Here is a 115343-nt window from a genome sequence, read left to right as displayed (position 1 = left end):
AATTTAGCGTACAGAAAAGCAGCAAGAAGAGTAAAAGATTTAAAAGGGTTTTACGGTAATCTTACTTCTTATTGCTTGGTTATTCCTTTTTTATTGATTTTAAATCTTTTGACATCGCCTGGTCATTTATGGTTTTACTGGCCAATGTTGGGTTGGGGATTAGGTCTTACCATACATGCAGTAAGCACTTTTGGAATAGGTAAAAACTGGGAAGAGAAAAAAATAAAAGAATTGATGGAGGAGGAGCAACAAAGAAGCATACGTAAATAATCAATAATGGAAAATAATCTTGAGAAACAGCGGTATAAGTCTGCCAAAAGCAGAATGAAAGAAATAAAAAAATTCTACATTATGCTGACTGGATGTTTTTTGCTCACGCCTTATTTAATTTTTATCAATATGAAAATAAATCCCGAATTACAATGGTTTTGGTTCCCGTTATTCGGTTTTGGAATAAGTATTCTGGGCTACGCATTTTATCTTTTTACGGGTAAAAACTGGGAAGAAAAGAAAATAAAACAATTGATAGAGCAGGAGATGAAGAACTAAAAATTACTTTAAATAATAATCATTAAAAAATTAATACAATGGACTATAATAGCGCACAACAAAGAGTAAAAAGGCTGAGATCATTCTATAAAAACTGCATGTGGTTTGCAATCGTTGCCGGATTTATTCTGATCAGAAATTTTATTAAATATTCTGGAACAGACCACAATTTTCAAGGATGGTTTATTCTTACGATTTGGGCAATAATTTTAGGAGTGAAAGCTATAGATCTTTTTATATTTGATGCTAAATGGGAAAATCAGATGCTTGAAGAAGAACTTAAGAAGTCGAAAAAGTCGATTAATTTTTAAAACTAAAAAGATTTGATTATTTTTATTTAAAATTAAACTAAAAGCCAAGTAATGATCAAGACAGTCATCATCGAAGACGAGAAACCTGCCGCAAGAAAATTAGAAAGAATGTTGAGTCTTTTTCCTGACCTGCAATTGGTTGCCAACCTGGGATCTGTGGAAGAAGCGGTAAGCTGGTTTGCCGAGAATGAGCATCCGCAACTTATCTTTTCAGACATTGTTTTAGGAGACGGTCTTTCGTTTGATATTTTTGAAAAAATTTCAACCAAAGCTTTCATTATTTATACCACGGCTTTTGATCAGTATACGTTGAAGGCTTTTAAACTCAACAGCATCGATTATCTTTTGAAACCCATTATGGAAGAAGATCTTGCCGGAGCTATAGAAAAATTCAAATCATTTATTCCTTCAAGTGAGTTGGTTAATTCACACGAAATCAAGCAATTGATTAAAAAAGAAAAAACAATCCTGTCGAGAATTTTAGTAAAGATTGGCTATAATCTGAAGATTGTACAGACTCCGGAAATAAGTTGTTTTTTTAGTGAAAATAAAATTGTTTATCTGCAGACTCAGGACAGGGTTTATCCTTCAGAATTTACTTTAGATGAATTAACGGATGTGCTTGATGATAAGAAGTTTTTCCGTGTCAACAGGCAGTTTATTATCAATTCAGATTACATTAAAAATATTCATACTTCGCCCAATTATAAAGTGGAGCTCAATTTTCAGCCAAAAGAAGAAATTACGGTGAGCCGTGAAAGGGTAAAAGATTTTAAAGATTGGTTGGTTAATTAATAGTTTTGCAGAATGTTTGAAGTATTTATAATCCTTTTTATTGTACTGTTTATAATTGGCAGTGTTTTTTATTTAATTAATACAGAAAAGCGTAAAAATCACCGCACTGCCTATCAAACGATATTTATGGTTATTCTTTTGGGTGTATGTTGGTTTACAGCGGTACATTCTTTTAATGATAAAACAAGAGTAATTAGTTTTTCTGGCAGACTGGCCAATTTGGGGGCAAGTTTATTATTTCCGATCTTGCTCTACATCATCCATAAATTGATTCCCCGAAAACTTAAAAACGATTATTTTCTTTACATGCTTTTGTTTCTAATTTCTGCATGCGCTGTAATGATCGTCTCATTTTTGGCTGTGGTAGCGACTGCTAAAACCGATTAAAAAAAGGCTTGAATTTCTTCAAACCTCTATTTTAAATTATTTCTGAATTTCTTTTTCAGGTTTATAACCATATTTTTCAACCATAATATAAGTTAAAACCACCAAGATAATGCTTATCGTTAATCTTGAATTTTCTGGATGTACAATTTCCTGGTAAAGATTGTACCCTAAAGTTGCAGAAACTACCGCAATTAAAATTTGGTTGACGTAAGCGTACTGATTTTTTAAAGTCGTTTTCATGATAAATATTTTTAATTGTTATTTACTGAGTAAGTATCACAATCTGAAATATGTTACAGAAAACTTTTTACATTAACCTGAATTTGAATTAAGCAATAATAAATTTCTTAACAAAAAGCTTGATTTTCGCAAGTTTTATTTAAGCTTCATCAGCGACTTGTCGCCCTTCTTTGCTCCTTAAAATAATAAGCTTAAAAATTAAGATCTTTGCGTTAAAAATTCAGTGCTAAATTATGAAATTACTCCGCTTCCAATCAATTCATCATCAATGTACCAAGCTGCAAATTGGCCTTCTGCAATGGCCGATTGAGGCTTTTCAAATTCTACAAAAAAACTATTTTCAAACTGATAAATCATAGCTTTCTGAAGTTCTTGTCTGTAACGGAATCTCGCCATCACTTCCACCGATTCTCCATTTTTTAATCTTAAATCTTCCCGAACCCAATGCAGCTCAGAATTATCAATTTTTAGTGCTTTTTTATGCAATCCCGGAAAGCTGTGACCTTCTCCCACGAAAATAATATTGTTTTCCATATCTCTCGATACGATAAAACAGCTTTCTTTATGTCCGCCGATTCCTAATCCTTTGCTTTGTCCAATCGTGAAAAATTGAGCACCTTGATGCTTTCCGATTACTTTTCCGTCAGCTTTTTTATAATTAATTTTTTGGCTTAAAAATTCTAATTCTTCCTCTTTAGATGAAAAACTTGGCGTTTCCTGTGCGAAAAGGGGAGAGTCTTTGAAAATTTCTATAATTTCACCTTCTTTCGGAACCAATTGCTGTTGTAAAAATTGTGGAAGACTTACTTTTCCGATAAAACAAAGTCCCTGAGAATCTTTTTTATCTGCAGTTACCAAACCAATTTCTTTTGCAATTTCTCTTACTTCAGGCTTCGTCAGTTCACCAATCGGAAACAATGCTTTAGACAATTGATCCTGATTCAGCTGACAAAGAAAGTACGACTGATCTTTATTGTTGTCTTTTCCTGCCAACAAATGAAAGATTTCCTTTCCGTTTTCATCAAAAGTAGAATCTACTCTTGCGTAATGTCCTGTCGCCACTTTATCAGCACCTAAAGACATTGCCGTTTTCATAAAAACATCAAACTTTACTTCTCTGTTGCACAGAACATCAGGATTGGGAGTCCTTCCTTTCTGATATTCGTCAAACATATAATCAACGATACGCTCTTTATAAAGGTCGCTCATGTCAATCACCTGAAACGGAATTCCCAGTTTTTGAGCAACCATTAAAGCGTCATTACTGTCCTCAATCCACGGACATTCATCTTCTAAAGTTACAGATGCATCATTCCAGTTTCTCATAAAAAGAGCAACTACTTCATGCCCTTGTTGCTGCAGCAAATACGCTGTAACGCTTGAATCTACGCCTCCTGAGAGACCTACTACTACTTTCATATATTCAATTTTACGAAACTCTTAACGGGAGCTCTTAGTTGAGCCGCAAAATTACGATAATCCTATTCACAAAAAAAATGATAATTTTATACATTGATAAAAACGATAGTAACACAAAATCGTTGTTTAAATGTTCACCAAAAAAATATCTAATATGAAAAAACTGTTTATTTCTTTATTTATCCTGATTTCCGGATTGTCATTTTCTCAAGTTGCAATAGGAACACCCACTGCTGAAACAAATAAGTGGACTTTCGGTGGAGGATTAGGTGTTGGTTTCGGAAGTAATTCTTATTTTAATCTTCAGGTTGCACCGAGAGTTGGTTACCGACTGACCAATGATTTGGAGGCCGGTTTAATTGGAAGCGTTTCCTGGCAGACTTCGGATTTTTATAAATCGACGATGTTTGGTTTTGGTCCTTTTGTCAATTATTATTTTGCAAGATCTTTCTTTGTGAGTGGAAATCTGCAGCATTTTTTCATCAATTATGAAGACAAATATTACGATTTCAAAAACGATCAGCAAGAGACTGCTTTATATTTGGGAGGAGGTTATATGCAACAAATCGGGAATAATTCTTTTATGCAGATTGGTTTGATGTACAATGTTTTGTATAAAGAAAATAGTAGTGTTTTTTCTGGGGGATTGATTCCTAGTGTGGGTTTTGTGGTTGGACTTTAAAAGATTTATATAAAAAAGCATCAGAAAAATTCTGATGCTTTTGATTTATCATTTAATAATTAATTTAAAGCTTTTTATTAAGGTTTTAGCTGTATTTTTTATTGACAGAATATAATTTCCTTTTGAAAGCTGACCTTCAAGGTTAAAATGCTCTTCTTTGTTTTTTTGAAGGTTTCTAGAATAAACTAGTCTTCCGGAAATATCATTAATACTTATGATATGTGGTTCTTTATTTAAAACAGACCCTTTTAAACAGAAATTTCCATTATTCGGATTGTTGTAGAGAACAATATCTTCAGAAGAATTTATTTCAGAAGTAGATAGAAATTTCGGATTGAATTTAGCAATAAATCCGGAACGTCCCATTGTAACTCCTGCAGGATAAATAATTCCTTGCTGGTAAGCATTTGTTGATGTAAAGCCGTTGTTTCGATAAGTTGCTCCATACAGATAAAATCCAGGGGAAAATTTTGAAAAACTACACCTTGCATCAACAGCTCCCAAAGGGTTATTAACATTACCTCCGTAGTAGGAAATAAAATCTGGCTGTCCATTATTGGTATTCAGAATACCAAAAAAGAGATCCTCGCTATTCGCGTTAGGTTTTGTGCTGACAAAAGCTCCAGGAGTTGAAATATTATAATTTCCCTGATTTAATCCAGTGAAAAGTAATTTACCATTTTTTATATCAAGACCTCTGTCTCCACTGTAAGAATCATATCCATCAGTTCCTATGTATGTACTCCAAACTCTATTTCCAGAAAGGTTGAATTTTGTAATAAACATATCAAAGCCATCGGTAGTTTGATGTTTATAAGCACCTTCCATGGCATAATAAATATCACCCATCACACCAAAAGTCATTCCTGTTACATAGACTCCTGTTTCGTCCGCTTTTATATCAGAAAGACCTGCATCAAGCGTATTTCCTGGGGTACCATAATAGGTTCCCCAAACTCTTTGTCCTGTTATTCCATCAATTTTTGAAATAAACTGCCCTCCTTTTGCGGTCTGAAAAGTATTGGGTGAAGATAATGTTGATTGTGTTGTTTTTAAATCATTGTGTCCAAAAATGTAAAGATTATTTTCATAAACTGTTATTCCGTTTATTGAGCTGGAGGGGGTATATGTTGCCCATAATTTTTGACCTTGTGGATTTAATTTTAGAATATATGTGTTAGGTAAAAGTGCTCCGGAGGTATCATAAACATGCTCAAAATTCTGCTGAAAAGTGCCCGGATCTCCTAAAGTCTGCCATTTGGTATGACCAGTGATATAAATATTCCCGTTATTGTCTACTTCAAAATTATTATATTCTCCGGTATTGGGAATGTAGGTTTTCCATAAGAGATTATTATTGATATCATATTTAGCAAAAATTACATCTGTAGACTCGTTATTGTTTGGTTGCCAGGCTCCGGAAGGAAGCGTTGTATAAGCTGTAATATTATTCTCAATATCATATCGGTTTCCAAGATCATCTCTGAAATAAGTTGCTTGTTTTGATGTAGGTAAATAATATGCTTTATATTCTGCTTGTAAGAGATTTCCTGAAGATGAAAACTTGCCATATAAGTTATTAGAATTATTTCCGGTATATGTTTGACCTCCAGGAGTTACAAACTGATTATAATAAGAAACAGGAGTGATTCCTCCAGTAGGACTTAGATAAGTTGTTATAACATCTGCGGATATATTATTTGAGCTATCTTCATAAATCCCTGTAAGGTAAGAATTTGTTCCACCAAAGTAAGTCGCCCAATCTCTTTCATAGTTAAAACCTTGGGCAAACAGACTTGAAGAAAATAACAGAAAAAATAGATTTTTTGACCTCATATTCAATTAATATTTTTATGATTATTAATGGTTTATACAAAAATACAAACAATTGTGAATTATCATAATCTATTATTATAAAAATAACAAAAGCATCGAGAATTTCCCGATGCTTTTATTTATAATTAAATTAATTATTTAAGATTGTGACTTTTCTGCCGATTTTTTTGGCTTCGAAGTTTTTCCTTCCAAACCGTCTTTTGCTTCATTTACATCTAAAGTTACTGTTTCGCCTTCAGTCAATTGCTTGTTTACCAGCATTTCTGCCAATAAATCTTCAATATATTTCTGAATAGCTCTCTTCAATGGTCTTGCACCAAAATCTTTGTCCCAACCTTTTTCTGAGATGAAATCTTTGGCTTCGGTAGTTAGATCTACTTTGTAACCTAATTTTTCAAGTCTTGAATATAGTTTAGCCAATTCAATATCGATAATTTTAGAAATATCAGTTCTTTCAAGAGAGTTGAAGATCACAATATCATCAATTCTGTTCAGGAATTCCGGAGCAAACGCTTTTTTAAGAGCATTTTCAATCGTACTTCTGGTTCTTGAATCTGAACTGGTTTTCTTAGCGTTGGTTCCAAATCCTACACCATCACCAAAGTCTTTGATGTCTCTTGTTCCGATGTTTGAAGTAAGGATGATAATTGTATTTCTAAAGTCAATTTTTCTGCCTAAACTGTCTGTTACGTGACCTTCATCTAAGATTTGCAACAAGATATTGAATACATCCGGATGCGCTTTTTCAATCTCATCTAAAAGAACGACTGCATAAGGTTTTCTTCTTACCGCTTCAGTTAATTGTCCACCTTCTTCGTATCCAACGTATCCCGGAGGCGCACCAACCAATCTTGAAACTGCAAATTTCTCCATATATTCACTCATGTCAATTCTGATCAAAGCTTCGTCAGAATCGAAGAGTTCTCTTGCCATTACTTTTGCAAGCTCAGTTTTACCAACACCGGTTGTTCCTAAGAAAATAAATGTTCCAATTGGTCTGTTCGGATCTTTCAATCCCGCTCTGTTTCTTTGGATAGCTTTAACCACCTTTTTCACAGCGTCTTCCTGACCGATAACTTTTCCGTTCAGGTTATTATCCATTCCGGCCAATTTATCAAGCTCATTTTTACCAACTTTCGTTACAGGAACACCACTCATCATAGAAACTACTTCTGCCACACTTTCTTCAGATACCGTTTCTTTTTTCTCTTTTACATCTTTATCCCATTGATCCTGCGCAGAATTCAACTCCATTTGTAAACGCTCTTCTTCATCTTTCAGCTTTCTTGCTTCCAGATAATCCTGAGCTTTTACAGCTTTTTGCTTTAATTCTTTGATGTCTTCAATTTTCTTTTCAAAATCGATAATGGCAGTAGGAACTTTCATGTTTTTAATGTAAACACGAGATCCTGCTTCATCCATCGCATCAATCGCTTTGTCCGGTAAAAATCGGTCTGTAATATATCTTGATGTCAAATTGACACAAGCCAAAATTGCTTCTTCTGTGTAAACTACATTGTGGTGCTCTTCATATTTATCTTTGATCTGATTCAGAATTTGAATCGTTTCATCGATAGAAGTTGGCTCCACCATTACTTTTTGGAATCTTCTTTCTAAAGCTCCGTCTTTCTCAATATACTGACGGTACTCATCAAGAGTTGTAGCACCAATACATTGAATTTCACCTCTTGCTAAAGCCGGTTTAAACATATTTGAAGCATCTAAACTTCCTGTAGAACTTCCAGCACCAACAATAGTGTGTAATTCGTCAATGAACAAAATGACATCACGGTTCTTTTCAAGCTCCGTCATGATCGCTTTCATTCTTTCTTCGAATTGACCACGGTATTTTGTTCCGGCAACCAAACTCGCCAAATCTAGCGTGATTACTCTTTTACCAAAAAGAACTCTCGAAACTTTTTTCTGCTGAATTCTTAAAGCTAAACCTTCAGCGATGGCAGATTTACCAACACCGGGCTCACCAATCAACAACGGATTGTTTTTCTTTCTTCTTGATAAAATTTGTGAAACTCTTTCAATTTCTTTCTCACGACCGATTACAGGATCTAATTTTCCGTCTCTTGCCAAAGAAGTAAGATCTCTACCAAAATTATCTAAGGTTGGAGTTTTACTTTTTGAAGAACCCAGATTTCCTGTAGGCTTTCTCATCTGCTCAAATTCTTCTCTGTCATCATCATCATCGTAAGCCGAATTCTGAGGTGCCTCTCCGGAATTTTTAAGCATTGTTTGATATTCTCTTGAAACTCCTTCATAGTCAATATCGTAAGCTCCTAAAATACTTGAAGTAGGATCCTCATATTTATATAAAATGCCCAAAAGCAGGTGAACGGTATTGATCTCGTTGCTTTTGTATTGTCTGCATTCTAATTCTGCACGCTTAATGGAATGATCTGCCATTTTCGTGAATGAAATATTAGTGACTTCCTCAGAAATAGGATTTAGACTTGCTGTATTTAAAGTTTCAATTTTTCTTCTGATCTGTGTTAAATCGGCATTAAGCCCTTGAAGGATTTCTTTTGCAGAGTTTTCTGTTTTTATAATACCTAAAAGTAGATGTTCTGTATTAAGAAATTCACTTTTCAGCCTTTTAGCTTCATTTTTGCTTTGCTTGAACACTTGGCTCAAACCTTGTGAAAACTTATAATCCATAATATATCTCGTTAGAATAAAAGCAGAATTGCTTTATATTCAATATCTAAATTACAAATATTTTACCAAAAACCAATTAATGACTTTATGGCAGAAAAATATTTTTTATCTTATTGAAAATGACTAAGTTTGTTGTCCTTAAATATTCCTCATGAGTCCTGAAATTGTCAATTACATCGGCTATGCTGCTTCAGTTTTTATCGTTTTGAGTTTTATTCTTAAAGATTTAACCAAAATCAGGATTGTCAATTGTATTGGTTGTCTCTGTTTTGTCATCTACGGAATTTTTAGCGGAATGCTTTGGCCGGTTATTATTCCCAACGGAATTATTTGCTTTGTACAGGTGTATCATTTACTCATTGTAAAGAAGAAATAATGGCTCGAAAAAAAATATTAATTTCTGCATTCAGTAATCTTTATACCGACCAAAGAATTGAAAAAGTTTGTAAAACGCTACATGAAAACGGGTATGAAATTGAATTAATAGGCAATAATTGGGGTGGGGAAGAAGCAATGATCCGTCCATATCCTTTTTCAAGAATAAATATTATTTCTAAAACTTTAAAGACCGCTTATTTTGAGTTTAACTGGATGCTTTATTGGCAGCTTTATGAAAAAGCAAATGAGCATACGATTCTTCTTGCCAATGATTTGGATGCTTTACTGCCTAATTATCTTTTAGCTAAAAAATTAAATATTCCGTTAATATTTGACAGTCATGAAATTTTTTCTGAAATGCCGGCTGTTCAAGGGAAAATGTCTCAGAAATTGTGGCGTTATCTGCAGAACAAAATTGTGCCGAATTTAAAATTCATGATGACGGCGAGCGGAAGTTATGCAAAATGGTTTCAGAATAAATATGGAATCAATCCAACCGTCGTTCAGAATGCGCCAATAAAAATTGATTTTTCAATAGAAATTCCAGAAAACAAGCCGAAAATACTTTTATATCAAGGTGCAATTAATCCATTTCGAGGAATTAATAAAGCTATTTTGGCAATGCATTATCTTGAAAATGTTATTTTTAAAATTGCCGGTGACGGACCTAAGAAAAAGGAATATGAAGATTTAGTTTTAAAAGAAAATCTTCAGGATAAAGTTCAGTTTTTAGGAAAATTGCTTCCGGAAAACTTAAGAGAAATCACATTAACGGCTGATGTTGGAATGAGCATCGAAGAAAACGGCGGTGAAAGTTATGAATTTTCACTTCCTAATAAGGTTTTAGACTGTATTCAGGCTAGAGTACCTTTAATTCTATCTCCACTTCCTGAAATGCTGAATATTAAAAATCAGTTTGATGTTGGAGAAATTATCAAAAACCATCAACCCGAAAATATAGCTGCAGCAATAAATTTAGTGTTAAATAAAGGGAGAAAAAACTATCAATTAGAACTGAAAAAAGCTTCGGAAATTCTTTGTTGGGAAAATGAAGAAGTGAAATTGCTGGATGTTTTTGAAAAAGCTTCTCGATAAGATTGTTATTAAAATTATTAAACTATTGTGATTACGAATTTCACTAATCTTAATGGTTCAATTAATTTTCTACAAAACTAAAAACTCTAAAAATTAGTATCTTTGCAGAAAGAAAGTATAGAAATGACCATTAAAGAAAAACAGCAGGAAATAATCGACGAATTTGCATTTCTTGAAGACTGGGAACAGAAATATGAATACATCATAGATTTGGGTAAAGAACTGAAAGGTCTTCCGGATGACAAGAAAACCGATGATAACTTAATCAAAGGTTGTCAAAGCAAGGTGTGGATTGATGCTGAATTTAAAGATGGAAAACTATTTTTCAATGCAGATTCTGACGGAATTCTTCCAAAAGGAATCGTTTCTTTGCTGGTAAGCATTTATAGCGGTCATTCTACCCAGGAAATTCTTGATTCTGATTTTGAATTTATTTCTGAAATCGGATTGCAGGAATTTTTATCTCCTTCAAGAGCCAACGGATTGATGGCGATGACCAAGCAAATCAAATTTTATGCAGTCGCATACCAACTGAAATCTTAGTTGTGACCAGAATTTTAGCATACCGTTTTTCCGCTTTTGGTGATGTCGCTATGACAGTGCCTGTTTTTCGGGAGTTTTTGGAACAAAATCCAGAAGTTGAAATTGTGATGGTTTCACGGAATAATTTTGAGAGCTTATTTGCTGATATTCCGAATGTTATCTTTCATGGGATTGATCTTGATGATTATAAAGGTTTTCTCGGAATAAGAAGGTTGGGTAAAGAATTATTAAAATTATATCACCCAGATTATATTGCTGATTTACATGATGTTATCCGTTCTAAAATCTTAGATAAACTTTATGTGAGAAAGGGTTTAAGGGTTTTTAAAATAAACAAAGGAAAAGAGGAGAAAGAAAACCTTACGGATGTCTGGAATTTAGATAAAACTCAATTAAAAAGAACGGTAGAACGTTATGCAGATGTTTTTCGGGATATGGGTTTTAAAGTTGAACTTTCGCATCAGTTACGACCAAAATCTAATCAAAAATCAGGAATTGGTTTTGCGCCATTCGCTCAGCATAAAGGAAAAATGCTTCCTTTAGAGAAGTCTTTTGAACTTGTAAAAATTTTAGCAGAAAAAAATACCGTCTACTTCTTCGGAGGCGGAAAAAAAGAAACAGAAACTCTTAAAAGTTGGGAAAAACAAATTCCCAATACCAAAAGTTTGGCAGGAAAACTTAATCTTTCAGAAGAACTAAACCTAATTTCTCAGCTTGAAGTAATGATTTCGATGGATTCGGCTAATATGCATTTAGCCAGTATTGTAGGAACCCGTTGTGTTTCAATTTGGGGAGCCACTCACCCATATGCAGGGTTTTTAGGTTTCGGCCAAAGCGAGAATGACGTGGTTCAGATTAATGATCTTACGTGTAGACCCTGTTCGGTTTTTGGTGATAAAGAATGTTACCGTGGCGATTGGGCGTGTCTGGAAGAAATCAACGTACAACAGATTATAGACAAAATTTAACAGAATGAAGATTTCTGTTTGCATTCCGGTTTATAATTTTGATGTAAGAGAATTGGTTTATGATCTTAAAAAAGAAATCGAAAGCGATTCAATTGATGCTGAAATTATTCTTATTGATGACGGTTCAGACGAGAATTTCAAACAAATAAATAACGAACTCAATCATCAGGTAAATCAGTTTATTTTACTTGAAAAAAATATTGGAAGATCCAGAATTAGAAATCTGTTTTTAGATTATTCAAAAACGGAATATCTGCTCTTTTTAGATTGTGACGGAAAAATTATTTCTTCAAATTTTCTTAAAAACTATGTCAATCTTTTAGATGAAAATTCTAATATAGCTGTTGTTTATGGTGGAAGAAAGGTTTCAGAAAAGCCGTCTTCAGAAAAGCATATTTTAAGATGGAAATTTGCTGTAGAGCGAGAAAATTTACCGTTAGAAAAGAGAAAAATAAAACCTTACTTAAGCTTTCAGACAAATAATTTTCTGATTAAAAAAAATATCTTTGAAAGCATTAAATTTAATCCTGATCTCCGGAAATATGGCTATGAAGATTTGGTGTTTTCAATGGATTTAAAATCAGCAAAAATCCCGGTAATACATATTGATAATCCGATTTATAATAATGACGTAGAAGAGGGGAGTGTTTATTTGAAAAAGGTTGATGAGTCTGTGGAGAGTCTTCTGCTCATGCTAAATAATCAAGCATTAAGCCCTAAATTATCTGAAATAAAGCTTGTAAAAGCATATGAGTCTGTTCATAAAAAAGAATTAAAATTTCCTGTTTTAATTTTATTTAATTTTTTTGAAAAATTTCTGAAAAAGAATTTACTTTCCGGAAATCCTAATCTCAAATTTTTAGATCTATATAAACTTGGATTGATGCTTAGAAAATCAAGATAGCATTAAAATAAAAAACTCTCAGAAAAATCTGAGAGTTTTTGTGGGCCCTGAGGGATTCTCCACAATCTTTATTTTCTCTTTATTAATAGTAGTTTCAAAGCTTTCTTGATTTTGGGTATGCCTAAAAGGATGCCTTTTTTGTTTCATTACTTCCTACAACATTCCATCATCACCAAAACTCATGTAGCTTTCTTTTGTGATGATGATACTGTCAAGAAGAGTAATCTCGAGGAGTTTACAACTTTCATTCAATTTCTTAACTATATCCAGGTCTGACTTACTTGGGTTAAGGTTTCCACTTGGATGATTATGTATCAATATTAATCCTGTAGCTAAACATTTTAATGCTACTGAAAGTATTAGCCTGACATCTACTAAACTTGAATTTATACCACCCTTTGAAAGGTTGTAGATTCCCAATACTGTATTTGATTGGTTAAGTAGAATCAGTTTGACTTCTTCCTGCATTTCTATTGTTCTCTTATCCCATGCTTTTCTGATTATTTCTACAGCATCACTACTGGAGGCAATTTTTTGTGATTGAATTAACCTGGGGTAATATGAGACTTGTATTTCTGAAACTTGTGGTTCTGTATTCATGTTTGAATTTTGATTAAAAATTAGTATTTGTAAAAGCTGTCTAAAACTTTATTCTGATACATCAGGACTGTTAAGCCTGTAATTTCTGAATAAAAAAGCTTCAAGGTTAAATTAACTGTGAATGTAACATTCAGTTCTTCCAACTTTCTTTTCAAGGTTTTTACTTTGTCTCCTCTGTAAAGCAACTCTACTCTCATCAATACATCAGCATTAAAATAAAGAAATATATGCTTTGTAATTAGCCCCAGAACTTTACTGTTATCTCCAAAATACTCATAGGATTCCAAGGATAAGTTATTCTCAAGAAACTCATAAGGAGGAATTGATATAACCTGGAACTCAAAGGAGTCATATTCTGTTCCAAGCTCAAACTTTAAATGATTGTATATGTCATTATTCATTTTGTTTTAAAATTAAAAAACCACCTGTATTAGGTGGTTTGTAGTAAGTTGTTAAAAGATGTCAACATCAGGTTCGTCATAGACTGTAATAATTTTATATCCATCTAGGTAGCCATTTTTGATGTTAATTTGGTAATGTGTACCAACTACTTGTGGACAGATAGGAATAATGTAGGTAGGAACTAAAATCTGACAGTCCAGCCAGTCATGATAGGTTTTCTTACCATCAACAATCAATTCTTCATTATCTGCCCTTTCATATTCCTTATAAAATTTACTGTACATTTCACATATCCACAGCTTACCTTTATTCAGTTCCCAGGTAATTACTGAGTTACTAAACATAGTGGAAAATGAAACAAATGTTATAACTCCATTTTTAAAGTCATCTTCAAGATTGATGTTACCTGGAGCATTGTAATAGTGAATAGCTTGCAAGGTCATCTTTAGATACTATTTATTTATTCTTTTATCTAATGAATAACCAATTCCTGAAAAAATGGCTAACGAGGAAAAAAATATTAGATAATTAAATCTAAGTCTAGTCATTGCATAATCACTGCTGTTGTTTTTAGCCATTTCCTCATATTCTGCTGTGCTAATTCTTACACCATTAGAAAATTCATTACTGGACAAATAATATTCAGTATCACTAAACAAATATCCACAGATTAAGGCTAAAAAGATTGCTATTATAGCACCATAAATATATCTGTCAGATTGACTAAGAAATTTTAACCTATTTATTGGAGACATTGATTTTTGTGTTTTATTTTTTGTTTCTATTGAAGTCAAAGACACATTGTTTCTGGCTTTTGGCTTAAAGATTAGAAATAATATTAATGCAGGAAATCCCAATACAATTAAAAGGATTAAAACATGTTGAAAGCTCAATGCTAAAGTTGTTATCATAAGTTATAGTCATTTATGTAGTTAACAAATATACTAAAGTTATCATTATTGATAACCTAGTCATTATCATTTATGACCACTTTTGAAATGTATTACTCACAAAGTAAAGTATAGAAAACCATAGTTCTTTATGGTATTGGAAAAGACGGTCAAATTGACCACCTAATTTCGGAGTAAATTGACCACTGATTTCGGAGCAAAGTGACCACCACTTTCCGGTCCAAAATGACCACCTGTTATCTGGGTTATATTTGAGATAAAAACGACTTGATTTTTTCATGATGTTAGCGTCATACATTCGTTAAAAAAAGCGGATTATGGCAAATAAAATAACAGACATGAGTAAAATTAGAAAAGTCATAAAATTCTACAGCACTGGAAAGAGCAAGTTATTTATAAGCAGCTATTTATCCCTTTCCAGAAATACCGTTAAAAAATACATCTCATTGTATGAGATTCTGGGCTTAAACCTTGATGCGATCAATGCCAAGACAGATGCCGAGCTGGAACTTTTGTTTTCCAATACCACCGCGGAGTCCATTAGCCCCAAACTACAGTCCCTGTACGATTTTTTCCCAAAGATGGAACGTGAGCTCAAAAAGGTAGGAATCACTATCCATCATATGTGGGAGCAATATCTTGCACTGCATCCTGATGGTTTTCAGAGTTCACAGTTCCGGCATCATTACAAGATATGGGGCAAGCGTGTGAACCCGGTGATGCATATGAATCACAAATCCGGTGATAAGATGTATGTCGATTATGCAGGGAAAACACTCTCCATTATTGATAAGGAAAGCGGGGAGCTTAAAGAAGTTCAGTTTTTTGTAGCTATTCTGGGAGCAAGCCAGTACACGTATGCTGAAGCCTCTATGAGCCAGCAGAAGGAAGATTTTGTACGTTCTGTAGAAAATGCCATCCGCTTTTTTGAAGGCACACCGGCAGCGATCGTTCCTGATAATTTAAAATCCGCAGTGATCAAAAGCAGCCGTTTTGAACCCACCATCAATGAGACCCTGGCCGATCTGGCCGAACATTATGAAACGACCATCTTGCCTGCCAGGGCTTACAAACCGAGGGATAAATCCTTGGTAGAGGGAGCGGTAAAGATCCTGTACAGAAGGATCTACGCCAACCTTCAACAGGGATCCTGCGGCCTGGATGAACTAAATAGTGAGATCTGGGATCTGTTGGACTCTCATAACAAACGCAAGCTCACAGGACGCCCTTACTCCCGCTACGAGCTGTTCCTGGAGGACGAGAAGCAGCAGCTGCGCCCACTGCCTGAGCGTCGTTTTGAGATCAGGTACCAATCCTTTGCAACAGTGATGCAGAACGGGCACGTACAGTTGAGCCGGGATAAGAACTACTACAGTGTTCCGTACCAGTATATCAAGAAAAAGATCAAGATCCTATACACATCTTCCACTGTGGAGATCTACTATAAATACAACAGGATCGCGATGCACAGGCGCAATTACAAGCCTTATGTCTACACGACCATTACAGAACATTTAGCCAGCACCCACCAGTTCGTGGCCGGATGGAGTGCTGCCCGCTTTATCGATTGGGCAAACAGTATTGATACTGCAGTGGGAGAATATATCCTCCAAATTATCGACAGTCGGAATCATCCCGAGCAAGCTTACAAAAGCTGCCTGGGAATCCTGAACTTCGAAAAGAAAGTAGGAAGAGAGCGATTGATAAATGCTTGTAAACGGGCATTGGATTTTAAGATCTACAGCTTTAAGACCGTACAGAAGATATTGGAGAACAATCTGGATCAGATGATCGATCCGGAAAAAGAAGAAAAGGAGCAGGAACTGCCTGATCACGGCAACATCAGAGGAAAACAATATTATCATTAAATATCAACAGTTATGAACGAACCGACAGTGAGCAAAATGAAGCAAATGAAGCTTTACGGCATGCACAATGCCTTTAAGACCGCTATTGAAAGCGGAAGGACAGACCATTATACCCTCGACCAGTTTATATCGATGCTCATCGATGCCGAATGGGATGAGAGGCACAACAGGCGCATAGAGCGAAGCATCAAAAATGCAAAGTTCCATTACAGGTCCAGTATTGAAAGTATCAACTTCGATGACACCCGCAATCTCGACCGTAATCTGGTAATGTGTCTTGCAGGATGTGAGTTCGTAGAAAAAAATGAAAACATCCTGATCACAGGAAGTACAGGCGTGGGTAAAAGTTACCTGGGAACCGCATTGGGCTATCAGGCCTGTATCGAAGGCTTCAAGGTCAATTATTTTAATACTTCCAAGCTGTTTGCCAAACTAAAAATGGCAAAAGCAGACGGGTCATACCTGCGCGAACTTGCAAAAATACAAAGACAGGATGTGATCATCCTTGATGATTTTGGTCTTCAGGCTTTGGACAGTGCCAACAGGATAACCCTTCTGGAGATCATAGAAGACCGTCACAACAACGGATCCATCATTGTAACATCGCAGATCCCGGTGCAGGGCTGGTATGACATTATTGGTGAAAAGACCATTGCCGATGCTATTCTGGACAGACTTATACATCAGTCTCACCGCCTGGAACTCCAGGGGGAATCTATGAGAAAAAAGAGAGGAGTTAACAGGGAGTAATTATTTATTATATTTGAATACTAATTGACACATGAAAAACAAGAGTTTTTATCAAATTTAAGGGTGGTCAATTTAAACCGAAATTACCTGGTCACTTTGAATTGAAATTGGGTGGTCAATATCACTGGAATTTACAGATAAAGCATGAACTCTTCCTTAAAGTTTTGGATTGCATCATGAATCTCATCATAAATGAAAAATACTTCAGAATTGTCTTTAAATGACTCCTCAATGATATTATCAATATACAGTCTTTTTGCATCAGAGTTTTTAAAACCATCTTCTCCAGGGTTGCCAAGTAATGTATTAGCTGTTAAAACATGAACTCTTTTGTCCTTGTAAGATTCTTTTTTATTTCTTCCTAGATTTGAGTAGCTGTAAATATCATTCTTAGGTATATTCCCCACCTCACTAATATCTGTTACATACTGTTCTACCAAGCTTACAAATGGTGTAGCTACAATTATTTTGCTCTCTGGTTTAATATCATAGATAGCTTTAATAAGTTTTATGATAGCATAAGATTTTCCATATCCTACAGGAGCATTAACGACTACAGTCTTTTTGTCTGATATACCTATGACTCGTCTTAAGGCATCAAAAATATAACCATCATCATTGGGTTCTATAATTACTTTTTCTTCAACATCAAACCCTGCAGAAATGAAATCTTCAGGATTAATTTGTTTGTACTCAATTGGGAAGTCTTGAAAGTGTTGGTTTGGTAGTTTCATATGGGTAATAACTGCTCTGTAAAAATAATACAAAGCAGTTAATTAGGAGTTACTCTAACCTAAAATTTAGCTTACTCATCTCCTCACTAATCTTCTCCTTCACAATCTTAGCATAGTGCTGCTGAGTAATCCCAATCTCAGAATGACCAAGTAGTTCAGAAACTATTTCCATTGGCACATTATTAAAGAGTAGGATAGTTGATGCAAAGGTCTTTCTTGCTATGTGGTGTGTTAGGATTTTATCTATTCCCACAATCTCAGCTATCTCCTTTAGATAAGAGTTGAACCTTTGATTAGAAACTACAGGTAACAACTGTTCTTCAATTCTGTACTTATCTAAGATATCAGAAGCTTTTGTTAGTAGAGGAACTTCATAACTTTTCTTAGTTTTCTGTCTTCTAATATAAAGCCATTTGTTATCATCAAATCCAGTCTGAATATTACTTTCCTTTAATGTTGCCATTTCAGTATAAGCTAAACCTGTGTAACAGCAGAAAATAAACATATCTGCTACTTGTTGTAATCTTTCAGATGCAAATTGGTGCTGTTCCAGATTTCTTAACTCATCTTTAGATAAGAAAACTATCTCTTTTTTAGGCTTCTTACCTTTGTAAAGTAGGAAAGGGTCTTTAGGTAAGTAATCTAATGCTACAGAAAGTTTCACAATCTGCCTGAATCTTTGTAAAGTCTTGTAGATTGTATTCTGCATAAACTTCTTTTCAGTTTTCAAGTAGAACTCAAATTCTGTGATAAATGCCATAGTCATATCTTTTAACAGGTAGTCTGACCTATTGTATTTCTTATTAATGAAAGATAATACATGAGCTTGTGTCTGATAGAACTTTGCTACAGAGACTTTAGTAGTTGATATTCCTATTAGTTTTTCTTGTTTAGCAATATGTAAATGGAACATTTCCTTGATGGATTTATCAAGCTTAACATTCTCACCTTTAAATTGGCTGTAAATATCATCTACACTAAATTCCTTTTCCTGAACTTGTAGGAACAAAAAAGCCTGATTAATTTCTTGTTTAATCAGGCTTAGTTGGGTGTTGACTTGGTTGTTTCCTTTGTTAGGAGGATGGGCTTTCTGTTTTGAAGCATTCCAATATTCTGGGTTGATAAAAATACCAGTTGAGAAAGGTTTTCTTTGTTTGTCTAAAGTGATTCTACATTCAATAGGACATAGACCTTTTATGTTAGCTTTGTTTCTTCTTAGTAGAAATAGTATTGAGAGTTTCATAGTATTCATAGGGGTTAAAATGGGTAACCTAGACTTGGAGTGGGTAACCTAATGGGTAACCTGAGTATAATTTTTTTAGTGATTTTTAGGAGCAGAATTTTGCTCTTTTTAACCTAAATTTTAGGATTAAAATGAAAGTAGAATGTCTAAAAAATGAAATGGGTAACCTAGTGCAAAAGTGGGTAACCTAAAAGTATGCCTCAAAATTCCAAAAAGAACTTAAAAACACCCTTTTCAAGAATTTCCACAAAATTTTAAAACCCCTGTAAACTCCCATGAATAGGTATAAAATAAAAAACTCTCAGAATAATCTGAGAGTTTTTGTGGGCCCTGAGGGATTCGAACCCCCGACCCTCTGGGTGTAAACCAGATGCTCTGAACCAACTGAGCTAAGAGCCCTAAATTTTATAAAAGTTTTAGGAACTTTTGTGGGCGATGAGGGATTCGAACCCCCGACCCTCTGGGTGTAAACCAGATGCTCTGAACCAACTGAGCTAATCGCCCTCTTCAACGTTGCCGTTGTTTAGAGTGGTGCAAATATACGACTTATTCACAAATCTCCAAATTTTTTTCTAAAAAATCTCCAACTACAAAGTTGCTTCCGCCAATAAAAATCATTTCTTCATTTGTACATTCTTGTTTTGCAGAAAGATACGCTTCTTGTACAGAATCGAAAATTTTATAATTTATTTTTGAATTAATTAATAAATCTTCATAGTCTTGAGGGTGTCTTCCTCTGTTGATGGATGGTTTTGCAAAATAAAATTGGGAATTTTGAGGAAGTAAGTCAATTACATCATCAATTTTCTTGTCATTGACAAATCCTAAAACAACGTGTTTGTGTTTTTCAATAGAATTTAACTGTTCAAAAACCGATTCCAAGCCGGCTTGATTGTGCGCTGTGTCACAAATTGTCAAAGGATTTTGAGAGAATTCAAACCAACGACCAATAAATCCGGTGTTTTTATGAACCGATAAAAGTCCAGTTTCAATATTTTTATTTGAGATAGAGTAGTTTAGTTTTCTTAATTCTTCAATTAAGCTTAAAACAACCTTAATGTTTTTATTTTGATAATTTCCTTTCAAATCTGATTTTAGCTCAGTTTTTAAAACAGTAGCATCGATAAATTGAGCGTTTTCTTTAACAGCTTTGTCTTTAATAATGTTTTTTGCAATTTCATTATTATCTCCGAAAATTATTGGGGTATTTGCTTTTATAATTCCTGCTTTTTCGAATGCAATTTCTTCGACAGTATCTCCTAAAATATTCTGATGATCGAGTTGAACATTTGTAATTGCTGCAACCAAAGGTTTGATAATATTGGTTGAATCTAATCTTCCGCCCAATCCGACTTCAATAATCGCAATATCTACTTTTTGCTGAGCAAAATATTCAAATGCCATAATTGTTGTAAACTCAAAAAAAGAGGGCAGAATATCTTCCGGAAGCTTTTTTAGTTTTAAAATGAAATTATAGACAAACTCTTTATCGCAATTTTTACCGTTAACTTTAATCCGTTCTGTGAAATCAATAAGATGCGGCGAGTTATATAAACCTGTTTTGTAACCTGCTCCTTGAAGAACTGAAGATAGCATATTGCTGGTAGATCCTTTCCCATTGGTTCCTCCAATATGAATGCATTTTATTTTATCTTGCGGATTATCAAAAAATGCGCAGAGTCTTGTGATGTTTCCAAGTCCCGGTTTGTATGCTTTTTGTCCATCTATCTGATAGTTTGGCGCCTGAACGAAAAGCCATTCTACAGCTTCCTGATATTGTGCGTTTGTCATGATGCAAAATTCTCAAAACTTTCATTAAAATGAAACAATAATTTTCTAAATCTGTAACTTTTTTGCAATCTTTACGTCTAATTTGAATAAAGCCAATTTAAAATCGTTATTTGCAAGCTTTCTCACCAAAATAATCAATTGAAAATAACGGCTCCATTTGAAAAAAAATTAAATATTTCCTTATGAAAAAAGTTTTGACGGTAGTTTTGGGATTAGCCTTTGCAGGATTAAACGCTCAGCAGAAATGGTCTTTGCGTGAATGTGTAGACTACGCAGTAAAGCATAATCTTCAGGTGATTCAGAATGAATATTCAAAACAGATTCAGGATTCTAATCTTAAAATTGCCCAAAAGAATTACCTTCCTTCTGTAAATGCAAGCATGGGAAATAATGTAAGTTTTGGGCAAGCTTCTTTGGGAACGACAAGTATCCGAAACGATCAATTCAGTAATTCGGCAAACATTGGAGCTGATATTTTAATTTACAATAATGGAAGGCTTGAAAAAACAATCAGGAAGTCTCAGTTTGATGTAGAGGCAAGTCAATATGATATTGAAACCATTAAAAACGATATTTCGCTTCAGATTGCTCAACAATATTTAACGACTTTACTGAACAAGGAAATCGTAAAGATTTCTCAGAGCGCAACAGAAAATGCAAAAAAACAATTTGATAGGGCAAAAATAACTACAGAAGTAGGAACAACGGCTCAAACAATTGTTGCAGAAGCAGAAGCAGCTTGGGCAAGAGAAAAACAAAATTTAAAGACAGCTGAGATCAATGTAGGAAGAAGTCTGTTTGCTTTGGCGCAATTACTTCAGCTAAAAGAATACAAAGATTTTGATGTGGAAGATGTGGAAGTTGATGATAAATTAACTCCTCAATTGTTTTCTGTAGATGATGTTTTAAATTTAGCCTACGAAAATCAACCGCAAATAAAAGCGGCGCAAAGCAGAATAAAATCTGCAGAAACCCAAACAGAAGTTACTAAAACGGCATTTTGGCCTACGCTTACTGCGAGTGTAGGGGTTGGAACTTTTTATAGGAATTTATTGAATACAGATAATGCAGGGTACGACCAATTTGGAAATGCCACCAAAGAGCCTGGTTTTTTTCAGCAGTACAAAGATAATTTTGGACAACAAGGTGGGATTAGTTTAAATATTCCTATTTTCAATAAAGGAATTACCAAACTTCAGGTAGAGCAGTCGAAAATTAACGAAAATATTGCCAAAATTACTTTAGAACAGCAAAAACAAACTGTAAGACAAAGTGTTCAGCAAGCTCAGTTTGATGCAGATGCTAATTATGAAGTGTATCTTGCTGCAGTAGAAGCCGAAAAAAGCACGAAATTGGCTATGGAATTTGCAGATAAAAGTTATGCAGCAGGGCGTACAACAATTTACGATTTAAATATTGCTCGAAACAATTATGCAAACTCTCAAGGCTCGGTTCAACAGGCAAAATTTAATTATCTTTTCAGCCTTAAATTATTGAATTTCTATTCAGGGATTCCGCTAACTTTGTAAGATGTCTATTCAGTCTTTAGAAAAATATTTACCTCAAAATACACTTTTGTATTTAAAGAAATGGTTTTCAGATTATTCTATTCATATAAAAGTTACTAGAAACCGAAATTCGAAGCTTGGAGACTACCGGAAGTTACGTGATAATTCGCACGAAATTAGCATCAATTCTACATTAGCCCCGCAACTTTTCTTTTTCGTATTAACTCACGAATTAGCACATCTCATTGCCTTCGAAAAATTCGGTAGAAAAATTTCTCCGCATGGTAACGAATGGAAACATACTTTCAGAGAAATGCTTTTGGAAAGTGCAGATGTTTACGATGAAGATCTGAAGCCGATTATAACTAAGTTTTCACGGTCTCCGAAAGCCAATTTTATGGCAAGTCCGGATCTCGTAAAATATTTTCATATTGAAAATCAGAATGATGATGAGGTTTTTATAGAGAAGCTTAGCAAGGGCGAAAATTTCATCTATCGAGAACAAAAGTATTTGTTGGAAGGTCTGATTAAAAAAAACTATCTTTGTATGAATCTGGCTACAGGACGAAAGTATTCTTTCAAACCTTTGGCTAGAGTGAAAAAATGCAGTTAAATATGTTAAAATCAGATAAATACTGTGTGATTATGGCGGGAGGAATCGGTAGTAGATTCTGGCCTCTGAGCACACAGAAATTTCCCAAACAATTTCAGGATATTTTAGGAACGGGTCGTACCATGATTCAGCAGACTTATGACAGAATCAGTAAGGTTATTCCTAAAGAAAACATATTTGTAATTACCAACAAAGAGTATGTAGCGCTTTCTCATCAGCAATTACCGGAAATTCCTGAGGATAATGTAGTGGGTGAGCCTTTGATGAAAAATACGGCTGCATGTAATCTTTACATGGCAAATAAAATTGCAGAAATTAATCCCGATGCTACGATGATTGTGCTTCCTGCAGATCATTTAATCTTAAAAGAAGATGTTTTTTTGGAGAAAGTAGAATTGGCATTTGACTTAGCTTCTACTCATGATTATTTAGTGACTTTAGGAATTACACCAACGAGACCAGATACAGGTTACGGATATATCCAATTTGTTGAGAAAAAAGATTCAGACTATTATAAAGTTAAAACTTTCACAGAAAAACCTATTCTTGAAATTGCCAAAAGTTTCCTTGAAAGCGGAGATTTCCTTTGGAATGCAGGAATTTTTATCTGGAATGTAAAATCTATTCACAAAGCTTTTGAGATGTTTCTTCCAGACATGACTCAGCAGTTTATGGCTTGCGAATACAATGCAAAAGCAGAGGTGAGCTGTATAGAACTCATTTATCCTAAAATTCAAAAAATATCAATCGATAACGGGATTTTAGAAAAAGCTAAAAACGTATATGTAATTCCGGCTGATTTAGGCTGGAGCGATCTCGGAACCTGGACTTCGGTTTTCGAAAATAGCGATAGAGACGAAAATGAAAATGCAGTCAATATAAAAACAGCGCTTACCTACGATTCTACAGGAAATATTATTCATGTAAAAAATAATAAAGCAGTTGTAATAGACGGTTTAAAAGATTTTATCGTTGTAGATACAGATAAAGTACTTTTAATCTGTCCAAGAGAGCACGATCAGCAGATTAAAGAATACGTTTTAGATTTAAAAAGCCTTAAAAAAGGAGAGAAATTTATGTAAATATTGGCATAGTTTCTGTCCGTATTTCAAACTATGAAAAAAATTACAATTCTTACTTTTCTTTTTTTCTTATTAGGAATCTCTGTTTTTTCTCAGGAAAAGAAAAAATTCTCAAATATTGATACCGTGTTGGGTAAAATTGTTCCCAATAGCAAAGTTGATTTTTGGGTATTGGTTAATAACAGTTATGGCAAAAATAAAGAAGTAAAAGTCTCAGGAACCAAACAAGATTATCTTCCTCAATTTGTGGGGTTTAATTTCAGACCGGGACAAGAAAGTTTTTACTATATTGTTTCTTCTGTAGGAGGGAAAATAAGCTATTTGACTGATCTAAAGGAACTAAAAGAGTTTATCGGAAAGGTTGATAACGTTGAAGAAGCTGCATTGTCTGCTGTTTTGGATGGTTATTTAATAGATGAACAATTTGTTGATATTGCCGCCAATTATTACACTGACGCCACTAATTATTACTTAGATCTTGGAAAGATTACCTCAAAAGAGTGTCCTTATCAGAAAACACATTTTACATTAACGGTCAATAAATCTACAGGCATAGTTTCGAATATTAAAGATAACGGAACATACATTGAGGTTTATACTAAAAACTGTACAAATAACCCACGTCTTTTAAAAATAGAAAAGAAAGAAGAACCTAAAGATGAGCCAAAAAAACAACCTGCCAAAAAAAGAAAATAATTTCTACGAAACAGAAAGGCTTTTAATTCGACCTGTTTCTGTAGATGATGCTGATATTATTTTTCAGCTTTATAATATGCCCAATTTTATAAAGTTTATTGGAAATAAGAACATCAATTCTCTCTCTGATGCCGAGAATTATATTAAATCTAAGTTTTTACCGCAAATTGAAAAACGAGGATTCGGAAATTATATTCTTGTTTTAAAAGAAGGAAATCAGAAAATCGGAAGTGTGGGAATCTTCGAAAGAGAAGGTTTAGATGTTGCAGATATCGGATTTTCTGTCCTTGAAAAATTTGAAGGCAAAGGTTTAATGTTTGAAGCCGCTCAGAAAGTAAAATCTGTCGGGATGGAAGATTTTGGTTTAAACAAAATTTCTGCAATCACTTCAAAAGACAATTTTTCTTCTCAAAAATTAATCGAAAGATTAGGTTTAAAATTCCAAAAATATGTAACGCTTCCCAATGAAGATGAAGAGTTGATATATTACGAAACAGAATAACGAAATACTAAAATCACAAATGTTTTCACGAATAAACACAAAATATGTATGAAATTAGTGAAAACATTTGTGAAAATTTGTGTTTAAATTTATTCCAAAATCTGTGCAGCTGCTGTTTTAGAAGTCACCTTTTCAATAACCCTCGTGCAAATTCCTTTTTCATCGAAAATAAAAGTAGTTCTCACAATTCCCATGTAAGTTTTACCAAAAGTTTTTTTTTCTTTCCAAACCCCGAATTTCTCAATAATATCACGGTTTTCATCAGCAATCAGATCATAAGGGAAAGCAAATTTGCTGTGGAAATTTTTCTGCTTTTTCACGGTATCTCCACTGATTCCTAAAAGCTGAAATCCTGCTTGTTCCAATTGCGAATAATTATCGCTCAAATTACACGCTTCTACCGTACATGTAGGAGTACTTGCTTGCGGATAAAAGAAAATAACTAATTTTTTTCCGAGTAACTTTTCAGAATTAATTGTTTCTCCGTCCTGATTTATTCCTTCAAATTGTGGTAATTGGTCTCCAACTTTCAGCATAATGATTTATTTTTGTTCAAATTTAATGGTTAAATGACAAAAAAGCAAAGAGCCACACTCATTCAGGAAGAATTAGAAAAATTATATCCTGTTGTTCCTATTTTTTTAGATCATACAGATGTTTATACTCTTATGGTTGCTGTTGCACTTTCTGCGCAAACTACCGACAAAAAGGTAAATGAGGTAACTCCAGAACTTTTCGCTGTAGCAGGAACACCGCAAAGAATGGCTAAACTGGAGGATTTTGAAATTAAAGAACTCATCAAAGAAATCGGACTTTCGAATACAAAAGCGAAGAATCTGAAAAAAATGGCAGAGCAACTTTTGGAAAAACATAACGGAATTGTCCCTCAAACGTATGAAGAACTGGAAGAATTGGCAGGAGTGGGACACAAAACGGCTTCTGTAGTGATGAGTCAGGGTTTTGGATTTCCTGCTTTTCCCGTCGATACACACATTCACAGACTGATGACGCAATGGAAGCTCACTTCCGGGAAAAACGTTGTAGAAACCGAGAAAAACGCCAAAAAATTATGGAAAGAAGAGTTTTGGAATAAACTTCACCTTCAGATTATTTTCTACGGAAGAGAATATTCTCCGGCTAGAGGAAAAGGCGAGAAAGATTTTATTACTAAAATGCTGTTCGAAGAAAAAGATAAATAATATAGCCACTGTAAAAATTCCCCTCCAATGGAGGGGTGGATAAATTTTCAAAGAAAATTTAGACGGGGTGGTTAAATAATAAATAGTTTTTAAAAAATCACTCAACATCCAACAATCTCCTATGATAGTTAATTTGCCCCAAATGATAACCCAAATGTCCAAACAAATGAATCAGAAAATATTCTGTAGTCATTTTATAGCCTAAAGCTTCAATCGGATATCTTCCTCCGATAATTGATCAAGCGAAGAATGTACAACCTCAATCGTTTTTTCAATTTTCTCAACCAATTCCGTTCTCGGAACATTCTTTAATGAAAATTCAAGCTCTCTGTTTCTTACATACCCTGAATGTCCCAATATTGATCCGATAAAATGATTGATATTTCCAACCAGATGAAGCGATAAATTTCCAGCAGAATTGAGAATTTTTTTATCAATTTTCCAGATTGCTTCTTCGTTTTGATATGCTTCTATTTCTTTTTTTAATTGGTTTAAATCTCTTGTGAACAATGATTTTATACTTTCTGTAATCATGACATTTAAATTTTAATGAAAAGATAATGTTTAATAACTAAAAAGACGGCTTGCTTAGTCAAACCGTCTCATTTTATATTTAATAGCTTCTTACTTCTGCTTCGTCGCCCAAAGCTCCATTTTTCTGTTTAAAACATCCAAAGGAAGACAACCCTGACTCAAAACTTCATCGTGGAATTTTGCCAGATTAAATTTATCGCCCAATTCTTTCTGATATTTTTCTCTCAGTTCTCTGATTCTTAAAGATCCGATTTTGTAACCTAAAGCTTGTCCAGGCATTGCCATGTATCGTTCAACTTCTGCAGTTGCTCCTGCTTCATCGTAAGCAATATTGTTTAGGAAATAAGTAATTGCATCTTCTCTTGTCATTTTTCCGGTGTGAATTCCGGTATCAACAACCAAACGAACGGCACGAAGCATTTGATCGCTTAGGTATCCCATTTTTTGGTAAGGATCTGTGTATAACCCAAATTCCGGACCTAAAGTTTCGCAATAATGCGCCCAACCTTCACCATAAGCTCCAAACCAGCCGAATCTCATGAATTTTGGGAGTTTTGTATTTTCCTGTTGCAGAGAAACCTGATAATGATGTCCCGGAATCGCTTCGTGTAAAAAAAGAGATTCCATTCCTGAAGTAACGTTGAATTTTGATGGATCAGGAAGTGGCATATAGAAAATTCCCGGTCTTTTTCCGTCGGGAGTTCCCTGGATATACTCTGCGCTTGCACTTGCTTCTCTGAATTTTTCGGTTTGTCTGATCTCAAACTTAGTTTTTGGCGTTACGCTGAACATGGTTTTCAGCTTCGGCGTTATTTTAGCTAAAATCCCATTGAAACCATCCAAAACTTCTTTTGAGGTTTTGTAAGGCATCGCTTTCGGATCTGTTTTTACAGAATTGATAAATTCTTCAAGCGTTCCTTTGAAGCCAACTTGTTGCTTTACCTTTTCCATTTCACCACGTAACATAGCAACTTGTTGTAATCCTATTTTATTAATTTCTTCAGGCGTTTTATTGGTTGTTGTCCAGCTTTTAGCATAATATCTGTAAATGTTGTCTCCTTTAGGAAGGTTGTTGTAACCGTCTGTTTCTCTGGATTTAGGTAAATATTCTTTTTCTAAAAACTCACCCATTTTTGTATACGCAGGAATGATATTTTTTGTAATCGCCTCTTTATACAGTTTGGTAAGTTTTTCTTTTTGTTCTTTGCTGAAGCTCTTTGGAAAGTTTTTTACAGGTCCGTAGAAAATATTCTTTTCAAAATCTGGCGTGATGATTTCTTCAGCTTTCATCTGAGGAATCATTTTTACCACCAATTTTCTTGGTAGAACGACCTTATTATTTATTCCTTCACGGAAATTATCTGCAGCTGCATTCATCCATTCAGGGAATTTTTCCATTCTTTTTAACCAGTCTTCATAATCTTTTTCTGTATTGAAAGGCTGACTTCCTTGTCCGCTTCCATACAAAGGAAAGTTTAGCGGTAAACCTGTAAACTGGCTGAAAGGAATATATTCAGGGTGATATGCGTAAGCTTCAATTTTATCTTTTAAAGTATAATCTAAAACATCATAAACTACTTTGTCTTCATCCGAAAGACTATTATAATCTACATTTTCAAGCTGTTTTTGGATGGAATTATAAAAAGCAACTTCACCCAAAATAAAATCTTTGTCAATATTGATCGGAAGCTGATCATTATACCTCAAGTCTCCTTGTGAAGTAGCTTCTAAAGGATAAAGCTTCAAATATTGCTCATAATAATTAGACGCAATAGAATCTATATTGGTAGGCGTAACTTTCGTTAATGGTGAATCTGATTTTTTGCATGATGAAATGCTCACCGCCAATCCGAGACCGATTATGGTTTTAAATAAAATATTTTTCATAGATAATCTTTACCTTTTATTTGTAAGATGAAATACAATGGTTGTTACAAAATTTTGTTTCAGCATTTTATGCAAACGAATAAATAACAAAAATAACCAATATTGTAGATCAAATTCGTTTTAAATGTAGATTTTAATAAAAATAATTTTCAAAACATTTTTCAGATTCATACAATTTTTTATCTTTGCCTAAAGCATTTAACAATCATAGTATTACAGTTCTTTTTTAGGAAATAATGAAAGGGATTTTAAAAATTTACCATCCGGACGAAACTCTAAAATACAATATAAGAAGCACTTATTGCAAGGCTGTTTATAGTAATCAAAAACACTTTCTGGAAGTAGAGGTCATTACTGACGACGGTTTAGATCATGTAGATGACGATTCTCTGCAGTACAACTTTCCTCAGCTTTCGCTGGAAATAATTGAATTTCCGATAGATTCTGCCGAAATTGAAGGAAAAACATTCGAAATCAACGATTCTGACGACGAGGTTTATACCGAAGTTAATTTGTTTGATGATGAAGATGCCTTCATCTACGACAACGAACTTTGTTTTGAGAAAAACGAAGAAAATGAGCTTCAGGTAATCTGGAAAGGAACCATCGATGATTTTTACACAGGTTCTGATACTCCGATTCCTTTCAGACTGAAATGCGAATTTAAGCAAGACGAAATAGAGGTAGACGAAGACTAATCGCTGCCAAAATATAAACTACAAATTTCTTTTCAAATACTTTTTTGGAAAGAAATTTGCTTTTTTAAGACATTATTAGCTTTGGGATGCGTTTTTTAAGCTTATTTTAAGATAAGGATTAATAATATTCCATTATTTTTGTCGTTTAAAATCATTATAAAAATAATCAATTAATGCTGTTAACGGAACTTACTCAGATTTTATTTGCACAGGTCGCTGTACCTACTGTACCTGTAGAAAAGCTTGAATTTTCTTTTTGGAATATCCTTTTTCATGGTGGTGCTTTCGCTAAAATAGTGATGGTAACTGTTTTGTTATTAGGAGTTTTCTCTGTTTATCTTTTTTTTGAAAGATTTTTCTTTATTAAAAGAATGACTTCAAAAACGGATTCTAATTTTATGAATAACATCGAAGACTTTATCCGAGACGGAAAGATAGAAGCTGCAGCAGATTATTGTAAAACGCAGAATTCACCGGAATCCAGAATTTTAGAAAAAGGAATCTCAAGATTAGGAAGACCTGTTTCTGATATTGTAAGCGCAATGGAGTCTCAGGCTCAAATTGAGGTTGCAAATATGGAAAAAAATCTGAACCTTTTGGCGGTTGTACCAAGTATTGCACCGATGTTGGGACTTTTGGGAACGGTTATCGGGATGATTATTGCGTTCTTTGATTTGTCTCATGCTGAAGGAGCTTTCTCTCCGAAAACTCTATCTGAAGGTATTTATACGGCTCTTGGACAAACTGCAGTTGGTTTAGCGGTGGCAATTCCGGCAAACTTTTTCTACAATATTTTGCTGACAAGAATTGATAAATTTGTTCTGAGAACTCAGAATGTTTCTGGAGAATTTTTAGATATTATCAATAAACCTTTATAAATTCTAACAGATGAAAATTCAGAGAAGAAATAAAGCGCATCCGGAATTCAGTTTAGCAGCAATGACAGACGTTATCTTGCTAATGTTGATTTTCTTTATGATTACCTCTTCTGCGGCTAATCAAAGTGCGATTGATGTAAAACTTCCACAAACAGGAAGCGTAGATAATAATATTCCGAATCCGATGACGGTAAGTGTAAAACCAGACGGATCGTATTTTGTAAATGATAAACCTGTAAGCAGAGAATTGGTAGAACAAACAATTGTGAGCGATCTTCAGAGCAAATCGGCAAAATCGTTTACCATCAGAGCAGACGAAAGCACAATGCATAAAGATGTTGTTTTCTTAATGGAAATTGCAGAAAAACATAAGTTTAATATTGCCATTGCAACAGTAAAAGAATAAGCATTCCGCATTGCTACGAATACTCAAATAAGAAAATTAGTGCATTCGTGGCAAATAAAAAATATAATTTGAGACCAATAAATCAATGAGAGGTTATACGATAAATAGAGCCGAAGAAAATAAAGATAAGGTAAAAAGTGCAGTACTTTCTATCCTTATTTGGTCTGCTATTTTGTTATTCGTTTTCATCTATAAAATGAAACCGACTGAGCGCCCGAAAGAACCTGAAGTGATTACTACAATGCTCGTCAATTTTGGAGATAACAGAAACGGAGCCGGAATTGAAGAACCTGCCAACCAAGAAGGAAGTCTGGCTGCAAAAGCTATAGAAACAGCTCCCGAACCGGTTGAGAATGTTGTCTCTGAGCCTAAAACGGTTATTGTTCCAGATCCAAAACCGGAATCAAAAAAAACAGAGGTTAAAGAAAAAATAATTACCGGAACAAATAGCAAAGTTACCGCTCCCAAAAAAGAAGATTCAAAAACCAATAAAAAATCAACGGCAAGTTCGACTACCAAAAGCACAAAAAGTTCTGCAACAACAGCCAATTCTAAAACCGGAAATGGCGACGGAAAAGGAACTGCTGCCATCGGAAATCTAATTAGAGGTCGTGGAACAAAAGCCGGAAGTCAAGGCACAGGAACAGGAATTGGGAACAATGGCGATCCTTTAGGCGGAGACGGAAACGGAGACAGCAAAGTGGGAATTGACCGTCGATTGATTGGATATATTCCCGGAACAATGGGAAGAGGTGGTGCACAACCAAGCCACAATTGTACAGCAAGTGGATCGATTACGATTGCTTATACTGTAGATAAAGCCGGAAATATTTCTTCTGCAAGAAGATCGGGCGGAGTTTCAGATCCTTGTGTGGTTTCCACATCTGTTGCATGGGTGAAGAAATACGTGAAAGCTGAAAAAGCAAGCGTCTCATCCACCGGAACTTATAACATTACATTCTAAAAATACAAAAGCACTTTATTCAAGTGCTTTTTTTACTTCGTTGATTCTATTGATAACGGGAAGTGCAAAAATTCCGCTGGTTTGAAGATAGAGTTCGTAGAAGGTTTTTGCTTTGTCTAAAAAATCGTTGTTAGCTAAAACTTTTCCATTGTAATAGAAAAGATTCCCGAGCATTTCGTAATAGTCTTTGTGGCCTCTTTCCTGTCTTTCGTTCACAATTTCGATGATTTCTTCCTTTGATTTTGATGAAAGTTCTTTAAAATCAAATTTAAAAATGTCTTTCGTTAAAGAATCAAAATCGAGTTCTTTCTGCATTAAACTTTCTTCAGGCTTATCTAAAATCAGTTTTTCTAAAGCTTGAGTTAACTGACGTATTAATCTTAATGTGAATTCTTTATCTGTAATCATAATCTAGTTGCTTGTTGATCGTTGTTTGTTAATGGTTTATATAATATTTATTAAGATTTAGAATCTAAAAAAATTAATCCGTCTAATTCATTTTGGGAAATTTCAATTTCTTTTTTGAACTTTATTGTATTGGCTTTATCATCAATACTCAATTCAAAATCAGCTAGAAAAACTATCTTTTCTGGTTTTATTTCCAGCAAAACCACATCTAAAATTCTGAGAGGTGCTTTACAACTTTTACAAATTAAAAATTGATCATTGTAATAACCTGAATCAACGTGGATTTTTCTTTCTTCAATAAATTTAATTTTGTTATTGTCAATTAATAGAAAGTTAGAATCTTTTGTACTAAAATATGACCTTATAAAAGGATCTTTCTCTTTTATTTTGTCAGATTTAAAATCGATTCTAAATGTTTTCCCAATATCATTTTTATTAATATTCTCAACTTTTAAATAACCAATATTCCATCCTCCTTGTGCAAAAATGAAAGAGTTAAATGACAGAATTAAAAATGTAAATAGGGTTGATTTCATTTATCTAAATTTAAATCGAAGTTACTCACACTTTTTAAGCGAAAAACAAATAGGCCAATCCAATTGCAGTGATTACACCTACCAAATCAGCCAAAAGCATGGCAATTACGGTGTATCTCGTATTCTTTACAGCTACGGCTCCAAAATAAACTGCGATCACGTAAAACGTCGTGTCTGAGCTTCCCTGAAGAACTGCTGCCAATTTCCCCTGAAAACTGTCTGCTCCGAAAGTAGCCATCGTATCTACCATCATTCCTCTCGCTCCAGAACCGGATAAAGGTTTGATTAATGCCGTTGGAAGACCATCGACAAATCTGGCGTCTAAATTCGCCGCATTGGCAATCCATTTCATTCCATCAATAATGACGTCAAAAACGCCTGAAGTTCTTAATAGAGAAATCGCAATCAGCATTCCTACCAAATAAGGAATAATCTTTACACACGTCCAGAAACCTTCTTTTGCACCTTCAATAAAAGCATCAAAAACATTAATTTTTTTATAAACGGCTCCGAGAACAATCGCAATAAAAATGAATAGGATTAAGCCATTGCTTAAAACTTTGCTGAAATCATCCAGTTCGTTTTTGCTTAATTGAACTAAATAGACAACCAAAAGCGCAATCAATGCTGAAATTCCTCCGACATAGGCCAGAACAATAGGTTTTAATAGATTTATTTTTTGATAAGCAGAAACAATAATCATTGCCGCTAAAGTTGCTGCAAATGTTGCAATCATACACGGAAGAAAGATATCAGTCGGAGTTTTTGAACCCATCGAAGCTCTGATGGCAATAATAGAAACCGGAATTAATGTCATTCCGCCTGCGTGAAGACAGAGAAACATAATTTGTGAATTGCTCGCTGTCTCTTTATTTGGATTTAAAGTCTGTAAACTTTCCATTGCTTTTAGACCAAAAGGAGTTGCGGCATTATCTAAACCTAAAAGATTGGCGCTGAAATTCATCAACATATGACCGAAAGCGGGGTGATTCTTTGGGATTTCTGGAAATAATTTTGAGAAAAACGGCTGTATTAATCGGCTTAAAAGATTGATTCCGCCAGCTTTTTCGGCGATACTCATGAAGCCCATGAAAAGCGTCATAATTCCAATTAAACCAAGACAAATTTTAACGGCAGTTTCAGAAGTTCCAATGACGCCATCTGCTTCCTGAACTCGATAAACTTGTACATTTTGTTTCAGAGAATTTGTTTTATAATGAATTCTGCTGTCGGCAAAATCATTTTTTTTCATCAGGCTGTCTCTTACAATAGGGGAGAGTGTAGTAATGTTTTGGGTAGCAATTTGTACGGTATCGCCGCCTTTTCCTACAACCATATCATTGAAAATGGTTTTGTAGTGGCTTGACGAGATGTATTTTATACTTGCAATAGTAATGGCGATGATGATGAAAGCCGACCAAATTCTGCTGAGAACCATTTGATTAAATTAATTGTTTAAACTTAGTTAAAAATTCTTCAGATTACAAAAAGGATGAAAATAAATTTCCACAATGTTTGTCATTCCGTAGGAATCTGAGATTATAATTTAAAGATTCGAATCTAGATTCCTATGGAATGACAAAAAGAAGTTGTTATTTTTCATCCAGATAAACCAGTTCTCCTTCAAAATCATCATCCAGACTTTTCAAAATTTTGGCATTGGCTGTTTTCTTTTGTAATTCTTTAATAAAAAAGCTTTTCTCAAAAAACTGACGATGAATTCCAGGAAGAAGTTCCATGAAATAATCCATCCCTATTTTATTATTATGGAGATCCATTTTTGTTTCCAAAGGTTCGTTCGGAAATAATTCTTCGTGAAGATCTGTAATTTTTTTGCAGAAATCTAATGCCTTTTGAGGTGAAGAAACCTTGCTACAATACATCATAATCAGGCAACACCAAAGCGAATGTCTGAAAGCGTTTCCTTCACCGTTTTTGGATGCCGTTTTTGGATAAAGTTTCTGTGCGATAGAAAAGGCTTTTGTTGTTGCATAAAAACTTAAAATCGAAAAAAGAGGGTGCGGTAAAACAGCAGATAAGAGTCTAAATATTTTCTTTAAACTCATTGATGTGATGGTATTTAAAACGACTTTAAATGTCCTCATAAAAATAAAAATCTCTCCCAAATTGAGAGAGATGATATGCTTTTTAGTTTAAATTTTAAGCTTTTACAGCCAAAAGATTTACTGTTTTAGAAACAACTTCTTTAATTTCTGTTCTTTTCACAATAAAATCTACAAAGCCTTTTTCCTGCAAAAATTCTGAAGTCTGGAAACCTTCCGGTAAATCTCTACCGATGGTTTCACGGATAACTCTTGGTCCGGCAAATCCGATCAAAGCTTTTGGTTCTGCCATAATAATATCTGCAGTCATGGCAAAAGAAGCGGTAATTCCACCGAAAGTTGGGTCACAAAGATAAGCGATGTATAAAAGTCCTGCTTCTGAAAGCTGAGCCAATTTAGCCTGAACTTTTGCCAACTGCATCAAAGAATACGTTGCTTCCTGCATTCTTGCTCCTCCAGACTGACAAATAATCATGTATGGAAGTCTTTTTTCGATACAGTAATCAATTGCTCTTCTGATTTTTTCACCCATCACAGAACCTAAAGATCCTCCGATGAACGCAAAATCCATACAAGAAACTACCATCTCGGTTCCGTTTACGGTTCCTACAGCATTTCTGATAGAATCAGTAAGCTTTGTTTTTGCTTTTACTTCTTTCAGACGGTCGGTATATGACTTGGTATCTTTAAAGCTAAGAATATCAATACTTTCCACATTTGCATCAAGCTCAGTGAATTTTCCTTCGTCAAAAAGGATGTCAAAAAACTCTGCACTTCCTATTCTTACATGAAAATCGTCTTCAGGAGAAACATAATTGTTTTTCTTTAATTCGTCGTGTTCCACTACTTTTCCTGATGGAGTCTGATGCCAAAGACCTTTTGGTACGTCTTTTTTATCATCTGTAGAAGTGGTAATATTTTGTGCTTTTCTTTTAAACCAGTCGAATGCCATTTATGAAATTTTAGATTTTAGATTTTGAATTATAGATTAAAAAAATTTAAAATCTATAATTCAAAATTTATAATTTATTTAAGCGTATTTACGTTATTTAAATCTTCAAATGCCTGAATTAATCTCTTAGAGAAAGTTTCTTCACCTTTTCTGATCCAAACTCTTGGGTCATAATATTTTTTGTTAGGCTTTTCTTCTCCTTCAGGGTTTCCGATTTGAGTTTTCAAATATTCTACATTGTTTACCATGTAATCTCTGATTCCTTCTGTGTAAGCGAACTGAAGATCGGTATCAATATTCATCTTAATTACCCCGTAATCAATAGCTTCTCTGATCTCTTCTAAAGAAGAACCTGAACCACCGTGGAATACAAAATTAATTGGCTTCTCTGCAGTTCCGAATTTCTCCTGAACAAATTTCTGAGAGTTATCTAAGATTTTTGGAGTAAGAACTACGTTCCCTGGTTTGTAAACTCCGTGTACGTTTCCGAAAGCTGCTGCAATGGTAAAGTTGTCAGAAACTGCTTTCAGTTTTTCGTAAGTGTAAGCGATGTCTTCAGGTTGTGTGTACAATAAAGAGTTGTCTACACTAGAATTGTCTACACCATCTTCTTCACCTCCTGTAACCCCGATCTCAACTTCTAAAGTCATCTGCATTTTTGCCATTCTTTCGAAATATTGAGCAGAAATCTCAAGGTTTTCTTCTAAAGATTCTTCAGAAAGATCAAGCATGTGAGAAGAGTAAAGAGATTTTCCTGTCTGCTTGAAGAATTCTTCGTTTGCATCCATCAAACCGTCGATCCAAGGCAACAATTTTTTTGCAGCGTGATCTGTATGTAAAATTACTGTTGCTCCGTAAGCTTCAGCAAGGGTATGAATATGTCTAGCTCCTGCGATACCACCTAAAATAGCTGATTTCTGAGCGTCGTTGCTAAGTCCTTTTCCAGCGTTAAAAGCTGCTCCACCGTTAGAAAACTGAATGATAACAGGTGAATTTAATTTTGCTGCAGTTTCCATTACTGCGTTTACGTTGCTAGAACCGATTACGTTCACTGCAGGTAATGCAAATTTGTTTTCTTTAGCATATTGAAAAATATCTGTAACTAACTGACCTGTGGCAACTCCTGCCGGGAAAATTCTGCTCATGTTTTACTTTATTATAATAATATTAGGATATTTTTTGAAAATTCTTGTAAAGGTAATCAATTTTAAGAAATTACTAATTTCTTTTATCGCGTCCCCAAAGTAGCTTCTGACGGATGGTTTCGTAGAAACTTAAATTGTTGGGCTGCACCAATAATAGCTGGAAGCTCGCCTTTTTGATTATAATTTCTTTATCGGTTTCGATATGAATTAATCTTGAATCTAATGAAAGAGAATATTGCGGAACTCTGCTTTCCACTTTAAATTTAATTTCTACTTTATCGTTGACAACCAAAGGTCTTACATTTAAATTGTGAGGAGCAATCGGTGTAATAACAAAATTTTCGTTGTTTGGAGAAATAATCGGTCCGCCACAACTTAACGAATACGCTGTAGAGCCGGTTGGTGTAGAAACAATTACACCGTCACCCCAAAAAACATTTAAAAATTCATCATTAATATAAGAATCTACCGTTACCATTGACGTGGTCTCTTTTCTGGAAACGGTTACATCATTTAAAGCATACGGAAAAAACTCGTCAGATTTTGGCGAAACAACTTCTATTACAGATCTTCGGCTGGTTTTTACATCGCCTTTTAAAATAGAATCAAGTTCTTTAAAGGCTTCTTCTTTAGTGAAACTTGCCAAAAATCCGAGTCTTCCGGTGTTGACCCCTACAACAGGGATTTCAAGATCTTCAATGAAAGTTAAAGAATTTACAATCGTTCCATCGCCTCCGAAAGTGAAGAAAAGATCAACTTCTTTATCAATAAGATCCTGTTTGTTGCCAAAAGTCTCAAAAATTTTAGAAAACTGAAGCGCTTCAGCCATTTCGTCAAACAAAACAGATTTTACACCTCTGCTTTCCAGTTCAGAAATAAATTTGCTTAAATATAAAAAAGTATCAAGATCTTTTTTCTGAGAATATATGGCTGCCTTCATATTATATTTCGATAAATTTTTGTAAAAAACCTAAACGGTCTTTGAAAAGATCTGTTTTCTCATCAGAATAATATTTTTCTACAATTCTGTAATCATAACGGTCAAACGTTGCATCAATTGAAGCTAGATTTTCGTTACTGATTTTGATGGTGATATGAATCACTTCATCTGACATAAAACTGATAAATCCGCCGTAAAATTTAGAGTTATTGCTCTCGACGATATTCGCAATTTCTGTCATTGAATATTTTCTTGCCGGAGTTTCTATCGTAAGAATAGCGCCGGTTTCCGAAAACAGAGGGTATTTTGAAAAGGTCTGAAAAACATCATCACAACAGATGTATCCCAGATATTTTTCGTTTTTGTTGATCACAGGAATCACGTTGGCATTGAATGTATAAAATAATCGGATGCTATCCATGATATTATTATCTTCCAAAATCGCAAACCGCTCGATCTGATGTTCCAGATTCTTCAGAGTACCTTCCTCCTCATAAAGGAAGTCTTTGGCGATAGCTCCGTAAAAGTGGTGGGATTTTTTAATGAAAATATGCGTATATCCAAATGCTTCTAAAGTTTCTCTAGCTGATTCGATAGAGTCAGTCAGATGAAAACACGGAAAATCTTTTGAGATATAGTCCTTGATAAACATTGTGCTAATTTATAAAATTTTAAACGAAACCTTTCTCTAAAAGTTAAGTTATTTTTCAAAAAAGTAAAAAAACGGATTCAAAAATTTGTTCGTAAAGAAAAATAAAGTATCTTTGTCGCCTTTCATTTTTACTTTTTATTAGATTTATTTCAAACTGCACTGTCTTTTGACAGACGCAGTTTTTTTATTTTAGGGCTTTTGCAAACTCCCACATCACGATTCCGCCGCATACACTTACGTTTAAAGAATGCTTTGTTCCGAGCTGTGGAATTTCAATAAAAGAATCAATATTCTGCAAAGCTTCGTCGCTGATTCCTTCTACTTCATTGCCTAAAATCACCGCATATTTTTTAGTGTTTTCGATTTTAAAATCAGTGATCATTGTACTGTTTGTCGTTTGCTCGATACCTACAACTTCAAAACCCTGGCTTTTTAAATCATTAATAGTTGCGTTAATGTCGTTTTCATAACTCCAGTCTACACTTTCTGTAGCACCTAAAGCTGCTTTGTGAATTTCACGGTGTGGCGGTTGTGGTGTAATTCCACACAGAATAATTTTCTGAACCAAAAAAGCATCTGCTGTTCTGAAAGTCGCACCCACATTGTGCATGCTTCTTATATTATCTAAAACGACCACCAAAGGAATTTTCTCAACTTTTTTAAAAGTTTCTACATCAATTCTGTTGAGTTCTTCCAGTTTTAATTTATTTACCAAAATAATTTTTATTTCTTATTACAATTTACGAATTCTTCTTTATGAACGGATTTAAAAACGAGTCATTATTTTTATTTTTTTGCACCCATAATCTGATGCACATTTTTTTCAATATTCTGAGCGATTGTTTCCATAGGAATATCATTCTCATCATTATTGAAAGGATCTTCAATTTCCTCAGCAATTAATTCCAGACTCATCAAGACATAATACACAAAAACCGTCAATGGAATCATGAAGTATCCAAGATTGATCACATAAGCAATCGGTAAAGCCAAAACATATAAAATGATAAACTTTTTTATAAATGAAGAATATGAATAAGGAATCGGTGTGTTTTTAATTCTTTCACAACCTCCGCAAACATCAAGAAAACCTGAAATTTGCGTATCTAAATACAGCATTTCTACATCAGAAATTTTTCCTTCCTTTTTTAATTGATGCAATTTGTGCGTCAGAAGAATCACCAAATCGGTGGGTCCGTGATTTTTTAAAGATTTTTCAATTTCAGAATAATCTTCATCCAGAGCCAATCTTGTAGATTCCTGAGAAAGATGTTTCGCTAAAAAATGTGGATAGTATTTCAAGTATCTTGCAATCTGGTTTGCAGAATCTCTGTCGTCTGAAAGAATCATATTGATTTTCACGGCGAAATTTCTTGTATCATTCACCAATTTCCCCCAAAGTTTTCTGCCTTCCCACCATCTGTCGTAAGCGGTATTGGTTCTGAAAACCAACAATAAAGACAAAACAAATCCCAATAAAGAATGAATCATCCCGACATTGCTGACTTTAGATTTTGAGGTCAAATGCAGATATTCAATTTCCAGATACTGGATTCCGTAAGAATAAACAGCCATCAAAATCATTGTTGGAAAAAGGATTTTCATGGTGTCGCTTTTGTGTAAGCTGACCAATATTTTCAGGAAATGTTTGGTATTGTAAACTCTCATGGATGATGTTTGTCTTGCAAAGATAAATTTTTATAAATTTCAAAAAAACACTATTTTTATTTCGCATTAAATTACAAACCCATGATTCTCGAAAACGTAGACGTTGTCAACGATATAACGAAAGAAGATTTTCAGCAAAATTATTTCAAAAAACAGAAACCACTGCTCATAAAAAATTATGCGAGCCGATGGGAAGCTTTCGACAAATGGAATTTTGATTTCATTAAAGAAAAAGCGGGTGAACAGGAAGTTCCGTTGTACGATAACAAACCAGCTGATTCTAAGAGAAGTTCTGATGCGCCTGTCGCAAAGATGAAAATGAAAGATTATATTGATACGATAAAATCGAAACCATCCGACCTTCGTATTTTCTTTTATATTATTACCGACCGTCTTCCCGAATTGCTTAAAAATTTCACTTATCCTGATTTGGGAATTAAATTTTTCAAAAGACTTCCTACGTTATTTTTTGGCGGAAGTGATGCGCATGTTTTAATGCATTATGACGTTGATTTGGGAGATTTTATGCACTTTCATTTTGAAGGCAAGAAGAGAATTCTTTTGTTTGACCAGAAACAGTCGAAGTTTTTATATAAAGTTCCACTTTCGGTTCACACGGTTTATGATATTGATTATGAAAATCCAGATTACGAGAAATTTCCAGCTTTAAAATATGCGAAAGGCATTGAAATTTTCATGGAACACGGTGATGCACTTTTCATTCCCGGAGCTTTTTGGCATTTCAACAGATATTTGGAACCTGGCTTTTCGATGTCGTTAAGAGCTTTACCTAACAAACCTAAAGTTTTTGCCAATATGATGTATCATGTTTTTATCATGAGATATACTGATAAACTAATGCGAAAACTTTTTAAAGCAAATTGGGTGAATTTTAAGCAAAAATGGGCGTATGAAAAAGCGACGGAAGCTTTGGAGAAACATTTGAAAAGCATTAAAGTTTGATTTTCCCACGGATTTCACAGATTAGCACATATTATTACGCCACGAATGCACGAATTTTTTAGACGTAAAATTGTTTTAAACATCATTTTAAGGAAAATGATCATAAACTAATTCGTGCATTCGTGGCAATTTTTCCTTAATCATCCGTGAAAATCTGCGGAATCTGTGGGAGATTTAAAATCAACATTTCCCTCCTTCTTTTTTATTTCATACTTTTACCAACCCAATTTTAAGAACGATCTCAATGGCAAAGGCGACGAAGAAAGAAACCCCGTTAATGACGCAGTACAATACCATCAAGGCGAGATATCCTGATGCACTTTTACTTTTCAGAGTGGGAGATTTCTACGAAACTTTTGGGCAGGATGCCGTTCGAACATCTCAGATTTTAGGCATTGTTCTTACGAAAAGAGCCAACGGAGAAGGTCATATCGAATTGGCTGGTTTTCCGCATCATTCGGTAGATTCTTATTTGCCAAAATTGGTAAGAGCGGGAATTCGTGTGGCGATCTGCGACCAACTGGAAGATCCGAAAACCGTCAAAGGAATTGTAAAACGTGGCGTTACAGAATTGGTGACCCCCGGAGTTACGTTCAACGATCAGGTTCTTAGTTCAAAAAAGAATAATTTCCTGCTTTCGCTTCACAAAGAAAAAGAAAAATATGGAATTGCTTTGGTTGATGTTTCCACCGGAGAGTTTTTGGTAAGTGAAGGAAATTTAGATAAGATATTACACATCATCAATACGTTTGATCCGAGTGAAATTATTTATCAGAGAAGTGTACAGATTCCTGATCAGCTGAAAAACAGGAATGTTTTTAAATTGGAAGATTGGGCGTATCAATACAATTTCGCCTACGAAAAACTGACGAATCAGTTTAAAACCAATTCATTAAAAGGATTTGGGGTAGAAAATTTGCCTTTGGCAATTACTGCTGCAGGGGCTATTTTCGCTTATCTGGTTGAAGATACGCATCACAAATTATTGGCGCACATCACCAAAATTCAGATTATTCCGCAGGAAGATTATCTGATGATGGATCATTTTACGCTGAGAAATCTCGAGATCGTTTATCCGAGTAATCCGAAAGGGAAATCGTTATTAGATATTATCGATAAAACGTCCACACCAATGGGTGGAAGATTATTGAGAAGAAGAATTATCCTTCCTTTAAAATCTGTCGAAGAAATTGGAAGGCGACTTTCTCTGATTGATTTTTTAAACGAAAATGATCAATTAAAATATGAAATTTCCCAATTATTGCGTGCTATTTCAGATTTAGATCGTTTGATGGGAAAACTAGCGGCAGAAAAAATTTCACCTAAAGAATTAGGTTATCTGCGTCAAAGTTTGATTAATATTCAGAAAATTAAAGGATTACTTCATCCTCATGCTGATATTTTAGCTTGGCTGGAACCTTTAAATTCATTAGATGAATTGATTGAATTGCTTGAGAATCATTTAAATGAAGAGCTTCCGGTAAACCTTGCTAAAGGAAATGTAATTAAGCACAATATTTCTGAAGAGCTCGATCATTTGAGAGGTCTACAAAATAAAGGGCGTGGTTTTCTTGACGAAATGTGCCAACGCGAAGTAGAACGCACAGGAATTACCAGTCTGAAAATTGATTTTAATAATGTTTTCGGGTATTTTATTGAAGTAAGAAATACACATAAAGATAAAGTTCCTAGTGATTGGATCAGAAAGCAAACGCTTGTAAATGCTGAAAGATACATTACTGAAGAACTAAAAGAATACGAAAGCCAAATTTTGGGTGCCGAAGAAAAAATTAGTGTTCTTGAAAATCAGCTGTACCGAAAAGTCTGTTCAGACACGATGATCTACATCGACAGAATTCAGGAAAACTCAAACATTATTGCACAACTTGATGTTGCAGTAGGTTTCTCTGAATTGGCGGTTTCTGAAAGCTATACAAAACCTGTTTTGAACGATGGCTTTGGTATCGATTTAAAAGAAGCAAGGCATCCTATTATTGAAAATGCGCTTCCTTTAGGCGAAAAATATATTCCGAATGACATCTTTTTAGATAAAGATTCTCAACAGATTATTATGATTACCGGGCCCAACATGGCGGGTAAATCGGCAATTTTGCGACAGACTGCAATTGTTTGTTTAATGGCACAGATTGGAAGTTTTGTTCCTGCAAAGCATGCGGAAATCGGGCTTTTAGATAAAATTTTTACCAGAGTAGGAGCGAGCGATAATATTTCGGCTGGTGAATCTACTTTTATGGTGGAAATGAATGAAGCAGCGAATATTTTGAATAATATTTCTGAAAGAAGCTTGATTTTATTAGATGAAATTGGTCGTGGTACATCAACGTACGATGGGGTTTCTATTGCGTGGGCAATTGCTGAATATCTTCATCAACATCCGACTCAGGCAAAGACTTTGTTTGCGACGCACTATCACGAGCTGAATGAAATGACGGTAAATTTTGAGCGTGTGAAAAATTTCCATGTTTCTATTCAGGAGAATAAAGGGAATATCATTTTCTTAAGAAAATTAATTCCTGGCGGAAGCGAACATAGTTTTGGTATTCACGTGGCAAAACTGGCAGGAATGCCTGCAAAAGTAGTTAACAGAGCTAATGAAATTCTGAAAACTCTTGAAGCAAGTCGTTCTCAAAGCGGTTCTTCTGAAAGTATTAAAAAAGTAACTGATGAAAATATGCAGCTGTCTTTCTTTCAGTTAGATGATCCGGTTTTAGAAAACATCAGAGAAGAATTAACGAAAATTGATATTAATACCTTAACACCGATTGAAGCTTTAATGAAGCTGAATTCGATTAAAAAGATGATTGGAGGATAAAGAATGAAGGGTATTATTGACACAAAAACAACGTTTTGGAAGTATGAGACTACTGCATCGTACGTTGTTTTATGTTTTCAGTATCTCTACATTTTATTATTTGGAAAAAATATTGACCCAGAAATTGCCAAGCAATATATAGATCTGTGGTTCTATGATTTAATGATTTTTTTTCCTGTTTTGTTTCTTTTATTTTTTCCTCAAAAATTTCGAATCATCATTATTTCTTTGATTTTTATTGGTGGTCTGTTTTATTTTTTTAATAATTTGGGATTTAACTCCATTGTTTTTAATACTTTTCTTTCCATTTTTTTAGCTAACAGATTTCTTATTTTTAATTTTTCTGAAAAGCAGCGTGGAAAATTGCTGAAGTTTCGATTTTTGAAAACATTACTTGTTTTCCCTGTTATTGTGGTTACTATTTTAGCAGAGAATCTTTTAGAGTATTTGGGTATCACAAATCCGGAAATCAGAGGTGATGGAAAAGTTATGACCAATTTTGGAAGATTTATACTTTTTGGTGTTTATTACGGTAGTTTAGCGTACTTTGCTTACAAAGAAGAAAGAAAAATTGTGATAAATGATATTTAATTAAATTGGAAGAACTACTTTGAATAAATATTATCAAAACTTTGTAGAATAAATTATTTGTAATTTATCGTAATCGGAAGTTGAATTTTGCTTTTTACAAAATTGCCATCATATTTTGCTGGGATCCATTTATGTTTAATCTGCTTTATGGCTTTTTCGACAGCAATATTAAAACTGACGTTTGAGCCAATAACTTGAACTTCCATCAAACTTCCGTCACATTCTACAGTGAAATTAAGCATTGCTTTTAGAATGTTTTCTCCTTTTTTAATTTTTGCAGAATCTAATATAGCATTCTCAACTTTCTTGGTAAAAGCTTCCGTTCCATTGGGGAAATATGCCTCATGATCAGGATAATCAGGACATACTGTAGTTACATAGATATTTTCTATTGTTTTCGGTATTGATGGCATTGCGGGAGGTACGGGAATATTTTGCCCGAAAACAAAACCATTTGAGATTATTATGATAGTAAGATTTTTCATGACTAATTAAAAAAAAGAATCCAAAATACTGAAATTGATTTAATCTCTATGAAAAGTATATCCTAATTTAATTATATTTTTTACTTGTCAAAGGAAAATAAAATAAGTAACGTACAGGTTCACCATTGATTTTTGCAGGTTTCCAGCGGGCAAAAATCTTTCTTACTCCCTGTTCTGCTGCTTCTGCGTGTTTTTTATTTTTTGCAACAGCAGTAACGTTTCTTACATATCCGTTTTTTTCAACGATAAAATAGAGTCTTGTATCTACTTTTTCGTTTTGTTTAAGGTCTAAAGTTTCAATATTTTCGAAATATTTTCTTTTAAAAGCATTCATTCCACCTGGAAATTCCGGAAGGCTATCTGCTTTTGTAACGACTTGTTTTAGATCTAATTTGGTTTTAATGATGTTGTAATCAGGTAATGCTGAAACGGCGGAAATGGTATTCTGAACAGGATTTTTCGCATCAGTTTCCTGCGCAAAAACAAAAAAATTGAAAAAAATACCAAGTAAGAGAATAGCTTTTTTCATTCAATTTAATTTTTATAATACTGATTCTGAAGTATAATCAGAGGTATTGTTTAATAAATTGAGAAAATCAAACTTAATACCAATTATTCAAAGTTTATAGTAAGAGGTAATCTAAAACGATATCTTACTTTGTAACCGTCAATTTCTGCAGGAATCCATTTGTCTTTAATTTTAGAAACCGCTCGAATAGCTTCGTTATTGAAACTTTCATTAGTCCCAGATGCTTTAATATTAGTAAGAGTACCATCTCTTTCAATGATAAAAGTAAGTTCACATTTTTCTATTTCTTTACTGATTACGTTTTTTTCTTTGAATTTTTTTGCAAACTTTTGTCTGAAAACAAGTGAGCCTTTGGGAAAGTAAGCTGGTTTTTCCACAGCATTATAAATATCGGTTTTATTTTTACGTAAATCCAATTCTTCTAAATCAGTTGTTCCTGCAACTTCCTGAGCTTGTATGAAATAGCCAAATAGTAATGCCGAAAATAAAATAAGTTTTTTCATCGTTTAATTTTAGCAAAAATAAGACTCTTAAATTTAATTATATCTGATTAATTAACAAAGTTTAACAGCTCTATCTTAATGGTTTACAAATTCATTCGCTAATTTTGAGTATGAAGAAAATTTTGAGTTTCAGTGCATTGATTTTCAGTCTGTCTTTTTATTTTTCACAGGAGCAAATTATTGTAAATGATGTTCCGATGATTAAATATGAATTGCTCGAAAAGAAAATTCAGGAAGAAAAAGACATTTTATTGGTTCTGAATTTCTGGTCTACAACCTGTGCTCCTTGTGTGAAAGAACTTCCGGATTTTATGGAGGTTAATAATAAATATAAAGACAATCCTAAATTTAAAATGCTTTTGGTGTCTTTAGACCGCTCGAAAGATAAAGAGCGTGTTGTACAATTTATTAAAAATAAGAAACTTACCGCAGAAGTTATTCTCCTTGATGATATTAAAAGAATGAATACTTGGATTCCCCGGTTTGAAAAAAACTGGGACGGAAACATTCCTGTTACGATTGTCTATAAAAACTCAGAAAAAGTACATTTTAACGACGGAGAAATGACAAAAACTGAACTGGAAAATATAATCACAAAAAATCTATAAACATGAAAAATATTAAAACATTAGTTGCTGCCGCAATAATAGGCTTAAGTTTACTAAGCTTTACGGCAATCAATAAAAATAATGAAGATCCGAAGCAAAAAGTAAGTTCTTCAAAAGGCTATGAAGTTGGTGATACCGCTGCCGATTTTAAGCTTAAAAATATCGACGGAAAAATGGTTTCGTTGAGCGATTTTAAAAAGGCAAAAGGTTTTATCGTAGTTTTTACCTGTAATCATTGTCCGTATGCAAAAAAATATGAAGACAGAATCGTTGCGCTTGATAAGAAATACAAAATTGCCGGTTATCCTGTGATTGCAATTAACCCGAATGATCCAAATGTGCAGCCGGAAGATGGGTTTCAGCAAATGATCACAAGAGCCAAAGAAAAAGGTTTTACATTCCCTTATTTGGTAGATGAAGGACAGAAAGTTTATCCTCAATATGGTGCCACAAAAACGCCGCACGTTTTTATTCTTCAGAAAGAAGGTGCAAAAAATATCGTAAAATATATTGGAGCCATCGACAATAATTATGATGATCCTAATGATGTTTCAGAACATTATGTACAAGATGCAATGGCTGCTTTATTGAGCGGAAAACCAGTTGCAAAAACTAAAACAGTAGCAATAGGCTGTACAATAAAAGTGAAAAAATAATTTTATTTTTTAAAATTAAATTGAGATATTGGGCAGGCTTTTAGTCTGCTCTTTTTTATGGAGACTTAACCAAAATAAATCATGATGAAATTTAGATTTAGCGCAAAATACCTTCTTTTAACCATCCTTATCTTCCTTGTTGAGGTTTTAATTGCAACGGTTTTAAAAGACAATTTCTTTATCAGAGCTTATCTGGGAGATGTGATTGTGGTAATGTTGCTGTATACTTTTGTGAAAAGCTTTGTCATCATCAACGAAACAAAGTTAATCATCGGGATTTTTGCTTTTTCGTGCCTGGTTGAGTTTGCTCAATTTTTCCATATTGCAGATAAATTAGGCTTCCAACCGGGAAGCCTGATGTATATCGTAATCGGAAATTCTTTCTCATGGATTGATATTTTGTGTTACGGAGTTGGTTGCTTAATTTTATATGTTTTCACAAAATTCAAACCAAAAAATGAAGACAATTAATTTAAATTAAACTGAAGAGGTTGTCGCATACGCATTTTTACTTTCTCACCATTTTGTTCACCGGGAATCCACTTTGTTTTTATTTTGTTGAGTGCATTTAGAAACTCTGCTTTTACGGCTTCATTGTCATAAGATTCCATTCTCAGATCAATCATATTTCCTTCTTTATCAATATCAAACACGGCAATTGCTCTTGCTTTTGCAATGTTCTGCCTTGCTAATCTGGAAGTGTTGAAATTACCTATAATCAGCTTCATAAATGCAGCGTGCCCTCCTGGAAATTCAGGGGTTTTATCTAAAGATGCCTTTTTTCCATAATCAGAACTTACTTTTACTTCAGGATATTGTATCGAGTCTTTTTGAGCATCAATAGAAATTACACCCAATAAAATCAGTAAAAAAGCAAAATATTTTTTCATAATCATTTATCTTCCAAAAGAATCATATTTATCTTCAGCGTACTTGATGAAACGATTCAGCAAAGCAACATTGTCTTTTTCCATAGGTGACAGTTCGCTGTCAACGTTATTAGAAACAGGGATGTACCAATCGGTTTGCTCAAAAAAATTTCTGTAGGTTTGTTTTTTGAAGGAATATCCGTGTCTTGCAAAAACAGAGTTTTTAATGATCTCCATATCCAGTTTTCTAAGATTTTTCAAATCTTTTTCGCTTAATTTCTGTTTAGAAGCGTTGATTTTGAAAACCGCATCAGAAGCAATTCTGTTTTTTGAAGTGGTGTAAGTTTCTGTTTTTCCGGTTTCTTCGTCGGTATATTTTTCTTTAAAATCTTTTGGATTTTCCCAATCAATCAATTCAGAGTTTTCATCCAGCATAAAATTCGGATTATAAACGAACTCTTTTTTAATCAATTTTAAGTTTTTTAAAGGAGCTTTTACGGCAGATTTATTAAAAGCAGTCCATTTTCCGGTGATACTGTCGTTTTTTAGCTTAATTTCAAACCTTCCGTCAGTTTTGTCATTTCCGGGCTCGTCAAGAACAAAAGATTGAGTGCCTTCATTGAAAACCCCGCGAAACGGACGCTGAATTCCATTCACAATACTTTGTCCGTACACAGAATCCTGAGTAATTCGGTTGATTTTTAATGAAAGTCTTTTATAATCTGTTCCTTCGTAATATTCTTCGGTTTCGTTGTCATAAAGCTCTCCTTTGCCTGCAAATTCTCCGGTGTAAATTCCGTAGTATTCTTTATGAACTTCTGGGATTGCCACAGAATCTCTTTTTGCAGTTAAACTGTCTTTAGGTTTTTCTTCGGTTGTTGCTTCTTTTTTACAGCTCATTAAGCTGATGGTAAAGAGAGTGATTAAGGTAAATTTTAAAATTTTCATATAAATTAAATGTGCTTTTTTGTGATTAAATATTCAATTAATAAAATGTTTGGAATCCAGCCCAACCAAGCAATGATTTGGTAAACATCCATTGGGTTTGGGTGGAATAAATATACAATAATTACTTTCCACATTCTCAAAGTGATGGCAGAAATTGTGAGTGCAAAACTTCGCCACATCCATTGCTTGTGTTCTTTGAATTTTCTCTGTCGGGCTAATTGAAAAGCTTTAAACGTAGTAAACCACCATAAACCACCTAAAATGACAAAAGAAATTTTTGATAAAAATCCACCATTTGCAAAAATTCCCATATAAATTCCTGAAGGTGCAGCGAATAGTAGAATCAATAAAATATAAATTTTACCCGCGTTTCTGTGAAAATTTTTCAGTCGAAAATCTTTTCTGAGAATAGCTAAAAAACCAGCTAATAAAACAAAAATGCTTGTGTAAACATGGGTGTAAAAGAAATAAAGATATTCCGGTCTTTGTTCTACTTCAGTTTGTTTAATCATTAAAAAACTCACATTGGTATCTAAAGGAATATACTCTAGAGTGATTTTCAGCATGAGCCAAAAGAAATATCCGAATCCTATGATAAGAAGGATTTTTAGAATGTTCGGAATATTTCTTTTAATTGAAAGCATTTTTATTTCTAATTAATCAAAATTCATTGTAATAGGTAGTTTAAATCTGAATTTTACTGGTTTTCCATCAATTTTAGCAGGAATCCATTTTGTTTTAGACATACGCTTTGCTACACGTTCCATTTCTTTATTTAAAGACTTATTATCTCCTATAATATTTATATCTACAACATTACCATCTTCAGAAATTATTAATTGAGCTTCGGATTTAACTGCACCTTTAGCATTTACCTTATCCCAATCAATCATTTTAGCAAAGCTCATTTTGAAAACATTAATTCCTCCTGGATAAATTGGAAACTCTTTAGATTTTTCGATATTTCCAAATTGTTCAGTTCCAAATATTTCGGTAGATGATCTATTTTGCTCTTGTGAGAAAATTTTTACAGAACTAATTAGTACAAGAAATACAAATAGTTTTTTCATGATATGTTTTTATTTATAAATTATTTAAGTCTTGTGCAATCAGCCATGCCTCACTCCAACATGCCTGAAAATTAAATCCACCTGTTACCGCATCAATATTTAAAACTTCTCCAGCAACGTAAAAGTTAGGCAAAATTTTCGAAGACATATTTTTAAAATTAATTTCTTTTAAATCTACACCTCCTGCGGTTACAAACTCATCCTTAAATGTTGACTTTCCAGTGACTTGAAACTTCTTTTTGCATAAATTTTCAAGAATTATCTGCATTTCTTTTCCTGAAATATTGGCAATTTGTTTATTCAAATCGACTTTTGAAACTTCCAGAATTCTCTGCCAAAAACGATTTGTTACCTCAAATATTTTAGATTGCCCGATTGATTTTTTAGGATTTGACTGTTTGAAATTTTGAAATAATTCTTCCGCATCATCAATGTCTTTTGAAATAAAATTCACCTGAACTTCAAAATTGTATTTTACTTTCGCCAGATTAATGGCTTCCCAAGCCGAAATTTTCAGAATTGCAGGTCCTGAAAGTCCCCAATGCGTAATCAATAGCGGTCCGCTTTCTTCAGTTTTTAATTTTGGAATAGAGGTTTCTGCCATTTCAAAACTTGTTCCTAAAAGATCTTTCAGCAAATCATCTTTAATATTAAATGTAAATAGAGAAGGAACCAAGTCTATGATTTTATGTCCTAAATTTTCAATCATTTTTAAAGACTTTGGTGAACTTCCGGTTGTGTAAATCACAAAATCTGCTTCAAAATCCCCTAAACTTGTTTTAACTAAATATTTTTCATCTAATTTTTCAATTTCTTTGACTGAACATTTCGTTTTAACTTCAACATTTTTCTGCTGAATTTCATGTAAAAAAGTATTAATAATCGTCTGCGAAGAATTGCTTTCAGGGAAGATCCTGTTATCTTTTTCTATCTTCAACGGGATTTTCCGATTTTCGAACCATTCCATAGTATCTCCCGGTTGAAATTTGGTGAAAACGCTCAGTAACTCTTTGTTTCCACGAGGATAAAACTGCACTAATTCTTTAGGATCAAAACAGGCATGACTTACATTACATCTTCCACCTCCGGAAATTTTTACTTTTTGCAAAACATCTGAATTCTGCTCAAGAATGGTAACTTTATATTTCTTTTCGTCAAGATTTGCAGCACAGAAAAATCCTGCTGCACCACCTCCGATAATGATAATTTGCTTCATAATTATTTAATCTTATGCTGAAGATTATTTTTGCAAAACTACAATTTTTATAAACCATCTTATTTGAGTAATTTTGGGGATTATAATTTTTGAATTTTTAAACGAAATTATTAACCATAATAAGTATTATCCTCATTATTTATCTAGTTTGTCATTCCGAAGGAATCTCAGCTGATTTAAATAATGTTGTTTAGATTCCTACGGAATGACAAACATTACGGGTAGTTTGAATGGTTAATGTTCAATAGTTCACTTTTAAAACAAAATTAAATGACATTTTACCATACATTCGAAGTTCGCTGGAGCGACTTAGACGCAAATAAACACTTGGCCAATTCATCTTACGTGCAATATTGTGCGCAAACCAGAATGGCTTTTATGAAAAAGGAAAAAATGGGTGTTACCCAAATGAGCCGATGGGGAATTGGGCCTGTAATTATGCATGAGCGTTTTTCTTTTTTCAAGGAAATTTTTGCTGATCAAAAGGTAATTGTAAGCCTTGAAATTGATGGATGCGCAGAAGATGCAGCGATCTATCGTTTCGTTCATAAATTCTATCTTCCTGATGGCTCACACTGTGCAACTTCTGAAGCAACCGGCGTTTGGATCGATACAATGTTGAGAAAAATGACCTCTCCGCCAGATGATGTGGTAGAAGCAATGAATAAATATAAAACGGCTGAAACGATATTGATGACGAGAGAAGATTTTAAAAAGCTTCCTTTCCGTCCGGAAAATATTGACCCGGCAACATTTAACTAATAAATGATAAGAGATAAATGATGTTTGATAACCTAAGAAGTATTCAAAATCATTTATCATTTATCAATCATCACTTATAATAAAATTTATGTTTGAAGATAAAGAACAAGAATTAACGCCAATCTCAAAACTGGGAGAGTTTGGTTTAATTAAACATTTAACGGAATTTTTTCCATTATCCAACGAATCTTCGGAACTTGGAGTAGGAGATGATGCTGCCGTAATCAATCCCGGAAACAAGAGGGTTGTTTTAACGACCGATGTTTTGGCAGAAGGAGTTCATTTCAATTTAGGATATGTTCCATTGAAGCATTTAGGCTACAAAGCTGTTGTTGTGAATCTAAGTGATATTGCAGCAATGAATGCAACGCCTACCCAGATTTTGGTTTCTTTGGCTGTTTCAAACCGTTTTCCGGTGGAAGCTTTAGAAGAATTATATTCAGGAATTCAAGCGGCTTGCGGAAAATATAAAGTAGACTTGATTGGCGGAGATACAACGAGTTCTAATGCCGGTTTAGTGATGAGCATAACCGCAGTCGGAATCGAAAATGAAGAGAATATTGTCAAAAGAAGCGGTGCAAAACCAAATGATTTATTGGTGGTAACCGGAGATTTAGGTGGAGCTTATATGGGACTTCAGATTTTAGAAAGAGAACATGCTGTTTTCTTAGCTGATCCAAATATGCAGCCTGAAATGGAAGGTTTCGACTATATTTTAGAGAGACAGTTAAAACCAGAAGCAAGAACTGATGTGAAAGGTGTCTTGGAACAATTAGATATCAAACCGACGTCAATGATCGATATTTCAGACGGTTTGGCTTCGGAAATTCTGCATCTTTCTGACCAATCAAAAGTTGGTTTCAGATTGTATGAAGAGAAAATTCCGATGGATAATTTAACGATTACAACTGCTGACGAATTGAATTTAAACCCAGTAATGACAGCGTTAAGCGGTGGTGAAGATTATGAACTGTTATTCACGATTGCTTCAGAGGATTTTGATAAGATAAAAAATCACCCGGATTTTACCATTATCGGTCATGCGGTTGAAAAAGAAGAAGGCAATTTTATGGTGGCAAGAGGTTCTAACCAATTGGTTGCTTTAACGGCACAAGGTTGGGATGCTTTTTTAGGAAACCAGTACAACGATTAAAATTTAATTTTAAATATTGTGAAGCCACTGCATTTTGTAGTGGTTTTTTTGTTTAATATTTACAAATGGAAGAAACAATTTTAACTTGAATTTTCAGTGCGTTTGCTGTGGATATTTTTCTTTTGAAAAAAAAAGAGGTACAAAATTTACTTTGTTTGCTTTAGTAAAGACGATGGGGAAGCTGATTTAGATGTTATCATTAATCCAAAATCGGATGATATTAAGAAAAGGACGAAAAACTTTTTGAAATTTGGAGTTTGTGAGAAAAGATGTAAAAAATCCAGAGAATAAAGTTCATAAGAAAACAAATTAAAGGCAATATCAGTTTTATCTCATCCTTCCATTATTCCAACTCATCATAGCATCTCGACACTTAATCAAGTAATTTTTGTGAAAAAGAAACGAAGACCTCTCTTTGCATAAATTTTTTAATTATGAAGAAAGGTCTTTTGACTGCTTTTTATTGTTTGGCCCACTTCAGTTGTTGGGTAAATGCACAGACCGGAATGTCCGGGGAGCTTAAAACAGAATATATTCTGCACTCCAGCTATATTCGTCCGGAGGATAGTGTGAAAACGGATTCGAAGAGCGATTTTAAAAGGGTAGATCTAAGCTTTAATATTCCATTATCAATAAAGAAAAATGAGGATGGTAAAGTGAAGTCGTGGTCTTTACTCGCCAATGGTTCTTACGCTAAAATGTCTCACAGAAACTATGAAACTCAGCTGTTTCCTGATCAAATGCTGAACGCTCAGGTCGGTTTGCAACATTTAAGACCTTTAGGCAGAAAATGGAATATGATGATGACGGCATCTGTCGGTGTCTATACAGATCTTGAAAATGTAGATTTTGATGATGTTTTAGGACAGGGTGGAGTGCTTTTTATTAAAAACTTTAACCCTAATCTTGCTCTTGGTTTAGGGCCTGTTCTGACCACTGCGTTTGGAGTTCCAATGATTATGCCCTGGATTTATTTTGATTGGAAAACAGGCAATAAAATTAAGTTTAACATCAATTTCCCAGAAGGAATGGAAGCCGGCTATCAGTTCACGGACAAATTTGCATTAAAAGCTGTTGTTGGTTTAAACGGAATGACCATAGAAAGAAACAAGGACGGAAAATCTGTATTACTGGGATATCAACAGATCACAGCAGGCTTAAGGCCGGAAGTTAAGATCAATGAATCAGTAAGCCTGAAATTAACGGGAGGAACAGCTTTATTGAGAAGTTTCAATGAAAACGAACGCAAAATAAAAAGCATTTTTAAGATGAAAAAAGGCGAAGACCCCCGATTTTCAAGCACATTTTATGTAGCAGTTGCCCTGCGTTGGAATTTACCCTAAACTATTTACTAATGAGCTTCTTATATACAACCTGATTAAGTAATTCTTCTTTTCGGGTTCTGGATATAGGAAGCTCAATTTTATTAATAAACAAACGTCCTCCTGAGATCATATCGATATGAGTAATATTGATTAAAAATGATTTATGAATCCTGAAAAAGTGTTCAACAGGAAGCGATTCTTCAATAGCTTTCATCGTTTGATGAATGACAAGTGATTTATCTTTAAAATGAAGCTTCGTATAATTCTGCATACTTTCAATAAATAAAATGTCTACCCACGAAACTTTGATAAAAGAATCAGACTGTCGCACATACAAAAAAGGATCATCAAAAGGTGTATTCCTTTTTATTTTTTCAGATATGATGAATTGTTGTTGTGCTTTATTAACCGCCTGATAAAAACGATTAAAAGCAATCGGTTTCAACAGATAATCAACTACCTGAAGCCTGTATCCTTCCAAAGCATATTCTGAATAAGCGGTTGTAAGAATGCATAACGGTGGATTTTCCAATTGCTCCAAAAACTCTAGCCCTGTTAAATAAGGCATATTAATATCCAGAAAAAGAAGATCGATTTGTTTTTCCTGCACTTTAGAATTGGCTTCCAAGGCAGTTGCACAAGTATCTACAACCTCTAAAAAATCAATTTGATCGGACATTTCTTTCAGATGAAATCTCGCTAATGGCTCATCATCTATAATTAAACATTTCATTTTGGGAAGATTATTGTTCGTCATTTTCTTGGGATAATTTTAAAGTTAAAGAAACCTTGTAGATATCATTATCAGATTCGGTTTTTAATGTGTGTGAATCCGGATATTGAAGATTTAGCCGTTTTTTTACATTTTGAAGGCCAATTCCATGTGCGCCGTCTTTCTTTTTGTAAGTAGTGATGTTAGAATAAGAATTTTCAACATAAAAGAAAAGTGTGTTGTCCTTTTCTTTACATGAAATGATGATGTAACCTTTATGCCCGGGCAGACGACAAACATATTTAAAAGCATTTTCTATAAACGGAACGAGCAAAAGAGGAGCAATGAAAGCTTTTTTATTATTGATATCCCAGGTGGCTTTTACGTCCAGTTCATTTCCCCATCTCAATTTTTCAACTTCCACCAGATCTTGGAGATATTGAATTTCCTGGCTGACCATAACCTGATTTTTATTGCAGTGGTACAGTTGATAACGTAGAATATCTGAGAATTTTAACAACAGAAAAGAAGCAAGTTCTGTATTTGTTTTCATTAAAATATGAATGTGATTTAAAACATTAAACATCACATGCGGATTGATCTGATCCTGTAAAAGTTTAAGCTGACTTTCCAAATGTGCCTGTTGTAATAAAATATGATCCCGTTCTATTTTTCCGTGTTCCAAATAAAACCTTATTCCACAAGCAGTTCCGATTATAAGTAGCGATGCAGGAATTGATAAATAAAAACCTTTCCATAAAACAGCCAAATGCCCCGAGAAACTTGGCGGAAGAGGTGTTTGAGCATCAATATTGATATAAGCAAAAACAAACGAGAATATAAAACTCAATAAAATAATTACAATTCCGGCTTCTACTAAAAATTGATTCATCTTTTTGGAAATCAGCGCTTTTGGAAGGAGTTTGTCGGTTAAGAAATGTGCAAAAATAAAAGAACTTATCAGAATAATTGAAGTCTGAAGAAAGGCATTATACATTCCGGCGTCAACCTGAATCTGCATCCAGATCGCCATCCCGAAAACAAGCCAGAAAATGATAATTAATATATGTTTTTTTAAGACTAAAGGTTTTGTCATAGATTGAGTAAAGTAGATTTATAAAAAATTAGAAACCGCAAAACTGCAGTTTCTAATACGTAAAGATAATTTAAGTTTTTAGAACAGGAAATATCCGATTCCCAGTGAAAAGCTATGAGGTTTAGACTTAAATTCCTTGCTGATGCTGGATAATCCTGTCTCATAACGAAGGTCAACAGTGAAGTTTTTGTAATCCATTCCAACACCTCCTGTGATCCCGACATTGAATTTATCAAATTTTTTGAATCCTTCCTGAAGAGCTTTTGTTGCAGATAAATTATCATTAAAAGCATAACTGTAAACACCACCCGCAAATGCCCTGATATTGAAATCTTTGTTGTTGACAATTTTGTAACCAACGACGATAGGTACATCAATGGAATTCCAAGTTAATTTTGAAGAACTCCCGTCTTTCATTCCGTACGATGTTTTTGTTCTGTTGAACAAGATCTCTCCCTGTACATATAAACGGTTAAAATCTGCCCTCGTCATCACTCCGGCTTGATATCCCAAGCCATATTTTCCATCGAGCCCTGAAGATTCAGTAGATGTTTTTGTAAAATTAGTTCCTCCTTTGATCCCGATGTGAAAGGTAGATGTTTGTTGAGCATTGGCTTCGACCGAACAAGTAATGCATACAAATAATGAGCTTAATGCTAAAAAACGTTGTTTCATAAGATGTTATTAAAAAATCTAATGCAAAACAACAACGGTGGGCGATGATTTGAAATTTTATTTGATGAATGGTAAGCATGATTTGACGAGAAGTATGTTCTATTTGAAAAAAGAATCCCCGCTACGAATGCAACGGGGATTTAATCTAATTTTAAATTATTTATTTATGCTTTCACAATATTAATAATAACTTCAGTCGCCTTTTCCATACTTTCCAAAGCAACATACTCATAAGGTCCATGGAAGTTGATTCCGCCCGCAAAAATATTCGGACAAGGCAATCCCATATAAGATAATTGTGCTCCGTCTGTTCCACCTCTAATTGCTTTTATTTTAGGCTCAATTCCAGCTTCCTTCATTGCTTTTGCAGCAAGGTCAACGATGTGCATTTTGCCTTCAAACTGTTGCTTCATGTTGCGGTATTGTTCTTTAATCTCCACTTCAGCCGTTTTTTCGCCATGTTTTTGATTAAATTCTGCCACTTTTTCTTCCATGAATTTTTTTCTAGCCTCAAATTTCTCTTCGTTGTGATCACGAATAATGTATTGAAGTTTACATTCTGAAACATCAGAAGTTACATCCATCAAATGATAAAACCCGTCAAAACCTTTTGTCGTTGAAGGTGTTTCGTTTGCTGGAAGAGACTGAATAAATTCAGCTGCCAAAAGACTTGCGTTTACCATTTTTCCGAAAGCATAACCAGGGTGTACGCTCAATCCGTGGATTTTTACAACCGCTCCGGCTGCATTGAAATTTTCGTATTCCAGTTCTCCAACTTCTCCGCCATCCATTGTATAAGCGAATTCAGCTCCGAATTTTGCCACATCAAATTTATGCGCTCCTCTTCCGATTTCTTCATCTGGTGTAAACCCTACAGCAATTCTTCCATGCTTAATTTCTGGATGAGCGATTAGATATTCTGCTGCTGTTACGATTTCAGCGCAACCAGCCTTATCATCAGCTCCTAAAAGTGTATTTCCGTCAGTTGTAATTACAGTCTGACCGATATATTTTTTTAAACTTTCAAATTTTGAAGGAGATAAAGTGAAGTTTGTTTCTTTATTCAGAATCAAATCTTCTCCCTGATAATTTTCCCAAACCTGAGGTTTTACGTTTTCTCCATTGAAATCCGGTGAAGTATCATAATGAGAAATAAATCCTATGGTTGGCTGATTATCGTTTTCCAAATTAGAAGGAACATAACCCATAATATACCCGTGTGCGTCAATAGAAACATCTTCCAGACCAATTGTTTTCAGTTCTTTAGTGATGTAATTGGCGATGTCCCATTGTCTTTCGGTTGAAGGGGTGGTTTCGCTTTCAGCATCACTTGTTGAATATATTTTTACATAGTTGAGAAAACGGTTCAGTAATTTTTCTCTCCACATCGAGTTGAATTCTATTGTACTCATTTTGATATTATAAATTTTAACAAAGTTAGCAAATTTGAGGCTCAGAACAGGTTATTTGTTATTGAATGTATGATATTGAAATTTTAAATCGGAAATAAATTATTGATAATCAATTTAATATTAGCTTTGTTGGAAGCAAGAACTAAATAGTTTAGTTTTATTATATTTGAGAAAATCAAAAGTAAAATGTTTCTTACAGAATGCCCTAGAGATGCGATGCAGGGTTGGGATGAGTTTATCCCGACCGATAAAAAAATAGATTACATTAATTCACTGATGGAAGTAGGTTTTGATGTGCTTGATTGCCTGAGTTTTGTCTCTCCGAAAGCAATTCCGCAAATGGCAGATTCTGCTGAGGTTGCCGAGAATATCGATAAATCTTTGTCTAATACCAAAGTTTCTGCAATTATTGCAAATTATAGAGGTGCTGAAAAAGCTTTGAAGCATCAGTCTGTAGATGTTTTGGGTTTTCCGTTTTCTATTTCTGAAACTTTTCAGCACAGAAATACCAATAAAAATCAGGAGGAAGCTTTTGATGATATTGTAAAGATGGTCGAACTCACAAAAACTGAAGGCAAAGAGCTGAATATTTACTTTTCAATGGCATTTGGAAACCCGTATGGTGAAATGTGGAAATGGGAAGACGTAGATTTTTGGGCGAAAAGATTTTCCGAAATCGGAATTAAAAATATCCTTCTTTCAGACACAACTGGAGTAGCAACGCCGGAAACTATTGCTTTATTATTCGAAAAAATTCCGTCAAAATATCCTGAAATAGATTTCGGAGCACATTTTCATAACCGTTACGAAGATTCTTATTCTAAACTAAAAGCAGCTTATGATAAAGGTTGCCGAAGATATGATTCTGCCATCAAAGGAATTGGCGGTTGTCCGATGGCAAAAGATGATTTGGTAGGAAATATGCCAACAGAACAAGTAATCAATTTTATGAGTGTTGAAAAAGCGGAACATAAATTGAATTTATTAAATTTCGAAAGTTCTTATAACAGAGCGAAAGATATTTTTCATTTTTGAGAGAGAGATCGTCTCTTTTATTTTTTAAATAAATAATATGACATCAAAAATAACATACATAGGAGGTTTAAGGTGTTCAGCGGAACATTTACAATCTGGAACCATCATAGAAAGTGATGCGCCAACAGACAATCACGGAAAAGGTGAAAAATTTTCGCCAACCGATTTGTGTGCAACTTCTTTGGCAGAATGCGCACTGACAACCATTGCGATTTTGGGTAAAAACAAAAATATAAATATTGACGGAGCTTACTGTACGCTTCAGAAAATTATGAAAACCGAGCCAAGAAGAATTGGTGAGATTGTTTGTAATTTTGTTTTTTCAAATCAATATTCTGATGAAGAAAAAGCTTTTATTGAGGAAACCGCTCATAATTGTCCGGTTGCAAAAAGCCTTCATCCGGAACTTGTACAGACAATGATTTTTATTTATCAATAAACAAAACCGCAGAAATTTCTGCGGTTTTTTATTTTTAGCTTTAATAGATTTTTGCAGATTGGAAACCTAAATTGAACTGAGTTTGGAATAAGAAATTGAGCGAGATTTTTTATGACGCAAAGATTTTAAGTATTAAGCTATTATCTTAAGGAGCAAAGAATGGCGACAAAGTCGCTGATGAAGCTTGAATAAAACGAGAGCTTCATAAAATCAATTTATTGATTCATCTTTGCTCTTTAAAATAAGATTTGCAAAAATCAATCTTTGCATTAAATGCATAACAACTTCACAATAAGTGGTTTATTTTTACTGCTTAAGCTAGATTTACGTAAATTAATCTGCGTAATCAGCAAAATCTGCGAGAAAAATTTAAATTAAAATAAACATCCATGCTTCCTATAATTTCACCAAAACAATTAAAAGAACTTTCTGCTGAAAAACTTATTATTCTTGATGTACGAACCGGAAAAGACAGTTATCAAAACTATCTGAATCAACACCTCAAAAATGCAAGATTCGTAGATTTAGAAAAAGATTTAGCTGAAACGAATGAAAATGCAGCTTTTGGAGGAAGGCATCCTTTGCCCGACATTCAAAAGTTTGCCAAAATCGTTTCCCGCTTAGGAATTTCAGAAGATTCTAATATCATTATTTATGATGATAAAAACGGAGCAAATGCTGCAGCTAGAACTTGGTGGATGTTGAGATCTTTTGGACTGAAAAATGTTCAGGTTTTAGATGGCGGAATTCAGGCGGTCGAAAAAGAAGATCTTGAGTTTTCATCGGAAGAAGAAGTTTTTGAGAAATCTGAAATCATTACAAAAAAACATTGGCTTCTGCTTGTTTCAAGTCTGGAAGATGTTGAAAATGAATTAACAAACGAGTCTTCAACTATAATTGATGTAAGAGACGCTTATCGTTATAAAGGTGAGTCTGAACCAATCGATTTAGTTGCAGGTCATATTCCGGGAGCGATCAATATTCCTTTTTCTGAAAATTTAGATGAAAACGGAAACTTTTTAAAACCTGAAATTTTAAAAGAAAAATATCAAAAATTATTAGAAAATAAACCTGAAAAATTAATCATTCATTGTGGTTCAGGAGTTACTGCTTGTCACACAATTTTGGCGCTTGCTTATGCCGGATTTGAAATTCCAAATTTATACGTTGGTTCGTGGAGTGAATGGAGTAGAAGAGAAGGGAAAGAGATAGTAAAAGAAATCTAAATAATTATATTGTGCTTTTGTCATTCCGTAGGGATCTAAACTATTATAAATTAAAACTTTGTCGAGATTCCTACGGAATGACAAACAGACATTAAAGATAAAATTTGTCAAAAATAAAAAGCTGCAAAAAAATTGACAGCTTCTATTTATTTAAATGAATTCTAAAGCATTCCAAGTTCAAATTTAGCTTCCTCGCTCATCATATCTTTGTTCCAGCTTGGCTCAAAAGTAAGTTCAAGTTCAACTTCATTTACGTTTTCCACTGTTTTTACTTTATCTTTTACTTCCTGTGGTAAAGTTTCTGCAACCGGACAGTTAGGAGTCGTTAAAGTCATAATAATTTTTACATCGGCTTCATCGGAAATCTGTACATCGTAAATCAACCCCAATTCATAAATATCCACCGGAATTTCCGGGTCATAAACGGTTTTTAATATTCTTATAATTTCTTCTCCTATATCGGCAATCTGATCGTCTGTAAATTTCATTTTATCGTTTTAACTACCGTTTAAGCGGCATTTTATTTAATCTAAATTGATATTTCTTTTTAATAAATCTTCCTGACGCATCCGTCTGAAAATATTGGCCAAAGTTAAGACATCTTTTTCACAATAGTCAACTATTCGTTGCAAGTCTTTTTCTATGTAGTAGATTGATGAAACCATTGATCCGTCGATGTCGTCTTTCGGCGTAGGAATTCCGAAAACATGAGCTAATAATTCTAATGAAACATAGCTTTTATAATCTCCGAATTTCCACAGTTCCATGGTGTCGATATGCGGAATTTCCCAAGGTTTCTTTCCAAACATTTGGAATGGAGTAGGAGGCATCATTCCATTGATGAGAAATCGTCTTGCAATCCACGGGAAATCAAATTCTTTTCCGTTGTGAGCGCAGAGAATCACATCACGCAGTCTTGGGCTGTTAAAAAGTTCACCAAATTCAGTCAACATTTTTTTTTCATCATCATCTGCAAAGCTTTTGATTCTTAAGGTGTCATTTTTCTCAAGCATTCCAATTGTAATGCAGATAATTTTTCCAAACTCTGCCATAATTCCGGCTCTGTCGTAAAAATCTTCTGCAGAAATCTCATCTTTTCTTTGATACCTTGTTTTTTTATCCCAAAGTTTTTGTTCGCTTTCAGAAAGATCATTCCAAGAGCCTGAGTTTGGAACGGTTTCAATATCAAGGAATAAGACTTTTTCTAATGGAATGTTTTGTATCATATATGTGTTTGATTAATTATTTTTAAAAACTAAATTTTATTATCATATTCAAACCTAATGGGTCTCAAAAAACCTTTAGTTTTACATTTTTTAAGAAATTTATCCGACCTGCAATCCGTTTTTTGCTGGAAGAGACGGTGAAAGAAGGGTTACATCTTTTGCATCTTCACCATAAACTCCTAAAACAAGACATTCGCTGAAAAAATTGGCAATCTGCTTTTTGGGAAAATTAACGACGGCTAAAATTTGTTTTCCAACCAAATCTTCTTTGTTGTAAAGCGTGGTGATTTGTGCCGCAGATTTTCTGGTACCTAAATCTCCAAAATCGATCTCGAGTTGATAAGAAGGGTTTCTTGCTTTTTCAAAATCATTCACGGAAATAATGGTACCGCATCGAATGTCTAATTTCTCAAAATCTGCCCAGGATATTTCAGGTTTTATTACCATAATAGAGTACTTTTTTCTTTTTCTTAAATCCTTAAAAGAAGGTCATTCACAAATATAAATAAATTTTGCTTGAAGAAATAGGGTGATCAGAGTGATTAAAAAAATGTTAAAAATTTTATTTTAAAATAAAAAAATATTAATTTAGCAAGAAGATGCATCGAAGTGTTTACATATTGTTTTTCGTTTGTTTGGGATTTTTATTAATGCCCACTCAAACTTATGCATGTAATATGACTAATGCTTCAACGCAGAAAGCAAAAACACACGTTTCTGCATCAAAAAAAGAGGATTGCAAAGATGCATGTTCGCATGAGCAAAGCAAAAAAGATTATTGCGGAAATGATTGCAATAATGCTTTGTGTAAATGCCCCACGAATAGCAACACATCTTTTTTTTATTCTAATAATTTCTCTTTTGGTAAAGCAAAAGTTGATGTAGCTCCCTCTTTCTTAAATTACGAAACTAATATTTCCAAAGGATTCTATTCCATTTGGTTGATCCCTAAAATAGGATAATCCCTTTATTGTATAGCCATAACTATGCGCTTTTGAAAACGTCTCTGTTTTCAACTTTATCAATTATTTAAATTTAATTCTTCTACGCAATAGATTAGTAATACGTATTGTAATGTGGTGTTTTGTTTTTAACCAAACTTAGTTGTTTCAAAAACGAAATATTGGGTCACTTTGGCGACGCTACATTATTTAATCAACATTACTTCTCATTGTTTTAATAAAAAAAATATTATGAAATCAATATCAAAAATAATGGCAGTTATGATGCTTTTAGTATCACTATTATATACTGCCCAGATTAAAAACGCAAAAACCGAAACAGTAAAAATCTCAGGAAATTGCGATATGTGCAAATCAAAGATTGAGAAATCTGGAAATGTGAAAAATGTAGCCAGGGTAAATTGGGATGAAGCTTCTAACATGGCAACTCTTACTTATGATGCATCAAAAACAAACCAACAGGAAATTTTAAAAAGAATTGCCAATGCTGGATACGACAGCGAATCTTTTTATGCTCCGGATGATGTGTATGCTAAACTTCCGTCTTGTTGTCAATATAAAAGAAATAAGACAACAACAATGGACGGACACGGACATGATCATTCTTCAATGACTCAGGAAAGTAAACCGGTTGGTTCGCTTTTGCAAAGTTTTCAGAATTCTTATTTTTCATTAAAAAATGCTCTTGTACAATCAGATGCTAAAACTGCTTCTGCAAATGCAAAAGAATTAACAGATGCAATCACTGCTGTAAAAATGAATGAACTGTCAACAGAAGAGCATAATGTGTGGATGAAAGTAATTAAAAGCTTAAATAATGACGCTTCAGCAATTGCTAAAACGCAAGACATAAAGAAACAAAGGGAAGCCTTCAAAGCGCTATCTAAAAACATGTATGATTTGCTAAAAACTTCAAAGCTTTCCACACCTGTTTATTACCAATATTGCCCGATGCAGGATGCCAATTGGTTGAGTACGGAAAGCACAATCAAAAACCCATATTACGGATCTCAAATGCTTACCTGCGGAAGTATTGTTGAAACTTTAAAATAAAGAGTAATATGCTAAAAACTAAATATATAGTTATCGGGATTTTATTTTCTTTTTTCTTTGTAAAAGCACAGAAGTATTCTGCGCATAATATTCAGAATGCTCAGAACAAAAAAGTACTTCCTTTTCCTGAAAAAAAGTTAACCGATGGTAAAACAGTAACATATCATCTGTATGTAAAAGATACATTGGTGAATTTTACAGGAAAAGTGAAAAGGGTGATTGCTGTTAATGGGCAAATTCCGATGCCTACGCTTACATTTACAGAAGGCGATACTGCGGAGATTATCGTGCATAACCTTGTGGACGAAGAAACTTCTTTGCATTGGCATGGATTAATGTTGCCCAATAAAGAAGACGGCGTTCCTATGCTTACTCAAATGGGAATTAAGCCACATTCGACGTATACTTATAAATTTCCCATCATTCAGCACGGAACACATTGGTATCATTCTCATTCAGGATTACAGGAGCAGATAGGAATGTACGGATCGATGATTTTGAAAAAAAGAGATGATGATCCTACTTTCAGAAATGGAATTGATGATATTCCTGCAATTCCGTTGATTTTAAGTGAATGGACAGATTTGAATCCTAATAACATTCACAGAATGCTTCACAACGCCAATGATTGGTTTGCAATAAAGAAAAACAGCACGCAAAGTTATTGGGAAGCTATAAAAGAAGGGCATTTCGGAACTAAAGTAACCAACGAATGGAAACGCATGCTTGCAATGGATGTAAGTGATATTTATTACGATAAATTTTTAATTAATGGAAGCTTTGAACAGCAGTTATCTCAGTTTAAATCAGGAGATAGGGTGAGGTTTCGTATTTCCAATGGAGGTGCTTCGTCCTATTTCTGGATCAATTATGCAGGCGGAAAGATAGAGGTTGTGGCAAACGATGGTAATGATGTAGAACCGGTAATGGTCGACCGACTCATTATAGGTGTTTCGGAAACGTATGATATTGTGGTGACAATTCCTGAGAAAAATACTTCTTACGAGCTTTTGGTAACTCCGGAAGACAGAACAAAATCGGTTTCAATTTATGTTGGAGAAGGCATCAAGCAACTTCATGCTCCGCTCCCTAAGCTTAAATATTTTGAAGGAATGAAAATGATGAACGATATGATGAAGATGAATGGCGATATGAAAGATATGGGAATGGCAATGAGTCTTCAAAAAATGGATATGAATGCGGTGATGTATCCTGAAATTACTGGTGAGAAAGGAAAAGATCCTCAAAAAATGGAAATGAATAAATACGCAAAAATGAACCATTCTTCACACGGTGCAGGAAATACTGATATTGTAACCTTAAATTATAATATGCTAAAGTCTCCTTATGATACTTCTTTGCCGAAAAAAGATTCTATAAAAAATATCACGCTTACTCTTACAGGGAATATGAACCGTTATGTATGGAGTCTGGATAATAAGGTGCTTTCCGAAGTTGATAAAATACAGATTAAAAAAGGGGAAATATTAAGAATAAAATTGATCAATAACTCTATGATGAGGCACCCGATGCACTTACATGGTTTTGATTTCCGTGTTCTTAACGAAAACGGGGCTCAAGCTCCATTGAAAAATGTATTGGATATCATGCCAATGGAAACAGATATTATAGAATTTGCAGCCAATACCGAAGGAGACTGGTTTTTCCATTGTCATATCTTATATCATATGATGGCAGGAATGAACAGAGTTTTTGCGGTAGGAGATTATAAAAATCCTGAACTTTCGGATAAAGAAAAAGCTTATAAAATGCTGCAGAACGAAAGTAACGAGTGGCATCTTATGGCAGAAAACGACTTTGCGACCAACGGTAACGACGGACAGTCAATGTTGCAAAATGCAAGATGGAGCATTGGTACAGAATGGAGATTAGGATACAACAACATGCACGGTTATGAAACAGAAACACACATTGGTAGATATATAGGTAAAATGCAGTGGTTAATGCCTTTTATTGGTTTTGACTGGAGGTATAGAGATTCACATGGTTCTGGTGAATTAGAAAAAAATCTTTTTGGACAGAAAAATAAAAAAGACCAAAGAGCAACACTTAGTGTGGGTGTATTGTATACTTTGCCAATGCTGATCGATTTTCAGGCAGAGGTTTTCACAGACGGAATTGTAAGGTTGCAATTAAGAAGAGAAGATATTCCTCTTACTCGAAGATTTCGGGGCGCTTTTTATGTAAATACGGATAAAGAATATATGTTGGGTCTAAAATATATCGTTACCCGAAATGCATCCTTATCAACCCACTACGACAGCGATATGGGGTTTGGAGCCGGAATAACACTGGTATATTAAATATTTTTCATCAAATTCTAAAACAATTTTTAAGATAATAATTCGGGGCAATTTTCTTGTCTCGAATTATTTTTTATAAAAAATGAAAAAATAAATGCTGTTAATCACACACTTATGAGAAAAAATAATTATTTTTACAAAAAACACACAATGCTGATTAAAATATATGGAAGTTCCATTTTCGGCGTTTCCGCACAAACTATAACTATTGAAGTCAATATTGATACAGGTGGAGTCGGTTATCATTTGGTAGGCCTTCCCGATAATGCTATCAAAGAAAGCAGTTACAGAATTTCTGCTGCACTCAAAAATTGTGGTTATAAAATTCCCGGTAAAAAAGTTACGATTAATATGGCGCCCGCAGATTTGCGAAAAGAAGGTGCTGCGTACGATTTGAGTATCGCAATCGGAATTCTGATTGCATCAGACCAGATTCTTGGTGAAAATGTACAAGATTATATCATTATGGGCGAGCTTTCACTTGACGGAGGTTTGCAACCGATAAAAGGAGTGCTTCCAATTGCCATTCAGGCTCGTGAAGAAGGATTTAAAGGAATTATTTTACCGAAACAAAATACCAGAGAAGCAGCCATTGTCAATAATCTTGATGTATATGGTGTAGAAAATATCAAAGAAGTCATCGATTTTTTTAATGAAGGAAAGCCTCTTGAGAAAGTGGTTTTAGATACAAGAAAAGAATTTCAGGAGAAGATCAATAATTTTCCTTTTGATTTTTCTGAAGTGAAAGGTCAGGAAACTGCTAAAAGAGCTATGGAAGTTGCCGCAGCAGGAGGTCATAATATTATTCTTATTGGTCCACCCGGAAGCGGAAAAACAATGTTGGCAAAAAGAGTTCCTAGTATTTTGCCACCACTTACTTTAAAGGAGGCTTTAGAAACAACCAAAATACATTCTGTGGCCGGAAAAATGGGAACGGAAACCTCTTTAATGACCGTTCGTCCATTTCGATCACCTCATCACACGATTTCAGATGTTGCACTCGTTGGTGGCGGAAGTTATCCGCAACCCGGAGAAATTTCTTTGGCTCATAATGGCGTTTTATTTTTAGACGAAATGCCGGAGTTTAAAAGAACGGTTTTAGAAGTAATGCGACAACCATTAGAAGATCGGGAGGTCACAATTTCCAGAGCAAGATTTACAGTAAATTACCCTTCAAGTTTTATGTTGGTGGCTTCGATGAATCCTAGTCCCAGTGGATATTTCCCTGATGATCCTCAAAATACTTCTTCTGTTTTAGAAATGCAGCGGTATATGAATAAACTTTCGGGACCACTTTTAGATAGAATTGATATTCATGTTGAGGTGCAGAAGGTTGAATTTGAACAGTTGGCAGAAAAAAGAAAAGGCGAAAAAAGTGAAGACATCAGAAAGCGGGTTTTAGTTGCTCGCGAAATACAAAATGAGAGATACAAAGATTTGCCAATCAGCTATAACGCTCAAATTGGTTCAAAAGAATTAGAACAGTTTTGTGGGTTAGATGACGCATCTTTTAACCTTATTAAAATGGCAATGGAAAAACTGAATCTTTCAGCAAGAGCCTACGATAGGATTCTTAAAGTGGCCAGAACGATTGCTGATCTCGAAGAGTCTGAAAATATTTTGTCTCATCATGTTTCTGAAGCAATACAATACAGAAGTCTCGATCGGGAGTTTTGGAATGTGTAAAATAAAGTTTTAATAAAATAAAAAGCACCCCTGAATTATTACTCAGAGATGCTCATTGAAATCATTTGTTGTTTTTATTAAACCCAGATCGAGATTAATTAGTTTACGGTCACTTTTAAGACATTTTGTACTGCAGGTATAGGATATTGTGTTCCGACTTTTGAAATAACAATGCTTTCCGCTTGAGGAGTTCCTCCAAATAAAGCCTGGCGATTTCCTGCCCCTGGATATTGATTAACACCCGTTCCCGAATCAAACAAAGCTGTTTTTGAAGTTAAATCTCCCTTGGTATTTGCATCAATACTTTGTTCATTGGCATAAAACCAGTCATTAGAAAAACCAAACATCGTTACATAGGCTATTTTATCTCCTGTTGTATAAGAAAAATTGGTCATCATTTTGCTTCCCGGCGCTACAGGAGCACTTCCTGCGATATAAACTCCTTTTACATTAGACATAGATTTTAAGCTGTTTTGAAGTTTCATGACATTTCCAGTCTGAGAAACTTCTTTTAAACCATTACCAGAATCCAACTGTCCTAATTGATAAATGGGATTTTGGTTGCCGCTGTAAACTACAACCAAGGCTGGAGAAAGACCAGTCATTATTTCTGTATTTGCATTAAGTTTCATCACCATTTTAGTGATATCTCCCATTTGCGCTATATCTGTAATTTCAGGATTTGATAATGCATTGGGTGTGAAAAACGGTGCCGAATTAAGCAATTGCGAACCATTGTAGTTTGAAACCGCCCAAACTCCTGGAGATAAAGGTGTCGCATTAGCTGTTCCTCCAGAAGTATTTGTTATCATTAAAGTAAATTCAGATTTCATAATGTCATAACTAAGATTTAGCTTGACCAATTGAGAGGCAGTCACACCTGGAACCTGAGCGATAGGATTGCTCTGAGCTGTTCCTGTTGTGTTGTCTTTTGTTCCGTTGTCCCACAATAAAACTTCTGAAGAAACATCACCTGTAATGGCATTTCCGTTAGCATCAAATAATTTTATTCCCGGTTGCTTCGAAGCAAAGAACCAATCTTTTGAAGCTCCATACATGGTTGCAAACATTAAAGACTGTGCTTTTCCTGCGCTGAATTTAACAGATACAGATTCTCCGGGCATAATAACAGGAGTATTGGTTCCCTGAAAGCTGCCACTCTCTACAAAATCTTTTGGAGCGACAATATTTTCAAACGTAATTGTTTTTTCCATAGAGCTTTCCATCATCATATCGTCATCATCACAAGATGAAAGTCCGAAAATTGTCATAAACCCAAGGCTAAGTGTTGCTAGTTTTAAAATGTTTTTTTTCATAAAAGTATTTTTTATAGTTATAATTATAGTCGGAGTTATTTAAAAATCCTAACAAAAAAAATATCTTTTTATTAAAATTAAATATCTAAAGTGTTGATTTTTAGCGGTTAAAATTTTGAATATTTTGTGAAATTATATTTTTATGAAAAACTATTCGTTTTAAATGAATAAAAAGCAACAAAAAAACCGTGAAATAAATTCCACGGTTTTAAAAATATTTTTGAGAAAATTATTTTTTCTTTTTTACAGGAGCTGCAATTTTGATTTTAGATTTACCAGTATCAGCAGGAGTATTTTCGTCTCTTACTAATTTTAGTTCGTCTACAATTCTTCTTGCACCAGCATATTTGTCGATTGTCCAAAGAACAAAACGGATGTCCACACTGATTGTTTTCTGCCATTCGTTTTCAAAAACAATATCTCCGCTTAATGCTTCGCTATTTCCATCGAAAGCGATACCGATAAGGTTACCGTCTCCGTCAATTACCGGAGAACCAGAGTTTCCACCTGTAATATCATTGTTTGAAAGGAAGTTTACAGGAAGGTAACCTGCTTTGTCTGCATATTGACCGTAATCTTTAGCATTTTGAAGCGCAATTACTCTTTGTGGAAGATCAAATTCTTCGTCACCTGCTTTGTATTTACCTACTAAACCTTCCATTGTAGTGTAATAGTTATCAGTCACTCCAAAGTAGTTTCTATCGTCTCTTACAGGTAAAGTATCAATTTGTCCGTAAGTAAGTCTCATAGTAGAGTTTGCATCCGGATAGAATTTTTTCTCAGGCATTGCTTTCATTAAACCAGCTAAGAAAAGACGGTTGTTTTTAGCAAAGCTGTCATCCAACAATACGTATTTATCGTTTGATGTTTTTTGATCTGCAATAATTCCTCTTGCTATTTTCAAAAGAGGATCTGCATCCAATTTCAAACGATCAGGATTCATAATATAATTCGTCACAGAAGTTTTGTTAGCAAATAGAGACGAAAATGCAAGATTAGATAAGTTTTTAGCATCCAAAGCCATAAGCGTTGGAGAAGCTACATCAGATTTTACTCTCGTTTGGTAAAGAGTTACCAAAGAGTTCAACATTTCTCCTTCAAGATTGGTGTTGATGTTATCATATGCATCTTTTACAGCAGTTTCTAATTTAGCTTTCATTGCCAATCTTCCTGCCATATCTTGTTTTGCATAAGCGTCTAATGCAGGAGCTAGGCTGTTTGCAAGAGCGATATACTTAGCATTTCTCATAAATAGAGAAGCGTAATTTCTTTCTACGTTTCTGTCTGAAACTTGAGAATAATAATTTTGAATTCTGTCTAAAACATCATCATACATTTCATTTCCTGTTTGCATCGCCCAGTCGTTGAATTTTTTCTCAAGCTCTCTTTTGTCAGTAATTGTACCGTTTTTTTCAACAGCATCAATTGTTCCCTGTCTGTTTTTCCAGTAGTTGGCAACAGAAGCATATTGAGAAGCATATCCTAATTGAGTAGTCTTGTCTTTATCCATGTACTTCTTCATAATGTCCATCGCCATTTTAGAAGTCTCTACCCAAGCCGGATAATCTTTAGTAACCATTTGCTCAATTCCGAAAGAAGTTAAGTAACGGTTTGTTCTTCCAGGATATCCTAAAATCATTGAAAAATCTCCTGGCTTAATTCCTTTTAGAGAAACAGGTAAGAAATGTTTAGGTTTTAATGGAACATTGGTAGGCTTAAATTCTGCCGGATTCCCTGCAGCATCAGCATACACTCTGAATACTGTAAAATCTCCTGTATGTCTTGGCCATTCCCAGTTATCAGTATCTCCACCAAATTTACCAATTGATGATGGCGGTGCACCTACCAATCTAATGTCTTTATAGTCTTGATAAACAAAGTAATAAAATTCGTTTCCGTTGAAGAAATCTCTTACAACAACAGTATATTTTCCATTTTCAGAATTTTCTGTCTGAATTGCTTTTGTTTCAGCATCAATTACAGCTTTTCTCTGAGCTGCAGACATTTCGTTGTTTAGTTTAGAATTGATTCTCTGTGTAGCATCATCCATTCTTACCAAGAATCTTACATAAAGATCTTTAGAATTGAATTCTTCTTTTTCGTTTTTTGCCCAGAAACCATTCTTTAGGTAATCTTTTTCAGGAGTCGAAGCCGCAGCAACAGCACCATAACCACAGTGGTGATTGGTAAAAATCAAACCTTTGTCTGAAACAATTTCTCCTGTACAAAAACCGCCAAAGCTTACGATAGCATCTTTTAAGCTAGAATTGTTTACAGAATAAATCTCTTCCGGAGTCAAACGAAGACCCTCTTTTTGCATGTCTACACCATTAAGTCTTTTGACAAGCATCAATAGCCACATTCCTTCGTCTGCCCTCATTTGAGCAAAGCCTAATAAGAAAGTGAATAGTAAAAATATTCTTTTCATTTTATAAAATAATTTTTGTGGGGCTAAATTACTAATTTTTACGATAATTTGTCAGCAATTGGTATGAAAATGGGAGGGAGGATGATATGAAAAACATTTTATCATTTCTTTTTGCCTTTTTTATTCTAAATTTAGTTGTAAACTGTTCTGCTGTAAAGTTGAATAATCAGCACTACCAAAGAGAATGGATGATGGTTTCGTTTGATGGTTTCACCAAAGAACAGCTTGTGAAAAATAAAGCAGAAATCAACCTTACCGAACCTGTCAAAGATGGGAAAATAAGAGGAACTGCCATGATGGGCTGCAACGGAATGTTTTTTACCTTAGAATTTAAATCTAAAAGCAAAGTAAAAATTTCCGGATTGGGAAGTACATTGATGGCTTGTCAGGATATGGAAATCGAAGATAAGTTTACAAAAGTTTTTGAAAAAATGATCCATTATGAAATTAATGGTCATTTTCTTACCCTTTATGATGATAAAGGGACTCAGATGAAATTTGTTGCAGCAGACTGGGATTAATTTTCTTTTTTGTTCAAACAAATTTGTATAATCAAACTTGGATTTAAAACATAAATTTCCAAAATCAGAAATGAAGAAGCTCTTGTGAAAGGTGAATAACTATTTATTATACAGAGAAATAATGCAAAATTTCATCGGAAAATCCTGTTTTTAAAGACTTGAGTTGCATTTATAAATTAAAAATGTTATCTTGTAAATCTCATAAATTATAAAGAATTTAATGCTAGAAAAGAAACAACATAATTACGAAAGGGCAATTTTGGTGGGCGTTGTCACTCAAAATCAGGATGAAGATAAGTTGCAGGAATATATGGACGAGCTGGAGTTTTTGGCCTTCACAGCAGGCGCTACGGTAGACAGACGTTTTACTCAGAAATTAACCCAGCCCGATTCTAAAACTTTTGTAGGAAGCGGAAAAGCACAGGAAATAAAAGGATATGTAAAAGAAAACGAGATAGGAACCATTATTTTTGATGATGAATTATCTCCGTCTCAGCTTAAAAATCTTGAAAAAGAAATTGAAGTAAAAATTCTAGACAGAACCAATCTTATTCTTGATATTTTCGCACAAAGAGCACAGACTTCTTACGCAAGAACTCAGGTTGAATTGGCACAATACCAATATTTGCTGCCTAGATTAAGCAAGATGTGGTCTCACTTAGATAAGCAAAAAGGGGGATAGGAATGCGTGGTCCTGGTGAAACAGAGATTGAAACCGATAGAAGGATTATTCGTGACAGAATATCTTTGCTGAAAGACAAACTGAAAGTCATTGACAAACAAATGGCGACGCAACGTAACAATCGTGGAAAAGTCGTTCGTGCCGCTTTGGTAGGATATACCAACGTAGGAAAATCAACATTGATGAATGCTATTTCTAAATCTGATGTCTTTGCTGAAAATAAACTTTTTGCAACGCTAGATACAACGGTAAGAAAAGTGGTTATCGGAAATTTACCTTTTCTTTTAACAGATACCGTAGGTTTCATCAGAAAATTGCCGACACAATTGGTAGAATCTTTCAAGTCTACTTTGGATGAGGTGCGTGAAGCGGATCTTCTGATTCATGTGGTGGATATTTCGCACGAAAGCTTTGAGGATCATATCGAATCTGTGAATCAGATTTTAATGGAAATCAACGCGCATCAAAAACCGATGATTATGGTTTTCAACAAGATTGATGATTTCAGCTACGAGAAAAAAGACGAAGACGATCTTACGCCTAGCTCAAGCAAAAACGTTTCTCTTGAAGAATGGAAAAAAACATGGATGGCAAAATCTAAACATCCTGCAGTTTTCATTTCTGCTCTTACGAAAGAAAATTTCCCTGAAATGAAAAGGTTGGTGTACGACGAGGTGATGAAAATTCATATTTCAAGATTTCCTTACAACGATTTTCTTTTCGAATATTTCGATAATGACGAAGACGAAGCCTCAGAAAAAGAAGATTAATGAATTTCAGAATCGTATTCTTTCTACTTATTCTTCCGTTTTTTGGTTTGAGCCAAAAGACAAAGTTCGATTTGAAAAGCATCGAAAAAAATCTCACCAATCCCAAATCTGTTTACAATTACGACAGACTTATTTTTAAATATAAGGGTCTTCCAAAATCTATAGACAGTACAGAAGCAGAACATTTGTACTACGGAAGAAATTTCAGAAAAGATCTGGTTTCCCAATCGGGAGACGATTTCAAAGAGTTAGCAGATGCTTTCAAAAGCAATAATTTTATAGAATGCATCAGGCTTGGTAAAGTACTTTACGCAAAAGATCCTACCAACCTTGATGTGATTCTTATCTTACTTCGTGCCTATGATCAGACAAAAGACATAGGGAACTTTTCGCATCACATCGCACAATTGCGACTTCTTACTGATGCGATCAAAAATTCGGGAGACGGTAAATCAGAAAAAACTGCATACAAAGTAAACAACGTGGGAGATGAGTATATTTTCCTCAATGTGATGAATGTAGGGCAAGGTTATACCAGAGCTTCTAAAACCCTGAAAGACGGCATTGTAGATGTTTGGGAAAAAGAAGACATCAAAATTTATATCAAAGTACTTTATTTAGACTTCAATTTTTAAAAAACAAATTTATTGGAATTATATTATTCATTTTCAGCGCTCATCGTATTAGCATCCATTTTTGCATATATCAATTATAGGTTTTTAAAACTTCCGAGTACTATCGGAATTATGGTTATTGCCATCGTGGTATCTATCATTTTGGTTTTATTTGGAGAAAACTTTCTTCCAAAAACATTCGGTCATCTGAATGATTTGATGAACAGTATCGACTTTACCGAAGTTCTGATGGGAGCGATGCTTAATTTTCTTCTTTTCGCGGGAGGAATCCATATTAATATTAATGATCTAAAAGAACAGTTCCGGCCGGTTCTTATATTTTCAACAGCCGGGGTGATTATTTCTACCTTTATTGTAGGATTTGGAATGTTTTATTTGTTACCGTTGGTAGGATTAAAAATTCCTTTCATTTACTGTTTGGTATTCGGAGCATTGATTTCACCAACTGATCCGGTTGCGGTTTTAAGTGTTTTAAAACAAGCCAAAGTTTCAAAATCATTAGAAACAAAAATTGCCGGAGAATCTTTATTTAATGACGGTATGGCGGTTGTGGTTTTCACGGTAGTTTTGCAGATTGCAGTAGGTGATAAAGTAGATTTAGGAGTAGAAAACATTACCATTCTATTAATGAAAGAAGCCGGAGGTGGATTACTTTTGGGGGTTCTTTTAGGTTGGGTAACTTCAAGATTAATGCGTGAAATTGATGATTATATTATCTCGGTTTTGGTAACACTTGCAGTTGTAATGGGAGGTTATCTTGTCGCAAGACAAATGCATGTTTCGGGTCCTTTGACCATGGTTGCAGCAGGATTGTTTATGGGTAATTTCAATGTTAAATTTAAAATGAAATCTATTACTCAAGATTACCTGATTAAATTTTGGGAACTGATTGACGAAATTCTGAATGCTGTTTTATTCCTTTTCATCGGGTTTGAATTGTTGATGATTAAAGACTTGAATCATTATGTAATTCCTGGATTATTGGCGATTGTTGTAGTTCTTTGTGCAAGATTTGCTTCGATTTGGGGGCCTACAAAATTCATGTCTTTCAGAACAAGATTTAGTCCGCAAACAATAAAAGTGTTGTTCTGGGGTGGAATTCGAGGTGGTGTTTCCATCGCTTTGGCGATGTCGATTCCTAAAAACGAATACAGCAATGCTATTTTAAGTATTACGTATTGTGTGGTGGTATTTTCTATTATTGTTCAGGGACTTACGATTGCTAAAGTTGCCAATCCAAAGAAGATTGCAGATGAAGAAAAAGAGCAGGAAAGTATTGCTTTAGAAGAAGATCATTAATTGTTTATGAATCAATAGAATTATCAAATGAAAAAGTTGCTTTTTTTACTGTTATTATTGTCTTTTGGATTTTGCTTTTCACAAATTAATGTTGAAGAGATAAAAAAGAATGTCACGGAAGATCCTCAGAAATATTTTTACAATTATTTAAATATTTTTAAAGAAGATCCTTCAAAACTTACACAGGCTGAAATGAATCAACTTTATTATGGAAGCAGATTTTTAAAAACAGAATACAATATGTCTGATTATAACCGTGACTACGATCAAGTCTGGAAACCTGCAAGTAAAAAAGGAATTTCTAAAAGTAAGGCTCAAAAAATCATTGTAAAAGCTGAAACAGAATATTCTAAAAACCCACTATCCACAGAAATACTAGCTTCAATGGTAAATATATATAATGCGATTGGAGATAAGACAAAGGCACAATTGTGCATATTGCAAAACAATACGATTATTAAAACAATTGATGAAAGCGGAACCGGTCAAAATGAAAATTCGCCGATTTGTGTAATTACTGCAGGAGATATGATCAACTTTGCAAAGCCTATCATGATGATGGGACGAGATTTTCAACAAAAAGATTTGCAAACGGACAAAGATTGTATGATGACAAAATATTCCAATGGTGCTAACAGCTTATTTGTTAAATGTATAGGCTGTTTAAATTTTTAGCATGGAAACTTATAATCAGATTTTAGAAGCTTTAAACGAGTTGTCTATTCCCGAAAAAGCGGCTTTTTTTCCTAAGTTTTTCAAAACAGGAAAAGGAGAGTATGGTGAAGGCGATTTGTTTTTGGGAGTAAAAGTTCCGGATCAAAGAGCTGTTGCCAAAGAATATTATGCTAAAATTTCTTTAGATGAATTGAGCGAGTTGCTTTCCTCGTCTTATCATGAGCATCGTTTAACGGCTTTAATTATGCTGATTTCTAAGTTTGAAAAGACGAAAGATTTATCCGTAAAAGAAGAAATCATCGATTTCTATCTTAAACATCTGGATTTCATCAATAATTGGGATCTGGTTGACACGAGCTGTTATAAAATTTTAGGCAGGTATGCTTTTGAAAATCAGAAAGAAAACCTTTTGAAAACTCTTGCAGGTTCCGATCAAATGTGGCACAAAAGAATTGCTGTTGTAGGAACAATGCATTATATAAAAAAGGGCTCATTTGAATTAACGAAAGAGTTTGTAACGCAAAATCTTTATCATCCGCATGATTTGATGCACAAAGCAAACGGCTGGCTTTTAAGAGAAATGGGAAATAAAAACGAGGCTGAATTGATATCTTATTTAAATCAATATTACAAAGAAATGCCAAGAACTTGCCTTCGTTATGCCATCGAAAAATTAGACGAAGAATTACGTCAGGATTATCTGAAAGGCAGAATTTAAACATGATTGATTTCACCTTTTGAAGAGGTAAATTAAAAATAAGTAAATTTGCGTTTCAACACGAACTTATGAAAATATATTTCAGACATATTTTTCTGCTGATTTCTTTATTTCTTTTGACAAGCTGTTTTGATATTCTTGATAAAGTAAATGTCAAAGCAGACGGAAGCGGAGAATATTCGCTTATTCTGAATGCCAGTAAAAGCAAAACAAGATTGGCTTCCATCTCAAAAATGGAAACCGTAAATGGGAAAAAAGTTCCTAAAAAAGCTGAAATTGAAGCTAAAATTAACGAAGCTGCAAGAATTTTTAAAAGCGTTCCCGGAATTTTAAATGTCAAAACTTCTATGGATTTTGATAACTACATTCTTAAATTGAGCTGTAATTTCAAAAAAATCGAAAATATTAATGCCGGATTAGAGCAGCTGAAAGCAAAAAATCTTTTAGGAAAAATGGTTCCTACCCAAATTTATAGTCAGAGTTCAGATAAAAAATCTTTTACGAGAAATAAGATCAATACTTTTAAAAGTGATTACGAGAAACTGAGTAAAGCTGATAAAGAGGTTTTTAATGAAGCAAAATACACTTCGATCTTACAGTTTGAAAACACCATTAAATCTCAATCTAATTCCGCTTATTTATTGTCTCCCAACAAGAAAGCTTTAAAGCTGGACGGAAATATCTTAGACTTTATTCTTCAGAAAAAACAGATTCAAAATAATATTATTCTACAATAACCAACCTCAAAATATGAAATCTCTATTTTTAAAAACACAAACCATTTTTTTAATTCTTTTTGGTTTTGTGCTGACTTTTGCGCAAAATAGCATGAAAATTCCGCAAAATGCAGTTTTTTACATGGAAGTGAACGGAAAACAGCTTAATAAAAAAGTTAACTGGGAAAAATTCAATCCTTTCTTACAGGAAATCACCAAAGATAAAGGCAAAAATAAAAAAGCTTCATGGAACGATTATTCCAAAACGGGGATAAAATACGATGCAACTCAGTATCATTATGCCACAATGAATGATTCTGTGAAATCTTACAACACCCATTTCACTTTAGAAAATCCGGAAAAGTTTCAGGAATTTATCAATTCGGTAAAGAAAAAAGGACAGGAAGTAACCAAGAAAAATAATTACTCATACGTTGATATCGAAGATGATATTTTTGTTGCTTGGAGCGGAAACCGCGCAGTTTTAAGCTTGATGAGCTATGATAAACCATATAAATGGAATGATGATTATGCGATTGACAGTGCTGCAACGGTTGTTGATACTGTAGCTATTGCGATTGATAGTGTGGCTACAGCTTATGAGGAAGAAGTAAAGCCTTTTGATTATAAAGAAGAGATTAAATATCTGAAAGACGATATTAAATATTTAAAAGAAAGCATTAAAGATAATAATGCTGAAATCTCAAAGCTCCAGAAAGACATTAAATACCTTGAAAAGCATCACAAATATCCAGAAGAAAAGAAAGAACCGGAAATCACCGAAGCGATAAAAGATTCTACTTACACACCAAATGTAGAAGTTTTGCCGCCGCCAATTTCGCAGGATGATTATTATAGTGAAGACCCTTATGAAGTAGATTCCAGTTATCAGAAAGAAATGGATTCGCTGAATATTGAAAAATTTAAAATCGTTAAGAAGTTTGCAGAAGATAGCTTTAATCTGTATTTCAATTCAAATGGTGAGCTTTCTGTGACTAAAGATATGTTGAGTTTCAGAGATCCGAATTCTGATGTTTTTATCTATGCAGATTATGGAAAGATTGTGAATGAAGGAATCTACGGGAAAATGCCTGCAAGCTTCAATTTTACAGGTGTTTTAGGTAAAATGTATAATTCGAATACTTCTTATAACCTGTATTTCGATAAAGATAAAGTAAGACTCGTTAATAATTATCAGCATAAAGATTCTGAAACACAAAAGAATATTTCTGAGGTTTATAAAGGGAAGAAGAACAAAAAACTGGCTGCTTTAATCAATGATAAAAGTGTGGGTTATTATGTGATGAATGTGAATGGTTCTAAATATTTTGATATGATGTACGGTTTGTTGAAAAACACAGGGGAAACTGAATATCAGAAAGAAATGGAACTGATGATGGAAACAATGAAAATTGTTTTGGATGAAGAAGCTATTGCAAAAATTGCTCCCGGAAACGGAATTTTCGTTCTGAATGAATTGAAATCTAAAAACGTAGAATACACCGATTACGATTACGACGATGATTACAACGAAAAAGAAGTAAAGAAAACCAAAGATGTGATGGTTCCCGATTTTACGTTTGCCTTCGCTACGGAAAACGAAAACTATTGGAAACGCGTTTTCAATGTACTGACTTCCAATAAAGCTTTTGCCAAAAACTTCTCTAAAAATGGCGAATTTTATGTCTTTAAAGACGAGAAGAATAAGAACGGATATGTTGATCAGTTATTTTTCACAGTAAAAGAAGGAATTGTTTATGTAACGACTTCAAAAGATAATATTAACACCAACAATCAGTCTGAAATTTCTAAGCAATGGATGAAAGATTCTTCTAAATATCCATTGTCCGGAAGATTAAATATTCAAAAACTTCTGATTGGTTTAGACAAAGAATTTAAAAGTAAATCTGAAAGAAAAACACTAGATTTCTTAAGAAAAAATGTAGGTGAAGTTTATTTTAAAACTGAAGCAAAAGGCGGAAGCATTCAGACGGAAATGAATTATAATATTAAAAATTCTTCAGAAAACAGTTTGATGTATTTCTTCGATTTGTTTGATGAAATATACAAGATTTCAGAGTCTGAAAAACCTTCAAAAACGTTATAAACGGTATCAGTAGAAACGGGCTTTAGCCCGTTTTCTTAATTTTAATGTAAATTGGCTGTAGCCAAAAAAGATAATTTTTGTAAGAAATTTATGAAGAAAAAATATATTTTTCTTGTCATTATAATCCTGCTTTCGGTTGGAATTTATTTTCTGTTTTTTCATAAAGATAAAAACCTGAAATATATTCCCGAAAATGCAGATGTTGTTGTTTTGGTTGATGTTAAAAAAGCGATAGGACAATATGTTTTCAGCTTTTTAACGCATCCTTCAAAATGGTTTGAAGATTCTAAAAAAGATAAAACCAAAATCTCTATTTCAGATTCCGGTTTAGAAATCCCCGATTTTTTACAAGTTTTTCATTTAAACAATACCAAAATTTCTGAATGGTACACTGTTTTAGAAATCAAAGATCAGATGAAATTTTCAGCATTTTTAAAGAATAACCAATTTGTAAATAATGGAAAAGATCAATTTAAAAACGATCAGTTTTTCATAAAAATTGATGGCGAAAAATGTTTTGTAGGAACATCAAACCTGAATTTTAAGAATATCGGAAAACCGTTCTCTCAAAAATTTAGAAATCAGATTTTAAATGCAGATTCTTTTATGAATGATGGTTTAGGAAGCATTTCTTTTCTTTCAGAATTGCGCACTCAAAACTTTTCAATCAATGTAAAAGATAACGAAATCGAAATAAAAAACGAAACGAATTCTATCGATTTTGAATCATTAATTTCGGATTTAAATAATGAAACTCAATTTTTAAATGCTGAATTAGATTCAGAAAACATCAAAAAAATAAGTTCTGTTTTTAAAGAAAATATTTCAGATTCTTTATCAGTTAATTATTTGAAAATGAGTGCTAATCTTGCCGAAGTAAACGACACGATTATCAGTTATGGTTACGACGATAATTTTAATGAAATTGAAAAAATATCTTATCAGAAAATCGTTCAGCCCGATTATGAAATTCTACTTCAATCTTCCAATCCCAATAAAACCTTGGAATATTTCCAGCGTAAAAGATGGATGAATGCACAAAATCAGTTGACGGCAATTCCTTTTCAGCCCAATTTAATTAGTTCGGATAAGAATCAGATTTCTATAAAATCTACCAGAAAATCTGTAAAATTATGCGAAACAAAAAAACAAAACTACATTTTCGTCAAAAATAATCCTCTCTTGTTTTCATCGTTTAAAACATTAAACAACCAAATTTTTAAAGAAGTAGAATATCTTTTTTATGGAAATAAAAATCAGGATTACACGGTGAAAATTAAATTTAAGAAAGAAAAGTATCCATTAATTTTAAGATAAAACGAGATGTGTCCTCCTGAAATTGATTTACTGAAAACGTGTACGCATTACTTTCTGCATTTGGCTTTTCCTGCAGTTATAGCTTTTGTTTTTTATCGTAATCAATGGAAAAGAGTTTATCTTATTCTTTTGGCGACAATATTGGTTGATCTCGATCATTTGTTTGCAGATCCTATTTTCGATCCCGACAGAATGAGTGTAGGTTTTCATTTTCTTCATTCTTATTATGCAATTGCGGTGTATTTTTTACTGCTCTTTTTTAAAGGAAATTTAAGAATTATCGGCATCGGTTTGCTCTTTCATATGCTGACCGATTTTCAGGATTTTGTTTTGTGGTGTCATTAATTTCTACGCTCTCGCTGAGCTGAAAAATTTTCATCGGTAAAAAAGCGGTTTCCATCGGTAAAGTTTCCAAACGATCACAGCGGAATATAATTTTGACAAAAAATTAACAATTATGTCATTATTCACACCACTTATTTGGATTCTTATTGTGCTTCCTTTCATTGCTTTAGCTTTATTTAGATCAGAAAAAGTAAATTTAAAATACCTCTTCTTTTTTATTCTCTATTTCTTGGCAGACTGTTACATTCAGCATTTGTCTAAACTCTATTTTGATCTTGGTTTTTTGGGATTAAAATTTGCTTGGATTGGTAAAATTCTGAGTATATGTCTTTCTTTAATTGTTATTTTTTCTGTTTCAAAATCAGATAGAGTAGCGATAGGTTTTACGACCAAAACAAATTCTAAAAGCCAGTTGAAATCAGGGGTTTTGATTTTCATCGGTTTTTTGATTTTCGATTTTATCTTCAAAATGATCTTATTTCCTAAAGGTGGAAATTTCGATTTAGAAACTTTTGTTTTTCAAATGACGATGCCTGGTATAACGGAAGAATTGGTTTTCAGAGGAATTTTATTTTGGTTGCTCGATAAGACTTTTGCTCCAAACTGGAATTTTAAAGGAGTGAAATTCGGATGGGGATTCGTCATTATAACAATACTTTTTGCAGTTGCTCACGGCGTTGTACTGACCGAAAATCATGAGTTTAAATTTGATCTGATTACGATTGTTTATTTAACATTGATCTCTTCTTTAAGTGTTGGAATATTGAGAAAGCTTTCGGGAAATCTTATTTTTTCTATTTTGGGCCACAATGCAATCAATACGATGAACGCGGTCATCAGAATTTTATAATAATTACCATTCATACAGCTTCAAAAAACTATCTTTGGAGCTGTTTTTTCAATTGTAATCATGCAACAGAGAAAAATGTCTTCCAATTATTTTACAGCAAGAATCGGGGAGTTCAATTTTGAAAAATTTTACACCAGTCGAAAAAGATTGATGTTTCACATTTTAATGTGGCTTAGTTTTGCTCTTTTGCTGTTTTTGAGTTACCGATTAGCCTATCATCTTACTTATTTCAACAGTTTTATCCTTACGATGAGAATGTGTGTTGTAAATATGATTGTTTTCTACATGTTCTTCTATTTATTTCTTCCGAAAATTCTAAAACAACCGTTAAGTTCGGCAGTTTACGGTTTGGTTTTCAGCTTTCCGGTGTTTGTTATTATTTGGCTTTTGTCAACATTTTCTTTTTCTCTGATTTATCACAGTCTCGGATATGAAATTTTAAATGGCGAATTGAAAGGAGTGATTGCAGCAAGCGCAAATCAGACTTTTTGGCAAGCAATATCTTTAAACAGGATGGTTTCTCAGGCGATTATCATCATTTCAATTTTGTCACCTTTCTTTTTTGTGAAAATATTGTTTGAAATTTCAAAACTCTACAGCCGCACCATCAATATACAAAAGCAGAAATCACTTTTGGAAATTCAGAATATTAATATTGAAAAAGACTTTTTGAAATCTCAACTAAATCCGCATTTTCTTTTTAATACTTTGAATAATTTGTACAGTCTTAGTCTTAAAAAAGATGATGCAGTTCCTGAAGTGATTCTTAATCTTTCAGACACAATGAGCTACACTTTGTATGAATCTAATACCGAAATAGTGGAATTATGGAAAGAAATGGAATTTGTGAAAAATTATGTCGAACTTGAAAAAATGCGTTATTCTTCAGACAAAAATATTCATTATGAATTTCCTTCTGAAAAAGACTGTCAAGGTTTGAGAATTGCTCCGCTTCTGACGTTTACTTTTATAGAAAATGCTTTTAAATATGGTTTAAAATCGAAGTGCGCAGGATTTTTAAAGCTTAAAATAAAAGTAGAAAATGACAATTTTATTTTTGAACTGGAAAATGATTTAGAAATAAGCATGAAAAAAAATACTCACGGCGGAATTGGACTTGAAAATGTAAGAAAACGTCTTCAGCTTTTGTATCCGGATAACCATCAGCTGGAAATTTTAAATTCAGAAAGTGTTTTCAGAGTGAAATTAATAATCGATTTAAACTAATAATGAACAAAATAAACTGTATCATCATTGATGACGAACCGCTTGGAAGAGATGTTGTAGAATCGTTTGCGAAAGAAGTTTCTTATCTCAATATTCTCGGAGCTTTTGAAAATCCGGTAGAAGCAATGATTTTTGTGAAAGAAAATAGGGTAGATCTTATTTTAAGCGATATTGAAATGCCCAAAATAACTGGCTTGGAATTACTAAAAACATTAGAAAACCCACCAGTGTTTATTTTTATTACAGCTTACCGTGAGTTTGCTTTGGATGGTTTTGATACAGGAGCAATAGATTATTTGGTGAAACCCGTTCGCTTTGACAGGTTTTTAAAAGCCATTCAAAAAGCTAAGGATTATTTAAATTTAAAAAGAAACTTTAATGGTTTACAAGAACAAAGCGACCGAATTTTTATAAAATCTGAAGGAAAAATTATTAAAATTCTTTTATCTGAAATTATATATATCGAAGCGCAAGGTGACTATTTAAATGTAGAAACATCATCAGAAGTTTATTCAACACAAATGACACTTTCTTCGATGGAAGAAAGCATAAAAAATGAAAAGTTTCTTAGAATCCAGCGTTCATTTATTCTCAATCTAGATTTTGTAAGAAGCATTCACGGAAATAAGGTAGAACTACTCAATGGAAAATCTATTTCTATTTCAATCAGTAAGAAAGAGGAACTTTTTAGATTGTTGGGGATGTAATTTGCTTTTTACGGTGTATTTTTTGCTTCTCTTTTTTAAAGAATTTAAGAATAAATGAAATTGGCTGCTGTTTTTCATGTTGCTTGATTTTCAGTATTTTGAATGATTTTCTTATTAAAATATTATTAATATTTTCTTTTAAGATTGTGAATTTGATAGATTTTTTGTATTTTAGAGTCACTTTATGAAGCCAAAAGAATTTTTACAATACACCTATATTTTTCCCGTTCTTGCTGTAATTTACTACTTCGCAGGATTCATGGGACAAGGACTTATTTCTGATATTATTGCAGGAATTTTATTAACCGGAAGTGTTTTATCTGCGGTACATCATGCAGAAGTAGTCGCTCACAAAGTTGGCGAACCTTACGGAACGATCATTTTAGCGCTCTGTATCACAATTATTGAAGTTGCGCTTATTGTTTCGCTGATGGTTGCAGGTGGAGAACAGGCCATTACTTTAGCCAGGGATACGGTTTTTGCGGCCGTAATGATTATTCTCAACGGAATTATTGGTATTTGTGTATTGGTGGGTGGTGTAAAATATTTTGAACAGTTTTTTGCCCGAACTTCTGCTACAACCTATCTCGTAAGTATTGTTTCTATTTTGGTGATCACTTTGGTTCTTCCCAATTTTACTTCAAGCGTCAATGGACCTTATTATAATAATGCACAATTGGTTTTTGTTTCTATTGCCTGTCTTGTGATTTATGGAGTCTTTTTAATGGTGCAAACCGTGAGACACAGAAGTTATTTTGTTCCAGCAGACGGAAATGCAGAAGAACATTTTATACCGAATAAAACACAGGCAATTGTGAGCTTTTTCTTGTTGGTTGTATGTCTGATCATTGTTGTTTTAATGGCAAAAGGTCTTTCTAAAACAATCGAAGATATGGTGCAAAGTATGGGTGCTCCAAAATCTTTAGTAGGTGTTATTATTGCGGGTGTTGTGCTTCTTCCGGAAGGTTTGGCGGCAATTCGAGCAGCAAGAAATAATCAGTTTCAGTCGAGTTTAAATTTGGCTTTAGGATCTGCTTTAGCAAGTATTGGATTGAGTATTCCTGCAATTTCTGCAGTAAGTATTATGTATGACATTCCTTTGGTTTTAGGTCTTGATAAGAAAGATATTATACTTCTTACTTTGTCTGTATTTATCGTGATGTTATCCTTAAGCCGAGGGAAAACCAATGTTTTATACGGAACCGTTTTGATGGTGAATTTAGCAGCCTATATCTTTACTGTAATTGTACCGTAATTTTTAACTCGAAACGAAAAACTCGGAACTCTACATTTTTCTCGCCATTTCCATTTTGTAAGCCATCAGATTGGCAATGTTTTCAGATTTTGTGATGGCCATAGAAGCGTTTTGACCTGTGAAATTCTCTTCAATTGTTTGTTTCCATAATTCAAGCCATCTTTCAAAATGTCTTTTTCCCATCGCTTCCAATTGGTTGATGGGAAAATGTACCGCCATCGGGTTTCCTTTGTAGCTCATTTGCCCGAAAAGAATGCTTTCCCAGAATGAATACATTTTTGGTAAATGTTTATCCCAATCTACTTTTATAATGTCTTTAAAGAAGAAACCAATCGTTTCATCTTTTACTACTTTGTCGTAAAATGAATTAACCAATAACTCTATATCTTCTCTTGATTCTAAATTTTTCATTGTAATGAATTTATCTTATCAAATTTAGTTTAATTCTAAATCTTAAAGAAGCTCCTTTAATTGATAAAATTCATGAAAACAATATTTTATCTTTGTAGTCTGCTTTTCGGCATATTAAAAAAAATGATTTGAATTTAGACTTTTATAAAACCCAGGCTTTACAGAAACAGAAAGAACACAAAAAGTTTTTGGATGGTTTAAAGAAAAAACCGCCTAAAATCCTGGATTATGTTGTTCAGGAAACTCATGAGGAAGTCTTTGAAAGAGTAGATTGCCTTCAGTGTGCCAATTGCTGTAAAACAACTGGGCCGCTTTATGTCGAAAAAGATATAGAAAGAATTTCAAAGCATTTACGAATGAAACAGGCAGATTTTGAAGCTAAATTTCTGCGTGTGGATGAAGATAATGACAAAGTGTTACAGAATCTTCCGTGTTATTTTTTGAATGATGATAATACGTGTTCTATTTACGAAGTTCGACCAAAAGCATGCAGAGAATATCCACATACAGACCGGAAAAAGATTTATCAAATCAATCATTTAATGATAAAAAACACGGTGATTTGTCCGGTTGCTTTTGAATTTGTAGAAAGTATGATGAAGAATTTGAATAAATAAGATTATCATTCAGGTTAATGTTTTGGTTTTTTAAGATAGCAGTCCTACGGACTGCTTCATTCATGCACGAAACTATTTCTACACAGATACGGCTCCTACGGAGCCGAACCTCTTTTAAATCAAGCTTTATTTATTTCAGAGATTCTGAATTGCACCATTTTTTCAATCAAATCCAACGGTAAATCTTCTTTTAGAGGAAACTGTACTGCACCTTTAGAAAACTTATATTTTCTTTTAATAAAATCATTTTCAAAATGTACAATTGCTTCTGGAAGTGGATAAAAACCAATGTGATTTTTATAAGCTGCAAAATAAACCAAAGGTTTTTCTTTATATTTAAAAGCAGGCATTTGATAACCAATATATTCTTCCAAATCGGGGTTTTGGGAGTGTATTGCTTTTCTTAAAATCTCCATTTTCAACTGTACTTCTTCGGGAAAGAGAAGAAAATATTCATTAAAATTTGTGAATGTATCTTTCATAGGAAATATTTTCATAAAAATAAAAAAAAGCGCTGAACTGGATATTCAACGCTTTCCTCTTTCACTATTACTTTTTTCCCTTTATAATCCCGGGACAGGTTTATGAAAAAAGGTCGGGGAAACTTCCCGACCTTTATATTTTTATACTACACCTTGAGCAAGCATTGCTTCAGCTACTTTTACGAATCCAGCGATGTTAGCGCCTTTTACGTAGTTCACATAGCCATCTTCCTCTTTACCGTAGTCTCTACAAGCTTTGTGGATTCCGATCATGATCTCTTTCAGTCTTGCGTCAACTTCCTCAGAAGTCCAGTTTAGTCTGATAGAGTTTTGAGTCATTTCTAAACCTGAAGTAGCTACACCACCTGCGTTAGATGCTTTTCCTGGAGAGAACAATACTTTGTTTTCAAGGAAATAATTAATAGCATCTAAAGTTGAAGGCATATTAGCAGCTTCAGTTACACAAACGCAACCGTTTTCTACTAATAATCTTGCATCTTCTAAATGAAGTTCGTTTTGAGTTGCAGAAGGGATTGCTACATCACACTTCACTTCCCAAGGACGTTTTCCAGCGTGGAATACTGCAGAAGGATATTTTTTAGCGTAATCTTCAGCTCTGTTATTTCCAGAAGCTCTAAGCTCTAATAAATAATCGATCTTATCACCATCGATCCCGTCTTTATCGTAGATGTAACCGTCAGGTCCTGAAAGTGTAACCACTTTACCACCTAGTTCGTTTACTTTTTTGATAACTCCCCAAGCTACGTTTCCGAAACCTGAAACAGTTACTGTTTTATCTTTAAAAGTTTGTCCGATAGTTTTCAGCATTTGTTCAGCGAAGTAAACAACACCATAACCAGTCGCTTCAGGACGGATCAATGATCCACCGTAAGCAAGACCTTTTCCGGTAAGAACTCCTGTAAACTCGTTTCTTACTTTCTTGTACTGACCGAATAAATATCCGATCTCTCTTGCTCCAACACCGATATCTCCCGCAGGAACGTCAGTTTCAGGACCAATGTGCTTGCATAGTTCTGTCATGAAAGCCTGGCAAAAACGCATTACTTCCATATCCGTTTTTCCTTGTGGGTCAAAATCAGAACCACCTTTTCCACCTCCCATTGGAAGCGTAGTTAAAGAGTTTTTGAAAACTTGCTCAAAAGCTAAGAATTTAAGTACAGAAAGGTTTACGGTAGGGTGGAAACGGATTCCTCCTTTGTAAGGACCAATTGCAGAGTTCATCTGAATTCTGAAACCTCTGTTTACCTGAATTTCACCTTTGTCATCAACCCATGGAACTCTGAAAATAATAATTCTTTCCGCTTCAGCCATTCTCTCTAGGAGCTTCATTCCGGTATATTCTTTTCTTGTCAAGATAAACGGAATTACGGTTACAGCAACTTCTTTTACTGCCTGTAAAAATTCCGGTTCGTTAGGATTTTTTGCCTCAATTTTAGCAATAAACTCCTGGATTTTCTGGTCAATATTATATTGTTCCATATTAGGTAGGGTTGAATATTATGCCAACAAATTTAATTTTTTTTTCAAGATTCACAATAGCATATTTGATAATTGCTGAAAATTGAATAATAATGAATCAAAATATTATTAAATTGATAATTTTAAACTAAATTTTATTAAAAATTAAATGTTATATGTGAAATAATGAAATATTAAGAAATCGTTAATTATTACATTGCTATAAATTGTCTCCCGGAAAACGATTTTACTTTTCCCAAAAGCTCTAATTCTAAAATTACAGGCAATAATTTGTGCGAAGACACCGATATTTTCTCTGCTAAATCGTCTAAAGTGATGTGTGGATTTTCTGAAATGTTTTTATATATTAATTCTTGATTTTCAGATAATTGAATTGTAATTTTGCTGTGTGGGAAAAGCTCTTCTATTTTTTCTTTAGGATCATTAAATCCGAGCAGATCAAACAAGTCTTTAATGGTGGAAATTGCAGTCGCTTTATTCTGAAAAATTAAATGATTGCATCCTTGACTGTATTTGTCACCGATTCTTCCGGGAAGAGCAAAAACGTCTCTGTTATAAGTGTTTGCGAAGGTTGCTGTACTGATAGATCCGCCTCCGAATGCTGTTTCTACAACAATAGTAGCAGGAGAAATTCCGGCAACAATTCTGTTTCTTTGGATAAAATTTTCACGATCTGGCTTTCTTGACGAATTAAATTCGGTTAGTAAACCTCCGTTTTCTTCAAGAATTTTTTCTGAAAGTTTTTTGTTTTTGGAAGGATAGAAGGTGTGGAAACCATGCGCTAAAACTCCGATGGTAGGAATCTGATGTTTTAAAGATTGCTCATGAACTTCTTTGTCAACACCCAAAGCCAAACCGCTGACAGAAATAAACTGATGGGATTTTGATTCTTCAAAAAAATCTTCAATGAATTTTTTTCCGTAAGACGTTATATTTCTGGTTCCGACTAAACTTATAGTTTTTAAATTGGTTTCAAAGCTCCCTTTCTGATAAAGTATTGCAGGAGCATCATCACATTCATTTAATAAAAAAGGAAGATCATTCTGATGACGCAAATTAATTTTTATGGAATTCTTTTCGCAAAATGAAAGTTCTTCTTCGGCAAATTTAAGATGTTCAGGATTTCCAATATCGGAAATGATTTTCATACCGATTCCGTCGGTTTTGCTGAGTTCTTTCTTAGAAGTTTTCCAAACATTTTCTGCTGTTCCAAAACGGCGTACAAGTTTGGAAAAATTAATATCACCAATAAAATTACACTCGCGAAGAGCGATAGAATAAAGATGTTCTTCAGAATACATTTGTGTTATTTTATTCAAATGTAGCAAATTAGGATTTATTTTCGCCTTAATTCTTCCAAATAATCCCAAACATCTTCATTTTTTTTATAAGGCAATTCCAGGAAATCATCGGGATGGTTTTCTTTGTATTCCTGCCAAAGTTTATCATCTTTTTCGCTGTAGTAATTGGGGAATTCCCAGATATATCTTTTTTTCTTTTCTCCTGATCCTTTAAAAATATAAGCCATTGCGCTTCCCATTAAAGCACCGGATAAATGAGCCTGCCAAGAAATTTTACTTGGTTCGTTAAGATTATTAAAAAGCTCTTCGGGAAACATCCCCCAGATTAAACTTCCATAATATAAAACTACCAGAAGTGAAATGGTCAAAAGCTTCATATTCCATTTAAAAACTCCACTGAAAAAAAGAAAAAACGCCAAAACATATACAACACCACTCGCTCCAATGGTGCATGTGTAATTATACTCTCCGGTCATAATATCAATCGGAGGCAACAGCCAAAGAAGAAGACCTGTACTTATCCAACCTATCACAAAAACTTTGGTGGCTACTTCAGAATAAAACTGATACAATAAAAACATAAGCACTGCAATCGGGATAGAGTTTCCTATGATATGATCGATACTTCCATGTAAAAGAGGCGAAGTTATGATTCCCAATAAACCTTCAGGCAAAAGCGGAATAATTGCCCCGAAACAGCTCGAGAAAAATCCCATTGTCTGCAAAAGGTATCCAAACCACATTGCAGCAAGCATCAATAAGGGAGCGATAAATGCTTTTTTGTGAATTATATTTTTAATCATACAGGTAAGATGTCAAATCAAAAGCCAAGTATAAATTTCGGAAATTTTGGCGATGATTTGGGATATTGCAATTGATTTAAGACAAAAAGTAATGATTTTAAAATGAAATATTTACAGATGAGATATTTCTGCAACAGGTTTTCTAAAAATGTCCTGAAAATAATTTTACTTATTTTTGTGGCGTAAAAATTTTGGATTTATGAGAAAGATTTTCATGTTATTTTTTATTTATCTAAGTGTAAGTTCTTTTGCACAGGTAATTATCAGTGATTCTGCAGCAGTTGATACTATTAAAAAGCCAAGACATTGGTCTGTTCTTGCCAAGAATAGCGTGATGTTTAATCAGGCAGCTTTTTCTAACTGGGTTGGTGGTGGAGCCAATAATGTAGGTTGGCTTGCAAGTGCAAATTATAATCTTACCTATGAAAAAGGCCGCCATCTTTGGGAAAATATTATCATCTTAAATTATGGACAAAATACTACAAAAGGAATTGGTACCAGAAAAACACAAGATGTTCTTAATTTTTCTACAAACTACGGTAGACAGTTTTCAAAAAGCTGGTATGTTTCTGCGGGAGCGAGTTTGCTTTCTCAGTTTTCGGGAGGTTTTGAAGATGGAAATAATCCAGAAGCAAAAAAAATATCAAATTTTATGGCTCCGGGTTATGTGAATGCCGGTTTAGGGATAACTTATAGACCTGATGAAAATCTTACTGTAACTTTAAGACCTGCCAACGGAAGGTTTACATTTGTCCTCGATAAAGAGCTTCAGCTTGCCGGAAATTATGGACTAAAGTCGGATGGCGATTTTTTCCTTATGCAGCTCGGTTTTCTTGGTTCTGCAATCTATAAAGTAAAGTTGATGGAAAATATTGAAATGACCAATACAGCCTCTATATTCTCAAATTATCTTGATAAACCAGATCATATGGTGCTTTCGTACAATATGCTTTTAAATATGAAAATCAATAGGTTTATCTCTTCCATCGTTACCGTAGACGTAATGTATGATCATAATCAGATACAAAAAACGCAGCTGAAACAAACACTCGGAATAGGATTTGCGTATAATATTGATAATGGTGTAAAACGTTCGGCCAGAAAAGATAATCAATGGTGGTTAAAGAAATAATCTAAAAATAAATATCAGGAAAAGTAATTCAGATTTGAGTTACTTTTTTTATGCTTAAAATTGTGATTTTTTTAATTTAATTAAATCTTGTTTAAGATAAGTTGTATTTTTAATACCTTAGATAAACATAAATGATACTGATTTCCATGAAATAGTATGTATTTTTTATTTAAAAGAAATAAACCATTTTTAAAATAAATTAATCATGAGAAAAATTTTATTGCCAATTTCCATATTTCTGGGAATGTATGTTTCTGCTCAGGAAACAAATGCAGATTCACCTGCAGCAGATACTTTAAAAGCATGGTCTATTCAGGCTCAAAACACATTAATGCTCAATCAGGCTGCCTTTTCAAATTGGGTAGGTGGTGGAGCCAACAATGTAGGCTGGCTTGCCGGAGTAAACTATAATCTTACTTACGAAAAAGGCAAATATCTCTGGGAAAATATTATTGTTTTGGGATATGGACAAAATAATACTAAAGGAGTGGGAACACGAAAAACTCAGGATGTGATCAATCTATCAACCAATTTTGGAAAAGAGTTTGTGAAAAACTGGTATCTTTCTGCAGGAGCGAGTTTACAATCTCAGTTTGCAGCTGGTTATGAAGATGGAAATAATCCCGAAGCCGCTATACTTTCCAATTTTATGGCTCCCGGTTTTGTGAATATTGGTGTTGGTGTTACGTATCGCCCGAATGATAATTTTACAATGACTTTAAGACCAGCCAACGCAAGAATGACTTTTGTTCTGGGTGAAGAACTTCAAAAAGCCGGAACTTATGGTTTGAAAAATGATGGCGATTCTATGCTGTTTCAGTTCGGTTTCTTGGGAACGGCTATTTATAAAATGAAATTAATGGAAAATATAAGTCTAATCAATACAGGCTCGGTATTTTCAAATTATATAGATCATCCGGAAAGGTTGGTGCTTTCTTATGGTGCTGTTTTAAATATGAAAATCAACCGATTTATTTCAACCAATGTTACCGTTGATGTTTTGTATGATCACAATCAGATTCAGAAAACTCAGTTGAAACAAACTTTGGGAGTTGGTTTTGCCTATAATATTGATAATGGTGTAAAAAGATCTGAAAGAAAAGATAATCAGTCCTGGATGAAGAAATAGCTAAATTTAATACAAAAGGAAGCACTTCAAATCGAAGTGCTTCCTTTTTATATATGTTTTTTTGAGTTTAAAACTCAATACTAACTTCCAGTTTTTCTGTCAAAAGCTTTGAAATTTTTTCCTTTAAAGGCTCGATGTCGATATTCTGCATTGCATCGTTTGCGAAAGCAAATAACAATAAAGCCTGAGCTTCTTTCTTAGAAATTCCTCTTGCTCTAAGATAGAATAAAGCGTCTTTATTTAGCTGTCCAACGGTACAACCGTGAGAACACTTCACGTCGTCTGCAAAAATCTCCAACTGAGGTTTTGTATCAATTGTAGCTCCTTCGCTTAAAAGAACGTTATTATTCTGCTGATAAGCATTGGTTTTTTGTGCCAATTTATCTACAAAAACTTTTCCGTTGAAAACTCCGTGAGATTTATCTTTAAAAATACCTTTATAATTCTGGTAACTTTCACAGTTTGGCTGATTATGATGAACTGCAGTGTGGTGATCTACCAACTGATCTTTACCGATAATCGTGATTCCGTTCATGAAAGAATTGATATTCGATCCGTTTTGAATGAAATCTAAATTATTTCTAACGATTTTTCCGCCAAAAGAAAAAGTATTGACTGTCGTTAAACTGTCTCTTTCCTGTTTTGCGAAAGTATGATCTACCAAATAAGAAGTATCATTGTCATTTTGCAATTTATGCCAATCTGCTTTTGCGTTCGGTGATGTGAAAATTTCTGTCACAGAATTGGTGAAAACATAAGTTTCATCAAAATTGTGGTGGCTTTCAATCACTTCAACTTTTGCTCCTTCTTCTACAATCAATAAATTTCTTGTGTTATAGAAAGTGTTTTCTTCCTGATTTTGAGAAAGATAAAAAACGTGAATTGGTTTTTCAATCACAACATTTTTAGGCACTTTCAGGAAAAATCCGTATTTACAGTAAGCTTGATTCAGGTTTGTAAAGGCTAAATCTTTTGCTGCAATTGTATTGAAATAGGTATCGAAAACATCTTTGTGATTTTCGTCATTCAAAGCGTAATTGAATGATAAAAACTCTGCGTTTTCAATAGAAATCTTAGAAAGCTCTTTGTGAAGCTGGCCGTTTACAAAAACGATCCAGTCAAAATTTTCTTCTCCAAAATGTAGCTCATCAAGTTGCTCTTTGGTGATGTTATGGCTTTCTTTCGGGAAAAAATTATAATCTTTCTCGATGATTTCTTTAATGTTGGTATATTTATATTCTTCGTCTTTCTTCGTAGGAAAACCAAGTTTAACAAATTTTCCTAATGCTTCAACTCTCGTTTCATCTAAAAAACGATGACGAAGGGTACTAAGAAATTCGCTGTGATTATTTAAAATTTGCTCTGATAACATATTTGAGATTTGAAGTTTGAGATTTGAAATTGTGAATGAAAACCTTTTGGCTAATCATCATTTCGGTTAAATTTATTTCCTTTATGAGTTGATTTTTTCAAATAAGTAATAAATCCCGATAGTTTTTTTGAAATCTCAAGACTTTCATTTTTAAGTTTTATAAATGTTTCACTGTCTAAATATTGTCTGTCATATGCTCTTATCAACTGAGAACGAACTTCACCAGCCGAGCCTTTAGACATTGTCAGAAAATTGACAAATTCACGATTCCCTTCTCTTTCAAAGCCTTCTGCAATATTATTCATTATTGAAGAAGCAGCTCTGTCAATCTGAGATTTATCGTGATGTAGAAATTTTTCGTTTTGCAGACAATTTTGATATATTGATTGGCAGAAATTTCGAGAACTCTGCCAAATTTCTAAATCTTCAAAATTATTTATTGTCCCCAAAATGTCAAATTTCAAATATCGAATTTCAAATTAATTGAGTAGCCAGTCGTAACCTTTTGCTTCTAATTCCAATGCTAAAGATTTGTCGCCTGTTTTAATGATTTTTCCGTTCGCTAAAACGTGTACATAATCAGGCTGAATATAATTAAGCAATCTTTGATAGTGCGTAATCAAAAGAACTGCATTTCCTTCGTTTTTGAAAGTGTTTACACCATCTGCAACGATTCTCAATGCGTCGATATCTAATCCTGAATCTGTTTCATCCAAAATAGCTAATTTAGGATTCAGCATCATCATCTGGAAAATCTCATTCCTTTTTTTCTCACCTCCTGAAAATCCTTCGTTCAATGATCTAGAAAGAAAATCTTTTTTAATACCTAATTTCTCAGATTTCTCACGAATCATTGCCAACATTTCTTTTGCAGGCATTTCTTCTAATCCGTTTGCTTTTCTGTTTTCATTTAAAGCAGCTTTAATGAAATTGGTCACAGAAACTCCAGGAATTTCTACAGGATATTGAAAAGAAAGGAAAATACCTTTGTGAGCTCTTTCTTCAGGAGCATCTTCGATGATGTTTTCACCATCAAATAAAATTTCACCTTCAGTAACTTCGTAATCTTCTTTCCCTGCAATTACAGAAGAAAGAGTAGATTTTCCAGCTCCGTTTGGTCCCATGATCGCATGAACTTCGCCCGGTTTTATTTCAAGATTGATACCTTTTAATATCTGTGCGCCATCTTCAATTCTGGCGTGTAAGTTTTTAATATTTAACATTATATATGTTTAAAACTTTTTTATAATTTTATTTTTGTTATTTCGACGGAGGAGAAATCTTTTAATTGAGATTCTTCACTCCATTTCATTTCGTTCAGAATGACAAAAACGTGTCAGACTAAGCTGAGCAGAAGTATTATCCAACAGAACCTTCCAAGGAAATCTCTAATAATTTCTGAGCTTCAATAGCAAATTCCATCGGAAGTTTATTTAAAACTTCTTTACTGAAACCATTTACAATTAAAGCGATTGCTCTTTCCGTATCGATACCTCTCTGATTACAGTAGAAAATCTGGTCTTCACCGATTTTTGAAGTTGTAGCTTCATGTTCTAACTGTGCAGTTGGATCTTTAATCTCGATGTAAGGGAAAGTGTGCGCTCCACATTCGTTACCCATCAATAATGAGTCACATTGTGAGAAGTTTCTGGCTCCTTTTGCAGAAGGCATTACTTTTACTTGTCCTCTGTAAGAGTTTTGAGATTTTCCTGCAGAAATTCCTTTAGAAATAATCGTTGATTTTGTATTCTTTCCAATGTGGATCATCTTTGTACCGGTATCTGCATATTGATGATTGTTGGTTACCGCGATAGAGTAGAACTCACCGATTGAACCATCACCTTTTAAGATACAAGAAGGATATTTCCAAGTTACAGCAGAACCTGTTTCAACTTGCGTCCAAGAGATTTTTGCTTTATACTCGCAAAGTCCTCTTTTGGTTACGAAATTGAAAACTCCACCCTTACCTTCTTCATTTCCTGGGTACCAGTTTTGAACGGTAGAATATTTAATTTCAGCATTATCCATTGCAATTAATTCTACAACGGCAGCATGAAGTTGATTTTCATCTCTTGACGGAGCAGTACAACCTTCCAGATAAGAAACATAGCTTCCTTCATCTGCAATAACTAGTGTTCTTTCAAACTGACCTGTTCCTGCCTGATTAATTCTGAAATAAGTTGAAAGTTCCATCGGACATCTTACTCCTTTTGGAATATAACAGAAACTTCCATCAGAAAATACTGCGGAATTTAATGCTGCGTAAAAGTTATCTCCTCTCGGAACTACTTTTCCAAGATATTTTCTTACTAAATCAGGGTGATTTTTGATTGCCTCAGAGATTGAGCAGAAGATAATTCCTTTTTCAGCTAATGTATCCTGGAATGTTGTTTTTACAGAAACAGAATCGATTACGATATCAACAGCAACACCCGAAAGTCTTTTCTGTTCTTCGATGTTGATTCCTAATTTTGCAAAAGTTGCCAATAATTCCGGGTCAACTTCATCCAAGCTTTCCAATTCAGGCTTTGCTTTTGGCGCAGCATAATATTTTATTGCTTGAAAATCTGGTTTTTCGTATTTGATATTCGCCCAAGTAGGCTCAGTCATTTTCAACCAAATTTTGAATGATTCCAAACGCCATTCTGTCATCCATTCCGGCTCCTCTTTCTTCGCAGAAATTGCACGGACAATGTCTTCATTTAAACCAATTGGGAAATCTTCATAGTCAATCTTGGTTTCCCAACCAAATTCATATTTTTTATTTTCTAAGTCGACTCTTAAATCGTCTTCAGTATATTTACTCATTTTAATAGATTTTAGAAATTAGATTTTAGAAATTAGATCTCAGACTTTCAAGGTCTTGAATCTATTGTCTAGCATCTAGTATCTAATTATAAGCTAAAACTCTCTCCACAACCACACGTTCTGGATGCATTAGGATTATTAAAAATAAATCCTTTTCCATTTAAACCTCCGGAATATTCTAAAGTGGTACCTGCCAAGTAAAGTATCGATTTTTTTTCAACAACGATTTTTATTCCGTTATCTTCAAAAATCTGATCTGTTTCGTTTTGCTTATTGTCGAAACCTAACATATACTCCAGTCCTGAACATCCACCGCTTTTTACCCCAACTCTTATATAATCTTCAGCAGGGTTAAAGCCATCTTCTGTCATCAGTTGAATCGCTTTTACCTTTGCCTGATCTGAAACCTTTATCATTGTATTAATTTAGAATGATTTAATCTTGCAAAAATACAAACAATAATCAGTAAATAAAAATCGACGTTTTTATTTTATCGATTTTTATCATCGATGCTTTAACTTTGATGTGTATTTAAAATCAAAACTATAAATCAGGAAAATAATGAAAAAATTGGGCATCCTTGCTGTAGCCTTACTTGCGCAGGTTACTTTCGCACAAACTAACAGATTTGTTTATCAGGTAACCTCAAAACCAGATATCAATAATAAAAGTGATATTAAAACTGAAAATGCTTATTTAGACATTTCAGCAGAAAAATCAATGTTCTATTCTGAGAATAGAATTAAAAGAGATTCTGTAATGAAAGCCAACTTTCAAAGTGGGGGAGCAAGAGGTTTTAACAGAGAACAAATGGATGGTTTGAGAACGAATATTAATTATTCAATCGAAAAAAATAAAAAAGATCAGAAAATTATTTACAAAGATCGTTTGGGTAGAGATCAATATTCTTACGAAAAAGATAGACCTCTGAACTGGAAAATTTTATCTGAAACCACAAAAATTGGTGATTATAAAGTACAAAAAGCGGAAACGGATTTTGGCGGAAGAAAATGGATTGCTTGGTTTACCACAGATCTTCCTTATCAGGATGGACCGTATAAATTCAGCGGTCTTCCCGGTTTGGTTGTAAAAGCGGAAGATTCTACCGGAGATTATTCTTTCGATTTAATGAAAAACTATAAGATTTCTGATTTTCCGGAAATGGTTACATTTGGAAACGTGATGAAAGTAAAAAGAACGGATTATGTAAAACAACAGGAAAAATATAAAACTGATCCGGCGTCTTTTATGAATAGCCAACGTGGAGGCGGCGGAATTTCTGCTCCAATGAGAATTGGAGGCGGCGGAAATCAAAATCCTGCAGATATGAGAAAGCGAATGGAAGAAAGAGCAAAAGAAGAGGCGAAGCGAAACAGCAATCCTATCGAACTAAAATAAAACAAAAAGGTCTGAAGAAATTTCTTCAGACCTTTTTTTATCTTAAAAGTTGACTAAAAGTGTCACCCTGTTTGATGTCTCCGGAATTATATCCTTTCATAAACCATTCTTTACGCTGTGCCGATGAGCCATGAGTAAAGCTTTCCTGATTTACATAACCTTGTGATCTCTTCTGGATGTTATCATCACCAACTGCTTCTGCAGCATTAAGTGCTGATTCTAAATCTCCGGGTTCAATAAATGATTTTTCTCTGTCACCCGTAACTCTAGACCAAAGTCCGGCATAAAAATCTGCCTGAAGTTCTGTTGCTACAGAAATTTGATTAAGCTGTGCTTCAGAATATTTTCCGCTACGTCTTGCTTTATCGGTTTCGTTTAAAGTTCCTAAAAGATTTTGTACGTGATGTCCCATTTCGTGAGCCATTACATAAGCAACGGTAAATTCGGTTACTTTTGCGCCAAATTTCTCTTGTAGCTCATTAAAGAAACTCATATCCATATAAACTGACTGATCTGTCGGACAATAAAACGGACCCATTGCAGATTGTGCTAATCCACATCCGGAATCTGTGTTGCTTCTGAATAAAACGACTCTTGCCGGTCGATATTGAAGGCCATTTTCTGCGAAAACTTTAGTCCAGGTTTCTTCGTTTTCGGCGGTAATCATTTCGATCATTTCACCAATTTTTTTGTCAGCTTCTGTAAGCTCTCTTTGCTCAGTCTGCGCTCCGTTATTTGAAACTCCGGAAGAAAGAATTGCAGAAGGATCACCACCTAAGAAAAATACAATAGCAGCGATAATTATTGTGCCTAATCCGCCACCAACAATTGCTCCTCCGCTACCGCCTGAAGCACGTCTGTCGTCTACATTTGTACTTCGGTCTTCAGTCCATTTCATATTAAAATAATTTTAAGAGTAAAGTTAAAATTTTAAATAATATTTTTGTCAAAAATTACAATTAAAGTGAGAAAAATTCAAATTGCTCTTTTGTTTTTTAGTTTAATGGGTATTACTGCCTGTAACGACAGTGAATCCAAAGAAGATGAAGTAAAAGATATTGATAAAAAATCGGCAATCGAAACCGAGCTTTCTGTGCAGCACATCGATACTGCAGATGTTTTAATAACAAAACATAAGATCTGGAAAAATAATAAACTCTTTAAAGAAATTATAAAAAGAGATACTATTCCGAGTTTGGGAGATACATTACAGACTGTGGAAGATGAGGCCGGAAATGAGCATAACGCTAAAGTGAAAAAGGATTACGAATTTTATATAACCGTTCAGTAATGAAAAAGTCTAGTTCTATAAAATTACTTTTCGTCACAGGAATTCTTGCTGCCTGTTCTCAGGAAAAGCCCAAAAATCAATGGGATAAAGAGAAAAAGGTGTACATGAGATCAGATACTACTGCATCTTATTCCAGATCGCATGGTTTTATGACTGGTTTTTTGCTGTATCATGCCTTCCGACCTTATGGAGCATACAGCAATGGTGCTTATCAAAAAGCGGGATATTACAGTAATGCAATCAGCACAAAATCTAATATAGGAAGAAGTACTTATAAAGGAAATGTGGTGAGAGGAGGATTGGGAAAAAGTGGTTTCAGAGCATCATCTTAGATATTATGAAAAGAATACAATCACAATTCCGAAAAAACTGGGAACATAAACTTGAAAACCTCGGCTTTGGCTATCATTCTTTGGAAGGGCTTTACTGGGATGAAAGTCATTACTACGAATTTTCATCTGATGAAATCAACAAAATAGAAAACGCAACGATCGAATTGTGGCAGATGTGTCTTCAGGCTGTAGATTATATTATTGAAAAAAATCTTTGGGACAAATTTAATATTCCGGAATCTTTTAGAAATTATATTATTACAAGCTGGGAAGAAGATCATCCTTCGATTTACGGGAGGTTTGATTTTGGTTTTGATGGTGAAAACCTGAAGCTTCTCGAATTCAATGCAGACACGCCGACTTCTTTATACGAAGCTTCGGTCATTCAATGGTATTGGCTGCAGGAAATGTTTCCCTACAAAGATCAGTTCAATTCTATTCATGAAAAGCTGGTCGATTATTGGACGTATCTTAAAAAATATATGAATCCGCATTATATTTATTTTGCTTCATTAACGAATATTGAAGATGTAACCAATGTAGAGTATTTACGGGACTGTGCTACACAAGCAGGTTTTGAAACAGAATTTATTCCTATCCAAGATATTGGTTGGGCAGAAGATATTGAAGAATTCATTGCCGGAGACAAAACCATTATGGAGTATATTTTTAAACTATATCCTTACGAATGGATCCTGGAAGATGGTTTTGGCGAGAAATTAATCCGTAATAATTTCAGATCTCAGTGGATGGAACCTGCCTGGAAAGTTCTTCTTTCCTCAAAAGCTATTTTGCCGATTCTTTGGGAACTATTTCCTAATCATCCGTATTTGCTGGAATGTTATTTTGAACCAAAACATTTGACAGACTTCGTTAAAAAACCCATCTATTCCAGAGAAGGAGATAACGTAAGTTTATTTAAAAATAATGTTGCGGTAGAAGAAAATAGCGGTGATTACGGCAAAGAAGGTTTTATTTACCAGCAATTATTTGAGCTTCCAAACTTCGACGGGAATTATCCTGTCATTGGAAGTTGGGTAATCGGGCAAGAATCTGCCGGAATTGGGATCCGAGAAAGCGTACATTTGATTACCAATAACCAGAGTAGGTTTATCCCTCATTTGATAGATTCAAATAAAATTTACATACAAGAAAAGGAGCTGTAAAAAGCTCCTTTTTTATTTCAATAGATTCAGATTTTAATTTCCGAAACCGATGTTTCCTTTTTTATCAGAAAGATTTCTTTTAAAATTGATCATGCTTAAAGCCGTAACTGCTGCTTCAACACCTTTATTTCCTAAATCACCACCGCTTCTTGCTATTGATTGCTCTTTTGTGTCATCTGTCAACACACAGAAAATGGTTGGAGTATCGGTTAAAATATTACAGTCTTTAATTCCCTGCGCAACGGCATCACAAACGAAATCAAAATGAGGAGTTTCTCCTCTGATGACACATCCGATTGCAATTACAGCATCAAACTTTCGTTCTTTGCAAAGCTGCATGCTTGCGTAATTTAATTCAAAAGCTCCGGGAACGGAAAACTGTTTTATGTTTTCAGCTTTTACACCTTCTTTTTCTAGAATTTCTAAAGCTGCATCGCGTAGATTGTATGTTACAAAGTCATTCCACTCAGAAAAAACAATGCCGATAGAAAAATCTTCGGCATTGGCTATATTAAGTGGCTTGTAATCTGAAAGATTAACTGTTGCCATGTTTTAATTTAAATATTTAGTCATTTCGATATAAGAATCAGACATTCCGTTGTCGTAGTCCTGATATTTTTCGTCGATTGTTGCAAAGTATTTTTTAGCTTCCGCATTTTTCTTCATTCCTAAAGCTACAATCCCTGCTTTTCTTGTAAAATAATAAGAAGTATAAGGATCATCAGATGCTGAAGCCGCTTTGTCTAATAATGCTAAAGCTTCGTCATTTTTATTAAGACCAGATTTTGCATCTGCCATTGCGCCAAACTTCATTGCCATCAATGTTTTGTTATCAGAAGAAAATTTGTCTAAAAGATCATGAGCTTCCTGAAATTTTCCTTCTTTTAATTTTAATAAACCTGCGTTGTAAGCAGAAAGTTTACCCACTTTCGTAGAAGAATATTCGTTATAAGTTCCTAAAAATCCAGGATTAGCTGCAGATTTTCCACCTAAAGCCTCTTTATCTTTACCTTCTGTAAGGTTTTTTTGTGCTGCTAAATAAGTTTTTACAGCTTCAGCATTCTTTGGAGCTACCACAAATTGCTGGTATCCGAAAAAGCCTAAAACCCCTAAAACAACAACCCCAAAAGCAATGCTTAATGGTTTCTGATATTTTTCTAGGAATCTTTCTGTGTTTAAAGCCTCTCTGTCAAGGTCTTTAAAGAATTCCACTGTTTCTTTACCTTCTTGCTCATTTGGAGCATTTTTTCCCAATTTTGCCATAAATTCTTAAAAAATTGAATTGCAAATTTAATTGTTTCTGAGTGATTTACAAAATCTTTATCTGTATTATTAATAAAAGAGAATGAAAGACTTGTAAATATTGTGAATTGTTAATAGAGAATTGTTATTTTTTGATTTATTTGAACTCTCTTTACTAAATTTAATATTCTAACGTGTGATAGATTTCAGCATTAAACTTTTTAAGTTTTTCGTCACCATTTAAATCTTTTAACCCGATTAAAAAACTAAACTGAACGACTTCTGCGCCTTGTTTTTCTATCAGTTTTGCTGCTGCTTCGGTTGTTCCTCCCGTTGCTAAAAGATCATCATGAATTAAAATTCGTTGTCCTTTTTTTATTTGTCCTTCTCTGGTTTCTATTTCTGCGCTTCCATATTCCAGATCATATTTTTCTGAGATGATCGGTGGTGGAAGTTTTCCTTTTTTTCTGATCAAAATAAATGGAACTTGCAAAGCGACTGCAATTGAAATTCCGAAAAGATAACCGCGGCTTTCAATTCCACAGACTGCATCTACTTTTCCTTTACTGAATTTTACCAGATCTTCGATTACTTCTTCATACAATTTAGGATTAAGAAAAATCGGTGTAATATCTTTAAACTGAATTCCCGGAATCGGAAAATCAGGAATGTTTTCTATGGTTTCCTCCAGTTTTTTAATGAGTTCCTGAGATGCCATATTTTAAGGATTGATCTTATAACTTGAGATTTTCCACTCTCCGTTTACATTTTTAAGACCGAAAGTAACCTTTAAGGAGGTCGTTTTCCCGTTTTTATCGGTCACATCGTATGTTGCATTAACACTTGATGAATTGGTGCCGGTTCCGTTTGTAGAAATGTTTTTAACACTTACATTTTTTACAGCTCCAAAACCTGAAGTAGGGTTTGAGAACGATTCGTAAGATCCCCAACTTGGGTTACTTGAAGAATCGAAAGCTGCTTTTAAGTTTTGTGAACTTACATTATTTAAAAACTTACTTACCGTATTTTTAGGATCTGCAGTCGGCTGTTTCGGTTGAGACGGAACTGCTGTTGCCGGATCTGTACCCGTTGTTGGCGGAGTTGTCGGATTATTTGGGTCAATTACCGCATTCGGATCCTGAACAATCATTGTAGAATCTGTTTTTGGTACTTCAGGAACTTTTAAAGCTGAAGGATTTACATCTAAACCAATTTTCGACATTTTGAAAGTCTTCGCAGTGGTTTTTACCGAAACGGTAATATCAATTTTATTATCAACAATTTTTGAAGCCAATAAAGATGAAAACTTAAGACTAAAACCTCTGAAATTATTATCCTGCATTAGGTTTTTGGCTGTTGAAAGCTTTACACCGTTACTGAATACTTCTAACGTAGTTTCTAAACCGGCACCTGTAAACGCAATAGGATTTCCTGCATTGTCAACCAATCTTGGAACGATTTGCATTGCAGTTGGCCCATTTCCTGTGTCTCCTGAAAGTTGGGTAAGAATGCTTAATGAGCTCGCTCTTACATCGTTCGGATCACTTTCTTTAGCGGTTTCGTCACCAAAGATATTCATTTCACCTAATGATGGCGGAGCTGTACTTGCCCATTCGATACCGTTTTGCTGTGCAACCTGATCTGCCAATGATAATATTTCTGGCACTTTTTTGCCGTTAATCAACTGACCCAATGCTTTCAATTCGTTTACATCGCCTTCTGCTTCTACACCGAAAGTTTTAAGAATATAAAGCGCTTCATTAAATTTTATCTGCTTAATGGTGGTAAGATCAGACGCCATATCATTGATACTCGACTGCAAAGTCTGTGTCGTTGTTGCATCTACATGATCTTTTTTGCATGCTGTGAAAAGCAACAAGCTGAAGATGAGTAGCAAAGAAAACTTTTTCATTTTAATTATGGTTTATGGCAAATTTAGTAAAACCTTTATTAAAACTGATTTTTTATTTTTTGTTTTCTTTTTCTTTTAAATCATCTTTGAAGAATGAGCTGAAAATTGCCTGCATATTTGGAAAAGACGCATCCTGCCAATAATTTGATTTGTAGTTGCTGTAGTTTTTATTTAATTTCACTTCTCCTTCCACATCATTATCATCGCTGAAATCTAATTCTGTTGGATAAAAGTTTTTATAAGAAATAAGCTGGTTGTAATCTGGTTCACTTTTATGTTTAAATTTAATGTAACCAATCTCGTTTGATTCTAAAAAATCTCTCAAATCTTTTTTAGAGTCTTTTTCATAAGAATGATTAATTAATGCTTTAATATCATAAAGTCTGTATCCAAAAAGAGCCATTTCTTTTTCCTGTAAAGCAGTTCCGCTGATTTCTATTTCGTCTTTTGTTTTTCCTTTCAATTCTTTGATAACCGCTTTTCTATTTTTGTACTCTTCAATATTTCCGACATTTGGTAATTTAGGAAGATCTAAAAATGCATTGTAATCTAGAAGTCCGGTTTGTTTTCTGTCGGTTGACGGATTTTCTAATCTGAAAACTCTGTATTGTTGCACATTCGTGCTTTTCAATTTTTTTGTTTTGTTATCGAAAACATAAGTGGCTATTCCATCCAAGTAACAGTTTAGTCTACCATTTACGGTTAGATAAGCATTAAAATTTCCTTTTACTAGAACATATTTTGCAGGTTTATTGTTTTTAATGACAACCGCTTCGATATCTTTTACTCTGTCATTTAGTTTTACAATATCTTTATTGATATCGTTAAATGATAAAGTGGCTATAGAAATGTTGTCATACACCAACTGAAATTTTTCCTGTTCGGGAGAGAGTGCTGATTTCTCAATTTTCCCATCGATGTCTGATGTTGCCAAAATATTTCCGTTTTTTCCAAATACCGAAACTTTAGGAAGTGGTGCGTCTGTTTTTTCTGAAACAAAAGTAATGCTTTGCGCATTGACTACATTGAATAGAACGATCAACAGAAAGTTTAAAAGAAAAGTTTTTTTCATAGTTTTTAATTTAGTTTAAAAGGTAAGCATTAAAGTCTACTCTTATGACGAAATATTTTTGAAATGGTTGCCTAGCTTTTTTTGATTATGTGCAAAAAAAAGACTGATTATTAAAATCAGTCTTTTTAAAGTTTATTTTGTTACAAGTCCTTAGAAAGGATACTCATAAATTTCAGATTCGTGTAAGTAAGGGTTACCTGTAGGAATCAGTTTCAATTTAGCTAATGCTGAAAGCACTGTAAACATAAACAATCCTGCGATAAATAAAATAGAACCCAATACTAATAACAGAACTTCCGGAGTATTCCAGTAAGGTCCTACTGTTCCTGGCATTACCATATTGAAGTAATCTAAAAGGTGACCTAAGATTACAATGATTGCCATTGTAGTTACTACTTTGTAGTTTCTCTTGATGCTGCTACTTACTAATACCAATAAAGGTAATAAGAAGTTTACAACAAGCATTGGTAAGAAAGTAGGAGAGTAGTGCTCAAATCTTCCGAAGAAATAATTTACTTCTTCCGGGATGTTTGCATACCAATACAACATGAACTGTGCAAACCAAGTGTACGTCCAAAGCATACTTGTAGCGAAAAGGAAAACTCCTAAATCGTGCAAGTGATTATCGTTAAACTGTGGTAAGAAACCATTTTTCTTAAGATAAACACTTAATAGAATGATTACCGCAATACCACTTGAAAGGCAGCTAACCATTGAATACCAAATATACATTGTAGAATACCAGTGAGGGTCAATAGACATCAACCAATCCCAAGCCCAAGCTGCAGAAGCAAACCCGAAGAATGCGATATATCCTACTGCCCATCTGTAAAGGAATTGATACTCAACCAAAGATTTTGTATCGTCTACTTTTTTAGACTGAGCTTTTAATTTCCAAGCGAAGAATGAAGCTCCAATTACATAAATTAAAGTTCTTACTGCGTAGAAAGGAATATTTAAGAATATTTTCTTTTCAAATAAGATGACATCAAAGTGTGGAGATCCTTCTTTTGTTAATTCAGGATCCATCCAGTGGAAAAGGTGACCGTTGTGTGTGATATTAAGAATCATCAAGATTACTAAAATAGCACCCCCCCAAGGAATGTAAGAAGCAATAGCTTCCATCACTCTCGTGATAATAATTGGCCAACCTGCGTGAGCGGCATGTTGAATACAGTAAAAGAACAATACACAACAGCTTACTCCGAAGAAAAATACTGCTACAAAATGAATTGAAGCTAATGGCTGATTGTGAACCTGCATTTCTGCGTGCTCTAGGTGAGCAGCATGATCTTGAGGTCCTACCATTTCGCTTGAATGTGTAGGAGAATCATGACCAGCAGAATGCACTGCTTCCATCATGTGTTCTATTTTTTCTGTAGTAATTCCTTTATTTAAAAAGAAACCTGCAGCAAATAAAACTAAACCTACAACAAGAAGGATAATAGAAGTTGATTTTAATTTTGGTGAAAAACTATACATTTCTTTTCTTATTTTTTAGTTTCGGTAGTCTCAGTTGTTGCTGTCGCTGCTGCGGGAGCCGGAGCTGCGCTTTTTTTGAAAGCACTCATTACATACATTGCCACTCTCCATCTGTCTCCAGGATTTAATTGTCCTGCATAAGATCCCATAGCATTTCTACCGTTTGTTAATACATAATGTACAGATCCTACAGTGATTTCTCTATCTGCATAATTTGGTACACCAGAATAAGCTCCGCTTTGTACGATTGGCCCTTGTCCGTCACCACCAGTTCCGTGACAAGCTGAACAAGTACGATCAAAAAGCATTTTACCTCTTTCTATATCTTTAGCTGCATTAGCCGGATTAAGAGGAGAAGCGCTTATTGCTTTTGAAGCATCATAACCTGCGTTATATTCGTCCGGAGTTTTAGGAAGTTTACCTTCTTCAAATACTCCATCTTTATTTTGAGCTACTGAACCTTCTACAGGAGCAAGGCCAGTTGCACCGTTGTTTCTTACAAATGCAGGAATTTCATTTTCATGATCTGAATAAGCATCTTGAGCTTTCATCAACGGATCGTATGCCACTGGGAAATACATATCCGGGAAATATACTAGAGGTGCATTTTCATTTGGTCCGCAAGAATTAAGTAAAACTGTAGTTAAACCTAAAATTGCTGTAATTTTTAATACATTCTTTTTCATTTTAAGCATCTTTAACAGTTATTTCTTCTACTCCCGTTTCAATAAGCAACTGCTTTACAGATTCTACATCTTCAGTTACAAACTCCATAAGGAATTTATCATCTGTAGTTCTTGGATCTGGGTTTTGTGCAGGAGCTCCAGGATACATTTTATTTCTTACAAAGAAAGTAAGAGACATCATGTGTGCAGCACAGAATACCATCAATTCAAACATCGGGTCAATAAAAGCAGGGAAGTTGTTTACCCAGCTAAAAGATGGTTTACCACCAATGTTTTGTGCCCAGTCATGGTTCATAATGTACCAAGTAACCGTCAAACCTATAGAAACTCCATAAAGTGCATAAATGAAAGCAGCATCAGAAATTCTGGTTTTCTTTAAACCTAAAGCTTTGTCTAGGCCGTGAACAGGAAATGGGGTATAAACTTCGTTTATTGCAATTCCTTTATCGTTGAATGCTTTAACGCCGTTCATTAAATCGTCGTCGTCAGCATAAAGTCCGTATACAATTTTAGTGGTGCTCATCTCCTTCTTTTACTTTATAAGTTTCACCTGAGATTTTCAAGATCGATTTTAATTCTGCCTGTGCAATTACAGGGAATGTTCTTGCGTATAATAAGAATAATACAGAGAAGAATCCGATTGTACCTAAATATACACCTACGTCAATAATGGTTGGTTTAAACATCGTCCAAGAACCAGGCAAGTAATCTCTTGAAAGGTTAATTACGATGATGTCGAAACGCTCAAACCACATACCGATGTTGATAATTAATGCAATGATAAATGTTGCAATAATATTTGTTCTAACTCTTTTAAACCAGAACAATGCCGGGATAACAAGGTTACAGATAATCAACGCCCAGAACGCCCACCAATATGGTCCTACTGCAGCACCTGGTGAAAGGTAAGTAAAGTCTTCATATCTTGAACCAGAATACCATCCGATAAAATACTCAGTTGCATAAGCTACCGTTACCATACCACCTGTAAGAACGATTACGATGTTCATAATTTCGATATGATACATAGTGATGTAATCTTCCAAGTGACAAACTTTTCTAGCAATTAACAATAGTGTTTGTACCATTGCAAATCCTGAGAAGATTGCTCCAGCAACGAAGTAAGGAGGATAGATCGTAGAGTGCCATCCTTTAATAACTGAAGTTGCGAAGTCAAAAGATACCGTAGTGTGTACTGAGAATACAAGTGGAGTTGCTAAACCTGCCAATACCAAAGATACTTCTTCAAATCTCTGCCAGTGTTTTGCTTTTCCACCCCATCCGAAAGATAGTAGCGTATAAATTTTCTTAGTCCAAGGAGTTTTAGCTCTGTCTCTGATCATAGCAAAGTCAGGAATCAATCCGATAAACCAGAATACTGTTGATACAGAGAAATACGTACAGATTGCAAATACGTCCCAAAGTAGAGGAGAGTTGAAGTTAGTCCAAAGAGAACCAAACTGGTTAGGAAGAGGGAATACCCAATATCCTACCCAAACTCTACCCATGTGAATAAGCGGGAAGATTGCCGCCTGTACAACTGCGAAGATTGTCATTGCTTCCGCAGAACGGTTTACAGACATTCTCCATCGTTGTCTAAATAATAATAATACTGCTGAGATTAGGGTTCCGGCGTGACCGATACCTACCCACCATACGAAGTTGGTAATATCCCAACCCCAGTTAATAGTTCTGTTAAGCCCCCATGCTCCAATACCTGTTCCGATAGTATAAGCGATACAGCCGAATCCGTAGATGAAAAGAACTAAGGCTGCATATAGTGAGATCCACCATAATTTACCTGCTCTTTCTTCGATAGGTCGTGCAATATCTTCTGTGATATCGTGATAAGTTTTGTGACCAATAATCAGAGGTTCCCTTATCGGAGCTTCGTAATGTCCTGACATTTTTTACCTATTTATTATTTAAACTTTATTTTATACTCTATTTCTTACTTTAGCGTGATAGAACACATTTGGTTTGGTTCCGATCTCTTCAAGTAAATGATATCTTCTGTTGCTAGAATATAATTTTCTAACTGAAGATTCTTTGTCATTCATATCTCCAAACTGCATTGCTCCAGTAGAACATGCTGCTGCACAAGCACAAGAATTTTTAAATTCGTCGTCTGTTACTTTTCTGTTTTCTCTCTTCGCAGTCAAAATAGTTGCCTGAGTTTCCTGAATACACATTGAACATTTCTCCATTACCCCTCTTGTTCTTACAACAACATCAGGGTTAAGAACCATTCTTCCAAGATCGTTATTCATGTTGAAATCGAACTTGTCATTCAAGTTATAGGTAAACCAGTTGAAACGTCTTACTTTGTACGGACAGTTGTTTGCACAATATCTTGTACCGATACATCTGTTGTAAGCCATGTGGTTTTGTCCTTGCTTACTGTGAGAAGTTGCCGCTACCGGACAAACAGTTTCACATGGAGCGTGGTTACAGTGTTGACACATTACCGGCTGGAAGATCACATCTGGATTTTCTGCTGGGTTTTCTAATGCTCCTTCAATACCTAATAAATTACTTCCGTAAAGTTCAGGAACTGCCATTCCTTGTTTAAGACCATCATAAACAGTAACTTTTTGTTCAGAAGAATAGTAACGGTCAATTCTCAACCAGAACATATCTCTCGACATTCTGATTTCTTCTTTACCAACTACAGGAACGTTGTTTTCTGCCTGACAAGCAATAATACAAGCTCCACAACCCGTACAAGAGTTTAAGTCTACTGATAAGTTGAAGTGAGGACCATCTGTATCATCAAAAGCATCCCAAAGGTCAATTTTACCTGCTGGAAGAGCTCCGCTGATGGTGTGATATTCCAAAGGCTTGTTCCATCCTTTATGTTCGTCATCGAAAGGTACATTAATAAACTCTGCTAAAGGTACTTCTTTTGCAATTTCATAACGTCCCATTAATGTATTCTGAAGCTGTACTCCTGCAAACTCGTGCTCTTCACCCGTTTTTTCAATTGAAACGTTTGAAATCACTAAGTTTGAACCGTCAAATAAAGGATAAGCATTTACCCCTGTATCTGCAGTAGTTCCAGAATCTTTTTTACCATATCCTAAAGCAAGACCAACAGATCCGTCTGCCTGACCTGGCTGAATGAATACTGGTACGTTTTCTATTTTTACTCCGTTTACTGTAAGATTTACAAGAGAACCATCCAACTGCATTCTAGCATTTAGACTGTTTTCAATTCCTAATCTTTCAGCATCTTTGGTAGAAATTGTTAAGTAGTTATCCCAAGACATTCTTGTAATAGGATCTGGTAATTCCTGCAACCAAGGGTTGTTTGCCTGAGTTCCGTCTCCGATAGAAGTCTTTGTATAAAGTACTAATTCTAAATCTGAAGCTTTAAAATTACCTAATTCAGCTACAGCTTGAGCACCGTTTCCACCAGCATAAGACAACATCGTTGCATTATTAGAAGAAACAATACCGTTGTATAAAGCTTTGTTGAAAGAAGTTGCTCCTAGAAGAGAAGCCGCACTCGCTTTTAAGTAATCGTAGTAATTGTTTGCAGCATTGTTTTTTCCGTTTTTCCAAACCAATAAAGATTCTTCGATCTGTCTTGATTTGTAAATTTTTTGGATAGTCGGCTGCATCAATGTATAAACTCCAGTCTGAGGTTCCATATCACCCCAAGATTCTAGCCAGTTAGCTACCGGAATTACAGCTTTTGCTGCTTTATACATTTCGTTTTTCTTATCTGTAACAGCAATTACATAAGGAACTTTTGCCAAAGATTTTTTGAAATCCTGACCTTTGTTGTTAGAATAAATCGGGTCAACGTTGTTTGTAATCAATACACCAACCTGTCCTGCATTTACCCAACCTAAAAATTCCTGATATCTTGCTTTATCAAATTCTTTTAAGAAGTTTGCTTTACCTGTGAAAGCAACTGAACCTAATTTTTGGTTAATTAAGTGTGCTAAAACCTGTGCCGCTTTAGAACCGTCAGCTAAAACAACAGCTTTGCTTCCTTTAGCCTGCAATTCTTTTACAATTTCTGTAGCAACTTTACTTGTCGGTGCAGATCCTGTAACGATAGCGTTGTAAACTTCAACCAAAGCCTTGTTTACATCACTTGGTTTTACTCTGTATCTAGAGTCTGAGTTTGCACCCGTTAAAGACATGTTAGATTCAACCTGAATGTGTCTCAACATGTTTGGTCCCGGAACTCTTGCTGCTGCATAAGAAGTTTCTAAGCTAGCTGCATTAAAATCTCCTAGGAAATCAGCCTGGAAAGCAACTACCAATTCAGATCCTTTAAGATCGTAAACAGGCAATGCTCTTTGTCCGAAAACTTCCTGAGCTGCATCTAAAGCTGCAGAGTGAGGGAAAGCATCATAAGTTACTAATTCTGCCGTAGGATATTTTGCTTTAAATTCAGCAAATAATTTTTTGAATGTAGGTGAAGCGAAAGACTGAGATAAAAGAACAATCTTTTTACCTGCAGACTTAGCCTCGTTTAATCCTTTCAAAACGAAATCATCTACTTTATCGAAAGTTTCGTCTTTACCGTCAAGCTTAGGTTGCTTTACTTTATCATTATCATAAAGTGAAAGTACACTTGCCTGAGCTCTTGCGTTAGTTTTACCTAAATCTCCAGCTGCCGGGTTCGGATCGATTTTGATGGGTCTACCTTCTCTTGTTTTTACTAAAACACTTGCGAAGTCGAAACCGTCAAAATATGTTGAAGCGTAGTAATTTGGAACCCCAGGAATAATTTCGTGTGGTTTCACTACATAAGGAATCGTTTTGATTACCGGAGCTTCACAGGCAGCCAAAGTTACTGCTGCTGTAGAGAATCCTAATAATTTTAGGAAATCTCTTCTAGAGGTACCGTCAGTTTTTTCGGCACTTTCTAGAAAATCTTCTACCGGAATTTCTTCTTGGAACTCTTTAAGAGCCAGCTTACCTGTTAAGGCAGGGTCTTTAAGTTCGTGAATACTTCTAAATTGTATTTTGTTTGAAGCCATTTTATACTTCTAATTTTTTAGTTATTAATAATGACATTTACCACACTCAAGACCTCCAATTGCATCTACAGTGATTTTACCACCATCTTTCGGGTATTGCTTTTTAAGCTTTTCGTGTAGATTTTTGAAGTATTCTTTATTATAACCGTTGTTCATATCAATTTCGGTTGTTCTGTGACATTCGATACACCATCCCATAGTGAAATCGTTCGCCATTTGTACAACGTTCATTGTATCGATTTTTCCGTGACAAGCTTTACAAACTACGTCGATTTTATTGTCTGGATTTTTCTTGTTGAATGAATTGATAATCGCTTGCTCACCTGCTACTACGTGTTGAGAGTGGTTGAAGTAAACGAAATCTGGCATATTGTGGATTCTTGTCCATTCTACAGGAGTTGTTTTACCTGTGTATTGCTGTTTTGCAGAATCCCAACCTGTTGCTGCATAAATCTTCTGGATCTCTCCGTCGTAGAATGCTTTATCTTTTCCTGGCTCAATATATTTACCGTTATATTCAGAAATTGTTCTGTGACAGTTCATACAAACATTCATAGAAGGAATTTCAGATACTTTACCGTACTTAGCACTTGAGTGACATAATTGACAGTCAATTTTATTTTCTCCAGCGTGAATTTTGTGAGAGAAGTAGATAGGCTGTTCAGGCTTATATCCTTTGTAAACACCGATCCACATGATCCAGTTCCAGATACCGTAAGTCGCTAAAATAGCTAGTATAGCCAATAGACCTTTACCTATAAAGTGGTACTTTTCGTAGATTTCACTGAAAGATTTTACTCTAGTTTCATTAAGCCCAGTAAGTTCTTCAGACTGACCTAATTTTACCAATTGTCTTAGTTTGATTAAGATCCAAACCAATAAACCAGCGATAGCAATAAGCGAAATGATTACAATACTTGAAGTTGTATTGTTTGCTGGTGCAGCATTTGCTGTACCTGTTGCAGTGGCTGCAGCAGGATCAACTTTAGGCTCCTCAGCAGGAGGATTAGTTGTATAAGCTAAAATGTCATCAATATCCTTATCTGTAAGATTTGGAAAGACCTGCATTTCAGTCTTATTAAATTTTTCAAAAACTTCATTAGCATACTTATCGCCAGAAGCTCTAAGTGCTTTGTTGTCTTTAATCCACTTGTGAAGCCAATCTGTATCCAAACCTTGTTCGGTTTTCAACCTGTCTACAACTCCTTTCAAATCAGGTCCTACAACCTGTTTTCCTAAAGCGTGACATGCCGTACAGTTTGCCTTAAAAAGTTTCTCGCCATTTTTAGGATCGCCGTCTTGCCCGTAAATTGAAGCACTCGTTGATAGCAATAAACCTATCGCAATCAGCCCTTTTTTATAATGCTTTCTCCAACTAATCATTTAAATTGTCTTATGTTAGTAAATATTGAATGTGTAATCAATCCCGCAAAAATAATATTTTTAAGAAGAATTTAACGGCTTTAACAAAAGGTAAAATGTCATATAGCTTTAATTTGTAACTATTCTAAATAACTGTGTTTGCTGTATTTTTTAAATTATTATAACTTTGCGGAAATAAGTTTAAATGAAAAATTTCATCAAAATATTTTCGCTACTCTCTTTAATGAGTTTTTATACTCTTGAAGCACAGCAGGTTGTGAAGAAAGATACACTATCTGGAACTGAACTGACCATTACTATGGATTCTCGTGTAAGTGAAGCTTTATCGGCGATTGAAGATCGCTGTGCAAAGACTACGGCAACAAAAGTTTCTTCCGGTATTGACGATGATGCTCCTACAAAACCAACGAAAATATTTGTTCCTAGCAGAGAATTGACCAATGCTGAAATCTGTAGAAAAAATCCTAGAATATTAGGATTCAAAATTCAGAT

The 115343-nt window shown here is 34.2% G+C and carries 122 protein-coding genes, 2 tRNA genes and 2 pseudogenes (2 of these 126 running past the window's edge); 61 read left to right on the top strand and 65 right to left on the bottom strand.

The window, feature by feature from the left end; all coding sequences use genetic code 11:
* The 5 genes from FDY99_RS10250 to FDY99_RS10230 all read left to right on the top strand — a co-directional run.
* On the top strand, positions 1-270 hold the 3' portion of the coding sequence (locus FDY99_RS10250; RefSeq protein WP_139421247.1) for a 2TM domain-containing protein. It extends 27 nt beyond the left edge of the window; 270 of the gene's 297 nt are visible here — the last part of the coding sequence; its start codon lies beyond the left edge, outside the window; the stop codon is at positions 268-270.
* A gap of 6 nt (positions 271-276) precedes the next feature.
* Positions 277-549: a 2TM domain-containing protein gene (locus FDY99_RS10245; protein ID WP_139421245.1), complete on the top strand. Its 273-nt coding sequence runs from the start codon at positions 277-279 to the stop codon at positions 547-549.
* A gap of 38 nt (positions 550-587) precedes the next feature.
* Positions 588-860, top strand: coding sequence for a 2TM domain-containing protein (locus FDY99_RS10240; protein ID WP_139421243.1), 273 nt, complete (start codon positions 588-590; stop codon positions 858-860).
* Between the two features lie 51 nt (positions 861-911).
* Entirely contained in the window at positions 912-1655 is a 744-nt protein-coding gene (locus FDY99_RS10235) for a LytR/AlgR family response regulator transcription factor (protein ID WP_139421241.1), read from the top strand.
* Between the two features lie 126 nt (positions 1656-1781).
* Complete coding sequence (locus FDY99_RS10230) at positions 1782-2042, top strand: hypothetical protein (RefSeq protein WP_139421239.1); 261 nt, start codon at positions 1782-1784, stop codon at positions 2040-2042.
* A gap of 36 nt (positions 2043-2078) precedes the next feature.
* On the opposite strand, the gene FDY99_RS10225 is transcribed toward FDY99_RS10230, so the two are convergent.
* On the bottom strand, positions 2079-2282 hold the full coding sequence (locus tag FDY99_RS10225; protein WP_066675915.1) for a hypothetical protein: 204 nt from the start codon (positions 2280-2282) through the stop codon (positions 2079-2081).
* 231 nt (positions 2283-2513) lie between these two features.
* A complete protein-coding gene (gene mnmA, locus FDY99_RS10220) occupies positions 2514-3701 on the bottom strand; it encodes a tRNA 2-thiouridine(34) synthase MnmA (protein WP_139421238.1) in 1188 nt (395 codons plus the stop codon).
* A gap of 154 nt (positions 3702-3855) precedes the next feature.
* On the opposite strand from mnmA, the gene FDY99_RS10215 reads away from it, so the two are divergent.
* A complete protein-coding gene (locus tag FDY99_RS10215; RefSeq protein ID WP_139421235.1) occupies positions 3856-4383 on the top strand; it encodes a hypothetical protein in 528 nt (175 codons plus the stop codon).
* A 48-nt stretch (positions 4384-4431) separates the two neighbouring features.
* Here FDY99_RS10215 and FDY99_RS10210 read toward each other — a convergent pair whose 3' ends face one another.
* Both FDY99_RS10210 and FDY99_RS10205 read right to left on the bottom strand, forming a co-directional pair.
* Complete coding sequence (locus FDY99_RS10210) at positions 4432-6219, bottom strand: T9SS type A sorting domain-containing protein (protein WP_139421233.1); 1788 nt, start codon at positions 6217-6219, stop codon at positions 4432-4434.
* A gap of 138 nt (positions 6220-6357) precedes the next feature.
* Positions 6358-8889: an ATP-dependent Clp protease ATP-binding subunit gene (locus tag FDY99_RS10205; RefSeq protein WP_139421231.1), complete on the bottom strand. Its 2532-nt coding sequence runs from the start codon at positions 8887-8889 to the stop codon at positions 6358-6360.
* A gap of 151 nt (positions 8890-9040) precedes the next feature.
* On the opposite strand from FDY99_RS10205, the gene FDY99_RS10200 reads away from it, so the two are divergent.
* The 5 genes from FDY99_RS10200 (at position 9041) to FDY99_RS10180 (ending at position 12777) form a co-directional block, all read left to right on the top strand.
* A complete protein-coding gene (locus FDY99_RS10200; protein WP_139421228.1) occupies positions 9041-9265 on the top strand; it encodes a uroporphyrinogen decarboxylase in 225 nt (74 codons plus the stop codon).
* Complete coding sequence (locus tag FDY99_RS10195; RefSeq protein ID WP_139421226.1) at positions 9265-10362, top strand: glycosyltransferase; 1098 nt, start codon at positions 9265-9267, stop codon at positions 10360-10362. Before FDY99_RS10200 ends, FDY99_RS10195 begins: the two co-directional genes overlap by 1 nt.
* Positions 10363-10485: 123 nt before the next feature.
* Complete coding sequence (locus FDY99_RS10190; protein WP_074230590.1) at positions 10486-10905, top strand: SufE family protein; 420 nt, start codon at positions 10486-10488, stop codon at positions 10903-10905.
* A gap of 2 nt (positions 10906-10907) precedes the next feature.
* Entirely contained in the window at positions 10908-11873 is a 966-nt protein-coding gene (locus tag FDY99_RS10185) for a glycosyltransferase family 9 protein (protein WP_228448768.1), read from the top strand.
* Between the two features lie 4 nt (positions 11874-11877).
* Positions 11878-12777, top strand: coding sequence for a glycosyltransferase family 2 protein (locus FDY99_RS10180; protein ID WP_139421224.1), 900 nt, complete (start codon positions 11878-11880; stop codon positions 12775-12777).
* A 153-nt stretch (positions 12778-12930) separates the two neighbouring features.
* On the opposite strand, the gene FDY99_RS10175 is transcribed toward FDY99_RS10180, so the two are convergent.
* From FDY99_RS10175 to FDY99_RS10160, 4 genes are all read right to left on the bottom strand, one after another.
* Entirely contained in the window at positions 12931-13377 is a 447-nt protein-coding gene (locus tag FDY99_RS10175) for a JAB domain-containing protein (RefSeq protein WP_139421222.1), read from the bottom strand.
* Between the two features lie 20 nt (positions 13378-13397).
* Entirely contained in the window at positions 13398-13778 is a 381-nt protein-coding gene (locus tag FDY99_RS10170; protein WP_139421220.1) for a hypothetical protein, read from the bottom strand.
* A gap of 51 nt (positions 13779-13829) precedes the next feature.
* A complete protein-coding gene (locus FDY99_RS10165) occupies positions 13830-14123 on the bottom strand; it encodes a hypothetical protein (RefSeq protein ID WP_139421218.1) in 294 nt (97 codons plus the stop codon).
* Between the two features lie 108 nt (positions 14124-14231).
* On the bottom strand, positions 14232-14690 hold the full coding sequence (locus FDY99_RS10160) for a hypothetical protein (RefSeq protein ID WP_139421217.1): 459 nt from the start codon (positions 14688-14690) through the stop codon (positions 14232-14234).
* A 317-nt stretch (positions 14691-15007) separates the two neighbouring features.
* On the opposite strand from FDY99_RS10160, the gene istA reads away from it, so the two are divergent.
* Positions 15008-16558 carry an IS21 family transposase gene (istA, locus tag FDY99_RS10155; protein ID WP_139418575.1) on the top strand — a complete coding sequence of 517 codons (1551 nt, stop codon included), beginning with the start codon at positions 15008-15010 and terminating at the stop codon, positions 16556-16558.
* Positions 16559-16570: 12 nt separating this feature from the next.
* Complete coding sequence (gene istB, locus FDY99_RS10150) at positions 16571-17308, top strand: IS21-like element helper ATPase IstB (protein ID WP_139421215.1); 738 nt, start codon at positions 16571-16573, stop codon at positions 17306-17308.
* 131 nt (positions 17309-17439) lie between these two features.
* Here istB and FDY99_RS10145 read toward each other — a convergent pair whose 3' ends face one another.
* The 5 genes from FDY99_RS10145 to FDY99_RS10125 form a co-directional block, all read right to left on the bottom strand.
* Positions 17440-18042 carry a DEAD/DEAH box helicase family protein gene (locus FDY99_RS10145; RefSeq protein ID WP_139421213.1) on the bottom strand — a complete coding sequence of 201 codons (603 nt, stop codon included), beginning with the start codon at positions 18040-18042 and terminating at the stop codon, positions 17440-17442.
* Between the two features lie 49 nt (positions 18043-18091).
* Positions 18092-19285, bottom strand: coding sequence for a site-specific integrase (locus FDY99_RS10140; RefSeq protein ID WP_317129823.1), 1194 nt, complete (start codon positions 19283-19285; stop codon positions 18092-18094).
* A 324-nt stretch (positions 19286-19609) separates the two neighbouring features.
* Positions 19610-19684: transfer RNA gene (locus tag FDY99_RS10135), tRNA-Val, on the bottom strand.
* A gap of 30 nt (positions 19685-19714) precedes the next feature.
* Positions 19715-19789: transfer RNA gene (locus tag FDY99_RS10130), tRNA-Val, on the bottom strand.
* A gap of 42 nt (positions 19790-19831) precedes the next feature.
* Complete coding sequence (locus tag FDY99_RS10125) at positions 19832-21076, bottom strand: bifunctional folylpolyglutamate synthase/dihydrofolate synthase (RefSeq protein WP_139421210.1); 1245 nt, start codon at positions 21074-21076, stop codon at positions 19832-19834.
* A 182-nt stretch (positions 21077-21258) separates the two neighbouring features.
* On the opposite strand from FDY99_RS10125, the gene FDY99_RS10120 reads away from it, so the two are divergent.
* From FDY99_RS10120 to FDY99_RS10100, 5 genes are read left to right on the top strand one after another with little or no spacing between them, the layout of a single operon-like run.
* A complete protein-coding gene (locus tag FDY99_RS10120; RefSeq protein WP_139421208.1) occupies positions 21259-22605 on the top strand; it encodes a TolC family protein in 1347 nt (448 codons plus the stop codon).
* A 1-nt stretch (position 22606) separates the two neighbouring features.
* Positions 22607-23197: a SprT-like domain-containing protein gene (locus tag FDY99_RS10115; RefSeq protein WP_139421206.1), complete on the top strand. Its 591-nt coding sequence runs from the start codon at positions 22607-22609 to the stop codon at positions 23195-23197.
* A gap of 2 nt (positions 23198-23199) precedes the next feature.
* Positions 23200-24279 (top strand): mannose-1-phosphate guanylyltransferase, encoded by a 1080-nt coding sequence (locus FDY99_RS10110; protein WP_228448767.1) that lies wholly within the window; start codon positions 23200-23202, stop codon positions 24277-24279.
* Positions 24280-24312: 33 nt separating this feature from the next.
* A complete protein-coding gene (locus FDY99_RS10105; RefSeq protein WP_139421204.1) occupies positions 24313-24975 on the top strand; it encodes a hypothetical protein in 663 nt (220 codons plus the stop codon).
* Complete coding sequence (locus FDY99_RS10100; protein WP_139421202.1) at positions 24938-25477, top strand: GNAT family N-acetyltransferase; 540 nt, start codon at positions 24938-24940, stop codon at positions 25475-25477. Before FDY99_RS10105 ends, FDY99_RS10100 begins: the two co-directional genes overlap by 38 nt.
* 89 nt (positions 25478-25566) lie before the next feature.
* Here the strand turns inward: FDY99_RS10100 and bcp are convergent, their stop codons facing one another.
* Positions 25567-26013 carry a thioredoxin-dependent thiol peroxidase gene (gene bcp / locus FDY99_RS10095; RefSeq protein WP_139421201.1) on the bottom strand — a complete coding sequence of 149 codons (447 nt, stop codon included), beginning with the start codon at positions 26011-26013 and terminating at the stop codon, positions 25567-25569.
* A gap of 33 nt (positions 26014-26046) precedes the next feature.
* Between bcp and FDY99_RS10090 the strand changes: the two genes are divergently transcribed.
* Entirely contained in the window at positions 26047-26676 is a 630-nt protein-coding gene (locus tag FDY99_RS10090) for an endonuclease III domain-containing protein (RefSeq protein ID WP_139421199.1), read from the top strand.
* A gap of 97 nt (positions 26677-26773) precedes the next feature.
* Here the strand turns inward: FDY99_RS10090 and FDY99_RS10085 are convergent.
* Both FDY99_RS10085 and FDY99_RS10080 read right to left on the bottom strand, forming a co-directional pair.
* A pseudogene (locus FDY99_RS10085) lies at positions 26774-27210 on the bottom strand (DinB family protein).
* A 90-nt stretch (positions 27211-27300) separates the two neighbouring features.
* Positions 27301-29097, bottom strand: a complete 1797-nt coding sequence (locus FDY99_RS10080; RefSeq protein ID WP_139421197.1) for a DUF885 domain-containing protein — start codon at positions 29095-29097, stop codon at positions 27301-27303.
* A gap of 236 nt (positions 29098-29333) precedes the next feature.
* On the opposite strand from FDY99_RS10080, the gene FDY99_RS10075 reads away from it, so the two are divergent.
* The 4 genes from FDY99_RS10075 to FDY99_RS10060 all read left to right on the top strand — a co-directional run bounded on the left by FDY99_RS10075 (position 29334) and on the right by FDY99_RS10060 (position 32043).
* The gene (locus tag FDY99_RS10075; protein WP_074230602.1) at positions 29334-29795 is read left to right on the top strand and encodes a hypothetical protein; all 462 of its coding nucleotides are present in this window, start codon (positions 29334-29336) and stop codon (positions 29793-29795) included.
* A 173-nt stretch (positions 29796-29968) separates the two neighbouring features.
* Positions 29969-30673, top strand: coding sequence for a MotA/TolQ/ExbB proton channel family protein (locus FDY99_RS10070; protein ID WP_074230603.1), 705 nt, complete (start codon positions 29969-29971; stop codon positions 30671-30673).
* A 10-nt stretch (positions 30674-30683) separates the two neighbouring features.
* Positions 30684-31079 carry an ExbD/TolR family protein gene (locus tag FDY99_RS10065; RefSeq protein WP_074230604.1) on the top strand — a complete coding sequence of 132 codons (396 nt, stop codon included), beginning with the start codon at positions 30684-30686 and terminating at the stop codon, positions 31077-31079.
* An 85-nt stretch (positions 31080-31164) separates the two neighbouring features.
* A complete protein-coding gene (locus FDY99_RS10060; RefSeq protein WP_139421195.1) occupies positions 31165-32043 on the top strand; it encodes a ferric siderophore ABC transporter substrate-binding protein in 879 nt (292 codons plus the stop codon).
* A 15-nt stretch (positions 32044-32058) separates the two neighbouring features.
* Here the strand turns inward: FDY99_RS10060 and FDY99_RS10055 are convergent, their stop codons facing one another.
* From FDY99_RS10055 to FDY99_RS10010, 10 genes are all read right to left on the bottom strand, one after another.
* Positions 32059-32451 (bottom strand): hypothetical protein, encoded by a 393-nt coding sequence (locus FDY99_RS10055; RefSeq protein WP_139421194.1) that lies wholly within the window; start codon positions 32449-32451, stop codon positions 32059-32061.
* A gap of 50 nt (positions 32452-32501) precedes the next feature.
* Complete coding sequence (locus tag FDY99_RS10050) at positions 32502-32987, bottom strand: hypothetical protein (protein WP_139421193.1); 486 nt, start codon at positions 32985-32987, stop codon at positions 32502-32504.
* A gap of 34 nt (positions 32988-33021) precedes the next feature.
* Positions 33022-34425 carry a nucleoside recognition domain-containing protein gene (locus FDY99_RS10045; protein WP_139421192.1) on the bottom strand — a complete coding sequence of 468 codons (1404 nt, stop codon included), beginning with the start codon at positions 34423-34425 and terminating at the stop codon, positions 33022-33024.
* A gap of 154 nt (positions 34426-34579) precedes the next feature.
* The gene (locus FDY99_RS10040; protein WP_139421191.1) at positions 34580-35092 is read right to left on the bottom strand and encodes a DUF6973 domain-containing protein; all 513 of its coding nucleotides are present in this window, start codon (positions 35090-35092) and stop codon (positions 34580-34582) included.
* Between the two features lie 55 nt (positions 35093-35147).
* Positions 35148-36002, bottom strand: a complete 855-nt coding sequence (gene accD / locus FDY99_RS10035) for an acetyl-CoA carboxylase, carboxyltransferase subunit beta (protein ID WP_139421190.1) — start codon at positions 36000-36002, stop codon at positions 35148-35150.
* 74 nt (positions 36003-36076) lie between these two features.
* Complete coding sequence (fbaA, locus tag FDY99_RS10030; RefSeq protein WP_074230611.1) at positions 36077-37147, bottom strand: class II fructose-bisphosphate aldolase; 1071 nt, start codon at positions 37145-37147, stop codon at positions 36077-36079.
* A gap of 73 nt (positions 37148-37220) precedes the next feature.
* Positions 37221-38087 carry an NAD kinase gene (locus tag FDY99_RS10025; RefSeq protein WP_074230612.1) on the bottom strand — a complete coding sequence of 289 codons (867 nt, stop codon included), beginning with the start codon at positions 38085-38087 and terminating at the stop codon, positions 37221-37223.
* A 1-nt stretch (position 38088) separates the two neighbouring features.
* Positions 38089-38739 carry a CBS domain-containing protein gene (locus FDY99_RS10020; protein ID WP_074230613.1) on the bottom strand — a complete coding sequence of 217 codons (651 nt, stop codon included), beginning with the start codon at positions 38737-38739 and terminating at the stop codon, positions 38089-38091.
* Positions 38740-38923: 184 nt separating this feature from the next.
* A complete protein-coding gene (locus FDY99_RS10015; RefSeq protein ID WP_139421188.1) occupies positions 38924-39454 on the bottom strand; it encodes an RNA methyltransferase in 531 nt (176 codons plus the stop codon).
* Positions 39455-39525: 71 nt separating this feature from the next.
* Complete coding sequence (locus tag FDY99_RS10010; protein ID WP_139421186.1) at positions 39526-40407, bottom strand: bestrophin family protein; 882 nt, start codon at positions 40405-40407, stop codon at positions 39526-39528.
* An 81-nt stretch (positions 40408-40488) separates the two neighbouring features.
* On the opposite strand from FDY99_RS10010, the gene FDY99_RS10005 reads away from it, so the two are divergent.
* The 3 genes from FDY99_RS10005 to FDY99_RS09995 all read left to right on the top strand — a co-directional run bounded on the left by FDY99_RS10005 (position 40489) and on the right by FDY99_RS09995 (position 44794).
* Entirely contained in the window at positions 40489-41370 is an 882-nt protein-coding gene (locus FDY99_RS10005) for a cupin-like domain-containing protein (protein WP_139421184.1), read from the top strand.
* Positions 41371-41614: 244 nt separating this feature from the next.
* On the top strand, positions 41615-44203 hold the full coding sequence (gene mutS / locus FDY99_RS10000; protein WP_139421182.1) for a DNA mismatch repair protein MutS: 2589 nt from the start codon (positions 41615-41617) through the stop codon (positions 44201-44203).
* 381 nt (positions 44204-44584) lie between these two features.
* Entirely contained in the window at positions 44585-44794 is a 210-nt protein-coding gene (locus FDY99_RS09995; RefSeq protein WP_139421180.1) for a hypothetical protein, read from the top strand.
* Between the two features lie 53 nt (positions 44795-44847).
* Here FDY99_RS09995 and FDY99_RS09990 read toward each other — a convergent pair whose 3' ends face one another.
* From FDY99_RS09990 to FDY99_RS09980, 3 genes are all read right to left on the bottom strand, one after another.
* Positions 44848-45279, bottom strand: a complete 432-nt coding sequence (locus FDY99_RS09990) for an energy transducer TonB (protein WP_139421178.1) — start codon at positions 45277-45279, stop codon at positions 44848-44850.
* Between the two features lie 67 nt (positions 45280-45346).
* Positions 45347-45808 carry an energy transducer TonB gene (locus FDY99_RS09985; RefSeq protein WP_139421176.1) on the bottom strand — a complete coding sequence of 154 codons (462 nt, stop codon included), beginning with the start codon at positions 45806-45808 and terminating at the stop codon, positions 45347-45349.
* Between the two features lie 83 nt (positions 45809-45891).
* Positions 45892-46311, bottom strand: coding sequence for an energy transducer TonB (locus FDY99_RS09980; RefSeq protein ID WP_139421174.1), 420 nt, complete (start codon positions 46309-46311; stop codon positions 45892-45894).
* Positions 46312-46421: 110 nt separating this feature from the next.
* On the opposite strand from FDY99_RS09980, the gene FDY99_RS09975 reads away from it, so the two are divergent.
* The 3 genes from FDY99_RS09975 (at position 46422) to FDY99_RS09965 (ending at position 48046) form a co-directional block, all read left to right on the top strand.
* Entirely contained in the window at positions 46422-46919 is a 498-nt protein-coding gene (locus FDY99_RS09975; RefSeq protein ID WP_139421172.1) for a TlpA family protein disulfide reductase, read from the top strand.
* A gap of 2 nt (positions 46920-46921) precedes the next feature.
* Positions 46922-47575: a thioredoxin family protein gene (locus FDY99_RS09970; RefSeq protein WP_139421170.1), complete on the top strand. Its 654-nt coding sequence runs from the start codon at positions 46922-46924 to the stop codon at positions 47573-47575.
* 84 nt (positions 47576-47659) lie between these two features.
* Entirely contained in the window at positions 47660-48046 is a 387-nt protein-coding gene (locus FDY99_RS09965; protein WP_139421168.1) for a ribosomal maturation YjgA family protein, read from the top strand.
* Here FDY99_RS09965 and FDY99_RS09960 read toward each other — a convergent pair.
* Genes FDY99_RS09960 through FDY99_RS09940 form a run of 5 tightly spaced genes read right to left on the bottom strand, consistent with a single transcriptional unit; the run spans position 48043 to position 51678 of the window.
* A complete protein-coding gene (locus tag FDY99_RS09960; protein ID WP_139421166.1) occupies positions 48043-48465 on the bottom strand; it encodes an energy transducer TonB in 423 nt (140 codons plus the stop codon). The genes FDY99_RS09965 and FDY99_RS09960 overlap by 4 nt on opposite strands.
* Positions 48466-48471: 6 nt before the next feature.
* Positions 48472-49392 carry a YARHG domain-containing protein gene (locus FDY99_RS09955; RefSeq protein WP_139421164.1) on the bottom strand — a complete coding sequence of 307 codons (921 nt, stop codon included), beginning with the start codon at positions 49390-49392 and terminating at the stop codon, positions 48472-48474.
* Between the two features lie 5 nt (positions 49393-49397).
* Positions 49398-50036 carry a DUF2306 domain-containing protein gene (locus FDY99_RS09950; RefSeq protein WP_139421163.1) on the bottom strand — a complete coding sequence of 213 codons (639 nt, stop codon included), beginning with the start codon at positions 50034-50036 and terminating at the stop codon, positions 49398-49400.
* Between the two features lie 12 nt (positions 50037-50048).
* Positions 50049-50462 (bottom strand): energy transducer TonB, encoded by a 414-nt coding sequence (locus tag FDY99_RS09945; RefSeq protein ID WP_139421161.1) that lies wholly within the window; start codon positions 50460-50462, stop codon positions 50049-50051.
* 13 nt (positions 50463-50475) lie between these two features.
* Entirely contained in the window at positions 50476-51678 is a 1203-nt protein-coding gene (locus FDY99_RS09940; protein ID WP_139421160.1) for a BaiN/RdsA family NAD(P)/FAD-dependent oxidoreductase, read from the bottom strand.
* A 270-nt stretch (positions 51679-51948) separates the two neighbouring features.
* Here FDY99_RS09940 and FDY99_RS09935 point away from each other — a divergent pair, with 270 nt between their 5' ends.
* The 3 genes from FDY99_RS09935 (at position 51949) to FDY99_RS09925 (ending at position 54936) form a co-directional block, all read left to right on the top strand.
* Positions 51949-52440, top strand: a complete 492-nt coding sequence (locus FDY99_RS09935; RefSeq protein ID WP_066677105.1) for an acyl-CoA thioesterase — start codon at positions 51949-51951, stop codon at positions 52438-52440.
* An 88-nt stretch (positions 52441-52528) separates the two neighbouring features.
* Positions 52529-53593 carry a thiamine-phosphate kinase gene (thiL, locus tag FDY99_RS09930; protein WP_139421158.1) on the top strand — a complete coding sequence of 355 codons (1065 nt, stop codon included), beginning with the start codon at positions 52529-52531 and terminating at the stop codon, positions 53591-53593.
* Between the two features lie 434 nt (positions 53594-54027).
* Positions 54028-54936 carry a DUF6268 family outer membrane beta-barrel protein gene (locus FDY99_RS09925; RefSeq protein ID WP_139421156.1) on the top strand — a complete coding sequence of 303 codons (909 nt, stop codon included), beginning with the start codon at positions 54028-54030 and terminating at the stop codon, positions 54934-54936.
* A 1-nt stretch (position 54937) separates the two neighbouring features.
* Here FDY99_RS09925 and FDY99_RS09920 read toward each other — a convergent pair whose 3' ends face one another.
* The 4 genes from FDY99_RS09920 to pepT form a co-directional block, all read right to left on the bottom strand.
* Entirely contained in the window at positions 54938-55675 is a 738-nt protein-coding gene (locus tag FDY99_RS09920) for a LytR/AlgR family response regulator transcription factor (protein ID WP_139421154.1), read from the bottom strand.
* Positions 55662-56726 (bottom strand): sensor histidine kinase, encoded by a 1065-nt coding sequence (locus tag FDY99_RS09915; protein ID WP_139421152.1) that lies wholly within the window; start codon positions 56724-56726, stop codon positions 55662-55664. The genes FDY99_RS09920 and FDY99_RS09915 overlap by 14 nt, the downstream gene beginning before the upstream one ends.
* A gap of 78 nt (positions 56727-56804) precedes the next feature.
* Positions 56805-57401: a porin family protein gene (locus FDY99_RS09910; RefSeq protein WP_139421150.1), complete on the bottom strand. Its 597-nt coding sequence runs from the start codon at positions 57399-57401 to the stop codon at positions 56805-56807.
* Positions 57402-57565: 164 nt separating this feature from the next.
* Positions 57566-58813, bottom strand: coding sequence for a peptidase T (pepT, locus tag FDY99_RS09905; protein WP_139421148.1), 1248 nt, complete (start codon positions 58811-58813; stop codon positions 57566-57568).
* Positions 58814-58999: 186 nt separating this feature from the next.
* On the opposite strand from pepT, the gene FDY99_RS09900 reads away from it, so the two are divergent.
* The 3 genes from FDY99_RS09900 to FDY99_RS09890 all read left to right on the top strand — a co-directional run bounded on the left by FDY99_RS09900 (position 59000) and on the right by FDY99_RS09890 (position 61513).
* Entirely contained in the window at positions 59000-59848 is an 849-nt protein-coding gene (locus FDY99_RS09900) for a hydroxymethylglutaryl-CoA lyase (protein ID WP_139421146.1), read from the top strand.
* A 37-nt stretch (positions 59849-59885) separates the two neighbouring features.
* Entirely contained in the window at positions 59886-60287 is a 402-nt protein-coding gene (locus FDY99_RS09895) for an OsmC family protein (RefSeq protein ID WP_139421144.1), read from the top strand.
* 389 nt (positions 60288-60676) lie between these two features.
* Complete coding sequence (locus tag FDY99_RS09890; RefSeq protein WP_139421142.1) at positions 60677-61513, top strand: sulfurtransferase; 837 nt, start codon at positions 60677-60679, stop codon at positions 61511-61513.
* 161 nt (positions 61514-61674) lie between these two features.
* Here the strand turns inward: FDY99_RS09890 and FDY99_RS09885 are convergent, their stop codons facing one another.
* From FDY99_RS09885 to FDY99_RS09875, 3 genes are all read right to left on the bottom strand, one after another.
* A complete protein-coding gene (locus FDY99_RS09885; protein WP_066677091.1) occupies positions 61675-62001 on the bottom strand; it encodes an SUF system Fe-S cluster assembly protein in 327 nt (108 codons plus the stop codon).
* 36 nt (positions 62002-62037) lie between these two features.
* Positions 62038-62739, bottom strand: a complete 702-nt coding sequence (locus tag FDY99_RS09880) for a 3'-5' exonuclease (protein ID WP_139421140.1) — start codon at positions 62737-62739, stop codon at positions 62038-62040.
* 99 nt (positions 62740-62838) lie between these two features.
* A complete protein-coding gene (locus FDY99_RS09875; RefSeq protein WP_139421138.1) occupies positions 62839-63186 on the bottom strand; it encodes a tRNA-binding protein in 348 nt (115 codons plus the stop codon).
* Positions 63187-63416: 230 nt separating this feature from the next.
* Between FDY99_RS09875 and FDY99_RS09870 the strand changes: the two genes are divergently transcribed.
* The 4 genes from FDY99_RS09870 (at position 63417) to FDY99_RS09855 (ending at position 68764) form a co-directional block, all read left to right on the top strand.
* Entirely contained in the window at positions 63417-63701 is a 285-nt protein-coding gene (locus FDY99_RS09870; RefSeq protein WP_139421136.1) for a hypothetical protein, read from the top strand.
* A gap of 231 nt (positions 63702-63932) precedes the next feature.
* Positions 63933-64754, top strand: a complete 822-nt coding sequence (locus FDY99_RS09865) for a DUF3347 domain-containing protein (protein WP_139421134.1) — start codon at positions 63933-63935, stop codon at positions 64752-64754.
* 89 nt (positions 64755-64843) lie between these two features.
* Positions 64844-67078 (top strand): multicopper oxidase domain-containing protein, encoded by a 2235-nt coding sequence (locus FDY99_RS09860; RefSeq protein WP_394344549.1) that lies wholly within the window; start codon positions 64844-64846, stop codon positions 67076-67078.
* Between the two features lie 150 nt (positions 67079-67228).
* Positions 67229-68764, top strand: a complete 1536-nt coding sequence (locus FDY99_RS09855; protein WP_139421130.1) for a YifB family Mg chelatase-like AAA ATPase — start codon at positions 67229-67231, stop codon at positions 68762-68764.
* A 98-nt stretch (positions 68765-68862) separates the two neighbouring features.
* Here the strand turns inward: FDY99_RS09855 and FDY99_RS09850 are convergent, their stop codons facing one another.
* Together FDY99_RS09850 and FDY99_RS09845 are read right to left on the bottom strand one after the other, a co-directional pair.
* Entirely contained in the window at positions 68863-70080 is a 1218-nt protein-coding gene (locus tag FDY99_RS09850) for a spondin domain-containing protein (protein ID WP_185148724.1), read from the bottom strand.
* Between the two features lie 229 nt (positions 70081-70309).
* Positions 70310-72508, bottom strand: coding sequence for a S46 family peptidase (locus FDY99_RS09845; RefSeq protein ID WP_139421128.1), 2199 nt, complete (start codon positions 72506-72508; stop codon positions 70310-70312).
* Between the two features lie 86 nt (positions 72509-72594).
* Between FDY99_RS09845 and FDY99_RS09840 the strand changes: the two genes are divergently transcribed.
* The 14 genes and pseudogenes from FDY99_RS09840 to FDY99_RS09775 all read left to right on the top strand — a co-directional run bounded on the left by FDY99_RS09840 (position 72595) and on the right by FDY99_RS09775 (position 86332).
* On the top strand, positions 72595-73029 hold the full coding sequence (locus FDY99_RS09840; protein WP_228448766.1) for an META domain-containing protein: 435 nt from the start codon (positions 72595-72597) through the stop codon (positions 73027-73029).
* A 220-nt stretch (positions 73030-73249) separates the two neighbouring features.
* Positions 73250-74481 (top strand): annotated as a pseudogene (gene hflX / locus FDY99_RS09835) (GTPase HflX).
* Entirely contained in the window at positions 74481-75116 is a 636-nt protein-coding gene (locus FDY99_RS09830; RefSeq protein ID WP_139421126.1) for a DUF4919 domain-containing protein, read from the top strand. The pseudogene hflX and the gene FDY99_RS09830 overlap by 1 nt, the downstream one beginning before the upstream one ends.
* Before the next feature lie 12 nt (positions 75117-75128).
* Positions 75129-76415: a cation:proton antiporter gene (locus FDY99_RS09825; RefSeq protein WP_139421124.1), complete on the top strand. Its 1287-nt coding sequence runs from the start codon at positions 75129-75131 to the stop codon at positions 76413-76415.
* 27 nt (positions 76416-76442) lie between these two features.
* Positions 76443-77090, top strand: a complete 648-nt coding sequence (locus tag FDY99_RS09820; protein ID WP_139421123.1) for a DUF4919 domain-containing protein — start codon at positions 76443-76445, stop codon at positions 77088-77090.
* A 1-nt stretch (position 77091) separates the two neighbouring features.
* The gene (locus FDY99_RS09815) at positions 77092-77808 is read left to right on the top strand and encodes a DNA alkylation repair protein (RefSeq protein WP_139421121.1); all 717 of its coding nucleotides are present in this window, start codon (positions 77092-77094) and stop codon (positions 77806-77808) included.
* A 68-nt stretch (positions 77809-77876) separates the two neighbouring features.
* A complete protein-coding gene (locus FDY99_RS09810; protein WP_139421119.1) occupies positions 77877-78545 on the top strand; it encodes a hypothetical protein in 669 nt (222 codons plus the stop codon).
* A gap of 13 nt (positions 78546-78558) precedes the next feature.
* Positions 78559-80631: a hypothetical protein gene (locus FDY99_RS09805; protein WP_139421116.1), complete on the top strand. Its 2073-nt coding sequence runs from the start codon at positions 78559-78561 to the stop codon at positions 80629-80631.
* 90 nt (positions 80632-80721) lie between these two features.
* A complete protein-coding gene (locus FDY99_RS09800; protein WP_139421114.1) occupies positions 80722-81948 on the top strand; it encodes a hypothetical protein in 1227 nt (408 codons plus the stop codon).
* A gap of 6 nt (positions 81949-81954) precedes the next feature.
* Positions 81955-82293 (top strand): DUF6122 family protein, encoded by a 339-nt coding sequence (locus FDY99_RS09795; protein WP_139421112.1) that lies wholly within the window; start codon positions 81955-81957, stop codon positions 82291-82293.
* 112 nt (positions 82294-82405) lie between these two features.
* Entirely contained in the window at positions 82406-83143 is a 738-nt protein-coding gene (locus tag FDY99_RS09790; RefSeq protein WP_139421110.1) for a CPBP family intramembrane glutamic endopeptidase, read from the top strand.
* A 60-nt stretch (positions 83144-83203) separates the two neighbouring features.
* Entirely contained in the window at positions 83204-84370 is a 1167-nt protein-coding gene (locus tag FDY99_RS09785) for a sensor histidine kinase (protein WP_228448765.1), read from the top strand.
* Positions 84371-84372: 2 nt separating this feature from the next.
* On the top strand, positions 84373-85077 hold the full coding sequence (locus tag FDY99_RS09780; protein WP_139421108.1) for a LytR/AlgR family response regulator transcription factor: 705 nt from the start codon (positions 84373-84375) through the stop codon (positions 85075-85077).
* A gap of 184 nt (positions 85078-85261) precedes the next feature.
* Entirely contained in the window at positions 85262-86332 is a 1071-nt protein-coding gene (locus FDY99_RS09775; protein ID WP_139421106.1) for a calcium:proton antiporter, read from the top strand.
* A 30-nt stretch (positions 86333-86362) separates the two neighbouring features.
* Here FDY99_RS09775 and FDY99_RS09770 read toward each other — a convergent pair whose 3' ends face one another.
* Entirely contained in the window at positions 86363-86743 is a 381-nt protein-coding gene (locus FDY99_RS09770) for a group III truncated hemoglobin (RefSeq protein WP_139421104.1), read from the bottom strand.
* Between the two features lie 128 nt (positions 86744-86871).
* Between FDY99_RS09770 and FDY99_RS09765 the strand changes: the two genes are divergently transcribed.
* On the top strand, positions 86872-87360 hold the full coding sequence (locus tag FDY99_RS09765; protein WP_139421102.1) for a YkgJ family cysteine cluster protein: 489 nt from the start codon (positions 86872-86874) through the stop codon (positions 87358-87360).
* A 119-nt stretch (positions 87361-87479) separates the two neighbouring features.
* On the opposite strand, the gene FDY99_RS09760 is transcribed toward FDY99_RS09765, so the two are convergent.
* From FDY99_RS09760 to FDY99_RS09745, 4 genes are all read right to left on the bottom strand, one after another.
* The gene (locus FDY99_RS09760) at positions 87480-87842 is read right to left on the bottom strand and encodes an iron chaperone (RefSeq protein ID WP_139421100.1); all 363 of its coding nucleotides are present in this window, start codon (positions 87840-87842) and stop codon (positions 87480-87482) included.
* A gap of 141 nt (positions 87843-87983) precedes the next feature.
* Positions 87984-89342, bottom strand: coding sequence for an NADP-specific glutamate dehydrogenase (gene gdhA, locus FDY99_RS09755; protein ID WP_139421097.1), 1359 nt, complete (start codon positions 89340-89342; stop codon positions 87984-87986).
* Positions 89343-89533: 191 nt separating this feature from the next.
* Positions 89534-90643 (bottom strand): DNA-processing protein DprA, encoded by a 1110-nt coding sequence (gene dprA / locus FDY99_RS09750; RefSeq protein WP_139421095.1) that lies wholly within the window; start codon positions 90641-90643, stop codon positions 89534-89536.
* A gap of 35 nt (positions 90644-90678) precedes the next feature.
* Entirely contained in the window at positions 90679-91446 is a 768-nt protein-coding gene (locus FDY99_RS09745) for a rhomboid family intramembrane serine protease (protein WP_139421094.1), read from the bottom strand.
* Between the two features lie 199 nt (positions 91447-91645).
* Between FDY99_RS09745 and FDY99_RS09740 the strand changes: the two genes are divergently transcribed.
* Positions 91646-92578, top strand: a complete 933-nt coding sequence (locus FDY99_RS09740) for a DUF3078 domain-containing protein (protein WP_074230670.1) — start codon at positions 91646-91648, stop codon at positions 92576-92578.
* A 205-nt stretch (positions 92579-92783) separates the two neighbouring features.
* Positions 92784-93707, top strand: coding sequence for a DUF3078 domain-containing protein (locus FDY99_RS09735; protein WP_139421092.1), 924 nt, complete (start codon positions 92784-92786; stop codon positions 93705-93707).
* A 67-nt stretch (positions 93708-93774) separates the two neighbouring features.
* On the opposite strand, the gene sufD is transcribed toward FDY99_RS09735, so the two are convergent.
* The 5 genes from sufD to FDY99_RS09710 all read right to left on the bottom strand — a co-directional run bounded on the left by sufD (position 93775) and on the right by FDY99_RS09710 (position 98303).
* A complete protein-coding gene (gene sufD, locus FDY99_RS09730; protein WP_139421090.1) occupies positions 93775-95079 on the bottom strand; it encodes a Fe-S cluster assembly protein SufD in 1305 nt (434 codons plus the stop codon).
* A gap of 50 nt (positions 95080-95129) precedes the next feature.
* Entirely contained in the window at positions 95130-95543 is a 414-nt protein-coding gene (locus FDY99_RS09725) for a four helix bundle protein (protein WP_228448764.1), read from the bottom strand.
* A 15-nt stretch (positions 95544-95558) separates the two neighbouring features.
* The gene (sufC, locus tag FDY99_RS09720; RefSeq protein WP_139421088.1) at positions 95559-96302 is read right to left on the bottom strand and encodes a Fe-S cluster assembly ATPase SufC; all 744 of its coding nucleotides are present in this window, start codon (positions 96300-96302) and stop codon (positions 95559-95561) included.
* Positions 96303-96438: 136 nt separating this feature from the next.
* Positions 96439-97887 (bottom strand): Fe-S cluster assembly protein SufB, encoded by a 1449-nt coding sequence (gene sufB, locus FDY99_RS09715; RefSeq protein ID WP_102979632.1) that lies wholly within the window; start codon positions 97885-97887, stop codon positions 96439-96441.
* A gap of 86 nt (positions 97888-97973) precedes the next feature.
* Positions 97974-98303: a HesB/IscA family protein gene (locus tag FDY99_RS09710; RefSeq protein ID WP_066677384.1), complete on the bottom strand. Its 330-nt coding sequence runs from the start codon at positions 98301-98303 to the stop codon at positions 97974-97976.
* A 145-nt stretch (positions 98304-98448) separates the two neighbouring features.
* Between FDY99_RS09710 and FDY99_RS09705 the strand changes: the two genes are divergently transcribed.
* Positions 98449-99285 (top strand): GLPGLI family protein, encoded by an 837-nt coding sequence (locus FDY99_RS09705; RefSeq protein WP_139421086.1) that lies wholly within the window; start codon positions 98449-98451, stop codon positions 99283-99285.
* A 37-nt stretch (positions 99286-99322) separates the two neighbouring features.
* Here FDY99_RS09705 and ypfJ read toward each other — a convergent pair whose 3' ends face one another.
* Positions 99323-100183 carry a KPN_02809 family neutral zinc metallopeptidase gene (ypfJ, locus tag FDY99_RS09700; protein WP_139421084.1) on the bottom strand — a complete coding sequence of 287 codons (861 nt, stop codon included), beginning with the start codon at positions 100181-100183 and terminating at the stop codon, positions 99323-99325.
* A gap of 45 nt (positions 100184-100228) precedes the next feature.
* Here ypfJ and FDY99_RS09695 point away from each other — a divergent pair, with 45 nt between their 5' ends.
* The 3 genes from FDY99_RS09695 to FDY99_RS09685 are packed head-to-tail and all read left to right on the top strand — an operon-like array spanning position 100229 to position 102074.
* Positions 100229-100576 carry a hypothetical protein gene (locus FDY99_RS09695; protein WP_074230677.1) on the top strand — a complete coding sequence of 116 codons (348 nt, stop codon included), beginning with the start codon at positions 100229-100231 and terminating at the stop codon, positions 100574-100576.
* Positions 100576-100908 carry a hypothetical protein gene (locus FDY99_RS09690; protein ID WP_102979634.1) on the top strand — a complete coding sequence of 111 codons (333 nt, stop codon included), beginning with the start codon at positions 100576-100578 and terminating at the stop codon, positions 100906-100908. Before FDY99_RS09695 ends, FDY99_RS09690 begins: the two co-directional genes overlap by 1 nt.
* A 5-nt stretch (positions 100909-100913) precedes the next feature.
* The gene (locus FDY99_RS09685; protein WP_185148723.1) at positions 100914-102074 is read left to right on the top strand and encodes a glutathionylspermidine synthase family protein; all 1161 of its coding nucleotides are present in this window, start codon (positions 100914-100916) and stop codon (positions 102072-102074) included.
* Positions 102075-102107: 33 nt separating this feature from the next.
* Here FDY99_RS09685 and ribH read toward each other — a convergent pair whose 3' ends face one another.
* The 11 genes from ribH to FDY99_RS09630 form a co-directional block, all read right to left on the bottom strand.
* On the bottom strand, positions 102108-102623 hold the full coding sequence (gene ribH, locus FDY99_RS09680) for a 6,7-dimethyl-8-ribityllumazine synthase (protein ID WP_139421081.1): 516 nt from the start codon (positions 102621-102623) through the stop codon (positions 102108-102110).
* Between the two features lie 3 nt (positions 102624-102626).
* Positions 102627-103337 (bottom strand): YfgM family protein, encoded by a 711-nt coding sequence (locus FDY99_RS09675; protein WP_074230680.1) that lies wholly within the window; start codon positions 103335-103337, stop codon positions 102627-102629.
* A 160-nt stretch (positions 103338-103497) separates the two neighbouring features.
* Positions 103498-104034 carry an adenine phosphoribosyltransferase gene (locus tag FDY99_RS09670; RefSeq protein WP_139421079.1) on the bottom strand — a complete coding sequence of 179 codons (537 nt, stop codon included), beginning with the start codon at positions 104032-104034 and terminating at the stop codon, positions 103498-103500.
* Positions 104035-104037: 3 nt separating this feature from the next.
* Positions 104038-105228: a hypothetical protein gene (locus FDY99_RS09665; protein ID WP_139421077.1), complete on the bottom strand. Its 1191-nt coding sequence runs from the start codon at positions 105226-105228 to the stop codon at positions 104038-104040.
* 52 nt (positions 105229-105280) lie between these two features.
* The gene (locus FDY99_RS09660) at positions 105281-106300 is read right to left on the bottom strand and encodes a hypothetical protein (RefSeq protein WP_139421076.1); all 1020 of its coding nucleotides are present in this window, start codon (positions 106298-106300) and stop codon (positions 105281-105283) included.
* 150 nt (positions 106301-106450) lie between these two features.
* Entirely contained in the window at positions 106451-107782 is a 1332-nt protein-coding gene (locus tag FDY99_RS09655; protein ID WP_074230684.1) for a quinol:cytochrome C oxidoreductase, read from the bottom strand.
* Between the two features lie 8 nt (positions 107783-107790).
* On the bottom strand, positions 107791-108477 hold the full coding sequence (locus tag FDY99_RS09650) for a c-type cytochrome (RefSeq protein ID WP_074230685.1): 687 nt from the start codon (positions 108475-108477) through the stop codon (positions 107791-107793).
* On the bottom strand, positions 108470-108991 hold the full coding sequence (locus tag FDY99_RS09645) for a DUF3341 domain-containing protein (RefSeq protein WP_074230686.1): 522 nt from the start codon (positions 108989-108991) through the stop codon (positions 108470-108472). Before FDY99_RS09645 ends, FDY99_RS09650 begins: the two co-directional genes overlap by 8 nt.
* Positions 108978-110375: an NrfD/PsrC family molybdoenzyme membrane anchor subunit gene (nrfD, locus tag FDY99_RS09640; RefSeq protein WP_139421074.1), complete on the bottom strand. Its 1398-nt coding sequence runs from the start codon at positions 110373-110375 to the stop codon at positions 108978-108980. Before nrfD ends, FDY99_RS09645 begins: the two co-directional genes overlap by 14 nt.
* 30 nt (positions 110376-110405) lie before the next feature.
* Positions 110406-113468, bottom strand: a complete 3063-nt coding sequence (locus FDY99_RS09635; protein ID WP_139421072.1) for a TAT-variant-translocated molybdopterin oxidoreductase — start codon at positions 113466-113468, stop codon at positions 110406-110408.
* A gap of 24 nt (positions 113469-113492) precedes the next feature.
* Complete coding sequence (locus FDY99_RS09630) at positions 113493-114851, bottom strand: c-type cytochrome (protein ID WP_139421070.1); 1359 nt, start codon at positions 114849-114851, stop codon at positions 113493-113495.
* 184 nt (positions 114852-115035) lie between these two features.
* On the opposite strand from FDY99_RS09630, the gene FDY99_RS09625 reads away from it, so the two are divergent.
* A protein-coding gene (locus tag FDY99_RS09625) for an SPOR domain-containing protein (protein WP_139421068.1) crosses the window boundary here: on the top strand, positions 115036-115343 show its 5' portion. The gene runs 229 nt beyond the window's last position; only the first 308 of its 537 coding nucleotides appear in the window; its start codon is at positions 115036-115038; its stop codon lies off the right edge, out of view.

This window comes from Chryseobacterium mulctrae (assembly GCF_006175945.1).
Taxonomy (GTDB): Bacteria; Bacteroidota; Bacteroidia; order Flavobacteriales; family Weeksellaceae; genus Chryseobacterium; species Chryseobacterium mulctrae.
The sequence above is the reverse complement of the archived record's forward strand: the minus strand, read 5'-3'. Positions and strand labels throughout refer to the sequence as shown.

Bases quoted from the DNA above. Each gene is read 5' to 3' on its own strand.
- FDY99_RS10245 (WP_139421245.1), top strand. From the start codon at position 277: ATGGAAAATAATCTTGAGAAACAGCGGTATAAGTCTGCCAAAAGCAGA.
- FDY99_RS10240 (WP_139421243.1), top strand. From the start codon at position 588: ATGGACTATAATAGCGCACAACAAAGAGTAAAAAGGCTGAGATCATTC.
- FDY99_RS10235 (WP_139421241.1), top strand. From the start codon at position 912: ATGATCAAGACAGTCATCATCGAAGACGAGAAACCTGCCGCAAGAAAA.
- FDY99_RS10230 (WP_139421239.1), top strand. From the start codon at position 1,782: ATGGTTATTCTTTTGGGTGTATGTTGGTTTACAGCGGTACATTCTTTT.
- FDY99_RS10225 (WP_066675915.1), bottom strand. From the start codon at position 2,282: ATGAAAACGACTTTAAAAAATCAGTACGCTTACGTCAACCAAATTTTA.
- mnmA (WP_139421238.1), bottom strand. From the start codon at position 3,701: ATGAAAGTAGTAGTAGGTCTCTCAGGAGGCGTAGATTCAAGCGTTACA.
- FDY99_RS10215 (WP_139421235.1), top strand. From the start codon at position 3,856: ATGAAAAAACTGTTTATTTCTTTATTTATCCTGATTTCCGGATTGTCA.
- FDY99_RS10210 (WP_139421233.1), bottom strand. From the start codon at position 6,219: ATGAGGTCAAAAAATCTATTTTTTCTGTTATTTTCTTCAAGTCTGTTT.
- FDY99_RS10205 (WP_139421231.1), bottom strand. From the start codon at position 8,889: ATGGATTATAAGTTTTCACAAGGTTTGAGCCAAGTGTTCAAGCAAAGC.
- FDY99_RS10200 (WP_139421228.1), top strand. From the start codon at position 9,041: ATGAGTCCTGAAATTGTCAATTACATCGGCTATGCTGCTTCAGTTTTT.
- FDY99_RS10195 (WP_139421226.1), top strand. From the start codon at position 9,265: ATGGCTCGAAAAAAAATATTAATTTCTGCATTCAGTAATCTTTATACC.
- FDY99_RS10190 (WP_074230590.1), top strand. From the start codon at position 10,486: ATGACCATTAAAGAAAAACAGCAGGAAATAATCGACGAATTTGCATTT.
- FDY99_RS10180 (WP_139421224.1), top strand. From the start codon at position 11,878: ATGAAGATTTCTGTTTGCATTCCGGTTTATAATTTTGATGTAAGAGAA.
- FDY99_RS10175 (WP_139421222.1), bottom strand. From the start codon at position 13,377: ATGAATACAGAACCACAAGTTTCAGAAATACAAGTCTCATATTACCCC.
- FDY99_RS10170 (WP_139421220.1), bottom strand. From the start codon at position 13,778: ATGAATAATGACATATACAATCATTTAAAGTTTGAGCTTGGAACAGAA.
- FDY99_RS10165 (WP_139421218.1), bottom strand. From the start codon at position 14,123: ATGTTTAGTAACTCAGTAATTACCTGGGAACTGAATAAAGGTAAGCTG.
- FDY99_RS10160 (WP_139421217.1), bottom strand. From the start codon at position 14,690: ATGATAACAACTTTAGCATTGAGCTTTCAACATGTTTTAATCCTTTTA.
- istA (WP_139418575.1), top strand. From the start codon at position 15,008: ATGGCAAATAAAATAACAGACATGAGTAAAATTAGAAAAGTCATAAAA.
- istB (WP_139421215.1), top strand. From the start codon at position 16,571: ATGAACGAACCGACAGTGAGCAAAATGAAGCAAATGAAGCTTTACGGC.
- FDY99_RS10145 (WP_139421213.1), bottom strand. From the start codon at position 18,042: ATGAAACTACCAAACCAACACTTTCAAGACTTCCCAATTGAGTACAAA.
- FDY99_RS10140 (WP_317129823.1), bottom strand. From the start codon at position 19,285: ATGAAACTCTCAATACTATTTCTACTAAGAAGAAACAAAGCTAACATA.
- FDY99_RS10125 (WP_139421210.1), bottom strand. From the start codon at position 21,076: ATGACAAACGCACAATATCAGGAAGCTGTAGAATGGCTTTTCGTTCAG.
- FDY99_RS10120 (WP_139421208.1), top strand. From the start codon at position 21,259: ATGAAAAAAGTTTTGACGGTAGTTTTGGGATTAGCCTTTGCAGGATTA.
- FDY99_RS10115 (WP_139421206.1), top strand. From the start codon at position 22,607: ATGTCTATTCAGTCTTTAGAAAAATATTTACCTCAAAATACACTTTTG.
- FDY99_RS10110 (WP_228448767.1), top strand. From the start codon at position 23,200: ATGTTAAAATCAGATAAATACTGTGTGATTATGGCGGGAGGAATCGGT.
- FDY99_RS10105 (WP_139421204.1), top strand. From the start codon at position 24,313: ATGAAAAAAATTACAATTCTTACTTTTCTTTTTTTCTTATTAGGAATC.
- FDY99_RS10100 (WP_139421202.1), top strand. From the start codon at position 24,938: ATGAGCCAAAAAAACAACCTGCCAAAAAAAGAAAATAATTTCTACGAA.
- bcp (WP_139421201.1), bottom strand. From the start codon at position 26,013: ATGCTGAAAGTTGGAGACCAATTACCACAATTTGAAGGAATAAATCAG.
- FDY99_RS10090 (WP_139421199.1), top strand. From the start codon at position 26,047: ATGACAAAAAAGCAAAGAGCCACACTCATTCAGGAAGAATTAGAAAAA.
- FDY99_RS10080 (WP_139421197.1), bottom strand. From the start codon at position 29,097: ATGAAAAATATTTTATTTAAAACCATAATCGGTCTCGGATTGGCGGTG.
- FDY99_RS10075 (WP_074230602.1), top strand. From the start codon at position 29,334: ATGAAAGGGATTTTAAAAATTTACCATCCGGACGAAACTCTAAAATAC.
- FDY99_RS10070 (WP_074230603.1), top strand. From the start codon at position 29,969: ATGCTGTTAACGGAACTTACTCAGATTTTATTTGCACAGGTCGCTGTA.
- FDY99_RS10065 (WP_074230604.1), top strand. From the start codon at position 30,684: ATGAAAATTCAGAGAAGAAATAAAGCGCATCCGGAATTCAGTTTAGCA.
- FDY99_RS10060 (WP_139421195.1), top strand. From the start codon at position 31,165: ATGAGAGGTTATACGATAAATAGAGCCGAAGAAAATAAAGATAAGGTA.
- FDY99_RS10055 (WP_139421194.1), bottom strand. From the start codon at position 32,451: ATGATTACAGATAAAGAATTCACATTAAGATTAATACGTCAGTTAACT.
- FDY99_RS10050 (WP_139421193.1), bottom strand. From the start codon at position 32,987: ATGAAATCAACCCTATTTACATTTTTAATTCTGTCATTTAACTCTTTC.
- FDY99_RS10045 (WP_139421192.1), bottom strand. From the start codon at position 34,425: ATGGTTCTCAGCAGAATTTGGTCGGCTTTCATCATCATCGCCATTACT.
- FDY99_RS10040 (WP_139421191.1), bottom strand. From the start codon at position 35,092: ATGAGGACATTTAAAGTCGTTTTAAATACCATCACATCAATGAGTTTA.
- accD (WP_139421190.1), bottom strand. From the start codon at position 36,002: ATGGCATTCGACTGGTTTAAAAGAAAAGCACAAAATATTACCACTTCT.
- fbaA (WP_074230611.1), bottom strand. From the start codon at position 37,147: ATGAGCAGAATTTTCCCGGCAGGAGTTGCCACAGGTCAGTTAGTTACA.
- FDY99_RS10025 (WP_074230612.1), bottom strand. From the start codon at position 38,087: ATGAAGGCAGCCATATATTCTCAGAAAAAAGATCTTGATACTTTTTTA.
- FDY99_RS10020 (WP_074230613.1), bottom strand. From the start codon at position 38,739: ATGTTTATCAAGGACTATATCTCAAAAGATTTTCCGTGTTTTCATCTG.
- FDY99_RS10010 (WP_139421186.1), bottom strand. From the start codon at position 40,407: ATGAGAGTTTACAATACCAAACATTTCCTGAAAATATTGGTCAGCTTA.
- FDY99_RS10005 (WP_139421184.1), top strand. From the start codon at position 40,489: ATGATTCTCGAAAACGTAGACGTTGTCAACGATATAACGAAAGAAGAT.
- mutS (WP_139421182.1), top strand. From the start codon at position 41,615: ATGGCAAAGGCGACGAAGAAAGAAACCCCGTTAATGACGCAGTACAAT.
- FDY99_RS09990 (WP_139421178.1), bottom strand. From the start codon at position 45,279: ATGAAAAATCTTACTATCATAATAATCTCAAATGGTTTTGTTTTCGGG.
- FDY99_RS09985 (WP_139421176.1), bottom strand. From the start codon at position 45,808: ATGAAAAAAGCTATTCTCTTACTTGGTATTTTTTTCAATTTTTTTGTT.
- FDY99_RS09980 (WP_139421174.1), bottom strand. From the start codon at position 46,311: ATGAAAAAACTTATTTTATTTTCGGCATTACTATTTGGCTATTTCATA.
- FDY99_RS09975 (WP_139421172.1), top strand. From the start codon at position 46,422: ATGAAGAAAATTTTGAGTTTCAGTGCATTGATTTTCAGTCTGTCTTTT.
- FDY99_RS09970 (WP_139421170.1), top strand. From the start codon at position 46,922: ATGAAAAATATTAAAACATTAGTTGCTGCCGCAATAATAGGCTTAAGT.
- FDY99_RS09965 (WP_139421168.1), top strand. From the start codon at position 47,660: ATGAAATTTAGATTTAGCGCAAAATACCTTCTTTTAACCATCCTTATC.
- FDY99_RS09960 (WP_139421166.1), bottom strand. From the start codon at position 48,465: ATGAAAAAATATTTTGCTTTTTTACTGATTTTATTGGGTGTAATTTCT.
- FDY99_RS09955 (WP_139421164.1), bottom strand. From the start codon at position 49,392: ATGAAAATTTTAAAATTTACCTTAATCACTCTCTTTACCATCAGCTTA.
- FDY99_RS09950 (WP_139421163.1), bottom strand. From the start codon at position 50,036: ATGCTTTCAATTAAAAGAAATATTCCGAACATTCTAAAAATCCTTCTT.
- FDY99_RS09945 (WP_139421161.1), bottom strand. From the start codon at position 50,462: ATGAAAAAACTATTTGTATTTCTTGTACTAATTAGTTCTGTAAAAATT.
- FDY99_RS09940 (WP_139421160.1), bottom strand. From the start codon at position 51,678: ATGAAGCAAATTATCATTATCGGAGGTGGTGCAGCAGGATTTTTCTGT.
- FDY99_RS09935 (WP_066677105.1), top strand. From the start codon at position 51,949: ATGACATTTTACCATACATTCGAAGTTCGCTGGAGCGACTTAGACGCA.
- thiL (WP_139421158.1), top strand. From the start codon at position 52,529: ATGTTTGAAGATAAAGAACAAGAATTAACGCCAATCTCAAAACTGGGA.
- FDY99_RS09925 (WP_139421156.1), top strand. From the start codon at position 54,028: ATGAAGAAAGGTCTTTTGACTGCTTTTTATTGTTTGGCCCACTTCAGT.
- FDY99_RS09920 (WP_139421154.1), bottom strand. From the start codon at position 55,675: ATGACGAACAATAATCTTCCCAAAATGAAATGTTTAATTATAGATGAT.
- FDY99_RS09915 (WP_139421152.1), bottom strand. From the start codon at position 56,726: ATGACAAAACCTTTAGTCTTAAAAAAACATATATTAATTATCATTTTC.
- FDY99_RS09910 (WP_139421150.1), bottom strand. From the start codon at position 57,401: ATGAAACAACGTTTTTTAGCATTAAGCTCATTATTTGTATGCATTACT.
- pepT (WP_139421148.1), bottom strand. From the start codon at position 58,813: ATGAGTACAATAGAATTCAACTCGATGTGGAGAGAAAAATTACTGAAC.
- FDY99_RS09900 (WP_139421146.1), top strand. From the start codon at position 59,000: ATGTTTCTTACAGAATGCCCTAGAGATGCGATGCAGGGTTGGGATGAG.
- FDY99_RS09895 (WP_139421144.1), top strand. From the start codon at position 59,886: ATGACATCAAAAATAACATACATAGGAGGTTTAAGGTGTTCAGCGGAA.
- FDY99_RS09890 (WP_139421142.1), top strand. From the start codon at position 60,677: ATGCTTCCTATAATTTCACCAAAACAATTAAAAGAACTTTCTGCTGAA.
- FDY99_RS09885 (WP_066677091.1), bottom strand. From the start codon at position 62,001: ATGAAATTTACAGACGATCAGATTGCCGATATAGGAGAAGAAATTATA.
- FDY99_RS09880 (WP_139421140.1), bottom strand. From the start codon at position 62,739: ATGATACAAAACATTCCATTAGAAAAAGTCTTATTCCTTGATATTGAA.
- FDY99_RS09875 (WP_139421138.1), bottom strand. From the start codon at position 63,186: ATGGTAATAAAACCTGAAATATCCTGGGCAGATTTTGAGAAATTAGAC.
- FDY99_RS09870 (WP_139421136.1), top strand. From the start codon at position 63,417: ATGACTAATGCTTCAACGCAGAAAGCAAAAACACACGTTTCTGCATCA.
- FDY99_RS09865 (WP_139421134.1), top strand. From the start codon at position 63,933: ATGAAATCAATATCAAAAATAATGGCAGTTATGATGCTTTTAGTATCA.
- FDY99_RS09855 (WP_139421130.1), top strand. From the start codon at position 67,229: ATGCTGATTAAAATATATGGAAGTTCCATTTTCGGCGTTTCCGCACAA.
- FDY99_RS09850 (WP_185148724.1), bottom strand. From the start codon at position 70,080: ATGAAAAAAAACATTTTAAAACTAGCAACACTTAGCCTTGGGTTTATG.
- FDY99_RS09845 (WP_139421128.1), bottom strand. From the start codon at position 72,508: ATGAAAAGAATATTTTTACTATTCACTTTCTTATTAGGCTTTGCTCAA.
- FDY99_RS09840 (WP_228448766.1), top strand. From the start codon at position 72,595: ATGAAAAACATTTTATCATTTCTTTTTGCCTTTTTTATTCTAAATTTA.
- FDY99_RS09830 (WP_139421126.1), top strand. From the start codon at position 74,481: ATGAATTTCAGAATCGTATTCTTTCTACTTATTCTTCCGTTTTTTGGT.
- FDY99_RS09820 (WP_139421123.1), top strand. From the start codon at position 76,443: ATGAAAAAGTTGCTTTTTTTACTGTTATTATTGTCTTTTGGATTTTGC.
- FDY99_RS09815 (WP_139421121.1), top strand. From the start codon at position 77,092: ATGGAAACTTATAATCAGATTTTAGAAGCTTTAAACGAGTTGTCTATT.
- FDY99_RS09810 (WP_139421119.1), top strand. From the start codon at position 77,877: ATGAAAATATATTTCAGACATATTTTTCTGCTGATTTCTTTATTTCTT.
- FDY99_RS09805 (WP_139421116.1), top strand. From the start codon at position 78,559: ATGAAATCTCTATTTTTAAAAACACAAACCATTTTTTTAATTCTTTTT.
- FDY99_RS09800 (WP_139421114.1), top strand. From the start codon at position 80,722: ATGAAGAAAAAATATATTTTTCTTGTCATTATAATCCTGCTTTCGGTT.
- FDY99_RS09795 (WP_139421112.1), top strand. From the start codon at position 81,955: ATGTGTCCTCCTGAAATTGATTTACTGAAAACGTGTACGCATTACTTT.
- FDY99_RS09790 (WP_139421110.1), top strand. From the start codon at position 82,406: ATGTCATTATTCACACCACTTATTTGGATTCTTATTGTGCTTCCTTTC.
- FDY99_RS09785 (WP_228448765.1), top strand. From the start codon at position 83,204: ATGCAACAGAGAAAAATGTCTTCCAATTATTTTACAGCAAGAATCGGG.
- FDY99_RS09780 (WP_139421108.1), top strand. From the start codon at position 84,373: ATGAACAAAATAAACTGTATCATCATTGATGACGAACCGCTTGGAAGA.
- FDY99_RS09775 (WP_139421106.1), top strand. From the start codon at position 85,262: ATGAAGCCAAAAGAATTTTTACAATACACCTATATTTTTCCCGTTCTT.
- FDY99_RS09770 (WP_139421104.1), bottom strand. From the start codon at position 86,743: ATGAAAAATTTAGAATCAAGAGAAGATATAGAGTTATTGGTTAATTCA.
- FDY99_RS09760 (WP_139421100.1), bottom strand. From the start codon at position 87,842: ATGAAAGATACATTCACAAATTTTAATGAATATTTTCTTCTCTTTCCC.
- gdhA (WP_139421097.1), bottom strand. From the start codon at position 89,342: ATGGAACAATATAATATTGACCAGAAAATCCAGGAGTTTATTGCTAAA.
- dprA (WP_139421095.1), bottom strand. From the start codon at position 90,643: ATGTATTCTGAAGAACATCTTTATTCTATCGCTCTTCGCGAGTGTAAT.
- FDY99_RS09745 (WP_139421094.1), bottom strand. From the start codon at position 91,446: ATGATTAAAAATATAATTCACAAAAAAGCATTTATCGCTCCCTTATTG.
- FDY99_RS09740 (WP_074230670.1), top strand. From the start codon at position 91,646: ATGAGAAAGATTTTCATGTTATTTTTTATTTATCTAAGTGTAAGTTCT.
- FDY99_RS09735 (WP_139421092.1), top strand. From the start codon at position 92,784: ATGAGAAAAATTTTATTGCCAATTTCCATATTTCTGGGAATGTATGTT.
- sufD (WP_139421090.1), bottom strand. From the start codon at position 95,079: ATGTTATCAGAGCAAATTTTAAATAATCACAGCGAATTTCTTAGTACC.
- sufC (WP_139421088.1), bottom strand. From the start codon at position 96,302: ATGTTAAATATTAAAAACTTACACGCCAGAATTGAAGATGGCGCACAG.
- sufB (WP_102979632.1), bottom strand. From the start codon at position 97,887: ATGAGTAAATATACTGAAGACGATTTAAGAGTCGACTTAGAAAATAAA.
- FDY99_RS09710 (WP_066677384.1), bottom strand. From the start codon at position 98,303: ATGATAAAGGTTTCAGATCAGGCAAAGGTAAAAGCGATTCAACTGATG.
- FDY99_RS09705 (WP_139421086.1), top strand. From the start codon at position 98,449: ATGAAAAAATTGGGCATCCTTGCTGTAGCCTTACTTGCGCAGGTTACT.
- ypfJ (WP_139421084.1), bottom strand. From the start codon at position 100,183: ATGAAATGGACTGAAGACCGAAGTACAAATGTAGACGACAGACGTGCT.
- FDY99_RS09690 (WP_102979634.1), top strand. From the start codon at position 100,576: ATGAAAAAGTCTAGTTCTATAAAATTACTTTTCGTCACAGGAATTCTT.
- FDY99_RS09685 (WP_185148723.1), top strand. From the start codon at position 100,914: ATGAAAAGAATACAATCACAATTCCGAAAAAACTGGGAACATAAACTT.
- ribH (WP_139421081.1), bottom strand. From the start codon at position 102,623: ATGGCAACAGTTAATCTTTCAGATTACAAGCCACTTAATATAGCCAAT.
- FDY99_RS09675 (WP_074230680.1), bottom strand. From the start codon at position 103,337: ATGGCAAAATTGGGAAAAAATGCTCCAAATGAGCAAGAAGGTAAAGAA.
- FDY99_RS09670 (WP_139421079.1), bottom strand. From the start codon at position 104,034: ATGGCATCTCAGGAACTCATTAAAAAACTGGAGGAAACCATAGAAAAC.
- FDY99_RS09665 (WP_139421077.1), bottom strand. From the start codon at position 105,228: ATGAAAAAGTTTTCTTTGCTACTCATCTTCAGCTTGTTGCTTTTCACA.
- FDY99_RS09660 (WP_139421076.1), bottom strand. From the start codon at position 106,300: ATGAAAAAAACTTTTCTTTTAAACTTTCTGTTGATCGTTCTATTCAAT.
- FDY99_RS09655 (WP_074230684.1), bottom strand. From the start codon at position 107,782: ATGTATAGTTTTTCACCAAAATTAAAATCAACTTCTATTATCCTTCTT.
- FDY99_RS09650 (WP_074230685.1), bottom strand. From the start codon at position 108,477: ATGCTTAAAATGAAAAAGAATGTATTAAAAATTACAGCAATTTTAGGT.
- FDY99_RS09645 (WP_074230686.1), bottom strand. From the start codon at position 108,991: ATGAGCACCACTAAAATTGTATACGGACTTTATGCTGACGACGACGAT.
- nrfD (WP_139421074.1), bottom strand. From the start codon at position 110,375: ATGTCAGGACATTACGAAGCTCCGATAAGGGAACCTCTGATTATTGGT.
- FDY99_RS09635 (WP_139421072.1), bottom strand. From the start codon at position 113,468: ATGGCTTCAAACAAAATACAATTTAGAAGTATTCACGAACTTAAAGAC.
- FDY99_RS09630 (WP_139421070.1), bottom strand. From the start codon at position 114,851: ATGATTAGTTGGAGAAAGCATTATAAAAAAGGGCTGATTGCGATAGGT.